This window comes from Streptomyces pseudovenezuelae (genome assembly GCF_029892565.1).
Classification (GTDB): Bacteria; Actinomycetota; Actinomycetes; order Streptomycetales; family Streptomycetaceae; genus Streptomyces; species Streptomyces pseudovenezuelae_A.
The window spans coordinates 1-113,525 of sequence record NZ_JARXVH010000013.1 but is presented as its reverse complement, the minus strand read 5'-3'; the positions used below and the strand labels follow the sequence as shown (position 1 = coordinate 113,525).

100 protein-coding genes and 4 pseudogenes (1 of these 104 running past the window's edge) are annotated in these 113,525 nt (G+C 68.1%); 55 read left to right on the top strand and 49 right to left on the bottom strand.

What is annotated here, in order from left to right:
* The 5 genes from M2283_RS34565 to M2283_RS34545 form a co-directional block, all read right to left on the bottom strand.
* Window positions 1-259 carry the start of a PucR family transcriptional regulator gene (locus tag M2283_RS34565; protein ID WP_280880423.1) on the bottom strand. It extends 1,067 nt beyond the left edge of the window, so the window shows 259 of its 1,326 coding nt (coding positions 1-259); the start codon lies at window positions 257-259; the stop codon falls past the left edge of the window.
* 201 nt (window positions 260-460) lie between these two features.
* A complete protein-coding gene (locus M2283_RS34560; RefSeq protein ID WP_280880422.1) occupies window positions 461-1,249 on the bottom strand; it encodes an IclR family transcriptional regulator in 789 nt (262 codons plus the stop codon).
* Window positions 1,250-1,304: 55 nt separating this feature from the next.
* Entirely contained in the window at window positions 1,305-2,147 is an 843-nt protein-coding gene (locus M2283_RS34555; protein ID WP_280880421.1) for a fumarylacetoacetate hydrolase family protein, read from the bottom strand.
* Window positions 2,144-3,859, bottom strand: coding sequence for a bifunctional 3-(3-hydroxy-phenyl)propionate/3-hydroxycinnamic acid hydroxylase (locus M2283_RS34550; RefSeq protein WP_280880420.1), 1,716 nt, complete (start codon window positions 3,857-3,859; stop codon window positions 2,144-2,146). Before M2283_RS34550 ends, M2283_RS34555 begins: the two co-directional genes overlap by 4 nt.
* Window positions 3,860-3,885: 26 nt before the next feature.
* A complete protein-coding gene (locus M2283_RS34545; RefSeq protein WP_280880419.1) occupies window positions 3,886-4,380 on the bottom strand; it encodes a VOC family protein in 495 nt (164 codons plus the stop codon).
* Between the two features lie 219 nt (window positions 4,381-4,599).
* Between M2283_RS34545 and M2283_RS34540 the strand changes: the two genes are divergently transcribed.
* The 3 genes from M2283_RS34540 to M2283_RS34530 are packed head-to-tail and all read left to right on the top strand — an operon-like array spanning window position 4,600 to window position 8,578.
* Window positions 4,600-6,252, top strand: coding sequence for an MFS transporter (locus M2283_RS34540; protein WP_280880418.1), 1,653 nt, complete (start codon window positions 4,600-4,602; stop codon window positions 6,250-6,252).
* Window positions 6,253-6,305: 53 nt separating this feature from the next.
* The gene (locus tag M2283_RS34535; RefSeq protein WP_280880417.1) at window positions 6,306-7,775 is read left to right on the top strand and encodes an aldehyde dehydrogenase family protein; all 1,470 of its coding nucleotides are present in this window, start codon (window positions 6,306-6,308) and stop codon (window positions 7,773-7,775) included.
* Between the two features lie 41 nt (window positions 7,776-7,816).
* On the top strand, window positions 7,817-8,578 hold the full coding sequence (locus tag M2283_RS34530) for a carotenoid oxygenase family protein (RefSeq protein WP_280880416.1): 762 nt from the start codon (window positions 7,817-7,819) through the stop codon (window positions 8,576-8,578).
* A 25-nt stretch (window positions 8,579-8,603) separates the two neighbouring features.
* Here M2283_RS34530 and M2283_RS34525 read toward each other — a convergent pair whose 3' ends face one another.
* From M2283_RS34525 to M2283_RS34485, 9 genes are all read right to left on the bottom strand, one after another.
* Window positions 8,604-9,845 (bottom strand): tyrosine-type recombinase/integrase, encoded by a 1,242-nt coding sequence (locus M2283_RS34525; RefSeq protein ID WP_280880415.1) that lies wholly within the window; start codon window positions 9,843-9,845, stop codon window positions 8,604-8,606.
* 79 nt (window positions 9,846-9,924) lie between these two features.
* Window positions 9,925-10,167: a helix-turn-helix domain-containing protein gene (locus tag M2283_RS34520; RefSeq protein ID WP_280880414.1), complete on the bottom strand. Its 243-nt coding sequence runs from the start codon at window positions 10,165-10,167 to the stop codon at window positions 9,925-9,927.
* Between the two features lie 439 nt (window positions 10,168-10,606).
* On the bottom strand, window positions 10,607-12,082 hold the full coding sequence (locus M2283_RS34515) for an ATP-binding protein (RefSeq protein ID WP_280880413.1): 1,476 nt from the start codon (window positions 12,080-12,082) through the stop codon (window positions 10,607-10,609).
* Window positions 12,075-12,938: a bifunctional DNA primase/polymerase gene (locus tag M2283_RS34510; RefSeq protein ID WP_280880412.1), complete on the bottom strand. Its 864-nt coding sequence runs from the start codon at window positions 12,936-12,938 to the stop codon at window positions 12,075-12,077. Before M2283_RS34510 ends, M2283_RS34515 begins: the two co-directional genes overlap by 8 nt.
* A gap of 94 nt (window positions 12,939-13,032) precedes the next feature.
* The gene (locus tag M2283_RS34505) at window positions 13,033-14,874 is read right to left on the bottom strand and encodes an ATP-binding protein (RefSeq protein ID WP_280880411.1); all 1,842 of its coding nucleotides are present in this window, start codon (window positions 14,872-14,874) and stop codon (window positions 13,033-13,035) included.
* A 355-nt stretch (window positions 14,875-15,229) separates the two neighbouring features.
* Window positions 15,230-15,541, bottom strand: a complete 312-nt coding sequence (locus M2283_RS34500) for a hypothetical protein (protein ID WP_280880410.1) — start codon at window positions 15,539-15,541, stop codon at window positions 15,230-15,232.
* Between the two features lie 72 nt (window positions 15,542-15,613).
* Complete coding sequence (locus M2283_RS34495) at window positions 15,614-16,627, bottom strand: DUF2637 domain-containing protein (RefSeq protein WP_280880409.1); 1,014 nt, start codon at window positions 16,625-16,627, stop codon at window positions 15,614-15,616.
* Entirely contained in the window at window positions 16,624-16,920 is a 297-nt protein-coding gene (locus tag M2283_RS34490) for a DUF6303 family protein (RefSeq protein WP_280880408.1), read from the bottom strand. Before M2283_RS34490 ends, M2283_RS34495 begins: the two co-directional genes overlap by 4 nt.
* Entirely contained in the window at window positions 16,917-17,183 is a 267-nt protein-coding gene (locus M2283_RS34485) for a DUF6284 family protein (protein WP_280880407.1), read from the bottom strand. Before M2283_RS34485 ends, M2283_RS34490 begins: the two co-directional genes overlap by 4 nt.
* Before the next feature lie 460 nt (window positions 17,184-17,643).
* On the opposite strand from M2283_RS34485, the gene M2283_RS34480 reads away from it, so the two are divergent.
* The 4 genes from M2283_RS34480 to M2283_RS34465 all read left to right on the top strand — a co-directional run bounded on the left by M2283_RS34480 (window position 17,644) and on the right by M2283_RS34465 (window position 20,923).
* Window positions 17,644-18,438, top strand: a complete 795-nt coding sequence (locus M2283_RS34480; RefSeq protein ID WP_280880406.1) for a GntR family transcriptional regulator — start codon at window positions 17,644-17,646, stop codon at window positions 18,436-18,438.
* Complete coding sequence (locus M2283_RS34475; RefSeq protein ID WP_280880405.1) at window positions 18,435-19,097, top strand: YdcF family protein; 663 nt, start codon at window positions 18,435-18,437, stop codon at window positions 19,095-19,097. The genes M2283_RS34480 and M2283_RS34475 overlap by 4 nt, the downstream gene beginning before the upstream one ends.
* 162 nt (window positions 19,098-19,259) lie before the next feature.
* The gene (locus M2283_RS34470) at window positions 19,260-20,009 is read left to right on the top strand and encodes a transposase (RefSeq protein WP_280880404.1); all 750 of its coding nucleotides are present in this window, start codon (window positions 19,260-19,262) and stop codon (window positions 20,007-20,009) included.
* A 143-nt stretch (window positions 20,010-20,152) separates the two neighbouring features.
* Window positions 20,153-20,923 carry a hypothetical protein gene (locus M2283_RS34465; RefSeq protein ID WP_280880403.1) on the top strand — a complete coding sequence of 257 codons (771 nt, stop codon included), beginning with the start codon at window positions 20,153-20,155 and terminating at the stop codon, window positions 20,921-20,923.
* Window positions 20,924-21,043: 120 nt separating this feature from the next.
* Here M2283_RS34465 and M2283_RS34460 read toward each other — a convergent pair whose 3' ends face one another.
* Window positions 21,044-22,174 (bottom strand): ATP-binding protein, encoded by a 1,131-nt coding sequence (locus tag M2283_RS34460; RefSeq protein ID WP_280880402.1) that lies wholly within the window; start codon window positions 22,172-22,174, stop codon window positions 21,044-21,046.
* Between the two features lie 542 nt (window positions 22,175-22,716).
* Here M2283_RS34460 and M2283_RS34455 point away from each other — a divergent pair.
* Window positions 22,717-23,481 (top strand): annotated as a pseudogene (locus M2283_RS34455) (carotenoid oxygenase family protein); the annotation flags it as partial.
* Between the two features lie 151 nt (window positions 23,482-23,632).
* Here M2283_RS34455 and M2283_RS34450 read toward each other — a convergent pair.
* On the bottom strand, window positions 23,633-24,925 hold the full coding sequence (locus tag M2283_RS34450; protein ID WP_280880401.1) for a PucR family transcriptional regulator: 1,293 nt from the start codon (window positions 24,923-24,925) through the stop codon (window positions 23,633-23,635).
* 183 nt (window positions 24,926-25,108) lie between these two features.
* On the opposite strand from M2283_RS34450, the gene M2283_RS34445 reads away from it, so the two are divergent.
* The gene (locus M2283_RS34445; RefSeq protein WP_280880400.1) at window positions 25,109-26,578 is read left to right on the top strand and encodes a carotenoid oxygenase family protein; all 1,470 of its coding nucleotides are present in this window, start codon (window positions 25,109-25,111) and stop codon (window positions 26,576-26,578) included.
* A 76-nt stretch (window positions 26,579-26,654) separates the two neighbouring features.
* A pseudogene (locus tag M2283_RS34440) lies at window positions 26,655-26,969 on the top strand (IS5/IS1182 family transposase); the annotation flags it as partial.
* A gap of 634 nt (window positions 26,970-27,603) precedes the next feature.
* Here M2283_RS34440 and M2283_RS34435 read toward each other — a convergent pair.
* The 7 genes from M2283_RS34435 to M2283_RS34405 all read right to left on the bottom strand — a co-directional run bounded on the left by M2283_RS34435 (window position 27,604) and on the right by M2283_RS34405 (window position 37,074).
* Entirely contained in the window at window positions 27,604-28,503 is a 900-nt protein-coding gene (locus M2283_RS34435; RefSeq protein ID WP_280880399.1) for an amidohydrolase family protein, read from the bottom strand.
* Between the two features lie 152 nt (window positions 28,504-28,655).
* Window positions 28,656-31,340 (bottom strand): RICIN domain-containing protein, encoded by a 2,685-nt coding sequence (locus M2283_RS34430; RefSeq protein WP_280880398.1) that lies wholly within the window; start codon window positions 31,338-31,340, stop codon window positions 28,656-28,658.
* A 62-nt stretch (window positions 31,341-31,402) separates the two neighbouring features.
* The gene (locus M2283_RS34425) at window positions 31,403-31,750 is read right to left on the bottom strand and encodes an L-rhamnose mutarotase (protein ID WP_280880397.1); all 348 of its coding nucleotides are present in this window, start codon (window positions 31,748-31,750) and stop codon (window positions 31,403-31,405) included.
* On the bottom strand, window positions 31,747-33,771 hold the full coding sequence (locus M2283_RS34420) for a hypothetical protein (RefSeq protein ID WP_280880396.1): 2,025 nt from the start codon (window positions 33,769-33,771) through the stop codon (window positions 31,747-31,749). The genes M2283_RS34425 and M2283_RS34420 overlap by 4 nt, the downstream gene beginning before the upstream one ends.
* Before the next feature lie 69 nt (window positions 33,772-33,840).
* A complete protein-coding gene (locus tag M2283_RS34415; RefSeq protein ID WP_432423168.1) occupies window positions 33,841-34,755 on the bottom strand; it encodes a carbohydrate ABC transporter permease in 915 nt (304 codons plus the stop codon).
* Window positions 34,756-34,801: 46 nt separating this feature from the next.
* Complete coding sequence (locus M2283_RS34410) at window positions 34,802-35,716, bottom strand: carbohydrate ABC transporter permease (RefSeq protein WP_280880395.1); 915 nt, start codon at window positions 35,714-35,716, stop codon at window positions 34,802-34,804.
* The gene (locus M2283_RS34405; protein ID WP_280880394.1) at window positions 35,713-37,074 is read right to left on the bottom strand and encodes an ABC transporter substrate-binding protein; all 1,362 of its coding nucleotides are present in this window, start codon (window positions 37,072-37,074) and stop codon (window positions 35,713-35,715) included. The genes M2283_RS34410 and M2283_RS34405 overlap by 4 nt, the downstream gene beginning before the upstream one ends.
* Before the next feature lie 365 nt (window positions 37,075-37,439).
* Here M2283_RS34405 and M2283_RS34400 point away from each other — a divergent pair, with 365 nt between their 5' ends.
* Window positions 37,440-38,228 carry a FadR/GntR family transcriptional regulator gene (locus M2283_RS34400; RefSeq protein ID WP_280880393.1) on the top strand — a complete coding sequence of 263 codons (789 nt, stop codon included), beginning with the start codon at window positions 37,440-37,442 and terminating at the stop codon, window positions 38,226-38,228.
* Window positions 38,229-38,254: 26 nt separating this feature from the next.
* Here the strand turns inward: M2283_RS34400 and M2283_RS34395 are convergent, their stop codons facing one another.
* Window positions 38,255-38,710 (bottom strand): Lrp/AsnC family transcriptional regulator, encoded by a 456-nt coding sequence (locus M2283_RS34395; RefSeq protein ID WP_280880392.1) that lies wholly within the window; start codon window positions 38,708-38,710, stop codon window positions 38,255-38,257.
* Between the two features lie 123 nt (window positions 38,711-38,833).
* On the opposite strand from M2283_RS34395, the gene M2283_RS34390 reads away from it, so the two are divergent.
* Window positions 38,834-39,379 carry an RBBP9/YdeN family alpha/beta hydrolase gene (locus M2283_RS34390; protein WP_280880391.1) on the top strand — a complete coding sequence of 182 codons (546 nt, stop codon included), beginning with the start codon at window positions 38,834-38,836 and terminating at the stop codon, window positions 39,377-39,379.
* A 119-nt stretch (window positions 39,380-39,498) separates the two neighbouring features.
* On the top strand, window positions 39,499-40,536 hold the full coding sequence (locus tag M2283_RS34385) for an expansin EXLX1 family cellulose-binding protein (RefSeq protein ID WP_432423167.1): 1,038 nt from the start codon (window positions 39,499-39,501) through the stop codon (window positions 40,534-40,536).
* 112 nt (window positions 40,537-40,648) lie between these two features.
* Here the strand turns inward: M2283_RS34385 and M2283_RS34380 are convergent, their stop codons facing one another.
* The 6 genes and pseudogenes from M2283_RS34380 to M2283_RS34350 form a co-directional block, all read right to left on the bottom strand.
* Window positions 40,649-41,029: a nuclear transport factor 2 family protein gene (locus M2283_RS34380; protein WP_280880389.1), complete on the bottom strand. Its 381-nt coding sequence runs from the start codon at window positions 41,027-41,029 to the stop codon at window positions 40,649-40,651.
* On the bottom strand, window positions 41,026-41,907 hold the full coding sequence (locus tag M2283_RS34375) for an NAD-dependent protein deacetylase of SIR2 family (protein WP_280880388.1): 882 nt from the start codon (window positions 41,905-41,907) through the stop codon (window positions 41,026-41,028). Before M2283_RS34375 ends, M2283_RS34380 begins: the two co-directional genes overlap by 4 nt.
* Window positions 41,904-42,839 carry a protein-ADP-ribose hydrolase gene (locus M2283_RS34370; protein ID WP_280880387.1) on the bottom strand — a complete coding sequence of 312 codons (936 nt, stop codon included), beginning with the start codon at window positions 42,837-42,839 and terminating at the stop codon, window positions 41,904-41,906. Before M2283_RS34370 ends, M2283_RS34375 begins: the two co-directional genes overlap by 4 nt.
* Window positions 42,840-42,956: 117 nt before the next feature.
* On the bottom strand, window positions 42,957-43,280 hold the full coding sequence (locus tag M2283_RS34365) for a MoaF-related domain-containing protein (protein ID WP_280880386.1): 324 nt from the start codon (window positions 43,278-43,280) through the stop codon (window positions 42,957-42,959).
* Between the two features lie 31 nt (window positions 43,281-43,311).
* Window positions 43,312-44,074: pseudogene (locus M2283_RS51715) on the bottom strand (nuclear transport factor 2 family protein).
* Window positions 44,071-44,760 carry a DsbA family protein gene (locus tag M2283_RS34350; RefSeq protein WP_280880383.1) on the bottom strand — a complete coding sequence of 230 codons (690 nt, stop codon included), beginning with the start codon at window positions 44,758-44,760 and terminating at the stop codon, window positions 44,071-44,073. The pseudogene M2283_RS51715 and the gene M2283_RS34350 overlap by 4 nt, the downstream one beginning before the upstream one ends.
* Window positions 44,761-44,880: 120 nt before the next feature.
* Here M2283_RS34350 and M2283_RS34345 point away from each other — a divergent pair, with 120 nt between their 5' ends.
* The 5 genes from M2283_RS34345 (at window position 44,881) to M2283_RS34325 (ending at window position 52,003) form a co-directional block, all read left to right on the top strand.
* On the top strand, window positions 44,881-45,777 hold the full coding sequence (locus tag M2283_RS34345) for a helix-turn-helix transcriptional regulator (protein WP_280880382.1): 897 nt from the start codon (window positions 44,881-44,883) through the stop codon (window positions 45,775-45,777).
* 324 nt (window positions 45,778-46,101) lie between these two features.
* On the top strand, window positions 46,102-47,391 hold the full coding sequence (locus tag M2283_RS34340; RefSeq protein ID WP_280880381.1) for a glycosyltransferase: 1,290 nt from the start codon (window positions 46,102-46,104) through the stop codon (window positions 47,389-47,391).
* A gap of 17 nt (window positions 47,392-47,408) precedes the next feature.
* The gene (locus tag M2283_RS34335; protein WP_280880380.1) at window positions 47,409-49,688 is read left to right on the top strand and encodes an ArnT family glycosyltransferase; all 2,280 of its coding nucleotides are present in this window, start codon (window positions 47,409-47,411) and stop codon (window positions 49,686-49,688) included.
* A gap of 48 nt (window positions 49,689-49,736) precedes the next feature.
* Window positions 49,737-50,480 carry a response regulator transcription factor gene (locus tag M2283_RS34330; protein WP_280880379.1) on the top strand — a complete coding sequence of 248 codons (744 nt, stop codon included), beginning with the start codon at window positions 49,737-49,739 and terminating at the stop codon, window positions 50,478-50,480.
* Entirely contained in the window at window positions 50,477-52,003 is a 1,527-nt protein-coding gene (locus M2283_RS34325; protein ID WP_280880378.1) for a sensor histidine kinase, read from the top strand. The genes M2283_RS34330 and M2283_RS34325 overlap by 4 nt, the downstream gene beginning before the upstream one ends.
* Before the next feature lie 172 nt (window positions 52,004-52,175).
* Here the strand turns inward: M2283_RS34325 and M2283_RS34320 are convergent, their stop codons facing one another.
* Entirely contained in the window at window positions 52,176-54,737 is a 2,562-nt protein-coding gene (locus M2283_RS34320; RefSeq protein ID WP_280880377.1) for a SpoIIE family protein phosphatase, read from the bottom strand.
* 574 nt (window positions 54,738-55,311) lie between these two features.
* Here M2283_RS34320 and M2283_RS34315 point away from each other — a divergent pair.
* Complete coding sequence (locus M2283_RS34315) at window positions 55,312-56,895, top strand: sodium:solute symporter family transporter (protein ID WP_280880376.1); 1,584 nt, start codon at window positions 55,312-55,314, stop codon at window positions 56,893-56,895.
* Between the two features lie 69 nt (window positions 56,896-56,964).
* On the opposite strand, the gene M2283_RS34310 is transcribed toward M2283_RS34315, so the two are convergent.
* From M2283_RS34310 to M2283_RS34285, 6 genes are all read right to left on the bottom strand, one after another.
* Window positions 56,965-57,753 carry an IclR family transcriptional regulator gene (locus tag M2283_RS34310; protein WP_280880375.1) on the bottom strand — a complete coding sequence of 263 codons (789 nt, stop codon included), beginning with the start codon at window positions 57,751-57,753 and terminating at the stop codon, window positions 56,965-56,967.
* Between the two features lie 42 nt (window positions 57,754-57,795).
* Window positions 57,796-58,650, bottom strand: coding sequence for a fumarylacetoacetate hydrolase family protein (locus tag M2283_RS34305; protein ID WP_280880374.1), 855 nt, complete (start codon window positions 58,648-58,650; stop codon window positions 57,796-57,798).
* Entirely contained in the window at window positions 58,647-60,233 is a 1,587-nt protein-coding gene (locus M2283_RS34300; RefSeq protein WP_280880373.1) for an FAD-dependent monooxygenase, read from the bottom strand. Before M2283_RS34300 ends, M2283_RS34305 begins: the two co-directional genes overlap by 4 nt.
* Window positions 60,234-60,235: 2 nt before the next feature.
* Entirely contained in the window at window positions 60,236-60,730 is a 495-nt protein-coding gene (locus M2283_RS34295; protein WP_280880372.1) for a VOC family protein, read from the bottom strand.
* A 45-nt stretch (window positions 60,731-60,775) separates the two neighbouring features.
* Window positions 60,776-62,329, bottom strand: a complete 1,554-nt coding sequence (locus M2283_RS34290) for a carotenoid oxygenase family protein (protein ID WP_280880371.1) — start codon at window positions 62,327-62,329, stop codon at window positions 60,776-60,778.
* A 63-nt stretch (window positions 62,330-62,392) separates the two neighbouring features.
* Window positions 62,393-63,856 (bottom strand): benzaldehyde dehydrogenase, encoded by a 1,464-nt coding sequence (locus M2283_RS34285; RefSeq protein WP_280880370.1) that lies wholly within the window; start codon window positions 63,854-63,856, stop codon window positions 62,393-62,395.
* A 143-nt stretch (window positions 63,857-63,999) separates the two neighbouring features.
* Here M2283_RS34285 and M2283_RS34280 point away from each other — a divergent pair, with 143 nt between their 5' ends.
* The 3 genes and pseudogenes from M2283_RS34280 to M2283_RS51710 all read left to right on the top strand — a co-directional run.
* Window positions 64,000-64,884 (top strand): nuclear transport factor 2 family protein, encoded by an 885-nt coding sequence (locus tag M2283_RS34280; RefSeq protein ID WP_280880369.1) that lies wholly within the window; start codon window positions 64,000-64,002, stop codon window positions 64,882-64,884.
* Window positions 64,885-64,947: 63 nt separating this feature from the next.
* A complete protein-coding gene (locus M2283_RS34275; RefSeq protein WP_280880368.1) occupies window positions 64,948-65,565 on the top strand; it encodes an NADPH-dependent FMN reductase in 618 nt (205 codons plus the stop codon).
* A 77-nt stretch (window positions 65,566-65,642) separates the two neighbouring features.
* Window positions 65,643-65,756 (top strand): annotated as a pseudogene (locus M2283_RS51710) (IS630 family transposase); the annotation flags it as partial.
* Between the two features lie 163 nt (window positions 65,757-65,919).
* Here M2283_RS51710 and M2283_RS34270 read toward each other — a convergent pair.
* The gene (locus M2283_RS34270; protein WP_280880367.1) at window positions 65,920-66,801 is read right to left on the bottom strand and encodes an alpha/beta fold hydrolase; all 882 of its coding nucleotides are present in this window, start codon (window positions 66,799-66,801) and stop codon (window positions 65,920-65,922) included.
* A gap of 89 nt (window positions 66,802-66,890) precedes the next feature.
* On the opposite strand from M2283_RS34270, the gene M2283_RS34265 reads away from it, so the two are divergent.
* Both M2283_RS34265 and M2283_RS34260 read left to right on the top strand, forming a co-directional pair.
* Window positions 66,891-67,373, top strand: coding sequence for a MarR family winged helix-turn-helix transcriptional regulator (locus tag M2283_RS34265; RefSeq protein ID WP_280880366.1), 483 nt, complete (start codon window positions 66,891-66,893; stop codon window positions 67,371-67,373).
* Window positions 67,374-67,683: 310 nt separating this feature from the next.
* Window positions 67,684-68,877 carry an RNA-guided endonuclease InsQ/TnpB family protein gene (locus M2283_RS34260; RefSeq protein ID WP_280880365.1) on the top strand — a complete coding sequence of 398 codons (1,194 nt, stop codon included), beginning with the start codon at window positions 67,684-67,686 and terminating at the stop codon, window positions 68,875-68,877.
* Between the two features lie 83 nt (window positions 68,878-68,960).
* Here the strand turns inward: M2283_RS34260 and M2283_RS34255 are convergent, their stop codons facing one another.
* Window positions 68,961-69,905: a LysR family transcriptional regulator gene (locus M2283_RS34255; RefSeq protein WP_280880364.1), complete on the bottom strand. Its 945-nt coding sequence runs from the start codon at window positions 69,903-69,905 to the stop codon at window positions 68,961-68,963.
* An 80-nt stretch (window positions 69,906-69,985) separates the two neighbouring features.
* Here M2283_RS34255 and M2283_RS34250 point away from each other — a divergent pair, with 80 nt between their 5' ends.
* Both M2283_RS34250 and M2283_RS34245 read left to right on the top strand, forming a co-directional pair.
* A complete protein-coding gene (locus tag M2283_RS34250) occupies window positions 69,986-71,056 on the top strand; it encodes a carbon-nitrogen hydrolase family protein (protein ID WP_280880363.1) in 1,071 nt (356 codons plus the stop codon).
* Entirely contained in the window at window positions 71,053-72,015 is a 963-nt protein-coding gene (locus M2283_RS34245; protein ID WP_280880362.1) for a serine/threonine dehydratase, read from the top strand. The genes M2283_RS34250 and M2283_RS34245 overlap by 4 nt, the downstream gene beginning before the upstream one ends.
* A gap of 244 nt (window positions 72,016-72,259) precedes the next feature.
* Here the strand turns inward: M2283_RS34245 and M2283_RS34240 are convergent, their stop codons facing one another.
* A complete protein-coding gene (locus M2283_RS34240; protein WP_280880361.1) occupies window positions 72,260-73,648 on the bottom strand; it encodes an MFS transporter in 1,389 nt (462 codons plus the stop codon).
* Window positions 73,649-73,932: 284 nt separating this feature from the next.
* A complete protein-coding gene (locus tag M2283_RS34235) occupies window positions 73,933-74,634 on the bottom strand; it encodes a TetR/AcrR family transcriptional regulator (RefSeq protein ID WP_280880360.1) in 702 nt (233 codons plus the stop codon).
* A 129-nt stretch (window positions 74,635-74,763) separates the two neighbouring features.
* On the opposite strand from M2283_RS34235, the gene M2283_RS34230 reads away from it, so the two are divergent.
* The 8 genes from M2283_RS34230 to M2283_RS34195 all read left to right on the top strand — a co-directional run bounded on the left by M2283_RS34230 (window position 74,764) and on the right by M2283_RS34195 (window position 85,085).
* A complete protein-coding gene (locus tag M2283_RS34230; RefSeq protein WP_280880359.1) occupies window positions 74,764-76,059 on the top strand; it encodes an acyl-CoA dehydrogenase family protein in 1,296 nt (431 codons plus the stop codon).
* Window positions 76,060-76,088: 29 nt separating this feature from the next.
* On the top strand, window positions 76,089-76,670 hold the full coding sequence (locus tag M2283_RS34225) for a flavin reductase family protein (protein ID WP_280880358.1): 582 nt from the start codon (window positions 76,089-76,091) through the stop codon (window positions 76,668-76,670).
* A 74-nt stretch (window positions 76,671-76,744) separates the two neighbouring features.
* A complete protein-coding gene (locus tag M2283_RS34220) occupies window positions 76,745-78,043 on the top strand; it encodes an acyl-CoA dehydrogenase family protein (RefSeq protein WP_280880357.1) in 1,299 nt (432 codons plus the stop codon).
* Between the two features lie 110 nt (window positions 78,044-78,153).
* Complete coding sequence (locus M2283_RS34215; protein WP_280880356.1) at window positions 78,154-79,512, top strand: acyl-CoA dehydrogenase family protein; 1,359 nt, start codon at window positions 78,154-78,156, stop codon at window positions 79,510-79,512.
* A complete protein-coding gene (locus tag M2283_RS34210; protein ID WP_280880355.1) occupies window positions 79,509-80,024 on the top strand; it encodes a nuclear transport factor 2 family protein in 516 nt (171 codons plus the stop codon). Before M2283_RS34215 ends, M2283_RS34210 begins: the two co-directional genes overlap by 4 nt.
* Before the next feature lie 184 nt (window positions 80,025-80,208).
* Window positions 80,209-81,540 (top strand): acyl-CoA dehydrogenase family protein, encoded by a 1,332-nt coding sequence (locus M2283_RS34205; RefSeq protein WP_280880354.1) that lies wholly within the window; start codon window positions 80,209-80,211, stop codon window positions 81,538-81,540.
* Between the two features lie 361 nt (window positions 81,541-81,901).
* Entirely contained in the window at window positions 81,902-83,233 is a 1,332-nt protein-coding gene (locus M2283_RS34200; protein WP_280880353.1) for an MFS transporter, read from the top strand.
* A gap of 259 nt (window positions 83,234-83,492) precedes the next feature.
* Window positions 83,493-85,085 carry an MDR family MFS transporter gene (locus M2283_RS34195; protein WP_280880352.1) on the top strand — a complete coding sequence of 531 codons (1,593 nt, stop codon included), beginning with the start codon at window positions 83,493-83,495 and terminating at the stop codon, window positions 85,083-85,085.
* Between the two features lie 56 nt (window positions 85,086-85,141).
* Here the strand turns inward: M2283_RS34195 and M2283_RS34190 are convergent, their stop codons facing one another.
* Genes M2283_RS34190 through M2283_RS34180 form a run of 3 tightly spaced genes read right to left on the bottom strand, consistent with a single transcriptional unit; the run spans window position 85,142 to window position 87,686 of the window.
* The gene (locus tag M2283_RS34190; protein WP_280880351.1) at window positions 85,142-85,831 is read right to left on the bottom strand and encodes a 3-oxoacid CoA-transferase subunit B; all 690 of its coding nucleotides are present in this window, start codon (window positions 85,829-85,831) and stop codon (window positions 85,142-85,144) included.
* Window positions 85,828-86,499: a 3-oxoacid CoA-transferase subunit A gene (locus tag M2283_RS34185; protein WP_280880350.1), complete on the bottom strand. Its 672-nt coding sequence runs from the start codon at window positions 86,497-86,499 to the stop codon at window positions 85,828-85,830. The genes M2283_RS34190 and M2283_RS34185 overlap by 4 nt, the downstream gene beginning before the upstream one ends.
* Window positions 86,496-87,686, bottom strand: a complete 1,191-nt coding sequence (locus M2283_RS34180) for a thiolase family protein (protein ID WP_280880349.1) — start codon at window positions 87,684-87,686, stop codon at window positions 86,496-86,498. The genes M2283_RS34185 and M2283_RS34180 overlap by 4 nt, the downstream gene beginning before the upstream one ends.
* Window positions 87,687-87,770: 84 nt before the next feature.
* Here M2283_RS34180 and M2283_RS34175 point away from each other — a divergent pair, with 84 nt between their 5' ends.
* From M2283_RS34175 to M2283_RS34080, 20 genes are all read left to right on the top strand, one after another.
* Window positions 87,771-88,673: a LysR family transcriptional regulator gene (locus tag M2283_RS34175; RefSeq protein ID WP_280880348.1), complete on the top strand. Its 903-nt coding sequence runs from the start codon at window positions 87,771-87,773 to the stop codon at window positions 88,671-88,673.
* 141 nt (window positions 88,674-88,814) lie between these two features.
* On the top strand, window positions 88,815-89,762 hold the full coding sequence (locus M2283_RS34170; RefSeq protein ID WP_280880347.1) for a helix-turn-helix domain-containing protein: 948 nt from the start codon (window positions 88,815-88,817) through the stop codon (window positions 89,760-89,762).
* A gap of 129 nt (window positions 89,763-89,891) precedes the next feature.
* The gene (locus M2283_RS34165; RefSeq protein ID WP_280880346.1) at window positions 89,892-91,685 is read left to right on the top strand and encodes an FAD-dependent oxidoreductase; all 1,794 of its coding nucleotides are present in this window, start codon (window positions 89,892-89,894) and stop codon (window positions 91,683-91,685) included.
* A 5-nt stretch (window positions 91,686-91,690) separates the two neighbouring features.
* Window positions 91,691-92,746, top strand: a complete 1,056-nt coding sequence (locus M2283_RS34160; RefSeq protein ID WP_280880586.1) for a maleylacetate reductase — start codon at window positions 91,691-91,693, stop codon at window positions 92,744-92,746.
* Window positions 92,743-93,630 (top strand): intradiol ring-cleavage dioxygenase, encoded by an 888-nt coding sequence (locus M2283_RS34155; protein ID WP_280880345.1) that lies wholly within the window; start codon window positions 92,743-92,745, stop codon window positions 93,628-93,630. The genes M2283_RS34160 and M2283_RS34155 overlap by 4 nt, the downstream gene beginning before the upstream one ends.
* Before the next feature lie 275 nt (window positions 93,631-93,905).
* Window positions 93,906-94,697: an MHYT domain-containing protein gene (locus M2283_RS34150; protein WP_280880344.1), complete on the top strand. Its 792-nt coding sequence runs from the start codon at window positions 93,906-93,908 to the stop codon at window positions 94,695-94,697.
* A 346-nt stretch (window positions 94,698-95,043) separates the two neighbouring features.
* Entirely contained in the window at window positions 95,044-96,696 is a 1,653-nt protein-coding gene (locus M2283_RS34145) for an FAD-dependent monooxygenase (protein WP_280880343.1), read from the top strand.
* Window positions 96,697-96,749: 53 nt separating this feature from the next.
* Entirely contained in the window at window positions 96,750-97,208 is a 459-nt protein-coding gene (locus M2283_RS34140) for a VOC family protein (protein WP_280880342.1), read from the top strand.
* A gap of 43 nt (window positions 97,209-97,251) precedes the next feature.
* Entirely contained in the window at window positions 97,252-97,995 is a 744-nt protein-coding gene (locus tag M2283_RS34135) for a dienelactone hydrolase family protein (protein WP_280880341.1), read from the top strand.
* A gap of 23 nt (window positions 97,996-98,018) precedes the next feature.
* Window positions 98,019-98,318, top strand: coding sequence for a DUF6295 family protein (locus M2283_RS34130; RefSeq protein ID WP_280880340.1), 300 nt, complete (start codon window positions 98,019-98,021; stop codon window positions 98,316-98,318).
* 130 nt (window positions 98,319-98,448) lie between these two features.
* Window positions 98,449-99,777 carry an ABC transporter substrate-binding protein gene (locus M2283_RS34125; RefSeq protein WP_280880339.1) on the top strand — a complete coding sequence of 443 codons (1,329 nt, stop codon included), beginning with the start codon at window positions 98,449-98,451 and terminating at the stop codon, window positions 99,775-99,777.
* A 94-nt stretch (window positions 99,778-99,871) separates the two neighbouring features.
* Window positions 99,872-101,119, top strand: coding sequence for an acyl-CoA dehydrogenase family protein (locus tag M2283_RS34120; RefSeq protein ID WP_280880338.1), 1,248 nt, complete (start codon window positions 99,872-99,874; stop codon window positions 101,117-101,119).
* 29 nt (window positions 101,120-101,148) lie between these two features.
* On the top strand, window positions 101,149-103,137 hold the full coding sequence (locus tag M2283_RS34115; protein WP_280880337.1) for an ABC transporter permease: 1,989 nt from the start codon (window positions 101,149-101,151) through the stop codon (window positions 103,135-103,137).
* 2 nt (window positions 103,138-103,139) lie between these two features.
* A complete protein-coding gene (locus tag M2283_RS34110; RefSeq protein WP_280880336.1) occupies window positions 103,140-103,916 on the top strand; it encodes an ABC transporter ATP-binding protein in 777 nt (258 codons plus the stop codon).
* Complete coding sequence (locus tag M2283_RS34105) at window positions 103,913-104,671, top strand: ABC transporter ATP-binding protein (RefSeq protein ID WP_280880335.1); 759 nt, start codon at window positions 103,913-103,915, stop codon at window positions 104,669-104,671. The genes M2283_RS34110 and M2283_RS34105 overlap by 4 nt, the downstream gene beginning before the upstream one ends.
* Complete coding sequence (locus tag M2283_RS34100; protein ID WP_280880334.1) at window positions 104,668-105,318, top strand: NADPH-dependent F420 reductase; 651 nt, start codon at window positions 104,668-104,670, stop codon at window positions 105,316-105,318. The genes M2283_RS34105 and M2283_RS34100 overlap by 4 nt, the downstream gene beginning before the upstream one ends.
* Before the next feature lie 53 nt (window positions 105,319-105,371).
* Window positions 105,372-105,788 (top strand): SRPBCC family protein, encoded by a 417-nt coding sequence (locus M2283_RS34095; RefSeq protein ID WP_280880333.1) that lies wholly within the window; start codon window positions 105,372-105,374, stop codon window positions 105,786-105,788.
* Window positions 105,781-106,488: an SDR family NAD(P)-dependent oxidoreductase gene (locus M2283_RS34090; protein WP_280880332.1), complete on the top strand. Its 708-nt coding sequence runs from the start codon at window positions 105,781-105,783 to the stop codon at window positions 106,486-106,488. The genes M2283_RS34095 and M2283_RS34090 overlap by 8 nt, the downstream gene beginning before the upstream one ends.
* Before the next feature lie 28 nt (window positions 106,489-106,516).
* Window positions 106,517-107,251 (top strand): CoA transferase subunit A, encoded by a 735-nt coding sequence (locus tag M2283_RS34085; RefSeq protein ID WP_280880331.1) that lies wholly within the window; start codon window positions 106,517-106,519, stop codon window positions 107,249-107,251.
* 23 nt (window positions 107,252-107,274) lie between these two features.
* Window positions 107,275-107,916 carry a 3-oxoacid CoA-transferase subunit B gene (locus M2283_RS34080; protein WP_280880585.1) on the top strand — a complete coding sequence of 214 codons (642 nt, stop codon included), beginning with the start codon at window positions 107,275-107,277 and terminating at the stop codon, window positions 107,914-107,916.
* A gap of 306 nt (window positions 107,917-108,222) precedes the next feature.
* On the opposite strand, the gene M2283_RS34075 is transcribed toward M2283_RS34080, so the two are convergent.
* The 3 genes from M2283_RS34075 to M2283_RS34065 are packed head-to-tail and all read right to left on the bottom strand — an operon-like array spanning window position 108,223 to window position 110,484.
* The gene (locus M2283_RS34075) at window positions 108,223-108,960 is read right to left on the bottom strand and encodes a hypothetical protein (RefSeq protein WP_280880330.1); all 738 of its coding nucleotides are present in this window, start codon (window positions 108,958-108,960) and stop codon (window positions 108,223-108,225) included.
* Window positions 108,961-109,003: 43 nt separating this feature from the next.
* Window positions 109,004-109,939, bottom strand: coding sequence for a fumarylacetoacetate hydrolase family protein (locus M2283_RS34070; RefSeq protein WP_280880329.1), 936 nt, complete (start codon window positions 109,937-109,939; stop codon window positions 109,004-109,006).
* On the bottom strand, window positions 109,936-110,484 hold the full coding sequence (locus M2283_RS34065) for a flavin reductase family protein (protein WP_280880328.1): 549 nt from the start codon (window positions 110,482-110,484) through the stop codon (window positions 109,936-109,938). Before M2283_RS34065 ends, M2283_RS34070 begins: the two co-directional genes overlap by 4 nt.
* A gap of 358 nt (window positions 110,485-110,842) precedes the next feature.
* Here M2283_RS34065 and M2283_RS34060 point away from each other — a divergent pair, with 358 nt between their 5' ends.
* Window positions 110,843-111,706, top strand: coding sequence for an IclR family transcriptional regulator (locus M2283_RS34060; protein WP_280880327.1), 864 nt, complete (start codon window positions 110,843-110,845; stop codon window positions 111,704-111,706).
* A gap of 244 nt (window positions 111,707-111,950) precedes the next feature.
* Here M2283_RS34060 and M2283_RS34055 read toward each other — a convergent pair whose 3' ends face one another.
* Both M2283_RS34055 and M2283_RS34050 read right to left on the bottom strand, forming a co-directional pair.
* Window positions 111,951-112,550 carry a cadmium resistance transporter gene (locus tag M2283_RS34055; RefSeq protein ID WP_280880326.1) on the bottom strand — a complete coding sequence of 200 codons (600 nt, stop codon included), beginning with the start codon at window positions 112,548-112,550 and terminating at the stop codon, window positions 111,951-111,953.
* A 336-nt stretch (window positions 112,551-112,886) separates the two neighbouring features.
* Window positions 112,887-113,081 (bottom strand): hypothetical protein, encoded by a 195-nt coding sequence (locus tag M2283_RS34050; RefSeq protein WP_280880325.1) that lies wholly within the window; start codon window positions 113,079-113,081, stop codon window positions 112,887-112,889.
* Window positions 113,082-113,525: the final 444 nt, after the last annotated feature.

Genomic DNA, 113,525 nt, shown 5'->3' with positions numbered 1-113,525 from the left:
CGATGCAGCATGCCTCAGCCGATCGGCGTGCCGAACGCAGGCGAGACGGACTGACGTCCGCTTCGGCTGCCTGCCGCGTGTGTCTCGCGCTGGCCCCGGCCGCTGTCTCCACCGCCCAGGCCACAGGACCGGGGCCCAGGTCGGCCTCGGCCTGCGCGACCGTCGCGGGGGAGGAGACCACGGCGGACCGGTCCGGGCCGCCGTCCGGCCGCAACCGTAGTAGCCACTCGCTCGTCAAGGCACTCGTTTCACCGCTCACCGGCACATCCTCCCGTTTCAGCAATGACCTGGTCATCACCTGTCTGTCCCGGCCCGGTCGGCCGGTCAGGGGAACGGCCCGGGCCTGCCAGGTCCGGTCGGCGAGGAGGCCGAGCATGTCGTGGAACTCCCGCTGTGGTGGCCCGGTGCGGGTACGGCGTGCGGTCGTGTCGACCCCTGTGGTGCTGGAGCGGCAAGGGCGTCAGTCTGTGGTGAGGGCCAGGCGTTCGCTGATCTCGCTCGCCGTGGCCCGGACCTTCTGGGCGAACTCCGCCTCCGCCTCCGGGTAGGCGCGGGAGGCGAGGGCTGCCACGCTCACCGCCGCGGTGACCTGGCCGTCCGGGGCTGTGATGGGGGCGGCGATGCCCACGACATCGGGGTCGAGTTCGCCGCGGGTGACCGAGTAGCCGAGGCGGCGGATCCGGGCGAGGCGCTCCATCAGGGCGTCGACGTCGGTGAGGGTGGCCGGGGTGAAGCGGCGCAGTTCCGCCGTCTCCAGCAGCCGGCGGGCTTCGTCCTCGGGCCTCCAGGCGAGCAGGACCAAGGCGGAGGCGCCGGCGTTGAGCGGCAGGGTGCTGCCGCGTTCGTAGGAGATCCGCACCGCGCGGGTTCCGCTCTCGGCGAGGTCGACGCACACGACCAGGTCCCCGGCACGGCGGGTGAGCAGGACGGTCTCGCGCACCTCCTCCGCGAGTTCCTGCATCGACGGCAGGGCAACCTCGGACAGGCCGTAGCTGCGGCGCGCCAGTCGTGCGATCTCCAGGACCCGCAGGCCGAGCCGGAACCCGCCGCCGGGAGCCTCCTCGAGGAAGCGCCCGGCCACCAGGCTCTGCAGATAGCGGTACGCAGTGGACCGCGCGACGCCGAGCCGCTCCGCCACCGCAGTGCCGGAGACGACGAGATGCCTGTCGTCGAACATGGTCAGGATGTCCAGCGCCCGATCGGCGGTGGAGTTGCGCTCGCGGTAGCTGGGGGACGCCGTTCCTGACATGCCGGACACTGTAGCCGCGCGGTGTGGGTTACCGGAACACGGGCCCTTCACGCGGTCACAGGCTGTCTTTGACGACGCTGTTACGCAGTTCGCCGATGCCTTCGACGGAGGTGAGGAGTTCCTGGCCCGGTCGCAGGAAGACCTTGGGATCGCGTCCGGCGCCGACGCCGCCAGGGGTGCCTGTGAGGATCAGGTCGCCAGGCTGGAGGGTGATGATGGTGCTGACGTAGGCGAGGATGTCGGTGACGCCGAAGAGCAGGTCGGCGGTGTTGGATTTCTGCATCGTGTGGCCGTCGACGCTGCAGGAGATGGTCAGCCCGGAGGCGCCGGGCGGGAGTTCGTCGGGGGTGACGAGGGCCGGCCCGACGGGGGTGGTGGCCTCGAAGGTCTTGCCGGAGAGGAACTCGCGGGTGCGGTGCTGCCAGTCGCGGACGGTGACGTCGTTGGCGACGGTGTAACCGGCGACGTGTTCGAGTGCCTGGCTGCGGGGGATGTGCCGGCCGGGGCGGCCGACGACGACGCCGAGTTCGGCCTCCCAGTCGAGGTCGTCGCTGATCGGCGGCATGTGGATGTCGTCGTGGGCGCCGATCAGGGAGCCGTCGTACTTGGCGAAGAGGGTGGGATGGGTGGGTGTCGGGCGGCCCATTTCCTTGATGTGGGTGGCGTAGTTGAGGCCGAGGCAGACGATCTTGTTCGGGTGGGGGACGACGGGCGCGAGGGTCACCGTGTCGAGCGGGACGCGGTCGCCGTTCCAGGCAGCCCGTTCCTGCCAGTTCCCGCCGGAGGCGAGCAGGGCGCCGACGTCGGTGTACGGCAGCAGGACGAACTCGTCGCCGTCCTGCCGCGCGGCCGTCGTGGTGCGGTCTTCGTCCTGGAGACGGACGGTGCTGAGCCTCATCGGCGTACTCCCTGGATGTGGGGCTGGACTTGGGGGTCGAGGCGGGTGGAGACGGCCACCGGTTCTGCGGAGGTGTCGTCCCCGGTGTCGCCAGTCGCGCGCCGCAGCTCCGCCGCCGCGCGTCCTGCTCGTCCGGGGGTGAACACGGCGGCCACCAGCCGGTCCGGGCGCACGAGCACGAAGTGGCCGGCCAGTCGGGCGAAGAGGGCGTCCAGGCGGCCGTCGGCGTCGGCGATCCCCGTGCGGCCGGCGTGGTCCTGCGGCGCGCGGTCGTCCAGGCAGACGTCCACGTGGGTGGCGTCCGGGAGGCCTGGCCGGGCGGTGGCGGTCGCCCAGTCGGCTTCGGTCACGCCGATCCCCAGCAGGCTCCAGCCCCGGCCGAGGGCGTCGTCGAGCCGGGTGACCTCGTGGCGCGGTGCGCGCAGCACGCGCGGCTGAGGCAGCGGCCTGCCGACGAGTGACTGGTGCGGGCTGTCGAGGCGTACGACGGCTCCGGAGCGTACGCGGGTGTCGGGGCGGTAGCGCATCTCGGTGAGGTACCGGCGTCCGGGCGGGGTGCGCATGGCGGTGCGCACCAGCAGGTCGCGCAGGCGGGCGCGGGGGCTGCTGGTGGTCATGACGATCCGGCCGAGCCGCACGGACAGGTCGATCACGGCCCGGGCGTGCGGGCGGCGCTCGGTGTCGTACGTGTCGAGCAGGGCGTCACCGGCCCGTCCCGCCAGGACCTCTTCGATCTTCCAGCAGAGGTTGGCCGCGTCCCGCACCCCGGAGTTGAGGCCCTGGCCAGCGAACGGCGGCATCATGTGGGCGGCGTCGCCCAGCAGGAAGCAGCGGCCGTCGCGGAGCCGGTCGGCCAGCAGCGCATGGAAGCTGTAGGCAACCGCGCGCTCGACTTGTTCGGGTGTGATCTCCCGGTAGGGAAGCAGGAGTTGACGCACCAGCTCGAACGGCGGCGGACTGCCCGCCTCGCACTCGCCGGGCTTGAGCCGGAACTCGTACCGGCAGCGGCCGTCCTGGCCCGGCACGATGACGACGGGCCGCTCGGGGTCGCCGTGGTGCATGCCGTAGCGCTGGTCGTGGCCGTCCCCCAGCGTGTCGACCACCAGCCACACGTCGGGGAAGCTGCGCCCCTGCATGGGGATGGACAGCAGGTCGCGTACGGTGCTGCGGCCGCCGTCGCAGCCGAGGACGTAAGCGACGTCCAACTCCTCCACGGGGCCGTCCTCGCCGCCGCTCCGGAGGGTGACACGCACCCGGTCGGAGTGGTGGCTGAGGTTCGTGAGCCGGGTGTCGAAGCGGACGTCTACGTCCGGGAGGCAGCGCAGCTGCTCGCACAACACCCGTTCGAGGTCGGGCTGGGCGAAGGAGTTCTTGAAGGGGTGGCCGTACCGCTGGTCGCCGGTGCCGCGGGCGTGCACGAGGGGGCGTCCGTCGATGCCGAAGTACCTGGTCCCGGTGCCCGGCACGATGATCGGGTACACCGCCTCGTCGAGACCGGCCGACTGCAGGGTGCGCAGGGACTCGTCGTCGAGGCTGATCGCCTTGGCCGCGTCGCTGGTGGTGGCGTTGCGCTCGACCAGCAGCACCCTGACACCCCGGGAACCGAGCAGATGGGCGGCCGTCAGACCGGTCGGGCCGGCACCGACGACCAGTACCGCCGGCCGGTGGTGGGACCGGGATCTCGGCTGCGAGGCCGGTGGTGGTGCAGTCATGTGGGTGCTCCGTCGCGGGCCGTGGATCACTGGACGGGCTGGTAGGCGGGGCCGCCCTCGGTCAGCAGCCGCTCGGCCTCGGCGAAGATCTCCTCGGGGGACTGGTCGAGGTTGAGCGTCTTGCGGAACGGCTGGCGCACGTCGCGCTTGATGCGCAGGTAGACCTCGTTGCGGTTGCCCTCGGGGTCGAAGAAGTAGATCCCGATCGCGTTGCCGTGGGTGACCTCCTGCTGGACCTCGATGCCTTCGGCGCGGAACCGGTGGTGGAAGTCGATGACCGACTCCAGCGAGTCCACCCGCCACGACACCTGATGCGTGAGCCTGGTCCTGGCCGGGGCGGTCCGGCCCTCCTGGAGCACGAACTCGTGGTGCTCCTCGTCCGGGCGGGACGAGAAGAACACGATGCGCCGCTCCTCGTCCTCGTCGGTCACGGTCAGTCCCATGACCCGGCTGTAGAAGTCGCGCATCTTCTCGAGGTCGTCGACCCAGAAGCCGGTGTGTCCGAGACCGGTGATACTCATGGTGTCTCCATTTTCAGGACTAGATAGCTGATAGTTGGGACAGTACCCAGCTGCTGCTTGCCCGTCAAACACGGAATTCTCTTGTCGATCCCCTTGACTGGAGGGAAGTCTGCAGGGCACGGTCCTGCTCAATGAACTACCTGTCCGGATATTCGAGACACCATGTTCGGGCGCCGCTCAATCGACGGCGTCCACCAAGCACCACTGGAGGCATCCCTCATGACCGCTCACGATGCCGAGAGCCCAACACCCTTCCCGAACAACCCTGTTCCGCTGAGCCGCGGCACGCTGATGGCGGTCTGCCTCGCCATCTGCGTGGCTCAGATCGGCATCCCCCTGGCCTCCCCGCTCATCGGTGAGATCCAGCGGGACCTCGGGGCATCGGCCACCGCCCTGGCCTGGATCCCGGCCGCGTTCATCCTTCCGACGGCCATCCTGGAGCTGAATTTCGGCGTCCTCGGCGACCTGTTCGGACGCAAGCGCCTGCTCGTCCTCGGCGGGCTGCTGATCACGGCCGGCTGCCTGGTCGTCGCCACCGCGACGTCGATGACCCAGCTGATCGCCGGCCAGGTGATCGCCGGCCTGGGAGCCGCAGCGATCTTCCCCACCTCGTTGGCGGTGATCGTCGCGGGCACCCGGGAGGCCGTCGGCCGTGCCAGAGCGCTGTCGTACTGGGCGCTCAGCCTCGCTTTCGGCGCCATGATCGCCCCGCTGATCAGCGGCTTCATCGCCGAACACGCCCACTGGGGCTGGGCCTTCGTCCCGCTCGCGGTGCTCGGCCTGGTCACCGCGGCCGTCAGCCGTCGCTGGCTCGTCGACTCCCCACGGGCCACCGCCGGCCGCGGCCTCGACGGGCCCGGTCAGCTCACCATCGCGGTGTCCCTGCTGGCCCTGCTCTACGCCGTCATCGAGGGCGCGAGCGACGGCTACTCCGAGCCCCACATCGTGCTCGCCTTCGCCCTCTCCGCCGCCTCCTTCATCGCGTTCGTCGCCGTGGAGCGAAGGTCACGGGCACCGATGCTGCGCCTGGACCTGTTCAAGACCCCCGCCTTCGCCGCGGCCGCCGCCATCGGACTGCTCGCCCTGTTCGGCTTCATCGGCACCGCTTATGCGCTCAGCATCAAGCTGGAGTCCGTCAACCACGTCTCCCCGCTGCAGGCCGCCCTGCCCCTCGCACTCATCCAGGCGGTCCCGCTGCTGCTCACTCCGTTCCTGCCGAAACTGCTGCACCACGTGCACCCCCGCACCCTGCTGGTCGGCGGACTGCTGTCGCTCGCCGCCGGAGAGCTCTGGATGGCACTGCTGCCGGGCGACGCGACGAGCCTCGCGTCGATGACCGGACCCATCCTGCTGATGGGAGTCGGCTTCATCACGATGTTCTCGTCACTGACGGCCGTCGCGGTCGGCACGGTCGACATCCACTACGCCGGCATGGCCAGCGCGGTCACCAGCCTCGTCCGCGAGACGGGGCAGGCCCTCGGCCCCGCGGTCATGAGCGCCGTCGCACTCGGCACGGCCAGCGGCGCGCTGGCCGACAAGCTCGCCTCCTCCGGGCTTCCCCCGCGGGCCCTGGGCGTCGCCAACGCCGTCAACGCCGAGGGAGGCGCACTCGCGGCCGCCAACGCCGACCTCGGTAGCCTGTCGCGTACCGTGGCCCCTCTCGCCCGCCAGGCCCTCGAATCGGGCCTGGACCTCGGCATGTACATCTGCGCCGGCGCCGCCCTGGCAGGCGCGGTGATCGCCGCCGTCGCCCTGCGGCACAGCGGAGCCCCTGGTGCCATGGCGATCGGCACGCCCGACGACGAGGCGGCCGCCGCAACCGCCGACTCGACCATCACCTCGTCCTCGGCCAAGGCGCTCCCCAGCGCCTGACCGCCAACCCCGAGGACACAGCCGTAACAACCCCTGACATGGAACGGGACACCATGACGTTTTTGGACAGCAGCGCCTGGGAAGGCCGCATCTTCTCCGGCTCAGGTGAGTGGATCAGCGGCTCGGGCGAGGAGTACGACGCCGTCGAACCCGCCACCGGCAAGACGCTGGGCCGCGTCGGCACCGGCACACCGGCCGAAGTGGACAAGGCGGTGAAGCGAGCCGTACACGCCCAGCGGGAGTGGGCCGCCCAGCCGTACTCCGACCGCGCCGCGGTACTGCGCCGTGCGGCGCGCCTGTTCGAGGAACACCAGCAGGAGATCGAGACCTGGCTCATTCGGGAGTCCGGCGCCATCCGGCCGTTCGCGGCCATGCAGGTCAGCAGCGGTGGTGCGGAGGAATGCTTCGAGGCGGCCGCCCTGGCCGGGGCGCCCTACGGTGAGCTGCTGCGTTCCGGGCAGCAGCGGCTGTCGTTCGCCCGTCGCGTCCCCGTCGGCGTGGTCGGCGTCATCGCCCCGTTCAACGTGCCGATCGTCCTGGCCATGCGGGCCGTCGCCCCGGCGCTCGCTCTGGGCAACGCGGTCGTCCTCAAGCCGGACCCCCGCACCGCGGTCAGCGGCGGCGTGGTCTTCGCCCGCGTCTTCGAGGAGGCAGGCCTGCCGCCCGGTCTGCTGCACGTCCTGCCCGGCGGCGCGGACGTCGGGGTCGCCGTGGTCGAGCATCCGCAGGTACCCGTCATCGCGTTCACCGGCTCCACCCGGGCCGGACGCGCCATCGGTATCGCCGCGGCCCGCCATCTCAAGCGGGTTCACTTGGAGTTGGGCGGAAACTCCGCGCTCGTCGTCATGGACGACGTCGACTTGGAGAAGGCGGCCTCGGTGGGCGCCTGGGGATCCTTCGCCCACGCCGGCCAGATCTGCATGGCCAGCAGCCGGCACCTCGTCCACGCCTCGGTCGCCGACGAGTACACGGCCCTGCTCGCCCAGCACGCCGACGCGCTCCCGGTCGGCGACCCGGCCACAGAGGACGTCGCCGTCGGCCCGCTCATCGACGGCGGACAGCGCGACGGCGTGCACCGCATCGTCACGGAGACCATCGCGGCCGGTGCCCGGCTGGCCGCGGGCGGCGGCTACGAGGGACTGTTCTACCGGCCCACGGTGCTCGCCGACGTACCGCTCACCGCGCCCGCCTACGCCGAGGAGATCTTCGGGCCGGTCGCGCCCGTCGTCCCCTTCCAGGACATCGACGAGGCGGCCCGCCTGGCCGCCGGGACCGAGTACGGGCTGTCCCTGGGCATCCTCACCCGGGACGTCATGAAGGGACTCGCCCTGGCGGAACGAGTGCCCAGCGGCCTGGTGCACATCAACGACCAGACCGTCAACGACGAGCCGCTCATCCCCTTCGGCGGGGTCGGCGACTCCGGCACCGGCTCCCGCCACGGCGGCAGCGCCGCCAACATCGAAGCCTTCACCGAACAGCAGTGGGTCACCGTACGCGGCGAACTCCCGCACTACCCCTTCTGACACCTACCCGGTTCGAAGACACCCCACAGGAGAACACCTTCATGACCACCGACTGGCCCACCGACAACAAGTTCCTGCGCGGCCCCTTCACGCCGTGGACGGAGGAGAACGAGGCGTACGACCTGGAGGTGCAGGGGGAGATCCCGGCCGACCTCGCGGGGGCGTTGTTCCGGACCTTCGGCAACCCCCGCTTCCAGCCCCGTAACACCGACCGCTACCACTGGTGGGAGGGCGACGGCATGGTCTGTGGCATCTACCTCCGGGAGGGCAAGGCCGCCTACCGCACCCGCTGGGTCGACACCGACTCCATGAAGATCGAAGTACAGGCCGGAGAGGCCGTCTACAGCGGCTTCGTCAACGGCGGAACCCCCGGCCGGCTGCCCGACGGAGCCCCGCCCGCCAAGAACGTCGCCAACACCAATGTCGGTGTCTTCGACGATCGCCTGCTCGTTTACTACGAGGGCGGACTGCCGTACGCGATGGACCCGGAGACGCTCAAGACCTTCGGCACGTACGACTTCCACGGCGGCATCGACATCCTGTGCACCGCCCACTACAAGATCGACCCGGACAGCGGCGACATGCTGTTCTTCGCCGCCACCGGCCCCACCATCACCTGGTACCGCGCCGATGCGAAGACGGCCGAGATCATCGAATCGCACTCCTTCGACATCGGCGTACCCGTCCTCATGCACGACTTCGCGGTCAGCGATCACTACGCCGTCTTCTTCGGCTCAGAGAAGCCAACCCACGGCCCTACAGGCGTTCTAGCTGCGGATTCTCCCCAACTGACGGTTCTGTAGGGGGCCGTGGGCCGTCTGTGGGCCGTCAGACTGGGCGTTGCGCCTTGTCGTAGACAGTTGCGATCGCCGTGCGCGTACGCTCCTGGCTGCTCGGCATGAGATGAGCGTAGATGCGAAGCGTCAGCGCCGCATTGCTGTGCCCCAAGTACTCGCTGACGGCCTTGATGTTCTCCCCTCCGTCCAACAACGCCGACGCGTAGAAGTGCCTCAGGGCGTGCATACCGTGCTCGCGTGCTGCGGCGTACCCCTCTTCCTCCGTGTCGGGTTCGGGAATGACTCCGGCCGCGACAAGCGCGGGCTTCCACGCTTCCTCATTCAGGGAGGTGCGCCACACGTGGTTGCCGCGCGGTGCCAGGAAGATGAGCCGCTTGGTTACCTTCGGTCCGTCGGCCGTCCTCCAGGGCAGAGTGATCTCAACGGGCGGGAACTGCTTCATGTGGGCCCTGAGCGCATCGGCTACGGGCCCGGGAAGCGGTACGTGCCGCGTCTTGCCGCCCTTGGGTAGGGCGAACACGGGCTTGCTCCGGCTGAGCTTGAGTTGCTGCACCACGTGCAGGGTGTCGGAGTCGAAGTCGAGCGCGTCCACGGCCACTCCGAGGATCTCGCCTTGTCGCATCCCGCAACCGGCCCCCAGATCGACCATCGCCCGGTATCGCTCCGGCATCGCAGCCTGTACGGCGAACACGCGCTCAGCCGACCACGGCACCACACGCTTGGGGTCAAGCGCCGGCGGTTTGACGGAACCCGCGGAGCACGGGTTGCGGCTCAGGTGACCATCGTCGACAGCGGCACTCAGTGCGGCACGCACGTTCGCGTAAATGGCCCTGCCGTACGAGCCTGGCAGGCCGTTCTCTTCGAGCACCGCCACCCACTCACGGATGTGCCCCGGCTGAAACGATCCGAGAGGGCGCGAGCCGATATACGGGAAGGCGTGCAGCCGGAGTTGGGAGTTCATGGATTCGAGAGTGTTCGGGTCTGACCCGAGCGTCTTGAGCCACTTCTCGGTGAACTGCTGAAACGTGGTTTTTGCCGCGCGCGGGTCGACGTACTGACCGCGCGACATGTCGGCCTCGATATGGGCAAGCCACTGTTCGGCTTGACGCTTCTGACGGTCGGGAAAGCTCTTGGACTTCTCGGTGCCGTCGGGGCCGACGTACCGGGCCCGGTAGCGCAGCCCCGCTCCGTGGCGGTCGGTCTTGACCTTGACGGTCTTACCGTCGGGGGTGGTTTCGGTCTTGTACCAGCGGTCTTGGATGTGGCCTGCCATGTGGCGGCGGTCCTCTCGACACGCAGCAGGGAGAGCCGCTGGGTAGCGGCTCTCCCTGCTGTCTGCGGTGGGTGTTGGGTCAGGCGGCGTCTAGGTCGGTGCTCTTACGTTCGGCAACGTGGGCGAGCACGTCGGCGGGGTCGTAGCGGATGTACTTGCCGATGCGGAATCCGGGCGGACCGATACGCTTCTTGCGCCACTGGTAGACGGTCTCTTTGGGCACCTCGAAGATCTCGGCGATGTCGTCGGAGGTGAGGTAGCGGTCCGGCAACCCGGCGCGGAGCGTGGCGCGCGGGTCCGGCTGTTCACATACGGTGCTCATGACGTGTCCTCCGTGCGCGAGCGGGGGGTCCTCTTCAGGGGGTCGCGTCTGTCCGAGGTGCGGATTTCTGCGTCATTGCGTCGACAGCGTCATTCAGGGCTCTGACCTGCGGTTTTGCTTGACGCAGTCGCTGGGGCGTGCGTCATGGCAGCGTCATGGGGTGCGTCATCGAATGACGCAGATGACGCAGGATGACGCAGGGCAAGCCGTCTGCGTCATGCCTGTTGCCTCAGGTCAGGAGCCGTTTTCCGGCCCGCGTGACGCACATGACGCAGGGTCTTCCTTCCTAGGACAAAGAAGGGGCTGCCTGTAGTACTTAGTGCGCCTTACAGAGCGAAGAAGGAGCCGCTGCGCGGCGCGACCTTGGCGCGGCGTTCCGCCGAACAGCAAGAGGAGCACGTGCTCCTCTTGCTGTTCGCTTGAGCCTGCGGATCGCGGGTCAGAACGCCCGCTGCTGCTCGTGCGGGGCTGGGGGGAGCGTGCGGATCATTTCGAGGTAGCGGCCCGCGCTGGTGCGGCCAGCGTCGACGAGGACGCCCCGGGCGGCCAGCGTTGGTTGGAGGCGCTTGAGCCGGTCCGAGAGGACCTTGCCCGTGGTCGGCCACCCCTTGGGCAGAGGACGGCCATCCTCGCCGCTGTAGAGACGACTGAGGCAGGACAGCCACTCGGTGGACGTCATCCGCTGCGCCGCACCCGGCTCGATGGTGTCGGCATGCTGGAGGACGGTCTGTGCGAGGAGGTCACCCTCGATCACGTCGTCGTTCAGGTCGTCCAGACTCGCCCGGTACGCGGGAAGCGCCCCCAGGCCCGTTGCAGCGTCGAACTGCGCGCACAGGTGGGCGAAGTCCGCCATCCGCAGATCGGTCGGGGTCTCCGCCTCGGCCGCGCGGACCCTGACCGTGAGGTCCAGGAGCGAGCCGAGGACGACCGGCAGAACCTCTGCGTAGTCCGCCCACAGCTCCGCCTCGGTACGCCTGACCTTGGGCCGCTCCAACCGCAGGGGCAAGAGCCGATCCGCCAGGTCGGGCCGGATGACACCGACGTCGATACCGGTGAGGAGCAGGGGCCGGCGGTAGCCGACGCGGAACACGTCTCCGTCGGTGAACAGGGCCCGTTTGACGCTCTCGGCGCCGGTCACGATGCAGCACATTGCGTCCGACAAATCCGGCGTCACGTGGGAGAGGTTGTCCAGCGCGGTGATCCATCCCGCCGCCACGGCCGCGATCAGGCTCTCTTCATCCTTCGGCGCCCGCCGCAGGTCACCGCTCATCCCCTCAATGATCCTGGTGAGCATCCGTCCACCCGTGGACTTGCCCGCGCCCTGCGGGCCGGTGAGGAACGGCGCGGGGACCGGCACTGACGGGCCGAGGCAGCCGATCAGCCACGCGATGGCCAGGCACTCGGTCTCCGCGTTAGCAAAGTTACACAGCCGCATCAGCAGGTCGATGCCCTTGCCTTCGGTGTCTTTGACCGGCAGGGGCAGCTCTCCGGTGAGCTGTGTACGCCGCCAGCAGACTTCGCGCGGGTCGGGGGTGAGGATGTCCCAGCCGGTGGGGTGGATGCGGACGGACTGCCCGTCGTCGCGGCCGAGGTCCAGCCACGTCGCCCCGTCGAACCCGGGGGCCACGCGGATGTTCACGGCGTGCGTGTCCTCGTACAGTGCGAGCGCTTCGATCAGGTCCAGTGCTTCCTTGAGCGCGGTCCCGTTGAAGACGCCGATCCCGTCCCGGTACATGCCGACGATGAGTTCCTGGCGGTGGCTGCCGGTCGTGCCCTGGGAGCGCATCGGCCGGGCCACGGGGTGGCCGTTCCGCTGCGCGTACACGGTCCCGTCAGTGGTGCGGAAGTAGCGGAAGTGGGCCTGTGCGTAGTCCGCGATGACTTCGCGGGCGGGATTCTTCTCGTCCTCAGACATGGCTCAGTCCCAACGTGGTCAGTGCGTTGGTCCACGCGTCGGTGCAGTGCCGGGGCGATTCGCCCTTGGCCTGTGCGGCGGTGAACAGGCGCGCAGTGTGTGCCTCGGTGAGGCAGCCGCACCGGCCGTGCGTGGACAGCACCGCGAGGAACGTCCGGTAGACGGTGGAGTGCACCGTCTCCCGTGCCTCGGTGATGCGCTGCTCCGCCATGGCAATCCCACGGTCCAGATAGGTCGGCGTGCGGTGCGGGCACTCACCGCCACCGAGCGGCGCGGGCACCGTGACGGCCAGCGGCCGGACCGTGGTCGGCTCCCTCACGGTCAAGGCGCGCACAACGTCCGGCAGGGGCGCCATGGCACCGGTGCCGGGGCCCAGCCAACGGGCGTAGGCCATGGTCGACTTGATGTCGACGCCGGACCGGACGCCGTTGGCTCCTTGCATCGCGCCCCGGTAGATCCAGTGCTCGCCCCGGGTTGTCGCCACGGTCCGTGTGGCGGGCAGGCTCGCTCGGGCCCACGCGATGGCTTCCGCGTTGTCGAGATCAACGACGGTGAGTCCAGCACCGCCAGGGTGGTAGGCCACGCCCGCCGCTTCCCGCCACGCCCGCGCCCACGGCGTCGAGTTGATGACGCGGGGGTCGGTGGTGGCGGCGGCCCAGCCGTGGCACGGGTGCGGGCAGGTGCAGGAGCCGGGAGTTTTCATGTTCGGCCGGCCACCGCAGGCGTTCTTGGCGCAGGTGGGACAGTTGCCGAACGGCACCTTCCCAGCTCGTAACGGCAGTACAGGCAATCCGGAGGCTGCCAAGGAGAGAGCGGTAGACAGGCGCTCTGCCCGAATGTCGGTCGGTTGGGTCATGCTGGAGGTCTCCAGTTCTCTTTGAGCGTGCTGGATTGGCGGCGGCCCCGATTCATTGGCGTGAGGGGGCCGCCGTTGTCGTTCGCTGGAGTGGTCAAGCCGCTTGCTGGCCGGGCAGGAGCCTGCCGTCTGCGGTCCGGTGCAGGGCTCCGCTCGCGGTGAGGGTCTTGATCTCGCGGGAGACGGTGCCCTTGTTCAGGCCGGTCGCGTCGGCCACGTCCTTCGCGGTCCGCGCCCCCGACTGCACGGCGGCCAGCACCTTGTCCCGGTTGGACGCCGCCCCGGACGATGCGGGCGTGTCCTTGACCAGGTGCAGCGCACGCGCCGACTGTCCGCCCGACGTCCGGTCGGGGGTCCAGATCGACTTGGGCAGCGCGCGTACGCCCGCGTCGTCGAGGGTCCAGGTGCGCAGCATGCGCGGCCCGTAGCCCTTGAGGTAGCCGTGCCCCCGGTACTCGCGGCCGTCGGGGATCTGGTGCGGGGCGTAGTGCGCGCAGTCGTCCAGCGCGACCTGGGCCTGTGTCGTACCGGCCACCCGCAGCGAGAACCGCGTCAGGAGGTTCGGCGCGATCAGCTTGTGCACGCCCGGCGCCCCGCCATCGGTGAGCGGGTACTGCGTGGCCCACCACAGGACGACACCGCGCGAGCGGCCCAGCGAGGACAGTTCGATCAGGCGTTGCAGCCGGTCCTTGTCCTTGGTGATCAGGGCCAGGATCACCTGTCCCTCGTCCACGACGACGGTGAGCTGACGGCCGTCCCACACGCTGATCCCGCGCGCCTTCATGTCGACCTTGCGGCGGTTCATCTCGCCGTGTGCCTCATCCACCGCGTCGGTGATCTCGTCGCGTTCCACGGCGACGCGGCACGCGGACTCCCAGATGTTGGCCTCTTCGCCCTTGCCGTCGATGAGCAGCAGGTCACCGCGCAGGTGCGCGGTCGCCATGAGCGGACGGAACGACCAGGACTTGCCGGTGCCGGACGCGCCGGACACCAACAGCCGCTCGTCGAACGGGACCAGGACCTCATCGCCGGTCTCGGTGTCCAGAGCGAGGCTCATCATCAGCGGGTCGGACGGGATGCGGTCCGGGGTCCACAGCGAGGAAACGCCCGCGGCTGCCGACCGGGTCGCCAGGGTCACGACGGCCCACCCGCCGCGCGAGGCAGAGGTGATCCGTATGCGCAGCGCGGTGCGGGCCCCGAGCAGCGCACGGACCGAATCGGCCTTGTCCGCGAGCGTCTTGACCGTCCACGTGCCATCCAGACGGATCTCACACCGGATACCACCCGGCTCCATGCTCGGCGGCGTGGTGACCGTGCCGGACAGACCACGATCAGGGGCGTGCTCGACCCAGTACGACGGGTCAAGACGCTCCATGAGCTGACGCTCTTCCAGCGACACCGACTCATCCACCACCACCCGCAGCCTGCGCCGCCCGAGCGCGAGACCCGCCACGTTCGCCCCGACCAGCAGAGCCGACGTGGCGACCGGCCACACCGTCAGGGTCGAGGTGGACATGAGCGCGGACGCAATCGCACCGGGCACGGCGTGCACCGAGTGCGCCTGAACCGCACGGGCCTTGAGCGTGCTGGGGTAGTTCACCCGCGCGGCCTTGAGCTTGGCGCGGGTGTCCCGCTCGTGACGCGCGGCTGCCTTGCTCGCCACCCGGGCGGCGCGGCGACCGGCCGCGAACGGATTGTTCGACGCGGCGCGCGCGGTGAGTTGCTGCGACTTGGCAGTGGAATGCGTGGACCGCGCGGCGTTGTGCTCCTTCTGCGCCGCCATGAGCGTCTTCAAGTGCTCCGGGGTGCGCAGCTTGTCACGCCGGTCCGCTTCAAGGTCCCAGCGGGCCGCGAACGGCACGCACACCGGGGCGAGTGAATCCAGCGCGCTGTTGGTGGTGTTGGCGGTGGTCGACCATGCTTGCTTCCAGTCCACGAAAGGGTCCTCCAAGACCGTGGATGAGGGCCGGTGCGCCGTCGCATGGCGTCACCGGCCCGCCCGAGTTGCACAGGGGTGGTGCTGTCGGTTGCGTCGACAGCACCGGTTGAACCCCCGCAACCACATCTGACCTGCGAAGTTGCAGAGTTGAGCGGTGGGGAGGGGTGGGGCTCTACGCGCCCGCGCGCGTAGAGCGGCGGAAAAACCGGCCGTGCAACTCCCTCACGGGACCTGGAACGGCCATTCATGGCCCGGGGAGTCTCGACCCACACGGGAAGGGGTCCGGGCGCTCTGCGGGCCGCCTACGGCCTCCGGCCCCGTTCCGGGGCGAGCGGAAGCTGTAGGCGGATGCTCACTTGCCCTTCGGGTGGGCGAGTTTGAGGGTGACGCCGCCGATGCCGATGGGTCCGGCGGTTTGGGCGATGACGGTGGCCGTGTGGGCGGCGGCGTCGAGCAGCGCGCACAGGGCGGCCACCAGTCCCCAGCCACCCAGGGCGGCGGCACCTGCGATGGCGAGGGGGAACAGGTAGTGACGCAGCGGGCGCCCCTCCTGGTCGGTGGTGTGGACGACGATGACGACCGGTTGCCCGGTGGCTTCGGCGCGTCGGTAGGCGTCGGCGGGAATGTGCGGGGCGATGATCCCCGGCGGGTCACGATGGGCCATCAGGGCTCTCCCTCACGATCAGTTGGCGTCGGCACCGGTACACAGGCAAAGAGCCACTGCCCGACGCGGCAGTCATGAGTGGCCCGTACCGGCGAGGCCTACCGGCACGCCGTTGACGGGCCCGCGCAGTTCGGCGTACCGGGTCGAGACCCAGCCCACCGACCAGCCGCACAGTTCCGCTGCGGTCCGCACCGACATGCCCTCCGCACGGGCGGCGGCCACGATGGCGCGCGCGTCGTCCTCGGGGAGCTTGTCCGTGGCGGGGCCGGCGGACAGCAGCGCGGCGCGTTCACGCGCGGCCCGCTCCTCCCGCTCAGCCTGTTCACGGCTCTCGCGCTCGGCACGCTCCCGCTGCTCGCGTTCCGCGTGCTCGGCGGCCACTCGCTCACGGCGTTCACGGTCCCGCTCACGCTGTTCACGCTCACGGTCCACGCGTTCACGCTGCTCGCGCTCGGCACGTTCCCGAGCCTGCTCACTCTCGCGTTCCTCGCGCCGCACGGCGGCCTCCCGCTCAGCCTGTTCACGGACCATCCGGGCTTCGTGCTCACGCTGTTCACGCGCCAGCGCCGCCGTGTGCTCGCGTTCCTCACGGGCCCGCCGGGCAGCCTCATCCCGCCGCTCGACGGCGGCGCGTTCACGGGCTTCCCGCTCGGCCTGCTGCTTGGCTTCCAGCACCAGAACGGCGGCAGTGATGGCCCGCCGGTAGGCGAGTCCGGTCTCCGCCGTGACGATCAGCAGCAGCGGCGCGACCGCATGCACAGCCACGCCCACCAGGTCGCCTTTCAGCGCGGAGTCGGCGACGTTGAGGGCGAGGGTCATGCAGCCGGTCATCCACCGCAGCGCGATGGGCCACCGTCCGCCGTTGCCCCCGAGCCGGGCGAGCACCGCGTCCAGCCGGACCACGATGACCACAGCCGCATCCACCACGAGGGGAAGGATGGGAGCGGTCCAGTCCCACTTGTCGGGGGTGTGCTCAGCCGCGAGCGGAGTGACGGTGAGGATCGAGTAGAGCATCGCGCCCGCCACGATCAACCACGTACCAACCGACAACGCCCGCTCCGCTGAACGGATCTGAACGCCGTTCATACACTCACCCCCGACCATGAACGCACCCGGATCGCAGCGATCAGGACGACCGCAGAGGCGGGGTTGTCGGGGGTCTCGCTGTACTCGGTCCACGTCCACTCAGCGCCCGGTACCGGCTCGAAGCCGAGCACGCTGAGCGCGTCCGTACGGTCCGTGAACGTCGGGACCGTGCGCCCGAACCGGTGCTCGGGCCACGCGTCGGTGGTGTTCATCAGGGCCACGTACAGACGCCAGCGGCCGTCACGGACGGACATCTGCGCGGTGAACTCCCGCGCCATCTGCTGTCCGCTCATGCCGCGCCGTCCCGGTGCGCGTCCGCCGCCTGGTTGGCCAGCTCGCGGCGAGCGGCCAGGACCCGGCGGTGGGCCCGGCGGATGCGGCGGGTGTCCAGCTCGTTCGGGATGTGGTTGAGCGCGATGATCTGCGCGTCCAGCAGCTCGACGCCGGCCAGGATGACCGGCATCTCCCGCTCGATCGCGTCCAGCTCCGCAGCCGTCGGCTCGCGGTCGAAAAGGTCGGCGGTAACAACCGCCTGAACAGCAACGATGTGCTTCATGGGTCGTAGGTCCCTTCACAGAGGAACGGCCCGAACAGCGCCCCCGGAGTTACAGCTCCGGGGGCGCACGCCGTTGAAGTCGGAACATCCGGCTCCCCTCAGCGCTGCTCGTACGAGACGAGCAGCGGAGGCAACCGGCCCGCAGCCACTGAGCTGCGGAAAGGTCAGTCGTGCTGGCTCGCACACGAGACGGAACCCGTGTGCGCCCGCCCTCTTCCTTGCAAGGTGGGGCGGATTTACCTCAGGCACGCTGTTGAGTTCTCAAAGAACGACCAGCTCAGGCCCCATGTGGCAGCGAGCTATTCCGAACTGACACGGCTAAGAAGCAGCCCAAAGAAGGACCCTTCCGATCCACTGTCCTAGGACTGCGACCGCCCAAAACGAAGATGACATGCAGTCCCAGGACTGTCAACAGTCCTGGGACTGTGATTCACTGGGAGGCGTCGGAGGGAGATCGGCTGTGGTAGCCAAGTGGCGCGAGCTGGCGGATCGGCTCGCGGAACAGATCAGAAGCGGCGAATACGCGCCGGGGGCCCAGTTGCCCCAGATCAGAGACCTTGTCGAGGCTGGGGAAGGCTCAAAATCCACGGTCCATCAGGCGTACAAGGCGCTTGAGGCCGAGGGGCTGGTGACGTCGTCACGCGGGCACGGCACGGTCGTGCGCCCGCGCACTCCACTCAAGCGGCTCGGTATCGCCCGGTACGACAAGGCGAAGTGGCGTGACGGCGATGAGGTCGCGTTCATCGCGGACCGGGTGGCGTCAGGGCGTGAGTACAAGCGCAACGAGCAGACTCAGACCGTGAGCCGTGTGGAAGCGAGTGATGTCGTTGCCGAGGGGCTACGCATCCCAGTCGGTTCCGAGGTGTACGCGCGCGCCCGCCTGGTGAAGGAGGGCACCCAGCCCACCCACACCCTGACCAGCTACTACCGACCCGAACACGTCGAGGGGACCCGCATCGTCGACCCCACGCCCGGACCCGCCGGCCGTGGTGGCGGATACAGGGTGCTGTATGACGCGGGGTACGAGATCGACCACATGAGAGAGGCGCTATTCGCTCGCGTCCCCACGGCGGACGAGGTGAAGCTGTTGCAGTTGCCGTCGGGAGAGCCCGTCGTAGAGCTGCACCGCACGACCTATACCGCTGACGGCACGGTCATTGAGTACGCCATCGGCCTCCATGCGGCATCGCGCTTCGCGTGGGAGTACGACTTCAAGGTTCCGGACTCGGCACAGGACGGGAAGGGGCAGAAATGATCTCGGCACAGGCGTGGGCGGACGCCCGACTTCTGTGGGACTACCACCGCATGCACCACGCCCCACGGCCCTGTTCAGTGGCCGTCGGTCTGGGCAGCCACGACCTCGGTGTGGCTGACGTGACGGCGGAGCTGTATCACCAGGGCATGGCGCCGGTCATCGTGTTCACCGGGGCCACCAGCCGCACGACCCGAACGCACATGCCGCAGGGAGAAGCGGTCCACTACCGCGAGCGAGCGATGCAGCTCGGGGTACCGAATTCCGCCGTGTTGCTGGAACCGCGCGCGACGAGCACTGCAGAGAACATCGAGTTCACAAAAGCGGTGCTGGCCGAGGCCGGCATCGAGGCCTCGTCTGTCCTGCTCGTGAGCAAGCCGTACGAAGAGCGGCGCTCGTACGCCATGCTGGGGAAGCTCTGGGCCGACGTCGAAGTGGTGTGCGCGTCCTCGCCGATGGACTTGGAGGAATACACCGACTCCATCGGAGACGCTCACATGGTGATCGACATGATCGTGGGCGCCCTGCAACGAGTGCTCCTGCTCCCCGGCTGGGGTCTGGCCATCGAGCAGGTTGTGCCGGATGCCGTCGTGGCCGCCTATGAGCGGCTGTGCGGCAGGGGCTTCACCAGCAGACTCATCCCCGAGGCAACCAGCGCTTGAACTCGGTCAGCGCCGCGCGGTAAGGGCAAAGACAGGCTCGTTCCAGTGAGCTTCTTCGAGTTGGCCACCGATCAGGTGACGGTCCATGAAGCGCAACGAGCGAGGCCCCCGGGCTGTTGATCGAGATGTCTGACGTCTCAACCACATTGCTCGGGGGCCTCGTTGGTCATCTATCCTGCCGCACTCGACCTGCCCCATGCGCTCGTGGAGTGGGTCACGATGCTCATCGTCACCCGTGAGGGTGACCGGCGCTGCAAGCTCCGCCCGTCCCAGCGCGCGATGGTGGCACTGGTGTACCTGCGCGAACACACCACCCTGGCGAAGATCGCTGCCGGGTTCGGGATCAGCGAGTCCACCGCCCACGCCTACACCAGCACGGTCATCCGCCTGCTCGCCGAACGCGCGCCGGGCCTGCTGAAGGTCCTGCGCGAGGCCGATGCGGACTTCGTCCTGCTGGACGGCACGCTCGCCGAGTGCGACCGGGTCGGCGACGGCCGGGCCGACTACTCCCACAAACACCGCCGGCACGGGGTGAACGTGCAGGTGGTCACCAACCCAGGCGGCCGGCTGCTGTGGCTCTCACCCGCACTGCCCGGCCGGACTCACGACCTGACCGCCGCCCGCACCCACCGGATCATCCGCATCTGCGAGCGCCAGGGCGTCCCCATCCTGGCCGACCTCGCCTACCAGGGCGGCGGCCCCTGGGTGAGCACCGGCATCAAACGCAGGCCCCTGCAGGAACTCACCCTCACCGAGAAGACCCTCAACCGGGCCCTGGCCGCGGCACGGGCACCGGTCGAACGCGGCGTCGCACGCCTGAAGTCCTGGCAGATCTTCCGCAGATCCCGATGCAGCCCGAATCGCATGACGTCAATCGCCAAAGCCATCCTCACTCTGGAGCGGCAACGCTGAAGAACCTCAGTGATCTTCTCCAAACCTCCGTCGATCGGGAGTTCACCGCCTTATTGAGTAGGTGTGCCTCTCGTGGCCCCGCACGCGGAAGCCGATGGACGAAATGACGGGACATGGAGGCTGGCCTTCGACACAATGGCAGGATGGAACCCACTGAGGCCATCAACGGGATCGAGGCATCCCTTCGCCTTCTCATCCGCTCCGTGCTCGGCAGCGATTGGGTGACGCGAGGCACTCTGGACGTCGCGACGCTTGAAGCAAGGCGAGAAGAGGAACGTAAGCGGCGGGATGGCGCCGCAATCGAAAGTGATCTTCTGGCGTATACCCATATTTACGAACTCCGTAAAATCATTGTGAAGAATTGGGAGGAGTTCAAGCCTGCACTTCTTGAGCGGAAGCGGTTCGATATTTACATGGATCGAATCGAGGACTTCAGAAATGTCCCGATGCACAGCAGGGATCTGCTACCTTTTGAGCGTGATCTACTGTCCGGAATTGCCGGAGAGTTGAGGAATGTTGTAACGATTTATCGAAGCCAGAGAGGGCCGGACCTCAATCATTACCCTGTGGTTGACTCGCTCGTGGATTCTTTTGGCAACGAATTTAACGAATCGGGTGCGCACTTTACTAATTTGCGCCTCCAGGTTGGTCAGGTTGTCGATTTCCATTGTCGTGGCTGGGACGCGCAGGATCGTGATCTGAACTGGAAACTCTTGACGCGAAATTTTAGAGGGGAAGCGGATTCGGCAACTGGTGACACCGTAAACTTGCGGTGGGTGGTGGACGAGAGCGCCGTAGGCGAAAACACGTCGATTGAAATCGAAATGACCAGTTCGGGTAAATATCACAGGCATCGCAGCTGGGATTTCTCTACCAGGTTCGCCTACCATGTTGACCCACCTACAGGAGGCTAGAGTCGACTGCTCTACCTGAGGGGCGCGGAGTCCACCGCACCCTCCGGCGCCTTGTCCGTCAGGACGGGCCTGAGGCGTCTCTGACGTCAATTACGGGACAAGCCTTAACCAGCGGACCGGCTACTGGCCAATGTCTTTACGGTGCAATATCGAACGTCCTGCAGCCAACATGCTGTGAATTGCTGGCCCTGTGATTGGAATTGAAGCCTCTCCTCGCCGTCTAACGATCGAAATGAAGGCCCCTTCCACCTTGCCGCCGACAATAGCGCCATGGACCAGGAATGGCTTATTCTCTTCCGCTTGCGATGGGATAAATACAGTCAGTATCCACCCTCCGCCATGCGGAGACGTTCGGATTTTAAGCCCATCAATGGGAGGAAATATTCGACTGTCGATAGTTGCCCTGTAGCGAACGGCCTGCGCAAACCTCTCAGGGATGGGAGTGCACTTGGAGATCGACTCGCCGTTCCGATTCTTCTTGGCCCTGTAGCCGATAGCGAGAATTCCTCCCGTCTCGCCGTTGGCGAAGCGTGAAACATCCTGGGCAAGCTCAATTTTATCTTTTACGTTGTCCAGGTCGTAGCCTTGCGACTTCACTTCTAGCCAGTCTGACTCCTCAAGTCCAACAAGCGAGTCGGGGGCACCGCCATGACAAAGGCCCGCTACGAACTCGGGCCCCACGGGAACGTCAGGTGCCAGCCCAGCCGACCTAGCGAGCACCACGGCCAACTCGCGAACACTCGAAAGTAGGCTCCTGTTGCGAGGAAGGAGTACGTCAATGTCCCATCCTGGCGGGATTTTCGGGCCAGGGTCATCCCAGTATTTACACTGGATGAGGCGGGCACCTCGAATTGCAAGATGGGGAGAGAAGGCTTCGGTTGCGTAAGACGGATCGTCTATCTCGCAAGGAATGAAGAAAGAGGCGATAAGATCCCCCGAATTGTTTACGTCTATTGTGATGAACTCTGGCCTGACGTTGCCGCGTAGGCAGAATGTTACATTTCCGGTCGTTCCCTCTAGTAGTCGTTCAGCCTCTCCTTCGGAGATGGTGGCGATCTTCTCTAAGGCTGTTGGCTGGACATCGAATGGCGGTACCTTCTTTCCTTCCAATTTGGCAATTGCGCGCCGGAGGCCGGGTAGGCTGATTTCCTTGCATTCTTCATACTCGTACATGTATCCGAGGCCGCAAGGTTTGATCTCAATATCATTGAAACCAAGTGTTCGGCTCTTTTTGTTTATCCTGGTCGCCATTGTTTGATTGTGGCATATCTATCGCGCGAATGTAGTTGGATTTAGGTGGCTCTACCCCTTCCGTGGTAGGGGTAAGTCGAGGTCCTTACTGTTGACTGCGCCGTCCGACGCGCCCCAAGGTCCCAACGGCGACCGGTCAACTGGTGCAGCAGACGTGCCACATCCATGCCACATCGTGTGATCAGCCACGGTCAACGACGGCTCGCCGCAGTCGAGATGCGCCGATGGGCTGGGCTGGTGCCGCAGCGGCAGTGACCTGCGTGTCCACGCTCTTGATCGCGACTGCCATTACAAGGCGGATATCGGCGGTGCGGAACCAACCGCGCGCCACCCGCGAGACGCTCCCAGCCAATCAAGGCTGGGGGGTCTTTGGCGCTAGGACTCACTTCAACAGTGGCAGTCAGTCACGGCCGGGCCGTCTGTGGGCCGTCGGAGGTCAACCGACGACGGCCAACAACGACCAATGACGACGGCCGGACCGCAGGTCAGAAGCCCGTCAGGCTCCGGTGACCGAGGCGAGGTAGGCGCCTGTCTTCTCCGTCACGCCCGCACAGTTCCGCCTCGACCTGATCGCCCAGGGACGACCGGGAGTGGTCTGGGACGAGAGCTCCCTCGACCACGGCGTGCAGATCGTCCTCATGGACCGCCGCACCCATCAGGTCACCTGGCACGAGGCCGGCGGGCAGTTCGCCAACACCCACTTCTTCAACGCCTACGAGCAGGACGGCGAGCTGATCATCGACGGGCACAGGATCACCCGGCTCGGCACCCCCGCCGACCGCCTGGGTACTCCGGTGAGCTCCCACGAGTGGTTCCCCCCGGCCCTGCCCTACCGCTGGCGCGTCGACCTCGCCACCGGACGCGCCACGGAGGAGATGATCAGCGGGATCGCGGGCGAGTTCCCCAAGATCAACGACGCCTGTCTGGGACGGCCACACCGCTACGGCTACGTCGTCACCACGCGCGGTCTGGCCGACGACACCATGAGCGACGGCCTGGCTCGCCACGACTACCTCCTCGACAGCACGACCGTCGTCGAGGGCCCGGGCGGGCTGACCAGCCCGAGCGAGCCGGTCTTCGTCTCCCGCGAGACCACCCGCAGCGAGGACGACGGCTACCTGCTCTCGCTCTGGTGGAACCGGGCCACCGACCTGAGCGAACTGCTTATCCACGACGCCGCCGACCTGCGCCGGACCCCGCTGGCCCGGGTCAAGCTCCCCAGCCGGGTCCCGTTCGGCTTCCACGGAAACTGGGCCGACCACCAGACCCTGGACAGGGCTGTAGCGGCCTGTCGGAATGGTGAGTGACCGCCCGTAGCGGTCACATGACCTCCGTGCCGGGCCAGCAGGTCGACAGAGACTCAGCCTTGGCATCGGCACCCGCGGATGGGCACTTCTCGGTGGTTCTCACTGCTCGGCGTCGCTTCACACGCCCTGGTCCCGCCCTGCGTCTGAGCGGTCACCTGGGTGCGTGGCTGTTGATCTCCAGGGCGATTCTCAGGTGGAGTTCGTCATCGTCGAGGGCGCGGCCCAAGAGTGCCTCGGCTCGTTTGACGCGGTAGGCGACGGTGGTGGCGGCGATGTGCAGACGTTCGGCGGCTGCCATGCGGCTGCGGCCGTGGGCCAGGTACAGGCGGAGCGTCTCGCGTAGGTCGGCCGCTTTCGCGCCGGCCTCGCCGAGACCGCCGAGGGTGTCCTCGACGAACCAGCGGGCTTGTTCCCGGTTGGCGGTGAGCAGCGAGACCACCGCGACCTCGGAGTAGTCGCACAGTCGTTGTGTGCCGTCGGAGCGGGCGATGCGCTCGGCTTCTCTGGCCCGCAGATGGCTGCGGCGAAACCCTTCCAGGCCACGGTCGCCGGGCCCCAGGGCCATACGCAGGTCCGCCGGCAGCGCCTCCCGCAGGTGACCGGTGATGTCGGCCGGCGGCGGTTCCTTCCAGCACCACCACACCCAGAGCGCGGCCTCCTCGCCGGGCACCGCCAGAAGGGCCGGCGCCTGCAGGGTCCGGGCCAGCTCGGTGGCTGCTCGGCGCAGTCGGTCGACGGTCACGGAGGCGTCCGTGGTTCCGGTCTCGTGTGTCCAGAGGATCGCGGCGACGTGGTGCTGTGCCAGGCGGACCGTGAGGATTCCCTCTGCTTCCGCGAGACCCACCGGGTGACCGGCGAGGATCTCGTCGATCACCCGGCGGCGGACCGCGGCGACGCTGCCGAGCCAGCGTTCCCGCTCCGCCTCGTATTCCTGGGCGGCATGCTGGGCGAAGACGTCGACGTAGGCGAAGGCCAGATCGCTCACCTGGCGGACTGTGCCGGGCCAGTGAGCCGGTTCGAGGGCCCCTTCGAGTTCGGCCAGCAGCGACTCGTAGATGTGGACGTGGGAGATCCACATGGCGCGGAGCACTTGGTCCAGCGGGATGTCGAAGCGCACGATGTCGCGGAGGCCCTGCACGGCCTCGGTCGGCACCGTGACCTCGTCGGCGGGCAGGCCCTGGCGGAGTCCGCGCACGACGGACAGCGCGCACGACTCGGCCGCCCGGCGCAGCCGCTGTCCATGGTCGTGGAGGCGGTCCAGCGCGTGCGTGGCGTCCAGCATCTCCTCAACCTTGTCCGTGGCGTGTGCCGCGACCTCGATCGCCCAGGCCACGGGCCCGCTGCCCAGCTCGGCCCGTGCCGCCGCGAGGGTGGCCGCCGAGCAGCAGGGGGTGGGCGGAGGGGTCTTGCGCGGGTTCAGTGCCAGGATCCAGTCGTTCGCCACGGTGGCCTCGTGCCTCTCGTCGGTGCTGCACCTGCCACAGTCCATCTTCGGGCCGCCCGGCGCGCAGCGGCATCGTGCCGGGCGCCAACGTCTGCCCGGTTTTCTGTCGTCCGGCGGCAAGAAAGCCGACCGGGGCGTCGCCTGTACTGAACGTAACGCCCCTCTGACGACAGGAGAGCCATCATGACCAAGCCGTTCCCCCGCAGCCCGCAGATGTCCGGCTGGGAGGCGCCCCAGCGTTTCGAAGGCGACATCTACGACCTGGAGATCGAGGGCGAGGTGCCGGCCGATCTGGACGGCTCGTTCTTCCGCGTGGCACCGGATCCGCAGTACCCGCCGATGATGGGCGACGACATCTTCATCAACGGGGACGGCAGTGTCAGTGCGTTCCGCATCCAGAACGGTCACATCGACTTCAAGATGCGCTACGTGCAGACCCCTCGCTATCTCCGGGAGCGTGAGGCACGTCAGTCCCTGTTCGGTCTGTACCGCAACCCCTACACCGATGATCCGAGCGTGGCGGGCCTGAGCCGGTCCACCGGCAACACCAACGTGGTCATGCATAACGGTCTGCTGTGGGCGCTCAAAGAGGACAGCCTGCCGATCGCCTTGGACCCGCTGACGCTGGAGACGATCGGCGCGTCCGACTTCGCCGGACAGGTCAGCAGCCGTACGTTCACCGCTCACCCGAAATTCGATCCCGAGACCGGCGACATGTACTGCTTCGGCTACGAGGCCAAGGGCGAGGCGACGGACGACATCGCCTACTACGTGATCGACCCGGCGGGCAAGGTCAAGCACGAGACGTGGTTCAAGCAGCCGTATCCCGGCATGGTCCACGACATGGCCATCACCGAGAACTATGTGATCTTCCCGGTGGCCCCGTTCACGAGTGACGCGGAGCGGATGAGGGCGGGGGGACTGCACTGGCAGTGGGAGCCCGGCCTGGACGTGGTCTACGGCGTCATCCCGCGCTTCGGCGGGCCTGAGGACGTCCGTTGGTTCAGCGGACCGAACGCGTTCGTCGGGCACACCCTCAACGCCTTCGAGGACCGGGGCAAGATCTACTACGACGTCCCGCTCACCGACGGCAATGTGTTCGGTTTCTTCCCCGACGCCGAGGGGCGCTCGTCGGCGCCCGGTGAGCTGAAGGGCGCGGTCATGCGGGTCGAACTCGACCCACGTCGCGCCGACCTGCGTGCCCAGGGTGAGGTGTTGCTGCCGACGATGGCGGAGTTCCCGGCCGTCGACGAACGCTACGTGTCGGGGGCATACCGGCACGTGTTCCTCATGGACATCGACCCGGCGCTGCTGGACCTCTCCCGCGTGCCCGCGAAGCCGGCCAACATGATGTACAACCGGTTCCTGCACGTCGACGCGCACAGTGGCACCGTTCGCTCCTCCTGGGCACCCGGCCCCTCGGCCACCGTCCAGGAGCCGGTGTTCGTGCCGCGCGGGGCGGGCGCCCCGGAGGGTGACGGCTACCTCATCGGCCTGGTCAACCGCCTCGACGAAGTCCGTAGTGACCTGGTCGTCCTCGACACCGCGGACATCACCGCCGGGCCGGTCGCCAGCGCGCGCCTGCCGTTCCGGATGAAAAACGCCCTGCACGGCGACTGGGCCGGTGTGGAGGAATTCCGCCGCGCATCCTGACCCCTGACACCGGCGTGGCCGGGCCGGACTCCGACTCCCTGTGTCCGGCCCGGCCGGGCCTCCGGCTCCCCTGGCCGAGGCCGCAGGGCGCTCCCCGGTGGACCGGGACAAACAGGGCCTGAAGCGCTCGGTAACCACCGAGGCCACCGGCGTCCCGCTCGGCATCGTCTCGGCCGGAGCCAACCGCCGCGACTCCCCACTGCCCGTACGCTCAGGGAGTTGGGCTTGACCGGCGAGATCGCCCGAAAGGGCGTCCCCGCCCCGATCCAGGCCGGCAAGCGGTGGGTGGTGGAGCGGAAGCCACGCATGGGTGAACGGCTTCGGGAAGCTGCGGCGCTGCACCGAGAAGCGCAGCCGCGTCGTGGCCTTCTACCTCTATCTGTCCGAGGCGAAGGCCGGCTTCGACATCGGGACGATGATGGCGAACATGTAGAAGAGCAGGACGGCCACCGACTCGAACGGAACCAACATCAGCAGCAGGATGAGAGTGAAGACGGCGCTCCGGCCGCGCCACTTCAGCCGTGACAGCCCGCTGTCGAGGACGGCCGTACGGTCTGCACGACCACCTGGGCGAGCGAGCCGCGAAGGCTCCGACCAGTGACCTGTCCCTGTGGCTCGCACACTCCCTGGGCACCCTCGCCCACGGCATCGGGAAATGACCCGCCCGTAACCGACCAATGCGGCAACCCTCCGCGCCGATCGGGGCCCAAAACCGCAGACAGGAAGGCCCCGGGACCCATCCGTCCCCGGGTCATGCGATCCGGCCCAACTCCTCGGCAACGGGACAACGCCGACCGGGTGACATCACTGACGAAGCCCGGCGGATGACGGGACAGCGCTACAGCCGGTCCGCCACCGGACTGGGCCCCGCAGGCCCCTCCGGCCACGGCGACAGCAGCGGATCGATCAGCATCCACAAGTCGTCGCCCACGGTCCACAGCCGAGTAAACGGCCTCGAAAAGCCATGCTGTTGAGGTGTCACGCTCCCCAACGGCCGTACGCCGGGGTCCTGGAGGATCTCTCCGTCACAAGCGTGACTCCTTCACAGCAGGTTGGACCTGATAGAAGTCCGTGGCAGTCCCGGCGAGGATCGCCGCGGTCTCTGTGGCGGAGCAGCTCGCAAGGAGCTCTTCGACCGCACCCGCCCAGCGGTTCCAGCCGCCCGCGAGGACGCACAGTGGCCAGTCCGAACCGAACATCAGGCGCTCCGGGCCGAAGGCGGACAGCAGGATGTCCCACACGGGCCGTATCGCTTCGGGCGTCCAGGTGTCACGTTCGGCCTCGGTGACGAGCCCAGACACCTTGCAGGACACCTGAGGGTGGGCCGCGAGCCGCAGCACTTCTTTCTCCCAGTCGGCGAGATCGCCGTCGGCGATGGGCGGTTTACCCGCGTGGTCCAGCACCAGCCGCAGTTCCGGATGGCGTTCAGCGAGGCGGACGGCCGACGGCAGCTGGTGGGGCCTTACCAGCAGGTCGTAGGCGAGGCCGCGCTCGCACACCGCGCGTAGCCCCCAGATCACGTCAGGACGGTGCAGCCAGCACGGATCGATCTCCGCCTGCACGAGGTGCCGCAAGGAGCGCAGGTACGTGCCCCCCGGTCCGGCGAGCAGCGCGTCGAGTGTGTCGCCGATCGCCGGAGAGGCGAGGTCCGCCCAGCCGACGACGGCACCGACGAGCGAGTCCTCCTCGGCGAGCGCGAGCAACTCCTCGGTCTCCGCCACGGAGGCCAGGCACTGCACGAGGACGGTGGCCCCCAGGCTGTGCCCGGCGATGGACCGGGTCGCCTGCCCGCGCAGGTCGTCGAGGGTGAAACTGCGGCGGATCGGGTTGAGCGTGGCCTCCTCAAGCCAAGGCTGCGGTCGCCGATCGAGATCCCAGAGATGGTGATGGGCGTCAACGAGGAGCGAGGGATCGAGTTCGGGCACGGGATCTCCAGATGGCGGTGACCGACGGCGGGTGCCGCTTCGGCACACAGCGGACGGGGTGCGGCAGGAGCGTGCCGGGTACGGGAAACCGCTGCGATCGGCGGCCGATGTGTGCCGACCGCAGCGGTCCCGGCGTGGTCACGCGAAGGGCGTCACTGGATGGTCCAGAGCTGGTTGGTCTGGTTCAGCGGTGCCCACTGGTCGAGGGCGGTTCCTCCGGTGGTCGAGTTGCCAGGAACCTCCAGGGCCTGCCGGCTCTCGAAGTTGCGGACGACGTATCCGCTGCTGGTCGGTTCGAAGTACCAGAGCTGGTTGTTGCCGCCGTTGTAGGTCCTCTGGACCAGAGCCGCACCCTTGGCGTGGGAGCTGTTGGAGAGGTCGAGGACTTTGCCACTGTTACGGTTGACGATCTTGTAGAGGTTGCCGCTGACCCGCACGATGTTCCACTGCTGGTTGGCGCCCGAGTTGCTCTGCCACTGGATCACGCTCGCGTTGTCCGCGGTCGAACCTTGGTAGACATCGGCCAGCAGGCCGCTGTTGACGTTCTTGATCGTGTAGTACGTCGACGCGTTGAAGGACGGCGTGGTGGGCGAGCTCTCCAGCGAGCCGCCGGCTTGCTGCACGCTGAAGTCGCCGAGGTAGAAGTAGCCGCCGTCGGTTTTGGCGACTCGCACGTACCGGAACTTCTGTCGTGCGTCGATCTTGGCCGTCAGCGTCGCGTTGTAGGGGAGGACCGTGGCGTCTTGGCGTCCCAGCACCGTGTAGTCGGCGAACGTGGGGTCGTTGGAGCCACGGATCTCGAAGTTGCTGCGGGTCTCGGGCTGGTCGATGTCCTGGCGGGTGGTGAACGAGAACTGACCGAGTGCGTACGCACTGCCGAGGTCGACCTGCCACCAGGCCGAGGTGTCGCTCCCGGTGGGGGACCAACCGGTCGTCGGGTCGTTGTCATTGGCCTTGGCCGGTGCCCAGTTGGAGCTGTAGACGGAGGACGCGGTGGCCGTCCTGCCGTAGGCGAGATTGATCCTGGCCGGCAGTCCTCGGTAGGCCGGCTGAAGACCCGAGGCCTGCATCACATCGGTTCCGGTGGTCGTGTTGTTGGAGAGAGCGATGTTGGGGCCGTTGGCGTTCCGGATGACGAAGTTGTCGGTGTGCGACAGGACGTTGTTCGCCACCGTCATGTTGCTGGAGCCCTCGTCGAGGTAGATGCCGCCTGCGCCCGAGGAACACGCGGTGGGCGTACGGACCACATCGTGGATGTAGTTGTTGTTGATCACAGTCCCGGGGTCGTTGGAGAGGTGGTAGATGCCTGCCGTGTCGCACAGTTGGTTCACGACGTTGCCGATGCGGTTGTAGCTGACGGAGTTGTCGCCCTCCGCGTTGGCAGCCGACTGCCAGCCCCATCCCAGGGAGATCCCGGCCCAGGGGGAGTCGGAGATGTCGTTGTGGTCGATGGTGGTGCCGTGCACGAAGCCCGCGTTGATGCCGGCGGTGCCGAGATAGTCCTGACCGGTGCGGTTGATCAGGTTGTTGGTGACCGTGACACCGCTGACGACCTCGCGTGCGTCCTCACCCGCGGGTGAAGTGGGCGGGTTGTACACGGTGTGGTACTCGACGTCGGGATCCGAGAACTTGCCCACCATGATCCCGTTGCCGGCGATGTCCTGGACGACGTTGCCGGTGACTGCGGAGTTGTGGACGCCGTGGTGCAGGTCCAGGGCGGTCGAGCCCATCTGGGTGAAGGTGTTGCCGGTGAAGGACAGGTTGTCGGCGTTCGCGGCGTGGACCCCGGCCGGCGGCCGGTTGACGTACTGCTTGTTGCTGGGGTCGGCGGAGATGTTGTAGTTGCCGCCCTGAGCGTTGAGCAGGCCGTTGCCGCTCGCCTCCGTCCAGTTGGTCTGGGTGAAGGTGACGCCCGAGAACTGCAGGTTGTGGACGGGAGAGCCGAGGCTGTCTCCCTTGATGTCGAAGAGGGTCTCCAGGGTCGGGACCTGCACGGTGGCGGACGTCATGGTCTCTCCCGGCCGAGGGAGGTAGTAGAGCGTCTGCGCGTCCTTGTCGAGGTAGAACTCGCCGGGCTCGGTGAGGAACTCGTGGGCGTTCTCGAAGTGCAGCGGAGAGCCGTTGGACAGCAGCGGATACGGGCGCTTGAAGAGGATGCCGGCCTCGTGGTCCTGGATCGAGATGCTCGCCAGGCCGCCACTGGTGGTGTACGACTTCAGCCGCAGGTAGTTCTCGGCCCACTGGAGTTGCAGCACCATTTCGACGCGGCTGAAGTGGTCCCAGTTCGCCATCTGGGAGCTGAGGACCTTCAGTACCTGGGCCGTCTTGTCGCTGTCCTGCAGTTGGAAGTTGGAGCCGACGTCCGGGTAGCGGGCGCGCGTGGCCCGCACGCCGTTGACGTACAGCTGCCGGAAATCGAGGGTGCCGACCGATGCCTTGTACTGGCCGTTGCCGGCCGAGGTCCAGCCGGTGATGGTCTTGGCGCTGGAGACGACCGGGGTCTCCGAGCCGTACGCCTTGTAGATGACGTTGTGGCCGTTGGTTCCCGAGTCGGCGGTGGTGAAGTCGACCGGGCTGGTGAGGGGGTATGTGCCCCCGCGCAGATTCACGACGATGTCTGCGGACATGGCCGAGTTCATCGTGCGGACCGCGTCGCGTGCCTTGGCGATCGTTTTGAAGGCGGCTGACGTGCTGGTTCCCGAGTTGCTGTCACTGCCGTTGGTAGGGTCCACGTACAAGCTGGTGTCTGCCGCGTGCGCCGCCTGTGCGGGCAGGACGACGGCTGTTGCCAGCAGCAGCGTCTGCAGTAGTCCGACGATGAGCCGTGCGGGTCTCATGCTGTTGTTCTCCTTACCTCGTTGCGTGCGCGTCGCCGGGAGCCCCGTACGCACCCTGCGTTCTAGGAGGGGCTGTTGGTGCCCGGGTCGCCGAGATGCCAGATCTCGGGGAGGTCCGTCCACTGGCCTCCGGTGCCCCGGTCCGGCCATGGGTCCTGACATGGATCGGTGAGCTTCCACCACCGTTTGGTCATCGGGTCGGTCGCGATCGCCGCCATGTCGGCCTCGAAGTCCTCGCCGTCGTACTCGAAGTAGGCGAAGAGGACGTCGTTGTGGCGGAAGATGCTGTAATTGCGCACGTGGGCGCGGTGCAGCGCGGCTTCGACGGCGGGCCAGACGGCGGCGTGCAGGGCGAGGTACTCCTCGCGTCGTTCCGGGCGGAGCCTGATGGTCTGGGCGACTCGCTTCACTCTGCGACCTCCCCGCCGAGAAGGCCGGCGCCGGGCCCCACGGGGGCATCCGCCGGGAACGGCGTGCGGTAGCTGGGTGTCCGTGTACGCAGGTTCAGCCGGAGCGTGAGCCGTATGCGGGTGGAGGCGGGCAGTACGACGGTGAGCAGGTTGCTGCCGACGGGCGCTTCCGTCTCGGTGACGGTCGGCTCCCCGTGGCCGTAGTCGTACATGTCCCCGACCCACGAGTCGTCCTCGCATGTCGTGTGGCGCACCGAGGCGATCGTGTGTTCGGCGAAGGCGCCTGCCTGGACGACGACCGTCCGAGCGCGGTCGGCGGAGAGGTTGACCAACTCGACGACGGTCGCCTCAGGGGCGATCGAGGTCACCAGGGCCGCCACCTCGGGCGGCAGTCCCGCACGGCGCGCCTCGCCGTCGTAGTAGCGCACCCGCGCCTGCTGCAGACCACCGTTGTAGAGGACCTGGGGGCCGCCCCATGTCAGCTGTACGAGCGCCTCGGTGACCACAGGGTTCGACTGCTGCCACACGTGGATGTCCTCCTCGGCCACTTCAAGATCGCGGTAGCGGTCCATGCGGGCGAGGCGGTGGCGGACCTGCGCCTGGGCGGCGGCGAGGATCCGTTCGGGGTAGCCGGGATCGTCGCCGGCGAGGAAGGCGAACCACGCCTCCTCATGCCCGGACTCCTCCTTGGCCCGGAAGGCCCGCACGCTGCGCCAGTCGAATCCGCTGGTATCGCGCAGCCCTTCCAGCCGGGCCCGGTCGGCGGGAGCGGCCGTGTGATGCCACAGCGCCACCGGCACGGCGGGGGTGACGGGATTGTGGTCGAACCATCCGGAGTCGTTGTGGCGGAAGGGGATGTGCAGGGTGGGCGTGTGGATGCCCGGACCGAGTTGGGCGAGCCACTTGGCGGGAAGGCTGGAATCGGCTTCGGTGAAGGGCATCACCTTGCCGTGACCGAGGAGAGTGTCGAGGCTGGTCGTGACCATGGAGAGGTAGTCGTCGTCTCCGGTGACCGTCGCCGCCGCGAGTGCCGCCACGCATGCCGCATGGCCCACGCTGTGCCAGCCGTGCGGCCAGGACCAGCCGTAGTGCCCGCCGTACCAGCGACCTTCGAGGAGGCCGCCGACGACGCCGTCCGGGCCGACGTTGTCGGGGATCACGTCGCCGTTGGCCTTCGTGCGCTCACGCCATGCGCCGACGTACTCGACGATCCAGTCGCGGTAGCGTGCCTCGCCGGACAGGATCCAGGCGTTGAGGATCAGTCCGGCCGCGGCGAGGTTGACCGCGGTGTCGCCGCTGCCCATGCGCTCGCGCATCTGGCTACCGAGGCGTGGGTCTGCGGACAGCGGGGGTACGGGGGTGTCGGCCGGCTGGATCCAGTCGAGCGGAAAGCCGTACAGCTCGGCTTCCTTGGGCAGCCAGGGGTAGGAGTCGGTCTCGGACAGACCGCGCCGTTCCGGGTCGCTGCCGTTGTGCGGGCGCCGGATGATGCGGTGGTCGGGGTCGTAATTGCCCTTCGTCGGATCGACGTACAGCTCGGCGAACCGCACGGCGCGCTGTGACCAGCGCTCGGGGGCCGCCATGCACAGGAAGTACAGCAGCAGCAGGCTCTCACCCTGGTGGAACCAGTCGTAGCCGCGCTCGAACTCGTCCTTGAGCATGCCCAGTTCGGTCAGCTGCCGGGTGACGCCCTCCCAGTGCCTCTCGCCGGCGGGCAGCAGGTCGTCCGCGCCGCCGAGCAGATACAGCTGGGGCCAGTTGAAGAACGCCTCGTAGAAGTCGTCGACGCCGTCACGGGTGGTGAGCCGTCCGTTGTAGTTCAGGCTCCCGTCCGGGCCGGTGAAGTCCCGCTCGAAACGGCGCCAGGCGTGGTCGAGCAGGTCGAACAGCGCGCGCTGTGCCAGCGCCCAGCCGGGAGGTTCGAGCAAGGGCACACTGGCTCGCACTCCGGCAGAGGACACCGGGCCGTCAGGGGAGGCGGTGTCCTCGCCGGCAGAGCGATCGGCAGGACTGAAGGGCATGGGAACGTCTCCGTTCGGGAGGAAGTCAGTGGAAGCGCGCGGAGGCTGCCGGGACGACGGTCCGCGGCTTCATTCCTTGGTGGCGCCGGCGAGCATTCCGGCGACCAGGAAGCGCTGCGAGAAGAGGAACACGACCAGGACCGGAGTGATCGCCACCAAGGTGGCCAGGGCGAGTTGGGGCCGCTCGATGGCGAGGGATCCGACCGTCGGGTTGAAGGAGGGCACGCTGCTGAGCAGGGTGCCGACGCCCACCTGCACCGGCATCTGGTCGCTCTCGGGCAGCATCACGTACGGCAGGAAGTAGTTGGTCCAGTTGGCCACGAAGCTGAAGAAGCCGACGAGTGCGATGACCGGCGATGCGAGGGGAAGGGCGATGTGCCGGAAGACCCCGAACTCCGTGCAGCCGTCGATGCGGGCGGCCGCCAGCAGATCCCGGGGCACGGCGGTGGTGAAGTAGATGTACGTCAGATACACCCCGAACGGGTAGAACGAGTACGGCAGGATGATCGACCACATCGTGCCGATCAGATGCACGGCGTTGAGCTCCAGGAACAGGGGGACCACCAGCGTCGCGTTCGGCATCAGCATCACGATCAGCGTGGCGACGAGGAGGGCGCGACGTCCGCGGAACTCCGTCATCGCCAGCGCGTAACCGGCAGGCACGGCGACGCATAGCGTGATGACCAGGGAAATTCCGGCGTAGAGCGCCGAGTTGCGCAGCCACAGCAGGATCGCGTTGTCCTGGAAGGCGGTCAGCGCGTCCCAGTTGGCCCTGAGCGCGTGCCAGGAGCCGAAGGAGAGCGGGTTGCCGTGCACGAGCTGGTGGTCCGTCTTGGTGGCGGCGAGCACGAGCCAGAGCACGGGCAGTACGAAGAACACCGTGAACGCGGCCAGTACAACGGTCACCAGCACCCGGGACGCGTAGCGTCGGGCGGGAGGGCGTCGGGTGCGGGACGGCCTGCGCGGGACGGGGCTCGGGCTCACGCTGACCTCTTCGGGACGTGGACGTACACCGGGGTGCGTGGGGGTTTCACTCGGCATCGAAGAATCCCGACCGTGCGACGAAGAGGGCGGCGGCCGACAGACTGACGACCAGGAGTTCGACGGAGACTGCGGCGGCCCCGTTGATGTTGTTCATCTGGAAGGCGAAGTCGTAGGAGAGCTGGTTGAGCGAGTAGTCGCGTCCCGCCACTCCCACGCTGGCCAGGGACAGCAGCTGTGGCTCCACGAAGAGCTGGGCGCCGCCGGCGAAGGCGAGGATCACCATGTAGACGATCCATTTGCGCAGCATGGGGATCTGCACCCGCCAGGCGGTCTGCCAGGCACCCGCCCCGTCGATGCGGGCGGCCTCCATCACGTCCTTGGGGATGTTGTTGAGCGCTCCGTAGATGACGACGATCCAGCCGCCCGCGCCGGTCCAGAACGCGATGATCGTGAACAGCAGAGGCAGGTGGCCGGGGGCGATGACCTCGCCGAACGTGTTGTATCCGAGGGCGCCCAGGAGGGAACTCACCGGGCTCACTGTGGGGTCGAGCACGAAGAGCCACACCAGCACGCTCGCGGCACCCGCGAGGGCACCGGGGATGTAGAAGAGGAACCTCAGAGCCTTTCCGGCGCCGCCGGAGGCGAGCCGGTGCAGCATCAACGCCAGGCCGACCACGATCACCACGAGCGAGACGAGCCAGAACAGCAGGTAGAGCCCGACGTGCCCGAGAGCCGGCACGAACCGGAAGTCCTGCATCGTGGTGACGAAGTTGTCGAAGCCGGTGAATGCGCCCTGGGCGTTGCTGAAGGCGAAGTAGACGGCATAGGCGGTCGGGACGACACCGAACGCGATCAGCAGCACGACGTAGGCGGCGACGAACGCGGTACCCGCCCGCCTCTGCCGCCGGGCGCCCTGGGAACGTCGACGGACAGAGCTGACGGGGGAGTGGGTCACGGTCACTGGGAGACCTTGTATCCGTTGGACTGTGCGTACTTGACGATGGAGTCCTGCCAGGCGGGCAGCAGCGAGACGATGGTCTTGCCCTGCGTCAGACCGGGCTTGACCGTCGCGGCCCAGATCGCTTCCTGGCTGAACTGACCTGAGCCCCAGCCCGGCCAGACCTGAGTGGAGGCGTCCTTCAGCACGTTGATGTCCCCCGCGAAGTAGCCGGAGGCGTTCTGCTGCTTCAACCAGGTTTCCGCCGCAGGGGCGTAGGCGGGGAAGCCGGGTGCGACCTTGCCCTGGTAGGCGTCGCTCGTCGTGACCCAGGTGATGAAGTCGGTGGCTGCCTTGACGTGTTCGGAGTGCTGGGACAGCAGCCAGGTACCACCGCCCACGTTGCCGGTGGACGGCGAGGCCTCACCGCTCCACTGGGGTATGGGCGCCGCCGCGATCTGCTTGGCCGGCGTCTTGAAGGTTCCCTTGAACAGCGCGCCGCCGTACCAGGAGGGGCCGGGCATCATCAGCACCTTGTCGGCCTTGTTCTTGCCGAAGTCGGTGCTGAAGACCCCGCTGATGGACATGGACTTCTTCTTGATCAGTACGTCCATGAGCTCGGCCATCTTCGTGCACTCGGCGCTGGTGGTGTTCACGGAGACGGACTTGGCGCCGGTGATGTGGTTGGCGCCGCACTTGCCGGCCCACAGGTAGATCTCCGGAGTGAAGGAGTCGCCGGCGTCGCCCACCAGGTACCCGGGGTGTTCGGTGGCCACCTTCTCGCCGAGCTGCTGGTACTCCTCCCAGGTCGTCGGCACCGTGTAGCCGAACTCCTTCATCAGCGGCGCGTTGTACCAGAGAACGGCCTGAGAGAGGTCGTTGCGCAAGCAGTAGGCCGTGCCGCCCACCGTGCAGACGTCGTTGGCGCCCTCGGCGAACTTCCCGAGGGTTTCCGCCGGGACGAGACCCTTGTTCAGGGGGGCCGCGAAGTTGGCGTCGACCGCCCAGGTCACCTCGTTGTTCTGCGAGCTGAAGACGACGTCCGGCCAGCCCTTGCCGGTGCGGTTGAAGAGCTGCACCTTCGTCTGCAGGTAGTTCGATCCGTTGGCGTCGCCGTCGTAGGTGACGATGTTCAGCTTCACGTCCGGGTGGAGCTTCTGGTACAGCTTCGCGGCCGCCAGCCGGGTCGAGTCCACCCACACGGTCAGGGCCCCGTTCTTCTGGGGCACCTGGTTGAAGCCGTCCTTGCTGTTGGTGTTCGTGGCGCCGCCACCGCAGGCGGTGGCGGTCGCGACCACGGCTGCCACGCACCCCGCGAGGAGAACCGATCGCCGTTTGGCCAGCGCTCTGCTTCGGACAACAGACTGCTTCATCGCGGTCATGAGTGACTCCATTACGTGGCCGGCGTCGGGAGGGAACGGCAGGGGTGAACGTGGTGGCGCGCGAGCGACGACGTCGCACGAGAGGCTTCGCGGACGGTTGCGACGGGTCGCCGCTCCGAAATTAGGCGCCTTATATGGGCGTTGGTCAAGGAGATGTGCAGTCACAAAGTTGGATTCTCTGGCTATGTGGCCCGTAGACCTGTACTAAATAGTCAAGTATATGCCGGATTGGGAGCCGGAATCGCCCTACGGTTGCCCTGGGTGCCCCAAGATAAGTACGATTCATTTGACGGGATGCGGCGTTCAGTAGAGTGACTACGAAGGGATGGGCTCGCTCTGTGAGACCAGTGATGGGGGTAAGACAGATGAACGACACGTCCGCGACCGGGACCTCGTCGGGGTCCAACGGGGTGACGGCCTCGGGCGGAGGGGCGGACGCGGGGCGCGACTACCGTCCCGGCTATGAACTCGTCGCGGAGCGGATCCTGGAGTTCATCGCCGAGTCACGTCTGGTCCCCGGTGACCGGCTGCCGACGGAGAATGATCTGGCCGGGCGGCTGGGCACCAGCAGGGCGGTGGTGCGCGAAGCCGTCAAGATCCTTTCCGCCCTCGGTCGGATCCGAGCGCACAAGGGCCGTGGCCTCTTCGTCTCGGACGATGAAGGCATGCTCAGTGCCAGTCGCTGGGGCGGGTTCTTCCGGCCTACCGACCTGGACCACATCTTCATGCTGTTCGAGTTCCGCAGGATCCAGGAGATGGCAGCCGCCGGCATCGCGGCGACAAGCGCAACCCCTGCCGAACTCCGGGCGATGGAAGTGGCCGTGGAGACGTGCCGTCACGGATTCGTCCAAGGGCAGGTCGAGGTGTTCAACCAGGCCGACGACGACTTCCATGCCGCAGTCGCGGCAGCCTCCCACAACAGCTTCCTGGTCGACGCCGTGCGCGACGCACGTCGGCTGCAGAGGCAGTCCAGTGCCATCGGTATACACGACACGCTCAGTGCTCATTCCGCGGCTGCCGTCGAGGAGCACGCCGCCATCTACGAAGCCGTACGAGACGGTCGGCCGGAAGCCGCGGCCCAGGCCACCGCCCTGCACCTCGACAGGACGCTTGAGGACTACCGTCGGGAAATTCAGCGGAGGGTCTTCGGGTAAGGGGAGGGCGGGCCGAGTGCTGTGGGTCAGGACGTTGTCGACGGTGTCGTTGGCAACGACTTGGGCGGGTAGCTGCGCAGGACGAGTGAGGTGGTGACCGGTCCGTATCGGGCGAGGGAGTCCACGACCTGTTCAAGGCGTTCGGCGTGGGAACAGTGCACGTCGAGCAGCAGGCAGTCTTCGCCGGTCACGCGGAGGATCGAGATGACCTCGGGAGTCCGGGCGGCAAGGGTGAGTGCCTGGGACAGCTGCGCGTGGGTGGTGCGCAGCCGGACGATGGCGTGGATGTTCAGTCCGACCGAGGCTGGGGCGATGACGGCGCGGTAGCTGGTGATGATCCCGTTCTTCTCCAGGCGTTGGATGCGGGCGCTGGCTGCCGGTTGGGACAGCCCGACTCGGCGTCCGACCTCGGCTCCGGTGAGCCGGCCGTCGGTCTGGAGCAGTTCCAAGATGGCACGGTCGATCTCGTCGAGTGATTCCATCGTTGTCACCCCCACCTTCTTTGAAATCGCTTGCTGAGCCAGACCGTTGCTGCTGATCCATCGAGAATCGCCCCAGAGCGCCCCCGCGATGTACGAGGGCCACGACTGGAAGGACGGTGGGCGATGGTCGCGTACGTCATCATCCCTGGGATCGACGGTTCGGATGAGCGGCACTGGCAGAGCTTCTGGGAGAAGCGATGGGGGGCCTCAGCGGTCCGGATCGCACCGGCCTCGTGGAGCAGGCCGGACCTGCCGGACTGGGTTGCCGCTGTCCAGGCTGCCTACGAGATCGCTTCCCGGCGCGACCCCCAGGTGGTGTTGGTGGCTCACAGCCTGGGCTGCTGGGCAGCAGCGCACTGGCTCGATCAGGCGCGACCGGGCACGGTGGCCGCGTTCCTGGTCGCGCCTCCCGATCCCCAGGGGCCGGCGTTCCCACGTGAGGCCGCATCGTCGTTCCTGGGCCTGTCCGTTCGCCCTTTGTTGTGCCCGAGCCTGGTGGTGGCCAGCGACGACGACCCCTACTGCGACCCGACGACGTCCGCCGCTTTCGCGCGCGAGTGGCAGGTGCAATGGCATCTCATCGCAAGCCACGGCCACATCAATTCCGTCAGCGATGTGGGTGATTGGCAGCCGGGTCTGGAACTCCTTCGCAGGCTCGTCGACTGCTGAGATGACTGATCCGACACGGAGGCCCTCCGCGTCGACGTCGGCCGCTCTGCCGATTTCCTTGGGCCGCCCGGCCTCGCGAGCTTCGTGCGCTGGCTGTCGATCTTCCAGGACCCAACTCGATGGAAGATCGACGGCAACCTTTTCGCCTCGCGCGGCTACTGAGCAGCAGAACATTGGCTCGCACTTCCGAACGGATGGACATGCAGGGAAAGAGACAGGCCGCGCGGCAGCGCAGACGCCGACGTGCACTGATGATGGGCTCTACCGCGGTGCTGATCGCCGCAGGACTTCTGGTCTGCCTGGTCGTGGCCATGAAACCCGACCACAAGGCCGATGAGGGGCATGCCCCGGCCACGCCCGTCGCCGAGTACAAGGGGACCGTCCCGCCGACGTCGCCAGGGCAGAAGCCATCCACGCCCTCCCCGTCCGCCGCCTCCCCGAGCGTTCCAACGAGCTCCGCGGCCACGCCGACGACCTCTGCGACCGCACCGACGGCGCGGTCATCGGCTCGGCCGCGGACGAGTCCCGCCACGCCGTCCCTGGCCGGGCGAATCCGGCCCAAGACCACATACCAGGGAGTCGCCACTGTCTACAAAGCCGGGGTAGGGGACGGCGCCTGCTCGTACGGGCCGAGCGGCGACATGATGATCGCGGCGATGAACACCACCGACTACGAGGCTTCCAGAGCCTGCGGGGCATACGTGTTCGTTCGGGTGGCAAGCGGTGCCTCCGTCACGGTCCGGATCACCAACGAATGTCCGCTGCCCTGTGCGCCCGGTCAACTCGACCTCAGCGAACAGGCCTTCGCCAAACTGGCCACTCCCTCGACGGGCCGGATCGCGATCACCTGGAGCCTGTTGAGCCCCGACACGGCGGGCACGATATCGATCCGCTACAAGAACGGATCCAGCCCCTACTGGTGCGGCATCCAGGCAATCGGCCACCGCAACCCGCTTGCTCGGCTGGAGGTCCGCACCGGTGGAGGCTGGCGCCAACTGGCCCGCACCGACTACAACTACTTCCTCTCCCCCGACGGCAGCGGGTGCGGCGGCGCGATCAGGCTCACGGACATCTACGGAGAACAACTGACCGTCAACGGGATCGCGCTGCGGCCTGAAACCGTGCAGCCCACGCGGGTCCAGTTCGCCCGGCACTGACCCGCCCGCCGATCCCGTTGGCCTTTGGTGTGCCAACGGGATCGGCGGGGGAGGACATGAGCCAGGTGCGTCGGTATCGCAGTCGGCAGCGGCGCCGGAGGCTCGTGCTGGGTCAGAACATGGTGTTGTCGTTCTCGGAGGTGGGCGGGATCACCTGGAGGACGTCCCAGTGTTCGACGATCCTGCCGTCCGCGTCGAAACGGAAGATGTCGATGCCTGCGTATTCCTCGGCAGGCCAGGTCTGGTGGCAGTGCAGGATCACGTGGTCGCCTTCGGCGAAGGCGCGCTTGACCTCCACTCGCTTGCCCGGGTACTCGGCGGCCATGCGCTCGAAGTAGTCGACGAACGCCTGCTTGCCGTCGCCGACATGCGGATTGTGCTGAACGTAGGTGTCGCCCGCGTATCGGTCGACGGCCTCCGCGGGGCGGCACTGGTTGAACATCAGGTCGTAGAACGCCTGAGCCGTGGCCTTGTTCTTCTCCGGGTCGCTCATGATGCCACCGTGGGGTCGGGTGCCGGGTGCGGCACGGTGAGTGCGTTGAGCAGGCGGTCGGCGCCGACGGGGACAGACAGGGTCCGGCCGGCGAGGTCGGTGGGGGTTTCGGGGTGGGTGGGGTTGACGCGTACGAGGCGAGCGTGGGGGATCTGCCGGGTGAGGTGTTCACCCGGCCATCGGATGACGCCGGGGGTGTTGAATCCGGCACCGAATTCGAGGATGAGCAGCCGGGTGTCGGCGGTGGATCCCAGCCAGTCCTGGAGGCGGCGGCCCGCGGGGAGATAGGGGTCATCGACGAACTCGGGGCCGATACGGACGTTGATCTCGACCTCGCCGCCGCAGTTCGGGCAGCTGGGCAGGGGACCGGTCACGGTTCCGGTGGCCGGGTCGTACGCGGCGAGGAGCTGCGCGACGAGGGGGCGGGTGTTCCAAGTGGTCGCTGTGCAGGGGGTCGTGCACTGGTAGCGGCCGTAGTCGCCCTGGGGGGTGAAGATCCGGTCGGGGTCGAAGCCGCCCCGGGCGAAGAGGGCGTCGACGTTGGACGTCATCACCCAGTGGTCCTTGCCGCCGACGAGGGAACTCAGGCGCTGGTAAAGGGGGTTGGGGTCCGGCGAGAAACGGATGTCGTCGATGTGGACGGCCCAGTAGCCCCACCACAGCTCGGGCGGCAGCGGTACGCCGACCAGGTAGCGGGAGCGCAGGCCGAGGTGGTGCAGGGCGGGGAAGAGTTCCCGGAAGCGGTCTTCGTCGCCGTAGTCGTATACGGCGGCGGCGCTGAGTCCGGCACCGGCGGTGATCAGGACACGGTCGGCCTCGCCGAGCCAGGTGTGTATCGTCCCGGCGGCGGCTTCCAGGTCGAAGGTGGACTCGTTCATCGGGGCTGGCTTCCTTCGGTCAGTGCCTGGAGGTAGGCGGCGCGGTCGTCGTCCGCGTACACGTTGAAGATCACGCGGTCGAGCCGTCCGGGGTGGAGATCGAGCCACTCGGCCACGGTGCTCAGTGCGGTGCGGGCGGCGGGCGCCTTGGGGTAGCCGAAGACGCCGGTGCTGATGCCGCAGAACGCCACGCTGCGTATGCCACCCACGTCGGCGGCGAGGTCGAGGCAGGCACGGTACGAGGCCGCCAGAGCCTGTTGGTGGTGCGGGAGTACGGGGCCGTCGACGATCGGGCCGACAGTGTGCAGGACATAGCGGGCGGGCAGGTGGTATCCGCGGGTGATCTTGGCGGTGCCGGTCGGCTCCAGGTGGCCCTGGAGGGACATGATCGTGTGGCAGTCGGTGCGAAGGCGGGGGCCTGCCGCGGCGTGGAGGGCGTTGTCGATGCACGGGTGCATCGGGGCGAAGCAGCCGAGCAGGGCGCTGTTGGCGGCGTTCACGACGGCGTCCGCGCCGAGAGTGGTGAGGTCGCCCTGCCACAGCACCGTACGGTCGGCGGCCCGGTACGCGGTGTGCGGAAGCGTGTCGCGGACGGTGGGCAGTGAGGTCGCGTCGCCGGTGTCGCGTGCCAGGCGTTCGCCGGCCAGGAGCGCGTCAAGCAGGCGGGTGGTCCCGGTGGGCAGCGGTCCGGGATCCCGGACCGTCAGTACCGCCCGCAGGAGCCGCCGGGCGTCGTCATCGTCGATCCGGTCCGCGGCGCCGCGGCGCAACCCCGCCCTTGCTGCCGCCGAGTCATCGGCCAACAGGCCGAGCGTCTCGCGTACCAGATCGGCGGGCCGTTTGTCCGGATCATGGTCGGCACCGGGCCCGAACGCCTCGTCCAAGGCGATGGCGGCCCGGTAGGTGGCAAGCGGCAGCGGAGTCGGGTACACGGTGGTCCTCCGGGCGGTGAGCTCGTGACGGGTCGAAGTGGGATGGGTCTGCCGAAGGGCGCGCCGCGGTGCCCTCACTCCCGGGTCGGTGACGGCAGGGCAGGCGGGTGAGGGCCCTCAGGCGGGTTCGAGGGTTCCGGTGTGGAGTTCAGCGACGCGGCCGTCGCCCGTCTCGTAGCTCCAGAAGGCGTGGACCGTCAGGGCGTTGAGGTTCATCAGGTGGGTGACCGTCACGCCGGACTTCTCGGCCCAGCCGAGCATGAACAGGCCGGGGGCCACCTCGGCGGTGTGGAGGGTGACGGTCTCCTCGGAACCCTCGGTCGGGCCTTCGAGGGTCTCGTAGTGCAGGGTGGCGCCGTCCGCCGCGTAGGCGTTGCGGAAGACGACCCCGTTGTCCACGCGGAAGACGAAGGTCTTCCCGGCGTAGGTGAGCTCACTCATCGCGTTGTCTCCTTGCCGATGGCGCGCAGCTCTAGAACAGCCCGTTGTCGTGGGGGAGTTCGGCAGGGATCGGGGAGATGACGTCCCAGTGCTCGACGATCTTGCCGCCCTGGACGCGGAAGAGGTCGTAGTAGGCGACGGGGACTCCGAACTCGCCCTCGGACTGGAGCAGGACGAAGTAACCCTCGGCGATGACCTTGTGGACGGTCTTGTAGACGAGGTCCTTGCCCTGCTCGGCCCACTTCGCGGCGGCGGCGCCGAAGCCGTCGAGGCCGTCGGCGGCCTCCGGGTTGTGCTGGTCGTACGTCTCGGTGGAGATGTAGTCGGTGAGCACCGAGTAGTCGGCGCCGACCAGGACCTTCTGCGCGAACTCGGCGACCAGGATTCGGTTGGCCTCGGTCTTCTCGGGCGCAGTGACCTCGGTGGGTCCGTCGGTCTGCGAGCGCCCGGAGGCGGTGTCCTTTACCAGCGGGGTCAGGGCGCCCCAGTGCTCGGCGAGCTTGCCGTCGGCGTCAACGCGGAAGACGTCGAAGGCGACCAGAGGGTCGGGCCCGAAGCCGTGGTACGTGCCGTGCAGGGCGACCAGGTTCGCCGTCGGCGATCACCCGGGCGCCCTCGTAGCTGAAGCCCTCCGGCAGGCCGGCGACCAGCCGGCGCAGGGCCTCGGGACCGTCGGCGGCCAGGGTGCTGTGCTGGGTGTAGTCGGCGGCGACCCAGCGGTCCACCGCGCTCGGGTCCTTGTGGCCGAACAGTTCGCCGGCGGCGGTCAGGACGGTCTTCCTGGCGTTGCTCATGACGGTTCTCCTCGCGAGGGCAGGTCATGGAAGGGGACTGGGGGGTTGGTCGTGGTCAACCGCTGGTCGAGGGCGGAGGTCAGGAATGCGGCTGTTGAGCCCGCGTCCCCCATCTCGTCTGCGCCGTGCGCGGTGTCCAGAAGCAGCGTCGGGTAGGAGCGGACACGCAGGCGGCGCAGCGCGCGGAAGTCGGCGCGGGCCTTTCCCCGGCCAGCCGGGGAGCTGAACGCCGTGGTCACGGCGTCCGCGTCCAGGCCGAGCGCGACAGCTATTTCCCGGTAGACCTCTGCGTCGGACAGACTGCGGCCGTCGACGAACCATGCGCGCTGCATGGCCTCGGCCGCGTCCAGTTCGCTGATGCCGGGCTGGTCGCGCAGCGCGGCCAGCCCCGCCGCCGCGGCGGCGGAGTCGAGCACGGTCGTTCCTTGCGACAGGGCACGGTCGTAGCCCGTGCCGAAGGCGACCCCGGTCAGTCGCGTGATGGTGCCGCGTTCGGCCGACAGGTGCGGATGAGCCGCGATCGGCAGCGCTCGGGTACCGGTGTAGAGGCCGGCCGACACGACGCCGATCCGGATGCGGTGAGCGTTGTCCTCGGCGAAGGCCCGCAGGGTGGGCCCGAAGCCGAAGCACCAGGCGCAGTACGCGTCGAAGGCGTACGTCAGGGAGGCCCGTTCCGTCGAAGGCATCACACGCCTCCTCTCTCACCACTCGCTTGCTGCTTTCCGACATCGGAAGACGCCGGATGGGCTGACAGCTCCACGTTAGGACTGTTGAACAGGGTGAATGAGATACGCTGGCGACTAGTGATGGTCAAAAACCGACACGATGCCGACCGGGGGATCCCGGAGATCTCCTTCGCGGCGCCCGCAGGTACCCCGGCCGGCGTCGAAGTGCTGTCCCTCGCCGACCTGGGCCACCGCGTACCAGGCGAGCGGCTCGCCGCCCCCCAGCGCCCGGACTTCCACCACCTGATCGCCCTCACCGGCGGAACTCTCTGGCACACGGTCGACTTCACCGCCTACGCCCTCGAACCCCGCTCATGGCTGTGGGTTCGCCCCGGCCAAGTGCAGCAGTGGGGCGACCTCACCCACGCCGAGGGCACCCTGATCCTGTTCCGCCAGGACTTCCTCGACCCGGCCACCACCGCCGGCGCCCGCACCGAAGACCCGCACGCGCCGGTCCTGCGGCGGCCCCTTCCCGAGGACGCCCAGGCCCTGCGACTGGCCGCTGACCATCTCGCTGCCGAGTTCCAGGCCCTCGGACGCCTGCCTCTGGATATCCACACCGCGGCCCTGCGTCATCTGCTGGCCGTGCTCGTCCTGCGCCTGGCCCACCTCACCACGCCTGCCGGCAGCCCCGCCCCCGAACCCGACGCCACCTACCTGCGCTTGCGTGATGCGGTGGAAAAGGACTTCGCCCGCACCCGCCGGGTCGAGGATTACGCCGAAGCGCTCGGCTACTCCGCTCGCACCCTCGCGCGCGCCACCCTCGCCGCAGCCGGCCTGGGCGCCAAGGAGTTCATCGACCGGCGCGTCGTCCTCGAAGCCAAGCGCCTCCTGGCCCACAGCGATCAAAGTGCCGCCCGAATCGCCGACCGCCTCGGCTTCTCCAGCGCCACCCACTTCAACAAGTACTTCCACCAGCGCACAGGCCAGACTCCGATCGCCTTCCGCGACACGGTCCGCGGGCACGGAGCGAGGTGAGACTCGTCCACCCGAGAGGCCGAAGAGGTCTGCGGTGACGCTGGGCGGCAGTGCGGTGACGGCCTCGATCATGGCGGCTGCCTCGACGACGCTCATCATCGGCAGCGGCGTGGCTGCTGTTCGTACTTGTCTGCCGTCGGGAGCCCCATGGTGCAGCCGTGCTCCCAGCGACCCGTGGGAGCACTTTCGGCCATTGATCTGACTCCCCGTCAGTTCTCGGTGTTCTCCCCTCACCCCCACAGGCGAGGCGGCAACAGTGAGGCTCCGGCCCCGGACCAGGGCCTGCGAGCCGCAGTCTGCCGTCCCCTCATGCCTGAGGAAGCCATGACCCCCACCCCTCACCTCGCCGAACTCGGCGCCCGCGTCGAGCGTCCCGCCCACTTTCAGCCCGTCGAACGTTCGTTTCTCCCGCACGCCGGGGCCGCGACGGTGGACATTGTGGTTCCGGTCTACAACGAGGAACGCGCCCTGCCCGGCTGCCTGCGTACGCTCCACACTCGCCTGTCCCAGGGTTTCCCTTTTCCCTGGCGGATCACGGTCGCTGACAACGCCAGCACCGACGCCACCCTGGCCACCGCCCGGCGCCTTGCGGACGAACTGCCGGGCGTGGGTGTCGTCCACCTGGACCGTAAGGGCCGGGGGCTCGCGCTGCGTACGGTCTGGGGGGCCAGCGAGGCGGACATCGTGGCGTACATGGACGTGGATCTGTCCACCGGCCTGGACGGGCTGCTCCCGCTGATCGCCCCACTGGCCAGCGGCCATTCGGACCTGGCGATCGGCTCGCGGCTGGCCGCCGGTGCGCGTACGGTGCGTGGGCCGCGCCGTGAGTTCGTCTCCCGCTGCTACAACGGCGTCATCCGGCTCACGCACGGGGTCCGGTTCACCGACGCCCAGTGCGGATTCAAGGCGGCCCGTACGGAAGTGCTCCGGCCGTTGCTGGAAGTGACCCGCGACGACGCGTGGTTCTTCGACACCGAACTGCTTCTGCTCGCCGAGCACAACGGACTGCGCGTCCATGAGGTCCCGGTGGACTGGGTCGAGGACGTCGACACCCGGGTGGATGTGGTGAGCACCGCCACCGACGACCTGCGCGGTCTGTGGCGCATGGCGCGGCTCAAGGCGTCCGGGGATGCCCGGGTCGCGGTGGTGCCCCGTCCCGAACCGGCCGCCGAACACCCCGACGCCGTCCTCGCACCCGCGACGGGACGCGGTGTGCTGTCGTGGGAGGTCGGCTGTTTCGTCGCCATCGGTGTCGTCTCCACGGTCGGACAGGCGCTGCTGTACTGGCTGTTGCGCGGCTGGTGGACGCCCCCAGTCGCCAACCTGATCTCGTTGTTCGTCCTCACCGTCCTCAATACCGAGGCCAACCGACGCCTCACCTTCCGGCACTCCGCCGCCCCGCCCGCACGTGCGCATCTCGGTGCCGGGGGGCTGTTCGTTCTCGGCTATGCGGTCACGTCCGCGGCGGTGCTGTGGTTCAAGCACCTCGACCCCGGTGCCTCACCGGCCGCGGAGACAGCGGTCCTCACCACGGCTTCCGTCGCGGTGACCTGCGTCCGTTTCGCCGTGCTGCGACTGGCTGTCTTCGCCGACCCCCGTAGCCGTATCCGTTGATGAGAGCGAATCCCGACATGAGTAACCACGCGCACATCAGGCCCGCACCGGCCGCGTCGGCACACGACGGGAGGCGCACGAGTACGGGTACGTCCGTCCGGGCGCTGCCCGCCTGGGCGCTGCCCGCCTGGGCCGCGCCCGTGGCCCTCGGCGCCGTCCTTGTTCTGGCGGGCGTCCTGTACGGCTGGGCCCTGGGCTCCCTTGGCTGGGGCAACAGTTACTACTCGGCGGCCGTGAAGTCGATGGGGAAGAGCTGGACGAATTTCCTCTTCGGCTCGTTCGACCCGGCGGGCGTGATCACGGTCGACAAGCCGCCGGCCGCGTTGTGGCCGCAGGTGGTCAGCAGCAAGATCTTCGGGTTGCACGGCTGGGCGCTGATCCTGCCGCAACTCCTCGAAGGCGTGGCCGGAGTGTTGGTGCTGCACCGCACCGTGCGCCGCTGGGCAGGGGAGGGGGCGGCGCTGGTCGCGGCTTTGGTGCTCACGCTGACGCCGATCACCGTGGCCATCAACCGGGACAACAACCCGGACACGCTGCTGGTGCTGTTGCTGGTGTCGGCGGCGTACGCGCTCACCCGTGCGTTGCAGGCCGAGGGCCGGGCTGCGACCTGGTGGTTGTGTGCGAGCGGGTTTTTGATCGGGTGCGGGTTCCTCACCAAAATGCTCGCCGCCTGGATGGTCGTTCCCGCGTTCGCCGTCGCCTGGCTCGTGGGAGGAAGCGGCGCCTGGATACCGCGAGTTGGGCGTCTGCTGGGCGCGGGGGCCATCCTGGCGGCGTCCTCCCTGTGGTGGGTCGCCATGGTCGCCCTGTGGCCGGGCGAGCGACCGTACATCGGCGGCAGCAAGGACGGCACTGCCTGGGATCTGGTGATCGGCTACAACGGGCTGGGGCGGGTCTTCGGCTCCAGCGACGGAACGCCCCAGGGGATGGGCGGCGGGTCAGGCGGTGGATTCGCCGGTGGATTCGGCGGGCAACCAGGCCTGAGCCGTTTGTTCGAGGCGCAAGTGGGCGGTCAGATCAGCTGGTTGCTGCCGGTCTGCGTGCTGGCTCTGATCGTCGCCGTCGTCTGCGCGGTGCTGCGTCGGCGCGGCAGGCTGTCCGACGCCGGGGTGCTGCCGGCCTCCGGCTGGTTGCTGTGGGGGACCTGGCTGGTGGTCTGCGCGGCCGTGTTCTCGACCCAGAAGGGCATCTTCCACCCGTACTACACCACCCAACTGGCCCCGGCGATCGCCGCGTTGTGCGGCGGGCTGATGGCCGCCCTCATCCGCGTCCACCGCGCCGGCCTGCGCTGGGCACCTCAGGTGGGCGCCACCGCGGTCGTGGTGAGCGTGGCCTGGGCCGCGGTGCTCATTCGCCGCGAACCCGACTGGAACGGCTGGCTGGTGTGGCCCGTGCTGCTGGCCGGCTGCGCCGCCGTCGCCCTCTTGGTGCTGTCACGACGCCGCGGTCGACTGCTGACGGTTGCCGGTTGCGCCGCGGTCGCATCGGTTCTGCTGGCTCCGGGAGCGTGGGCGGTGACCGTACCCGGCTCGACCAACATGGGGGGCTCCAACCCGACGGCCGGTCCGCTGACGCTCGGATTCGGCGGTGGCGGTGGCATGCCCCGGCAGGGTGAGAACAGCGGGGACCTTCCCTCGGGCATGCCGTCCGGGATGCCGTCGAACATGCCGGGCCTCCCCGGCGGTGGCGCCTCTTCGGAACAGACCGGTGAGCCTTCGACCGGCGGAATGCCTTCCGGTGTGCCCACAGGGGGAGCGAACGGTATGCCCAGCGCACCCGGGGGATCGGGTTCGAACGACCGCGGCACACCGTCCTTCCCGGAGGCCGGCTCGGGCGGGGCCCCTGCTGGGCGCGGAGGCTTCGGCGATGCGGGTCTCACCGCCGACCAGCGCAAGATTCTCCAGTACGCCGTGAAGGGGGCACCCGACGCACGCATCAAGCTCGCCGTCGAGGGCGGCGCCATGTCCGCCAGCACCTTCATCCTGGGCACCGACGAGACCGTCATCGGCATGGGCGGCTTCACCAACAGCGACAACGCGCCGTCGGTGGCCCAGCTGGAGAAGTGGACCAAGAGCGGCGAACTACGCTACATCCTGGGCTCCGACACGAACGGCGGCGGCGTGCCGGCCCAGTCCGGCGGATACACCCAGCAGCGTTCCGACTGGATCGCGGCCCACTGCACGAAGGTTCCGGCGTCGGCATACGGCGGCACCTCCGACACGTCGGCACAGAACAACGGTGGCGGTGCGATGGGTTTTGGAGGAAGCAACGTGCTCTACGACTGTGCCGTCAAGTAGCCGTCGCCCAAGCGACGTCGCGACACGGCAGAACGGACCGGTAGACGCATGACCGAGCAGCCCACAGCCGCACGGCCGCGACGTCGACTCCTCGTGGTCGAGGACGAGCCCAGCATTCGCACCCTGTTGGAGGCAACGCTTCGCCTGACCGGATACGAGGTGCGCAGCGCGGACACCGGACAGGCGGCCCTGATGGAGGTCGAACGCCTGGAGCCGCATCTCGTCGTGCTCGACGTGATGCTGCCCGATCTGGACGGCTTCGAGGTGACCCGCAGGCTGCGGGCGGCGGGAAACGACTGTCCGGTCCTGTTTCTGACCGCCCGCACCGGCACCGACGACCGCATCACCGGCCTCAGTCTCGGCGGGGACGACTACGTGGCCAAGCCGTTCAGCATCGAGGAGGTACTGCTGCGCATCGAGGCCATTCTGCGCCGCACGGCGCCCGCCGCCGAATGGCAGCCGGTGGAGAGCGTTCTGCGCTATGCCGACATCGAACTCGACGAGGGCGCCCACGAGGTGCACCGCGCAGGGCAGTACATCGCCCTGTCGCCAACCGAGTTCAAGCTTCTGGCCTACCTCCTGTCGAACGCGGGCCAGGTGGTGAGCAAGGTCCAGATCCTCGACCACGTCTGGAGCTACGACTTCGCGGGCGACTCACGGATCATCGAAACGTACGTGAGGTATTTGCGCAGGAAGATCGATTGCTTCGCCCCGCCGCTGATCCACACCGTCCGCGGTGTCGGCTACTGCCTGCGACTTCCCCGCGACCACGCAGGGACGTCGGACGAGTGACCCGGTTCCTGCCCCGACCGCCCAAGTCGGTGCGACGGCGCCTCATCCTCGGCGCCACTCTGCTCGCCACCGCGGCAGTCCTGACCTCCCAGGCGATCGGCTATGCAGTGCTTCGCTCCTGGCTGCTGGACCGGGTCGACGAGCAGCTCGTCGAGTTCCATCCACCGGCCCCCGCCTACGACGACGCACTCAAGGACAAGCTCCCGGACCCGGGAGAACGACAGGACGTTCTTCCCTCGGACTTCCACATCTACTTCTACGACTCCTCCGGGCGCCGTCTCCACAATGCCCTGGGCTCCGAGGCCAGACCCGGACCCCGGTTGGCCGATCATTCGGAGAACCTCGGGCTGCGGGACGGGCACCCCGAAACCGTGCCCGCCGTCAGCGGTGACGGCCGCTGGCGGGTACTGCTCAACCCCGGCCCGGATGACATGAGCGCGGTGGTCGCCCTTCCGCTCGACGCCGTCGACGGCGCCACATCGAAGCTCCTGTGGCTGAACGCCGTGCTGCTCGCGGTGACGATCCTCGCCCTGATCGCCCTGGGGCGTTGGGTGGTCAGGCTGGGACTCCTGCCCCTGACCAGAATGGAACGCACCGCGCAGGACATCACTGCGGGCCGGCTCGAACTGCGGTTGCCCGACACCGACCCGCGCACCGAGATCGGACGACTCGGACGGGTCCTGAACTCCATGCTCGACCGCCTGCAGAAGGCATTGTTGGCCCGAGAGACTTCGGAAGCCCGCCTTCGCCGGTTCGTCGCCGACGCCGGGCACGAACTGCGCACTCCGCTCACCGCCATCCAGGGCTACGCCCAACTTGGCCTCCGCCCCGAACCGCGCTCGGGCCTCGAACGGAACGAGGCCAACCGGTTCATCGCACAGAACGCCGAACGCATGCGCCTGCTCGTCGACGATCTTCAGTTGCTCGCGACTCTGGACAAAGAACCTTCCTACCGCAGGGAGCCGGTCGACCTGCTGTCCCTCGCGGCGGACGCCGTCAGTGCTGCCGCCGCCCACAGTGAGTCCCACCCCTTCGCCCTCGGCCCGCTGCGCACCCCGGCGGATCCCACCGGGGCTGAGGAACTCGACGTCGCCGAGACCGTGGGTGACCCGCACCGATTGCGTCAGATCCTGGAGAACCTGCTCTCCAACGCCGGTATCCACACCCCGCCGGGCACCCGCGTCCACGTCCGGGTCGGCACGACACAGGCGGCTCCCGGCACCGGCGGCGTCGACCGCCCCGGGCGCACCTCGGTGTCAGCGTCCCTGCCCGAGGGATACCCGGTCGCGGTGATCGAGGTGGCGGACGAGGGACCGGGCCTCGAACCCGTCGACGCCGAGCACGTCTTCGAGCGTTTCTACCGGGCCGACCCCGCCCGCTCCCGTGCCCACGGCGGCAGCGGACTCGGCCTGGCCATCGCCGCGGCCATCGCGGAGGGCCACGGCGGCCGACTCGAACTCGACACCACCCCGGGCCGGGGCTGCACCTTCCGCCTGGTCCTGCCCGCGGCCGACTCCGGCTGATCCCGTGCGTACGAGTACGCGGTCATCAGGGACCAGCTCGGCGGCGACCGAAAGTATGGACAGCGGTCTTCCCTGACTGCGCCGTTGAGGCGATCTCCCGCTCCAGCGACGACCAGCTCTTCGGTCGGCCGAGCGCGCTCGTTCCCTCTCCCAGCAGCCTGGCTGACACGGACTACAAGGTCGCGCTGTCCCAGACTGCGGCAAGGGCGGTTTCCTGCGCCGAAAGGGCCGTTGTCGATTCTTCCACCCAGATGGTCTTGCCCGTCTGGTGATAACGGCTTCCCCACCGTTTGGAGAGCTGCGCCACCAGAAACAGCCCACGCCCACCCTCGTCGCCGGCCCGCGCACGCCGTAGCCGGGGCTGGGTGTTGCTGCTGTCCGTGACCTCGCACACCAATGTTGCGTCGTCGTGGAACAGGCGCAGGCCGACGGTGCCGCGGGCATAGCGAATCGCGTTGGTGACCAGCTCACTGACGATCAGTTCGGTGGTGAAGGCCATGTGGTCGAGTTCCCAAGCGGCAAGCTGCCTGGCGACGGCCCTGCGCGCGTCGGCCACTGCGGCGGGATCGTCGGGAAAGGTCCAGTCGGCAATGGCGGACGCGGGGATCCTCCGGGTGCGGGCCAGGAGAAGCGCCATGTCGTCACGGGACGGCGTCTCGGTGAGCTCGGCTACCACGGCGTGACCGATGTCCGTCAACGTTTCGTCGTGGCGGCACAGCGACGAAAGACTGTCGAGAAGTTCCCGGATACCTTGGTCGGCATCGTCGAACCGGGCATGGACGAGGCCGTCGGTGTAGAGGGCCAGTGTGCCGCCGGGTTCCAGATCGACCGTGGTCTCCTCGAAAGGCATGCCGCCTACTCCGAGCGGTGGCCCCGGGGAGACGGTGATCAGACGTCCTGCCCCGTCGGGCCGGATCTCCGCAGGGGGTGGGTGCCCCGCGGAAGCCAGGGAACAGGTGCCTGTGACCGGGTCGTACAGCGCGTACAGGCAGGTGGCGCCGATGGTGTCCTTGAGATGAGGAGCGGCCTCGTCAGCGAGTTGCTGGACGAGATCGTCGAGATGGCTGAGGAGCTCTCCGGGTGCGAACTCCAGGTCGGCCAGAGTGTGGATCGCGGTCCGCAGGCGACCCATGGTGGCAGCCGCGTGCAGTCCGTGCCCGATGACGTCACCTACGACGAACGCGACCCGCAGCGACGGCAGGGGGATGACGTCGAACCAGTCGCCGCTGATGTCCGCCCCTCCGCCCGCGGGTATGTAGTGACCGGCTGACTCCGCCACCGTGGTCCGCGTGACAGCCCTGGGGAGCAAACGCTGTTGCAACGCGACCGCGGCCCGATGCTCACGGGTGTAGCGGCGGGCGTTGTCCAGGCTCAGCGCGGCGCGTGCGGCGATGTCGAACAAGAGGTCCGTGTCCTCCTGCTGAAACGGCTCGGGCCGCTCGGTCCGCCACACTCCGACGACGCCCAGAAAATGACCACGCGCAAACAGCGGGGCGACGACTGCCGAGTGCCCTTTCGCGGGCAGCATCGATCGGATCAGTTCCGGGTCGTCGAGGAGGTCCGCCATCTCCTGCCGCGTAGCACTGAAGACCGTGTCGCCGTGCAGGGCGGCCCGGTGCACATGGGCAGTGTCCGGGAGGTTCGGGATCACGCCGCCCACGGGGATGAGCTCGGCGGGCCAGGGGCCGACGGACGATGCCACCGCCACCCGGCGCAGGGACCTCGGACCGCCGGGAAGGAGCCCCTTGGGCGTCTCGTCGCCTTCGAGTACGGAATCGACGATCTCCACCGTGGCCATATCGCCGAGGGCCGGTACGAGCACGCTCGCCATGTCCTGGGCCGTCCGGGTCACGTCCAGCGAAGCTCCGATCCTGTCCGACGCCTGATGACTCACCTCGGTACGGCGCCGGGCCCGCCACTGTTCTGTGTTGTCGATGAAGAGCGCGGCTACCCCGGTCGGCCGGGCGTGCCCGTCTTCCAGGCGGAATGCGGACACGGAGAAGGAACGCTCCTGCTTCGATGCGTCCCGCGCACGCATCCGTTGTTCCCCCGAGACCTGCGCCACCCCGGTCTCCAGTACCCGACGCAACCGCGTCTCGGCCTCGTTCGCGTCCTCTGTGGAGATCACGTCTGCCAGGTGATCGCCCGCGTGCAGGTGGGGCCACCCGTCCATCCCCGGGGTGCCATTGGTGCGAGCGACCGTCAGTCCGGTGTCGAAGAGGACGATCCCCAGCTGCTCCTGGGTGAGCAGGGCATGCAGGAAGGCCGAGCTCTGTTCCCACATCCCCGCCTCCGATGCCGGCGTCACTATGAGGGCGACCTCGGAGGAGCCGTCCAGAGGCACTTGGGCGACAGTCAGTTCGACCGGTCCTCTGGAGCCGTGCCGGAACAGAGTCGTGCCGTGGCTTGTGAAGGGGAGAGCACCCGCCGCCACTGAGCGGGTTGGTTGGGAGGGATCTTCGAGCAGGGTCGTAATCGGCCGCCCGCAAACCTCCGCGACCGTATACCCCAGCAGCTCAGCGGCGGTACCAGAGCACCGCCGCACGACTCCCGCGCGGTCGAGCAGAATGACGCCCGTCTCGCCGGTCGCGCCCCGCTCACTCAGGTTCGCCATGGGCCACCTCACCTGCGGCGGACGCCGCGGTTTCCCTTCAAGTATGTATCGGTGGCCGCGAGGCCCGCCAACGAACGGCACCTGCGCCCTGTACATCAAGGGACACACGAGGTCGACCACGCTGTCGATGCGTGGCGCGCAGCAGCTGCAGCGGGACGGCCGCAGGTGCCCGCAGTGCGAAGCGGATGTCATGCGACCAGGCCGACGTACTGCTCCGCGCCCCAAGATTGCTCGATGTCTCGTTTTACGAAACAGTGGTCTCGATAGAGAGGACAGGAGCATGTTTTGGGGGTATCGTCATCGCTCGCACCAGCAGTCTGAGCGGGCACTGTGGGCGCAACGCCGCTCCCCGGGCGTCTGCAGCCGGCCGCGCTCCCCATACCTCGGCGTGGAGATATCCCATGCAAGAAGGCTTCTACCTGCAGCCATCGCAGGAAAACCCAGGACCGAAACATTCATCCGGCGGGCACAGCGTTCCGCGCAAGAAGTGGCACCTGGAGACCAGATATCTAGCCCCCAACATCGCACTCCTCGCGGTTGAAATAATTTTCGGTACGTCCGGGAATCTGTCAGATATCCGCATCTTCGGTACATCGGGCATTCCCTTGGGGATCCTCCTGTGTCTGACCCAGATGGCGCTCCTCCTGGCAACTATGCATCGCCTGGACAGAAGAAGTAGACGCGAGGGCACGACATGGTGAACGGTCTGGATTTCTTTCTGGCGGCAGACACTCGAGAAAATTCTCCCATCATAGTCGTCTTTCTATTGTTCATCGCGATAGTCCTCTTCCTTTCGGTCTTTTCTGGCCTCGAATCGGATACTCCGAAGGAATTCTATGTCGGAGACGGCAAGCACTCTCCCCTGGTGGGCGGTCTGGCGATAGCGGGCAGTTTCGTGTCGGCACCGTTGCTGCTGAATAGCACCGCGATGGTGGCAACATTCGGATTCGACGGAATGATGGATGCCACGAACGTCCTTCTGTCCTTCGGACTGCTCATCGTGCTGGCCAGGCCTATTCGGCTGCGCAACGCCCAGACTCTCGGAGACATATTCTCGGTTCAGGCCCCGGGGGCTGCACCACGAATTGCTGCGGCCGTGACCACCCTGGCCATAGCCGGCCCGTTTCTGGTCGTGCAGCTCATCGCCGCGGGCAGAGTGACTGCGGACCTGCTCGGGTTCTCGGGTACGGGAGCGCAGCAGGTCTGCACTGTGGTCATCGGTGGTTTGATGGTCACCTGTGTAATGCTGAGCGGTATCAAAGGGATCACGGCGGTGCAGGTCCTTGCAGCAGTCGTGGTTCTGCTGGCCATGGCTGTGACTGCTCTCGCGGTCGTCGCCAAGTTCCACGGGAACCTCGGGTCCCTCCTTGTGCAGGCGGACTCCGGCAGCGCCAAGCCCGGTAGCTATTTCAGCTCGGGCACGATGAATGGGACGGGAACGGCGGCGCATCTCAATTTGGTTGGGGAGCGATTCATCCTCATCTTGGGGAGCGCATGTATGCCGCATGTCATAGTCAGAATCCACGGTGCAAAAGATCCTGCTGCCGCGCGACGCTCAGTCAAGTACGCGACGTTTCTCATCGCCCTGTTGTCCTTGGCCATCGTCATTGTCGGCATGGGTGCTTCCGCCCTGGTGGGTACAGGAAAGATCTCGTCCGGGAACGGAGAGGGCGACGGCGCCCTGATGCTCCTGGCGCACAACTTGGACGGTGGACGGACACTGTTCGCCGCAGTCGCCTGCGCGGTTTTTCTCAGTGTGCTCGCCGTCGTCGGTGGAAGTACAGTCGCTGCGGCCGGTGCGATAGCCAAGGATATCTACCGCACTGTCGAAAGAGGCGACGAAGCGCATTCCGGGAGAGAAATACTGGCAGCTCGCGGCAGCGTCTTCCTCTTCGGTACCGCTGGAATTATGATCGCCGTGATGTGGCAGAGCCACTCTGCGGTATTTCTGGGTGCCGTCAGTGCCGCGATAGCCGCATCTGCCGTGGCTCCAGCTCTTCTGTACAGCTTCTACTGGAAGGGTTACAACCGCACTGGACTGCTGTGGACACTGTATGGAGGGACAAGTCTCACGGTGTTCCTCTATACGATGTCACCCTCATTTTCCGGAGTCCCCGCGGCACTCTTCCCTGGTGTCGACTTCACGCGGTTCGACCAGATCGGCCCGGCCCTCATCTCCGTCCCCGGCACCTTTCTCCTGGGATGGGCTTCCAGCATGGCTGGACGCCGGCGTAGTGCCGGTCACTCGGAGGCAGCGCCCATGCAGCCTGTTTCCTGAATGGCAGGTCCATCACCTCGCCCGAGCGGGAGCTGCGAGGGTCGGGGTGGTCTCACCGTCGGGGTGGTCTCACCCTCCGACGAGGGTCAGGCGGTCACTGATTTTCTGGGCCGTGACCAGCACCTTCTGAGCCAGTGCCGCCTCCGCTTCGGGAAACACCCTGGAGGCGAGCGCGGCGACGCTCACGGCGGCGACCACCTTCTGCTCAGCGTCACGGATCGGTGCCGCCACGCCCGTCACATCGGGGTCGAATTCACCGCGGGTGACGGAATACCCGGCGCGACGGATGTGCGTGAGCCGGTCCATGAGAGTGTCCACGTCGGTGAGCGTGGCCGGTGTGAAACGCCTCAGTTCGGCCGCCTCCAGCAGTCGGCGCGCCTCGTCCTGCGGGATCCAGGCCAGCAGGACGAGCGCGGAGGCGCCGGCGTTGAGAGGGAGCGTGCTGCCACGCTCGTAGGAGATGCGTACCGCCCGTGTGGCGACCTCTGCACGGTCGACGCAGACGACCAGTTCCCCGGTACGACGGGTCAACAGCACCGTCTCGCACACGTCCTCGGACAGTTCGGTCATCGCCGGAACGGCGATGTCGGAGAGTCCGTAGCTGCGTCGTGCCAGCCGGCCGATCTCCAGGACGCGCAGCCCGAGCCGGAAGCCGCCACCCGGCGCCTCATCCAGGAACCTGCTGCTCACCAGTGACTGCAGGTATCGGTAGGCGGTCGAACGAGCGACCCCCAGGCGCTCGGCGACGGCGCTACCGGAAATGACGAGGTGGGTGTCGTCGAACATCATCAGGATGTCCAGGGCCCGGTCGGCCGTGGAGTTGCGTTCGCGATAGCTGGGGGACGCTGATCCTGACATAGGGGACACCCTACAGCGCAGATGTCTCCCGCCGGCCGGAGGTCACAACCGGTCCTTGACGACGGTGTTGCACAGCTCGCCGACTCCCTCGACGAACGTGACCAGCTGCTGCCCGGGGCGCAGGAAGACCTTGGGGTCGCGTCCTGCCCCCACTCCGCCCGGTGTGCCGGTGGCTATCAGATCACCCGGTACGAGCGTGATGATGGTGCTGATGTAGGCGATGATCGCGGCGACGTCGAAGAGCAGGTCGGATGTGTTGGACTTCTGCATGGTGTGGCCGTCCACGCTGCATCCGACAGTCAACCCCGATGCGCCCGGGGGGAGTTGATCCGCAGTCACGAGCGCCGGCCCAACCGGGGTCGTTGCCTCGAACGTCTTCCCGGAGAGGAATTCCCGGGTGCGATGCTGCCAGTCCCGTACGGTCACGTCATTGACGACGGTGTAGCCGCCCACGTAGCCGAGCGCCTCGTCCCGGGTGACGCGCCTGGCTCGCCGCCCGATCACGACACCGAGCTCCGCCTCCCAGTCGAGGTCGTCGCTGACGGACGGCATATGGACGTCGTCGTGGGCACCGACCAAGGACCCGTCGTACTTGGCGAAGAGGGTCGGGTGAGTCGGGGTGGGGCGGCCCATCTCCTTGATGTGCGTGGCGTAGTTCAGGCCGAGGCACACGATTTTGTTGGGGTGCGGGACGACGGGAGCGAAGGACACCCCATCCAGTGGCAGCCGCTTGCCGTCAGCCACTGCGGCGCGGTGGTGCCAGTCCTCTCCGCTCGCCAGCAAGGCTCCGACGTCCTCGTACGGCAGCAGGACCAGTTCATCGCCGTCATGGCGGGCAGCGGCAGTAAGCAGCGCGCCGGAATCGGGAGAGGGCAGGCGGACGGTACTCAGTCTCATGACAGTTCTCCTGAGGGAGGGGATGAAACGGCGGCAAGGACCGGTGCTGCGGTCGAAGTCGCAGGCGTGTCAAGGGGGTTGGGGAGAGGCTGGAGTGCGAAGCGTTCCAGGTGGAGCGTCACGCCTTCGGCGTCCTCGGCGTCGAAGACTGCGGCCACCAGCCGGTCCGGCCTGACCAGGATGAAGCGTTCGGTGAGCCTGCTGAATGCGGCGTGGGCGCCGCCGTCGGCATCGGCGATTCCGATGCGCCCGGAGGTGTCTCTCGGCGCAGGATCATCGAAGGCCAGGTCCACACGGCGGTCCGCGGGCGGACCCGCTTCCTCGACGGTGGCCCAGTCGTCCTCCGAGACACCTGCTCCGAGCAGGCTCCAGCCGGGACCGAGGACCTTGTCGAGCCGAGTGATCCGACGTGCGGTGCCGTGCAGAACCATTGGGAGGGGTAGTGCCGTACCCACCAGCGGATCGGTGCGACCGCGCAGCGACGGGACGACCGCACCGATCCGGACAGGGGCATCCGGGCGGCAGCGCATCTCTCCGAAGCAGCGGTTGCCCCAAGAGGTTCGTAAGGCGGTACGCACGCAAAGATCGCGCAAGCGAGCGCGGGCCGTGCTGGTGGTCATCGCGACGTCGCCGAGTCGGACGGATCGCTCGACCACGGCCTGCAGGGACGGCCTGCGTTCCGTGTCGTAGGTGTCCAGCAGCGGGTCTCCGGCACGCCCTGTCAGCACCTCGGCCACCTTCCAGCACAGGTTGACAGCATCCTGCAGGCCGGAGCTGAGTCCCTGGCCGGCGAAGGGCGGCATCATGTGCGCGGCGTTGCCGAGCAGGAAGCAGCGCCCTTCGCGCAGCCGGTCCGCGAGCAGTGCGTGAGAAGTGGACGCCACGACACGTTCCACTTGGGGGACGCTGATCTCGCGGTACGGGCGCAGCAGTTCACGCACCAGAGTGAACGGCGGAGACGCACCGGGGGCGCACTCGCCGGGCCGCAGCCGGAACTCGTAGCGGCAACGGCCGCCGCCGCCCGGAACCACGACGGCGGGGTGGCGCGGGTTTCTGTGGCGCATGCCGTAGGCCTGGTCGTGGGGGTCGTCGAGAGTGTCAACCACCAGCCAGACGTCGGGACAGCTGCGGCCCTGCATCGGGATGCCCAGAAGTTCACGCACGGAGCTTCGGTCACCGTCGCAGCCCAGGACATACGGCACGTCGAGGGCTGCCGCAGCTTGCCCGCCGGCGGTCGGGCCGAGCCAGGCGCGCACACGGTCGGTGCGCTGCTGCAGGGAGAAGAGGCGGGTGTCGAAGCTGGTCTCGACGGTGGGGAGTTGCGCCAGTGCCGCGAGGAGCACACGTTCCAGGTGGATCGCCTCGTTCACGCCGGCCCGCTGCAAGATGCGCAGGTATTCGTCGTCGGGGGTGACCGCCTCGGCGTCGTCGCCGACGTCCGCGTTCCGCTCGACGAGCAGAACGCGGACACCGGCCGAACCGAGAAGGTGCGCCGCGGTGAGTCCGACGGGACCGGCCCCGACGACGAGGACCTGCGAATGCGCACAGGGATCCCGGAGCCCGCGGCGTCCCGAGGACGCCACCGTCACTGAACCGGCTGGTAGGCGGCGCCACCGTCGGCGAGAAGGCGTTCGGCTTCGGCAAGCACGGTGGCGGGTTCCTGGTCGAGGTCGATGGTCTTGCGGAACGGCTGACGCACGTCGCGCTCGATCCGCAGATACACCTCGTTGCGGTTGCCCTCGGGATCGAAGAAATAGATGCCGATGGCGTTTCCGTGCGTGACCTCCTGCTGCACCTCGATGCCTTCGGCACGGAACCGATGGTGGAAGTCGATGATCGACTCCAGCGAGTCGACCCTCCACGACACCTGGTGGGTCAGCTTGGACCCCGGCGGTGCGGTCCGGCCCCGCTGGAGCACGAACTCGTGGTGCTCCTCGTCGGGCCGCGCGGAGAAGAACACGATGCCGAGCTCCGTGTCCTCGTCGGTCACGGTCAGCCCCATGACACGGGTGTAGAAGTCACGCATCGTCTCCAGGTCGTCCACCCAGAAACCGGTGTGTCCCAGGCCGGTGATAGCCATGGACTTCTCCTTTCAAAACGTAGAACGCGCAATGCAGTAGGCAGGTCAGTTCGCGTCGCTGCGGGCGGCCACAGCCTGATCGAGCGTGGTCTGGTCGGCCCAGTTGCCGTGGAAGCCGAAGGGCACGCGGCTGGGCAGCTTCACCCGGGCCAGAGGGGTGCGTCGCAGGTCGGCGGCATCGTGGACGAGGAGTTCGCTCAGGCCGGTCTCGCGGTTCCACCACAGGGTGAGCAGGTAGCCGTCGTCTTCGGCAAGGGCGCTCTCGCGGGCGACGAAGACCGGCTCGCCGGGGTTGGTGAGGTGGTCCGGTCCCTCGACGACCGTGGTGCTGTCGCGCAGGTGGTCGTGCTTGGCGAGACCGTCGCTCATGGTGTCGTTGGCCAGGTAACGGGTGGTGACGAAATATCCGTAGCGGTGGGGGTGGCCGGTGTAGGCGTCGTTGATCCTCGGGAACTCTCCGGCGACGCCGCCGACCATCTCCTCCGTCGCCCGGCCGGTCGCCAGGTCCACGCGCCAGCGATGGGGGAGCGACGGCGGGAACCAGGAGTGGGACGTCACCGGAGTCTCCAGCCGGTCGGCCGGCGTGCCCAGGCGGGTGATGCGGTGCCCGTCGATGACGACGTGGCCGTCCTCCTCGTAGGCGTTGTAGAAGTGGGTGTTGGCCCACTGACCGCCCACCTCGTGCCAACTGACGGCGTGTGTCCGCCGGTTCATGAGCACGATCTGCACGCCGTGCGGCAGCGACGCCTCGTCCCAGACCACGCCCGGCTCGCCCCGCATGATGTGGTCGAGGCGGAACTGGGCCGGGGTGACGAAGAAGATCGCGTAGGTGTCGCTGACGGCGAAGTCGTGCATCAGCACCGGCACCTTGATGTCGAAGCTGTGGCTGTCGACGACGTGCCCGGTCTTCACGTCCGCCCGGTACCAGGTGATGGTCGGCCCGGTGGCGGCGAAGAAGAGCATGTCGCCGCTGTCGGGGTCGATCTTGTAGTGGGCGGTGCACAGGACGTCGATGCCGCCGCGGAAGTCGTGAGTGCCGTACGTCTCCAGCGTTTCGGGGTGCATCGAGTACGGCAGGCCGCCTTCGAAGTAGACCAGCAGATGGTCGTCGAAGATGCCGACGTTGGTGTTGGCGACGTTCTTCGCGGGTGGAGCACCGTGGGGGAGCGGCGCCGTGCTCCCGCCGTTGGCGAAGCCGCTGTAGACCGCCTCACCCTGCTCGACCTCGAACTTCATGGAGTCCGTCATCACCCAGCGGGTGCGGTAGGCGGCGCGCCCGTCGCGCAGGTAGATCCCGCAGACCATGCCGTCGCCCTCCCACCAGTGGTAGCGGTCGGGATCGCGCGGCGTGAAGCGGGGGTTGGAGGAGATACGGAACAGCGCTCCGGCGAGGTCGCCCGGGATCTCACCGTCCACGTCCAGGTCGTACGCGCTGCTCTCCTCCGTCCAGGGGGTGAACGGGCCTTGCAGGAACTTGTTGCCGGGCGCCCAGCCGGCGGCGTCCTGGGCGAGCCGTGGGGTCGTCGGGTGTGCAGTGGCGCGCGGCGCGATCGTCATGGGATCGGGCAGGGACGGGCCCCGCCGCGAAGGAGGTGTCATCTGGATGCTCCAAGTGCGGGTGAAACGAGGTGGAGTGCCGGGACGACGGAGACCAGGGCGGGGTCAGAAGGGGTAGTCGGGGATCTCACCGCGGACGGTGACCCACTGCTGTTCGGTGAAGGCCTCGAGGTTGGCGACGCTCCCTCCGTGACGGGAGCCGTTGCCGGACTCGCCGACACCGCCGAACGGGACGGTCGCCTCGTCGTTCACGGTCTGGTCGTTGATGTGGACCAGCCCGGTGGGGATACGGTCGGCCAGCGCCAGGCCCTTGGCCACATCCCGGGTCAGGATGCCCAGCGACAGGCCGTACTCGGTGTCGGTGGCCAGCCGGACGGCTTCGTCGAGATTGTGGAAGGGCACGACCGGGGCGACAGGACCGAAGATCTCCTCCGTGTAGGCGCGGGCTTCCAGCGGCACGTCGGCCAGGACCGTCGGCCGGTAGAACAAGCCCTCGTAGGTTCCGCCGGCCGCCAGCCGCGCCCCGGCCGCCACGCTGTCGGTGACGATGGCGTGGGCCGCCTGCAGCTGTCGTTCGTCGATCATCGGGCCCAACGCGACCTGCCCGGTGGCCGGATCCCCGACCGGGGCGGCGTTCGCGTGCTGGGCCAGCAGATGGGCGTACTCCTCGGCGATCGAGGCGTGCACCAGGTGGCGGCTGGAGGCCATGCACACCTGTCCGGCGTGGTGGAACGAGCCGAACGCGCCGGCCGAGACGGCCTTCTCCAGGTCCGCGTCGTCGAGGACGATCAACGCCGAGTTGCCGCCGAGCTCCAGGTGGACACGCTTCAACCGCTGCCCCGCCGCGGTGGCGATCGCCTTTCCGGCCCGCGTGGAACCGGTGAACGCGATGACGGGCACTCGCGGGTGGTCCACCAGCGCGGCGCCGACGTCGGCGCCGCCCGGCAGCATATGCAGCACGCCGGCGGGCAGGCCCGCCTCCTCGAAGACGCGAGCGATGGTGACGCCGCCGCAGATGGCGGTGCGCGGGTCGGGCTTGAGCACGACGGCGTTGCCCAGCGCCAGGGCGGGGGCGACGGCGCGCATGGCCAGCACCATCGGCGCGTTGAACGGGGAGATCACCCCGACCACGCCCACTGGGCGCCGTCGTGCGAACGACAGCCGGTCCTCGATGGACCGCAGCACCTCTCCGTACGGAGAGGCCGCCAGCGCCGCGGCCTCGTAGCACTCCTCGGCCGCGCCGTTCGAGGTCTGGAAGTCGGCGAACGGCCGCAGGGCACCGGACTCCCGCACGATCCATTCCGCGATCTCGGCATGGTGCTCCTCGAACAGGCGCGCCGCCCGCCGCAGCACCCGGGCCCGCTCGACGTACGGCCGCGCCGCCCAGTCGCGCTGAGCCTGAGCCGCACGCACCACGGCCCGCTCCAGGTCGGAGGGCGTGGCGGAGCCGACTCGGCCCAGGGTCTTGCCGGTGGCCGGCTCTGTGGAGTCGTACGTCTCCCCGGCCGCCCTGGTCCATTCCCCCGAGAAGATCCGCTCCTGCCAGTCACTGGCATCCAGAAAGGTCATGTCGTCCCCTTCTCTGCAGGACAAGCTGCTGGTGTCCTGTTATTCCGAACATGTGAGTCAACATCTAGGACACTCTCTTTTCGTCGCGGAAAGTGTCAAGGCTCAGGTTGACTTGAACTGTACGGTACAGTTTAGTTGCTCGTATGGCTACATCACTCGAGCAACAGCCACGCATCAACAAACTTCTGGTCGGCCGTTTCCTCACCGATGTCTTCGGCGCGAGAAACGCTGACGCGGTCACCGACTACGTCGCCCCGGACCTGGTTCAGCACGGCGCCGACGTCCCTGACGGAGCGCAGGCGTTCGCCGAGCTCCTGCGCCGCGAGTTCGACCATGGACCGACCGTGGACCAGAGTGTGGCCGATGCCTTCGAGTCGCGGGACCCGGTGTTCGGCATCGGGGAGAACGACCTGGTCTGTGTCTGCCACTACGTGCCACAACCGGACCCGGACGCCCCCGGCACCACCTTCGACCACTACGCGTTCACCACCTACCGGATCCGCGACGGACGGATAACCGAGCGGTGGCCGTCCCTCAACAAGATCGCCCCACCACGGCTCCCCGCACCGGGTACGCCGACGCGAACGACCACCGTGTCGTCATTGCCTTCGATGGACATCGAGGCCAACAAGCGCCTGGTCGTGGACTTCTACCGCTGCGTCTTCGACGCCCAGAACCCCGATGCGGTGAAGGAGTTCGTTGCCGCCGACTACCTCCAGCACGTGTCCCACTACCCGCCCGGCCGGGCGGGACTGGAGGAGTTCGTGCGCAGCCGATTCCCGAACGGCCCCCTCCCACCGCCCGCCGAGCCCCTCATCCCTCCGGCGCTGATCGTCGCCGAGGGCGACATCGTCGTCGTCGCCGCACTGCTCCCCCAGGCCGAACCCGACGGAAGCGGCGCGCTCTACCCGTACTACATGTACGACGCCTACCGCGTGCGCGGGCAACAGCTCGTCGAGCACTGGAGCGGCATCACCAAGTCCGCCCCGCCCAAGCCTCCCGGCCCTCCGCCGGCCGGCCGGCTCTGACCGGTCGCCGGCTCCCTCGGCCTGTTCGTACTCGAACACGGACATACTCAGAAAGGCTCATCCATGCCGAAGTTGCACGTTGTTGTCGGAAGCACCCGTCCCGGCCGGCTGGGACTACCCATCGGCCAGTGGGCGGCCCAGGCGGCGAAGGAGCACGCGGGCTTCGACGTCGAACTCGCCGACCTCGCCGAGCTCGGCCTCCCGCTCCTCGACGAACCCGGTCATCCGCGTGCGGGTCTGTACGCACACGAGCACACGCGCAGGTGGAGCGCGACGGTGGACGAGGCCGACGCTTTCGTGTTCGTCACGCCCGAATACAACTCCGGCCCTCCTGCCGCGCTGCTGAACGCCCTTTCCTTCCTGTACGGGGAGTGGCTCTACAAGCCTGTCGGATTCGTCAGCTACGGGGGCGTCGCGGCCGGCCTGCGCTCCGTGCAGGTGCTCAAGCAGGTCGCGACGGCGCTCAAGATGATGCCGATTCCCGAGTCCGTGGCCATACCGTTCGTCTTCAAGCACATGGGCGAGGGCGGCTTCCGCACCGACGCACCGCTGGAGGCCGCAGCCACGATGATGCTCGACGAACTGCTGCGCTGGACCGAGGCACTGCGGCCCCTGCGTCTGAATCCGCCGCCGGCCCCCGCCGCGCCGCCGGCGCCGGGGGCCCCCGTGTCGCGGGTCTAGTGCTGTGACCGCATTCGCCGGGTCGGGGTCGTGGCGGTTGGATGTGCGGTGACTCCGATCCGGCCGCTGGAGGCGCGGTGGCCGAGCCCGTCCGTGTGTGGAGACTGGCCGACCAGGAGGGGCGGAAGCTGCAGCAGATCGTGCGCCGGGCCAGCATCAGTTCGGTTCGCTACCGGCGCGCGATGATGCTCCCGGTGCCTGGGGCGGCGTTCGGATCGGCGACCCTACCGAGGCGACTCCAACCGGCCCCGGTTCGAGGGGCGTTCGGGGGCACTGAGGGGTGGTGGCGAGGTGAAGTGGCCCTACCTGGGGTCTGGCGGTGCCAGGGTTTCAGCGATCGTGTTCCGGCGCGCGTTACCCCAGGTTGTCGAGTTTCTCGTAGAAGGACAGGAGGCCTTCTGCGAGCCTGTCGGGGGCTTCCATCGCCGCGTAGTGGCCGATCCCGTCGAGGGAGAGGGCGCTGACGTCCTGGGCGACCTGGCGCAGGGTCGCCGGGGTGAACTCGCCCGATCTGCCGCCGACGGCGAGCACGGGCGTGGTGAGTTTCCGGGATGCCAGTTGGCGGATCTCCTCACCTTCGCGGAGCATCGATCGGTACAGTCCGGCCGCGCCGTTGAACGCGTCGGGGCGCGCGTAGGAGCGGGTGAGTTCGTCGATGTCGTCGTCGGTGAACGCGTCGGGAGTCACGCAGAGTGACGGGATGGCGTACTGTGCGAGGAATGCCCTTTCTCGTCCGGCGAGCAGCATTTCGGGGATGCCCGGGGCGGCGAGGACGCCGATGTGCCAGGCGCCGCCGTGGGCGACGTCCGCGAGCCTTTCGACGCCGAACCCGGGCAGCCCGGTCTCGATGGCCGCATAGCTTCGTACGAGGTCGGGGCGTGTGGCGGCGACGCGGAACGTGGTGGGGCCGCTGATGTCCTGGCCGGTGAGGTGGACGGGGCCCGCATCGAGCCGCGCTATCAGTTCACTCAGGTCCTGGGCCGCGGTCACGCTGTCGTGCGCTGGGGTGGCGGTGGCGGAGTCGCCGAAGCCGCGAAGGTCGGGGGCGAATACGCGGTGGTGCTTGCTGAGCAGGGGGATCAGTTTGTGGAAGACCCACCAGGTCTCGGGGAAGCCGTGGACCAGCATGACGGGAGAGCCGGCGGTCCCGGCGGATATGTAGTGCAGTTCGGTCCCGTTCAGGCTGACCTGGTGGTGTTCGACGCCCGGGATGGTGGCGCCGCCGGTGGGGTTCATCGTTCTCCTGGATTCGATCGACAACATGGTTGTCAACCTACAGATCGCCAACGTGGTTGTCTATCTTCGTTTCTCGTATGCTTCGTCGCATGGCACGTTCACCGGGCGCTGAACTCGCGCTGCTGCTTCTCGGCGGCTTCCAGTCGATGGTGGACGACGTGCACGGCGAGCTGGCGCACCGCGGGCACCCGGGCGTGCGCGCATCGCATGAGTTCGCCCTGCGCGCCATCGACGAGGGAGCGGGCACGGCCTCGGAACTCGGCCGCCGGCTCTCGGTCTCCAAACAGGGCGCTGCCAAGGCGATCGCCGCACTGGAGAAGCTCGGATACGTCGAGCGGGAGCCCGACCCGGGCGATGGCCGCCTCAAACGGCTGCGGGTCACCGACCGCGGCCACGAGATGATGACGCTGGGCGCCTCGCTCTTCGACGAGGTGCGCGAGCGCTGGGCGGCGCATATGGGGCCCGAGCAACTCAAGGCCCTTGAAGCACAGCTGGCCCGGCTTGTCGCGAGCCGGCCCTCGAGCGTTGAAGCCGCGGCACGGCTCAATGAGGACCTCGGCGAGGTCACCTGAGGACGGCCGGTCGCCGGACGGCACCGGCCGACCCGAGCTGACAGCCGTCGGCGGGATCCGAACGACTGGCGGACACCGGCGGCGGTTCCTCCGTCCAAGTGGTCCCAGCTCAAATCGCCCTGCGGGGCCCTTCACGCCGCCCTGGTCTTCATCGGGACTCTCCTTTGTGGATACCCCAGGCTTCAGCCGGGGGAGGAAACGAAGCTCCTGCGAAGCAGGGCAGGGAAAGCCGGTCCGCCCGGGCGGACCGGCGTGCGCCATCCACCGGCCGAAACCTGTCGATCACACGGAATCCGATAAGGTGTGAGCTATGGCGCGGCAGGTCAAGCGGGCGTTCAAGTACCGCTTTTACCCCACAGGCGAGCAGGCGGCGGAGCTGTCGCGCACGTTCGGCTGCGTGCGCCTGGTCTACAACAAGGCGCTGGAGGAACGCACCCGGGCCTGGTACGGCGAGCAGCGCCGTCTGTCCTACGTGCAGTCGTCGGCCGCACTCACGGAGTGGAAGAAGACTGCGGAGCTGGCCTTCCTGACGGAGGTGTCGTCGGTCCCGCTGCAGCAGGCGCTGCGCCATCTGCAGACGGCGTTCGGGAACTTCTTCGCCCAGCGTGCGCAGTATCCGCGTTTCAAGTCCCGCAAGAAATCCCGTGCGTCGGCCGAGTACACCCGCTCGGCCTTTTCGTGGCGTGAGGGACGGCTGACGTTGGCGAAGATGGCCGACCCTTTGGACATCCGCTGGTCGCGTCCGCTCCCGGAGGGCAGCGAGCCGACCACGGCGACGGTGTCCCGTGACAGTGCGGGACGCTGGTTCGTGTCGCTGCTGTGCGACGACGGCATTACCCCGGCTCCGGCCACGAAGAACGCGGTCGGCATCGACGCCGGCATCACCTCCCTGGTGACCCTGTCCACCGGCGAGAAGGTCGCCAACCCCCGGCACGAGCGCCGTGACCGTGCTCGTCTGGCCCGTGCGCAGCGGGAGCTGTCGCGGAAGGCGAAGGGCTCGGCGAACCGGGAGAAGGCCCGCGAGCGGGTTGCCAGGGTGTATGCGCGGATCGCCGACCGGCGCCGCGACGTCCTGCACAAGCTGTCGACTCGGCTCGTCCGTGAGAACCAAACGGTCGTGATCGAGGACCTCACCGTCCGCAACCTGCTGAACAATCACACGTTGGCGCGTGCCATCTCGGATGTGTCGTGGAGGCATCTGAGGTCGATGCTGGAGTACAAGTGCGCTTGGTATGGGCGTGAACTCGTCGTGGTCGACCGCTTCTTCCCCAGCAGCAAGCTGTGCGGGAACTGCGGCACGGTCGCGGTGAAGATGGCGCTGAATGTCCGCGCGTGGACGTGCGACACCTGCGCTGTCGTGCATGACCGCGACATCAACGCGGCCCGCACCATCAAGGCGGCCGGGCTGGCCGTCTCGGCCTGTGGAGCCGGTGTAAGACCTCACGGGAGTTCTCCTGGCGGGCAGCCGGCGTTGAAGCAGGAACCCCTACAGCGCGAGCCGTAGGAATCCCCCTCCTTCAGGAGGGGGAGGAAGTCAAGAACGGCCCCTCAAGCTGGGAAGCGGATCTCCGATGGCAACTCGCCGCTTCAGGCTTCGTCAGCGAGTGCTTCTTTCGCGTCGGAACCCGCGCCGACGTCTCGGCTCTGGATCGTTGCGGCTGCACGGTGCAGCTCAGTGAGCACCGTCCGTACGGCTCGCCGTGCGGCACGTTCAGGGCGGTGGAGCACATCGATATGGCGTCGGGTGTGCACGCCGCCGAGCGGTCTGAGGATCAGTGCGGGGTGTGGACGTGTGGTCCAGCGGGGCATCAGGGCCAGGCCGCCTCCGGCGGCTACGGCTTCGGCGACCACCGCGAAATCGTTGATGCGATGGACGATGTTGAGCCGTCGGTTCGCGGCACTCGCGATGGCGTCGATGGTGGCCATCAGTGGGAAGCCGTCGCTAACGGTGATCCAGGGCTGATCCGCGACGTCTCGCGGGGAGAGGCGTCGTTTGGCGGCCAAGGGGTGGTCGGCCGGCAGGGCGACGTCGAGCGGTTCACGCAGCAGCGTGCCGGCGGTGATCGTAGTCGGCCACGGTGGCGCTTGGTCGAGACGGTGGGCGAGGACGAGGTCGTAGTCCCGGGTCAGTCGCGGGAAATGGTCTTGCGCGACATCCTCGTCGGCGAGCGAGAGCTGCGGGCGTCCAGGGCCGGCTTGGGCAAGCAGCAGTGGGAAGAATGAGGCGGCCGCGCTGTGGAAAGCCGTTACCGACACATCTGCGTCCGGCTGGTCGACGAACTCCTCAATGGTGTGCCGTGCCCTGGCCAGCGCGGTCTCCACCTCGATCGCCGCACTGGCCAGGGCTTGCCCGGCATCGGTGAGCACCAACCGCCGTCCGTCACGTTCGGTGAGCGGGACCGGGATCGAGCGTTGCAGCAGCCGTAGCTGTTGGGAGATTGCCGAGGGAGTCATCAACAGCGCCTCGGCGGTCGCGGTGACGCTTCCCAGCTCGCCGAGCTCCCGCAAGATCTGCAACTGCCGTTCATTCATCGTCTCAATGTAGTGATGCTTCAGGATTGTTGAAGAGACTCGCACTTGGCTTCAGAGTGGAAGCAGTGCAGCGTACAGGCATGACCACTGACGACAGCACGTACAAAAGCCCGGACACAGGTCCCGGCCAGGCGAAAGTCGTTCGGGCAGGCGTGGTGCAGGCCGCCGCGGTTCCGTTCGATCCGGTGGCCACGTTGCGTGTTGTGGAACGGTGGCTGTCCGAGGCAGCCGAGCGGAACCTGGATCTGGTGGTGTTCCCTGAGGCGTTCATCGGCGGGTACCCCAAGGGATCGGCGTTTGGGGGAGTGGTGGGCGACCGCACCGCTGCCGGACGAGACGAGTTCGCCCGGTACTGGAACGGCGCCGTGGAGGTGCCCGGCCCTGTCACCGACCGCCTGAGCGAACTGGCGGCCGATGCCCGCACACACCTGGTCATCGGCGTCATCGAACGGGAATACGGCACGCTCTACTGCACGGTCCTGTTCTTCTCCGACACCGGAGCCTTGCTCGGGAAGCGGCGCAAGCTCATGCCTACCGGTGCCGAGCGGATGATCTGGGGGTTCGGCGACGGCTCAACCCTTGAGGTGCACCCTACGAAGCTCGGCCGACTCGGGGCCGTGATCTGCTGGGAAAACCTTATGCCCGCGACGCGGATGGCCATGTATGCGCAAGGCATTGAACTGTACTGTGCGCCGACAGCGGACAGTAGGGAAAGCCACCACGCGACCATGCGCCATATCGCCATGGAAGGCAGATGCTTCGTACTGGCGGCGAACCAATGCCTGCGCACGAGGGACTTCCCCCTGGACCACCCCACGCCGTACGGCGACGACCCAGAGCAACTCATCTCCCGGGGTGGCAGCAGCATCATCGGCCCGCTGGGCGAAGTGCTGGCCGGGCCCGTGCTGGATCAGGAGGCCCTGCTGACCGCGGACCTCGACATGGCACTGATCCCGCGCGCTCGCTACGACTTCGACCCCGTCGGCCACTACGCGCGGCCCGACATCTTCCGCCTCCACGTGGACACCACAGTCCGCCGCGCCGTACAGACCAACGACAGTCTGAGGGCGTCCCCCTCGGTCGGCCTGCCCGACACGTTCACCTCATCGCGTGCCACACCTGACCCCGGCTCCCCTGGACACCGCCCATGAATGCGCAGCCGGTCAACATCCCCTCTCTGAACGACATCGCGTCTGCTGCCAGACGGATCCGCGACGTAGTGCGCCGCACCCCCGTGGTACAGGTGGCGGCCGGGGAACTGGACGTCCCCGTCCCCGTCATTTTGAAGCTGGAATTCCTCCAGCACACCGGCTCCTTCAAGGTCCGCGGCGCATCCAACGCCCTCGCCCTCCTGCGCGCCGCGGAATGCGGCGTCCCGACCGCCGGCGTTTGCTGCGCGTCGGGAGGCAACCACGGGGCAGCCGTGGCCTGGGCGGCACGCGAAGCGGGCCTGCCCGCCACCGTGTTCGTGCCCGACTTCTCACCCAGGGCCAAGACCGACGTCATCGAATCTTTCGGCGCACGCCTGCGCCGCGTCGAAGGCTTCTACGCCGACGCACTGGCAGCCAGCCAGGATCATGCCTGGCACGAGGGCGCCTTCCACATCGACGCCTACGACGACCCGCAGACGGTGGCAGGGCAGGGCACACTCGGCCTGGAGCTCGCCGAGCAGGTACCGGAGGGACAGCCCGTGCTGGTCGGGTGCGGTGGAGGAGGCCTGTACGCAGGGGTCGCCCTGGCGCTGGACGGACGCAACCGCGTGACCGCGGCTGAACCGTCCTCAGCGCCCTCGCTCACAGCAGCGCTGGAGGCAGGGAAACCAGTGGACGTGGAAGTCGGTGGGATCGCATTGGACAGCTTGGGTGCCCGCCGGGCCGGCCGCATAGCCACCGCTGTCGGCCTCTCGCTCGGCATGAAGACCCTCACCGTCGCGGACGAGGATATCGCCGCCGCCCGCGCACTCCTCTGGCAGCGGCTACGCATCGTGGCCGAACCCGGGGGAGCCGCCGCTCTCGCCGCGCTGCTCGCTCACCCCGAACACTTCCCGGACGGGGCCACCGTCGTCGTCTCCGGGGCCAACACAGCACCCTCGTCGAGTATGGGCCGCTGAGGAGCCGTTTCCGTACCGAGAGATTGCCCTGGCCCGGGGTCTTGCTGGTACTGCTGCTGGCTTGAACGGTGCGACGCAGCAGAGCCGACCGCGCTCGCTGACCATCTCACCGCGCACGGTCTGGTGTTGGAGATGCTCACGGCCGGCTTGTGCGGTCACAGCACTGGCACCGGTTGAGCCCCTGCAACGCCCGGGAGGGCACGCGCAGCGCGTGCCCTCCCGGGATCTTTTGTGCAGGTGACCGTCACAAGTTGGCCGTGCGGTCATCGGCGTGACTGGGTACCGGCTCGTCGGCGTCCGGGCTCTTGGCGGTGCTCGGATAACGCGGCAGGAAGAGCGACAGGACAAGGACGATCAGCCCGCCGGCGGTGAGCGCGATGAGCGTTGCCGTGTAGCCACCTGTGCGCTCCGCGGCTCCCTGCGCCAGCACAGGGAAGAGTCCGATGCCGACCAGACTGACGATGCCCAGCGTGATGCCCTGGATCTGGGCGAAGGCCCGCATACCGAAGTAGCACCCCACGAGGAACGGTCCGGTCGTGGACTCCGCGCCGGTCACGACACCGAGCAACGCCATGGTCAGGAACAGGGCCCACATGTCGCCCGTGGCGGCGAAGACCATGACCATGCCGAGTACCAGGCACACCGTGAACGGCACGAAGGCACGAGGTGTGCGCGACCGGTCGAGGACCACACCCGCGAGGATCTGCCCGGCGACGGAGGCCACGAGCATGACCGACACCGACAGCGACACCTCCGTGGCGGAATAGCCGCGCCCGCCGAAGAGGGACACAGCGTTCAGACGCACACTCATCGCCACGCCTGCCGCCACGGTCAGCACCAGCACCATGTACCACCAGGCCCGGCTCCTGAGCGCCCGGCCCAGGGGGAGGCCGGGCAGTTCCTTGTGTGCAGGCAGGCCCTTTCCCTTCGGCGGAACGACGTTCTCACGGTCGAGCGGTGCCGATGTGGGCTCGTACATCAGGAAGTACTGGGCAGGGAAGGCGATCAGCAGGATGCATCCGCCGATCAGCAGGTAGGTCGTCCTCCACCCGAAGTGGTCGATGGACAGCTGGCTCAGAGGCGACAGGGCGGCACCGGCGAGGCTGGAGGTCGCGCCTATGAGCAGGGAGTAGCCCAGCCCGCGGTGGTGGGGGAACCACTCCGAGACGACCTTGTAGACCACGCCGAGGATGGAGGTGTAACCCAGGGCCGTGCTCACCAGCAGGAGCACCGTCAGTTCGACGCCGTTCGCGCCCACGAGCGCCACCGCGGCGGTCGCGACGGCGTAGAGGGCGGTGCCGGGAACGGCGACCGCCCGGGCGCCCCAGCGGTCGACCAAACGGCCGGCCAGGGGCAGTACGAAGGGGGCGGCAACGGTGGGAATGTTGAAGATGCTCAGCGTTTCCGTGGGGGACCAGCTGAAGTCCTTGGCGACAGGGGCGACGAGGAACGTGACGGTTGTGACGAGAGCCGGGGGACTGAGGACCATGGCGAGCACGCAGGCGATCGCTGCTTTCCACGCCGGTGCGGGGTAGCCGCGCAGCGCGGACAAGGACTCCCGCAGGGTGGCGGGGGAGGGGGCGTCCGGCTGACCGGGCAGAGCGAATTCAGGGTGGGACGGGGGCGGGGACATCGTCGTCCTTCCTCAAGCAAGGAGATGGCGGCCGCCGGCTGAGTGGGCGGGGCGGTCTCGTGCTGCCGGTGGCTCGCTGAGGCGCCGAGCGCTGAGCGGCACTCCGATAGATGAACTGTACGGTTCAGTGCAGTTCATCGGTCAAGAGGCCTGCATCAGGTGATGTGCCATCACCGCCCCGTGAGGGAGCGCAGAGGCCGGAGCGCGCGGTGGCCGGGTGCTCGCCAGAGGTGCCCAGGGGCGCCGTGGCGCGGAAGGCCTTGCCTATCGCGCCACGGCGCAGATCAGGAGTTCGCCCGCGACAGCCGGGGGAAGACCTGACTCATCGCGGAATCGGGAGCATTCGGAAGGTCGCCGGCGCGCAGGCCCGCCAGGAAGACGGCGGTCGTCCATCGGGCGTACGCCTCGAAGTGGGCGGGGTCGCGGTCGGCCTCCGGATCCAGCAGCGCGTCCATCTGTGGTCCGGCCGCCGTCATGCGTACGAACAGTCCTGCGTATGCCTCCGGGTCGGGAAGGTCGTAGCCGCGCTGCCGTGCATCCTCGCGCAGGGCCACGGCCACCAGATCGACCACATGGGGTACGCCGAGGGATCGAATCGCCTCGGTCAGCTCGGGGCGCCGGCCCGCTTCGACGGTCAGGACGCGAATGAAGGCCAGATAGGTCGGGGCGGTCGTGGCCTGGAGGAGCTTCAGGACGATGCGTGCCAGCCTCTCGTGCGGGTCGTCGACGGAGGCGAGCATCGTCTGATCCAGATCGAAGTCGAGCGAGGCTCCTCCGCGGGCGATCACCGCACGGAACAGCTCCAGCTTGTCGCCGAAGTGGGCGTAGACCGTCGTCTTCGAGACGCCGGCCTTCGCTGCCACGGCATCCATCGAGGTTTGATCGAAGCCGAGTTCGAGGAACAGCTCGATGGCCGCGTCGAGAATGGGTGCCCGCTTGCTTCGCCCGCTCGAGCCCGCGCGCTGGGGGCGCTCCCGTTGAGCCATCTCACTCCTCGCTGAATCCCGGCCCTGGTGGGAGCCGGTACGCATCTCATCGCTTGACCTTTCACTGAACCCTACCGTACGGTTCAACTGAACTGAACGGTGCAGTTCAGTCAGAAAGGAAGGCGCTCCATGAGCAAGCCACCCTCTCCACCCTCTTCCGGAGCCGACGTCGCTGCGGCGGCCGAGCGGCGCCCCTCTCCCCACCTCAGCGACCGCGGGCGGCAGATCCGGGACCAGACGCGCGCCCTCACCTCTCTGTTGCGGGAGGAGGCACAGGAAGGAGAGGAGCTCGGCGCCCTGCCTCCTGAGACGCTGAGAGCGATACACGAAGCGGGTGTCTTCAAGACCGCCCTTCCTGTCGAACTGGGCGGCTATGCCCTCGGGGCGCGAGACACCGTGGAAATCATCACGGCACTTGGCGAAGGCGACGGATCCGCCGCATGGACGGTCTTCGTGGCCGGCGGCATCCGCAATGTCCTCGGCTTCCCCCAGCAGACCGTCGACGAGGTCTTCAAGGAGATCGACACCTGGATAGGTCCGCTGGTCGTCGGTGCCTCCGTTTTCTCCACGAGCGTGGGATCGGCACGCCGTGCGGACGGCGGGTGGCTGGTTTCCGGCAAGTGGGCGTTCGGCAGCGGGTGCAAGCACGCGGCCTGGGCGGCTGTGGGCGTGACCTACGAGGATGCGGAGGGCCGCCCGCACCGGGGGATGGCACTGCTGAGCCGCGAGCAGTACACGATCCTGGACGACTGGAAGGTCATGGGCCTGAAGGCCACCTCCAGCAACAGCATCACCGCAGAGGAAGAGGCGTTCGTCCCCGACCACCGCTTCGTCGACCTGGCCGACTTCCCCGCGGTCATGGACGGCGTGCGGGACCGCTACGCCGGTATCGGCTTCCGCAACGACACGCGCGCGCTCATGCTGATCACCTGTCTCAGCAACGTGGCCGTCGCACTCGGCATGGCCCGCGGCACCCTGGACTGCTTCGTCGAGCAGGCGAAGGCCCGCAAGCCGTTCAACCTGCCCTACCCCACGGTGGCGGACATGCCGTCGACCCAGGTGGCAGCCGGTACGGCCCGAGCGATGATCAACGCGGCGGAAGCGACCATCCTCGGCCACGCCGACGAGGTGGACCGCCGCGCCCTGGCCGGGATCGAGTTCACGGGCGCCGAGGAGTCCGAGATCACGATGGACCTCGTCTACGCGGTGCGGCTGTGCGCGGACGCCATCGACAAGCTCCAACTCGCCATCGGTTCCTCCACGGTGAGCCTCAGAAACCCGATCCAGCGCTTCGCGCGGGACGTGCGCGTGCTGGCCACTCATGGCGCGATCCGCTTCGACCCGTTGGCAGAGCTCAGTGGCCGCCAACTCCTTGGACTCGAACCGTTTCCCATGTTCGCCGGTGGCGTGCCCCAAGTGGGCTGAGCCGACCGCCGTACAGGAAGAAGAACGTGATGACCATGTCGATCAATGAGCACGGGCCCCATGGGCCCACGGGTGTGGGCTCCGGCCTCGGGCCGCAGCCCACGCCGGTGGCACCGACGGACGCGCAGGCCCTGCGGGAAGCGTTCGGCCGTTTCCCGAGCGGGGTGATCGCGGTGTGCGGAATGGTGGACGACAGCCCCGTCGGAATGGCGGTCAGCTCCTTCACCTCCGTATCGCTGACCCCGCCCCTCGTCTCGGTGTGCCTTCAGACCTCGTCCCGTACCTGGCCCAAGCTCAGGCAACTGCCATGGCTGGGCCTGAGCGTCCTGGGCGAGCAGCAGGGTGAGGTGTGCCGCGCGCTGGCAGGTGCGGAGGAGACCCGGTTCGCCGACGTGCACTGGGAGACGACCGGAGAGGGAGCGGTAGTCCTCCCGGGGGCGGTCACCTGGTACACCTGCACGCTCCGAGCCGAGCTCCCGGCGGGCGACCACACCATCGCCCTGCTGGAGATAGACCGCCTGTGGACCCTGCCGTCGGCCGAGCCCCTGGTCTTCCACGGAAGCCGCTTCCGGCGGCTCGACGACAGCGACAGGTCGGCTGTCCCCGCCTGAGAAGGGCCGCTGCCAACTCACCCACCCCTACAGATGAGTTCGTTGTTTTCGCTCAATCTCAATGAGGAGATCCGATGTCCAAGCACATCGCCCCGGAGGTCAGGGCCGTCGAATCGCCGTGGCTGACCGACGCCGGACGTGAGCTGCGCGACTGGGTCCGTGACCTCGTCCCTCTCATCCGGTCGCAGGCGCTCGAGGGGGAGCGGATCGGGGCGTTGACTCCCGACGTGCTTCATGCGCTGGACGAGGTGGGCGTCTACCGCATGACGATGCCGGTCGAGTGGGGCGGCAGCGCGTTGGGCGCCCGCGACATCGTCGAGGTCGTCGCAGCTTTGGGCGAGGCCGACGGCTCGGCCGCCTGGAGTGCCTTCGTCGGCGTCGGACTGCGCAATTTCCTCGCCCTGCAACCGCAGGTGGTCGAGGAGATCCGCCAGGACATCGAGGACTGGGTGGGGCCGGCACTCGTCGGTGCCTCCGTGTTCGCGACCACGGTCGGCAACGCCCGCAAGGTCGACGGCGGTTGGATGGTCAACGGTCGCTGGGCCTTCGGCAGCGGCTGCAAGCACGCCCGCTGGGCGCTGGTGGGAGTCGCCTTCGACCCCGCAGAAGCCGGCGGTACCGGTCGCGGTGTCGTAGTGCTGGAGCGGGAGCAGTTCGAGATCCTCGACGACTGGCACGTCATGGGACTCTCCGGAACGTCCAGCAACAGTCTGCGAGTTGTCGAGGACATCTTCGTCTCCGACCACCGCTTCCTCGACCTCGCCGAGTTTCCGCCGAGGCTCGACCAGATCCGACACCACTACAGCGGCGCGGCCTTCCGGCAGAGCGGCCGGGCGCTGCTGATGACCGTGGCGCTCAGCAGCACCGCGATCACGTTGGGCATGGCGCGCGGCGCACTGTCCTGTTTCACCGAACAGGCGATCAGGCGCAAGCCGTTCACCCTGCCCTACCCGAGCGTCGCCGAGATGGCTTCGGCACAGGTGGCCGTCGGGCGCGCGCAGGCGATGATCGTCCTGGCCGGCTCGACGATCGAACGTTACGCGGACCAGGTGGACGCACGCACCGACGCCGGTCTCGAATTCGGCGACGACGAGGAGTCGGAGATCAGTCTCGCGCTCGCGTACGCGGCGAGCCTGTGCGAGGACGCCATCAACCTGCTGCAGAAGACGCTCGGTTCCTCGACCGTCTCGCTGTCCAACCCGATCCAGCGATTCGTTCGTGACGCACGTGTGGTCACCTCGCACGGAGCGATTCGCGTCGATCCGCTCGCCGAGCAGAACGGCCGACGCATCCTCGGACTCAAGCCGTTCCCCATGGTCGGCGCCGCGGTGCCGCAGCGCGGCGTCAACGCCCCGCACTCCCCACTGGGTTGAGCTGACGCCTCCGGGCGACCTCGCGCTCCGCTGTCCCCGACCTGTACATCTTCATGTCTACGGAATGTACTGAACTGTTCAGTACATGTAAGAGAAATCATGGTGCCTCGATGACCGCAACACCTCCGCCGCCCGCTCCTGACGGCCAACTGCCGCCGATGTCACCCCCGGTGCCCGCCTCACCCGTGGTCTCCCCGTGGATCACCGACGAGGGCCGCCGGATCCGCGACCGCGTGCGCGCGCTGATCCCGCTGATCCGCTCGCAGGCCCGCGAGGGAGAGAAGATCGCGGCGCTCACTCCCGAGGTGCTCGAAGCGATCAACGACGCCGGTGTCTTTCGCATGTCCATGCCCGTCGAGTGGGGCGGGTACGGGCTCGGTGCACGTGACCTGGTCGAGGTGATCGCCGCGCTCAGCGAGGGCGACGGTTCCGCCGGGTGGGCCGGGTTCGTCGGCGTGGGCGTGAAGAACGTGCTCGCGATGGACGCGCAGGTCGTCGACGAGGTGCGGGCCGAGACTGAGGACTGGGTCGGGCCGGCCATCGTGGGCGCCTCCGTGTTCGCGACGAAGGTCGGCACGGCCCGAGCCGTCGACGGCGGCTGGATGGTCCACGGCAAGTGGGCGTTCGGCAGCTGCTGCAAACACGCGAGCTGGGCGCTGGTCGGCATCGAGTACGACCCCGCCGAAGCCGGAAGCGGCGGCGGACGCGGCATGGTCGCACTCCGCCGTGAGCAGTACGAGATCCTCGACGACTGGGACGTCATGGGTCTGTCGGGATCGGCCAGCAACAGCCTGCGCGTGCAGGACGAGGTGTTCGTCCCGGCGCACCGCTTCATCGACCTCGGTGAGTTCCCGCTGCGGCTGCAGCAGTTGCACGACCGCTACACGGGCTTCGGTTACGGGCAGCGCGGTCTGGCGCTGCTGCTCTGTGCGGCGCTCGCGAACCTCGCGATCACCCTGGGCATGGCGCGGGGCGCGCTCGACTGCTTCACCGAGCAGGCGAACAAGCGCAAGCCCTTCACCCTGCCCTACCCGACGATCGGCGACATGGCGTCAGCCCAGGTCGCGGCGGGCAAGGCACTCGCGATGATCAACGTCGCCGCCGCGACGATCGAGGGCGCGGCCGACCAGATCGACGCGCGGACAACGGAGGGACTCGACTTCACTCCGCCGGAGGAGTCCGAGATCAGCCTCTCCATCGCCTACGCGGCGAACCTGTGCGAGGACGCGATCAACCTCCTGCAGAAGACGATCGGCTCGTCCACGGTGAGCCTGTCCAACCCGATCCAGCGGTTCGTCCGCGACGCCCGCGTGCTCACCTCGCACGGCGCGATCCGCATCGACCCGCTGGCGGAGCAGAACGGGCGTCGGCTCCTGGGCCTGGCCCCCTTCGCCATGATCGGCGGCGCTGTCCCCGAGCGCCGTGCCTCAACAGATCCGTCCCGAGACAAGGAGCCCATCCGCGCATGAACGACTTCAGCATCATCGACGGCATCGCGCACATCAACGATCCCGCGCTGTACGAGACCTGGCTGGACCGCGAGGACTACAAGGCGGCCGTCGCCCAGGCGGACACGCCCGAGCGGACCGCCATCAAGCGCCTGCTGGTCGACTTCGAGGCGGACCTCGCACGCATGGTGCGCGACGGCACCGTGCAGGAGAACGTCGTTGACGTGATGAAGCGTTACATCGTCGAGGACTACGTCCAGCACGACCCGAACGCCCTCGGCAACGGCCGGGACAACATCATCGAGCACTTCCGCCACGTCCCGACCGGCAACGGCACTCCGCCGCCGGTGGTGAACGTGGTCCTGGATGGCGATCTGGCCTGCGTGATGATGATGCAGCCGACGCCGGACCCGGAGAGCCCCGGGAAGAGCTACGACTGGTACATCGTGACGGTGTTCCGCGTGCGCGACGGCAAGCTCGCCGAGCACTGGAGTGCCTTCCGCAAGATGGCCGCGCCGCTGCCGGGGACCTGAGGGCGAGCCCGGTCCAGCCGCCGATCGTCGCCGCCGCACCCGCTGTCGATCTCGAAGACCCGCCCTCCACCCGTCGTGGACGCAGCCGGGCCGAGATGCTCCTGCCCCGCATCGCAATCAGCCGCCACCCGTGCGCAGTGATGAACGCGTCGGCGATGCCCAAGGATGAAGAAAGAGAACTGAGATGACCATGACGTTGCCCAAAGTGAGCAGGTTCCCCGAGTCGCCCCATATCAGCGAGGAGGGACGGCACATGCGCGACGCGGTGCGCGCTGCGGCGCCCGGCCTCGCTGAACGTGCCCGCGAGGGCGAGTTGCTGGGCACGCTCGCACCCGAGACGGTCTCGGTGCTGCACGAGATCGGGGTTTTCCGCATCACCATCCCGGTGGAGTTGGGCGGGTTCGCACTCGGCGCCCGCGACACCACGGAGGTCGTGCGTGAACTCGGACGCGTCGACGGGTCGGCCGGCTGGACGGTGATCGTCTCCAGCGCGTCCCGTAGCGCGCTCGCACTCGACGACCGGGTGAAGGACGAGGTCTTCGCCGACATCGGGACCTGGCAGGGACCGCTCCTGTTCGGCGCCACCGTTTTCGCCCCGAAGGTCGGCGACGGTCGCAAGGTCGAGGGCGGCTGGATGGTGAAGGGCCGCTGGGCGTTCGGCAGCGGGTGCAAGATCGCGAAGTGGGGCTCGGTCGGGTTCGAGTACGACGACCCCAAGACCGGAGAGCGGCGTCGTGCGATGGGGCTGCTCTCCCAGGACCAGTACACGATCGTCGACGACTGGCAGGTCATGGGCATGAGCGCCACGTCGAGCAACAGTGTGCGGGCCGACGAGGAGGTGTTCGTCCCCGAGTACCGGGTCATCCACACCATGGACATGCCCGCACGCATGGACGCCCTGCGCGGCAAGTACCAGGGACTCGGATTCATGCACTCCGCGACCGGAACCATGGTCGCCACCACGACCGCCTTCGCGGCGCTCGCCCTCGGCATGACCGAGGGGGCTCTCCGCGCCTTCGTCGAGCAGGCCGCCAAGCGGCCGCCGTTCAACCTGCCCTATCCGACCATGGCCGACATGGCCTCGACGCAGGTCGTGGCCGGCAAGGCGAGGGCCGTCATCAACACGGCCGCGGCGGTCATCGAGCGGCAGGCGGACGAAATCGACCGGCGTGCGCTGGCGGGCGAGGACTTCCACCCGTGGGACGAACCGGAGATCACGATGGACCTCGTCCATCAGATCCACGCCTGTCTCCAGGTGATCGACGGGCTGCAGCTGGCACTCGGTTCCTCGACCGTCGGCCTGTCCAACCCGATCCAGCGTTTCGTCCGGGACGTGCACGTGCTGGCGACCCACGGCGCGTTCCGGATCGACCCGATGGCAGAGATCAACGGGCGGGACATCTTCGGGATGGAGCCGCTCCCGGTGATAGCCGCCCTGGGTTCGCCCCCTCCCGGGAAGCTGCCCCCGCACGCGGCCAACGGCAAGTTCCCGGGCCCGGTGCCCCGCCCCGCGTGAACCGAGCGGCGGTGTCCCCGCCGGTCCGAAAGCGGCGCTCCAGGTGCTCGGAGAACTCGACGCATCTACGGGTGGATGCGCGCGGTGACACCGAGGACCCGGAGCCGTCGGCGTAGGGGGGAAGCCGGTGCCGTTGCCGGAGCCGATCGTGCACCGGGATCGGTGCGCGATCGGACCCAACAGGCCGACGCGAGGCACCAGTTGACGTCGGCCGCTCCGACCGCCGGAGCAGCTCCCACAGCGGGTCGGAAGCAACGCGTTCCACCGCGTCACAACCTCAGTCCATGACCGATTGAGCCGCCCTCTGAATCAGCTCGCCGCGCCAATGGGGCCGCGGCGCTTCCGTAACGGAGGCTTTCCCATGACCACTTCCGTGCCGACGGGCGACACCGTCCCGTCTTCGTCCGAAGCAGGCTGGAAGTCCTATCTCGGCGACCTCTGGAACGCACCACCAGGCGCCAAGGCCGCGCTGACCGGCTGTCTCCTCCTCATGCTGGTGAGTCCTTCCGGCCTCTCCGCAATGACGACGTTCGTCATCCCGTCGTTCGCCAAGGACACGGGTGCCGCCGAATCCTCCGGCATTCTCGTGTTCGTCACCCTCCCACTGCTGATCGGGCCGATCGCCCTGCCCTTCGCGGGCCGTTGGGTGGATCAGCTGGGTGCACGCAGGGTCGCGATTCGCTCCGCCATCCTCTACGCCGCGCTGACGGCACTCATCCCGCTGTGCGGATCCAGCGTGCCGGCGCTGGCGGTCGTGCTGATCCTGTCGTCCACGTTCGGCTTCATGGCAGGACTCGCTGTCGTCTTCAAGGTGATCTCGATCTGGCTGCCGAAGCACAAGGGCATCGGATTCGCCCTCATCGGCGTCGCCCCCAGCGTGGCCGCCGCCGTGTTCTCACCCGTGTTCCAGTGGCTGATCAGCGGTAGCGCAGGCCTCGGATGGAAGGGAACCTACCTACTCGTGGCTGCCGTGATCGCGCTCGTGGCGATCCCAACGGCCATGTTCCTCATCTCCGAGCCGACGGCGCCGCGTGAGACGGGGCCCGAACTGGAGCTGCCACGTCTTCCGGGCATCCCGCTGCCCAAGGCGATCCGAACGCGGGTCTGGATCTCCATCACGATCTCCCTCGCCTTCGCGGCAGCCGGCCCGATGGTCGTACGCCAGATCGCGGTCGGCTTCTTCAGCGAGCGAGGATTCACCGAGGCGACGGTCTCGTTGACTCTGTCCGCGTTGTTCGCCACGTCGGTGGTCGGGCTGCTCGTCGGTGGGCTGGTCCTGGACCGGACCGACCGGCCCTGGGTAGTGGTCCCGATGCTCGCGGCGGTGCCGGTGGGGCTCGTGATCGCCTTCGTGAACCACGGTTCGATACCGCTGCTGTTCGTCGCGATGATCCTCCTCGGCTTCGCCTACGGCGCGGAGTCGTCACTGGGCCCCTTCCTCATCGCGCGGTACTTCGGTCTCGCTTCGTTCGCGCAGTTGCAGGGACTGACGCTGGCCCTCTCCACCCTGTCGCTCGGCCTGTCGCCGTACCTGGTCAGCGCGGTGCAGTCCGCGACCGGGAGCTATACGGTGCCGGTCCTCGCGCTCACCGCGCTGACGGTGGTCGCCGTCGTATTGGCGGCGCTGCTACCGAAGTTCCCGCCCCAGTGGATGACCGAAAGCTCTCCCGACCTGACCACCGAGTCGGCGTGAGGGTGTTCGGCAGTCGCCGAACGTCTGGGCACACCCCTCACGACGAGACGCCCACCTTGGTGGCCGCCCCCGGGCCGCCCGCAGGGCGCGTGGGGCTGCAGCGCGGGACGAACGACAACTCCCCAGGATGCGCCAACTCGGCCGTGCCGTATGCCGAGTGCTCCGCCGATCTCCTGCAGACCCTCGCCACGACCTGATGCGCCGGGCGGCCACCGGGCCGCCCGGCCTCCACCCGCCCTCCCTGAACTCCGGAGAACCGATGAGTGACTCCCTGTCTGTGGCGCGCTCGCCGGATGGAAAGCGGCACTCCTTCGACGGTCGGAGCCGGTTCGGACTCATATACGCCGGCCTGATGGCCGTGATGCTGCTCGCCTCGCTCGACCAGACCATCGTCAGCACCGCACTGCCCACCGTCGTAGGCGAACTGCACGGCGTGACACACATGGCGTGGGTGACCACGGCCTACATCCTCGCCGCCACCGTCGTGATGCCCGTCTACGGACGCCTCGGTGATCTGCTCGGCCGTAGGAACCTCTACCTCGGCGGAATCATCCTCTTCCTGGCGGGCTCCGCGATCGCCGGATCCGCGCAGGACATGGCGATGCTGATCATCGGTCGTGCCGTCCAGGGCCTGGGCGGCGGCGGACTGATGATCACCTCACAGGCGATCGTCGCCGACCTGGTACCGCCCCGTCAGCGCGCGAAGTACATGGCTCCGATCGGCGTCATCTTCGGACTGGCGTCTGTCGTGGGCCCGCTGCTCGGCGGTTGGTTCACCGACGGCATCGGCTGGCGCTGGTGCTTCTGGATCAACCTCCCGGTCGGCCTGCTCGCACTGGCCGTGTGCGCCGTGGCGCTGCACCTGCCGCGCAAGGCGCTGAAGGCCACGATCGACTACGTCGGCATCACGCTCATGACGGCGGCCGTCACCTGCACCGTGCTGGTCGCGGACTGGGGCGGCACCGACTATGCCTGGAGCGACCCGCTCGTCCTCGGCCTCGCCGGTGCGGGCGTCGCATCCTGGGTCCTGTTCTTCTACGCGCAAGGCCGCGTGGCCGAACCGATCATCCCGCTGCGCTTGTTCCGCAGCTCGATCTTCGACATCGCCACCCTTATCGGCATGATCGTGATCGGCGTCGGCATGTTCGCGGTCGTCAGCTACATGCCGACGTATTTGCAGATGGTCTACGGCGTCACCGCCGCGCAGTCCGGCTGGTTGTTGCTGCCGATGGTGGTCGGCCTGATGGGTGCGAGCCTGCCGGTCGGCCTGCAGATGAGCCGGACCGGCCGCTACAGGATCTATCCGATCGCCGGTTCGCTCGTCATCGCCGGCACGGCCCTGATGCTCTCCACTCTCGAGGTGGACACCCCGCTCGCCGTGCTCTGCGGGTATCTCTTCCTGATGGGTGTGGGCATCGGCCTCATGTCCCAGACCCTCGTCCTGGCCGTACAGAACGCCTTCCCCGCCGCCGATGTGGGCACCGCGACTTCCGCCAACAACTTCTTCCGTGAGATCGGAGCGACGGTCGGGACCGCCGCGGTCGGCGCGATCTTCACCAGCCGACTGACCGACCAACTCGGGACCCGGCTGTCCTCGACTGGCCTCAAGGCAGTCGGCGACACGGACTCCCTGACCCCCGCTCTTGTCCATGCTCTGCCGGCCCGTGTGCAGGACGCCGTGGTCGCGGCCTACCAGCACGCCCTGACACCGGTGTTCGCCTACCTGGTCCCGCTGTTCCTCGTCGGTGTCGTGCTGGCCGTCGTGCTTCCCGAGAAGCGACTCGCTGGGGACGAGCCCGGCGGACCAGGCACGGAGGGAGCGCCCGAAGGACCGGAGACGAAGGCGCTGTGAGCGGACGGACGACACGACAGCGCCGCGCGGCCCGGGCTGCCGGTTCCGCAAGGGCCTCAGGTCCCGTCCTGGCGGGACAGAGCGAGGCCAAGGCGTTGCGCGAGGTCGTCGTACGGAATGCCGAAGGTCTCCAGGACGGTGGCGCCCCCGGGACCGACCTGGAACGTCGCGAAGTCGGTGTAGACCCGGTCGACGCAGCCGACGCCGGTGAGCGGGTAGGTGCACTCCGGGACCAGTTTGGGCACGCCCTGCTTGGTGAACAGCGTCATCATCACGAACACCCGTTTGGCGCCGATCGCCAGGTCCATCGCCCCGCCGACGGCAGGGATGGCGTCGGCGGCGCCGGTGTGCCAGTTGGCGAGGTCGCCGGCCGAGGACACCTGGAAAGCGCCCAGTACGCAGATGTCGAGGTGGCCGCCGCGCATCATGGCGAAGGAGTCGGCGTGGTGGAAGTAGGCGGCTCCGGGCAGTTCGGTGACCGGGATCTTGCCCGCGTTGATGAGATCGGGATCGATCTGCCCGTCCCGGGCCGCCGGGCCCATGTTGAGCATGCCGTTCTCGGTGTGCAGCACCACCCCCGCCCCGCCCGGAAGGTGATCGGCCACCAGGGTCGGCCGGCCGATGCCCAGATTGACGTACGACCCGTGCGGGATGTCTCGTGCCACCCGCGCGGCCATCTCGTCCTCGGTCAGCGGCCCTCGGCCGAGATGCTCCAGAGGGGGCAGAGGTGAACTCGTCGGGTTCATGCTGCGGACACCACCTGTACGACGCGGTCGACATAGATGCCGGGGGTCACAACGGCCTCGGGATCGAGTGCGCCTATATCGACGATCTCGTGCACCTGCGCCACCACCGTGGTCGCCGCCGTGGCCATGACCGGCCCGAAGTTGCGGGCGGTCTTGCGGTAGACGAGGTTGCCCATTCCGTCGGCCCGGTGGGCACCGATCAGCGCGACGTCCCCCTTGATCGGGTACTCCAGTACATGTGTGCGGCCCGCTATCTCCCGGGTCTCCTTGCCCTCGGCGAGCAGGGTGCCGGCCCCGGTGGGGGAGTAGAACGCGCCGATCCCGGCACCGGCCGCGCGCAGCCGCTCGGCGAGCGTGCCCTGCGGGACCACCTCCAGATCGATGCGTCCCTCGTGGTACAGCCGGTCGAAGACCCACGAGTCGGACTGCCGGGGGAACGAGCACACGATCCGGCGCACCCGCCCCTTGTCCAGTAGGGCCGCGAGCCCTGTGTCGCCGTTTCCGGCGTTGTTCGACACCACGGTCAGCTCGGTCGCGCCTTGGCGGATGAGCGCCTCGATCAGGTCGGCCGGCATGCCGGCCATGCCGAACCCGCCCACCAATATGGTCGAGCCGTCCTCGATCCCGGCGACGGCCTCATCGGGATCCCGGCACGCCCGAACGCTCATACCGCATTCTCCAGGACCACGGCCAACGCCTGTCCGACGCCGATACAGATCGCGGCGACCCCCCACCGCTGGCCCGACGCGCGCAAACGTGCGGCCAGCGTGCCGAGGATCCGGCCGCCCGAGGCGCCGAGCGGATGGCCGACGGCGATGGCGCCGCCCTTGGTGTTCACGATCGCCGGGTCGATCTTCCACGCGTCCACGCAGGCCAGTGACTGCACGGCGAAGGCCTCGTTCAGCTCGACCGTCGATAGGTCGGCCCAGGAGATCCCGGCCCGCTTCAGCGCCCGCTCGGCCGCCTCGACCGGCGCGAACCCGAACATCTGCGGTTCGAGCGCCGACACCCCGCGCCCGGCGATCCGGGCCAGCGGCGCACTGCCGATCCGGGAGGCCGCTGCCTCCGAGCCGATCAGCACGGCGGACGCACCGTCGCTGAGCGGCGAGGCGTTGCCCGCCGTGATGCAGCCGTCGGGCCGGAAGGACGGTTTGAGGCCGGCCAGCTTCTGCGGCGTGGATCCGGGCCGGATCCCCTCGTCACGGGAGAGGACGGCCTCGCCGTCCACCACGACCGGTACCACCAGGTCGTCGTAGAAGCCCGCCTCCCAGGCGGCGTGCGCGAGGGTGTGGGAGCGGGCGGCGAACTCGTCCTGGCGCTCCCTGGAGATCCGGAACCGGTCGTTGAGCTGCTCATTGGCCTCGCCGAGGGAGACGGTCCACTCCTTCGGCATGCGTGCGTTGACCTGTCGCCAGCCCAGGGTGGTCGACAGGGCGGTCACATGGCCGGCAGGGAAGGCACGGGACGGTTTGGGCAGCACCCATGGCGCCCGGGTCATCGACTCCACGCCGCCGGTCAGGACGATGTGTGCGTCCCCGCTCTCCACGGCGCGCGAGCCGATGATCGCCGCGTCGAGAGAGGAGCCGCAGAGCCGGTTCACGGTCGTCGCGGGCACCGTCGTCGGCAGCCCCGCCAGGAGGACCGCCATCCGGCCGACGTTGCGGTTGTCCTCGCCCGCACCGTTGACGTTGCCCCAGACCACGTCATCGAGGGCGGCGGGATCGAGCGTGGGGACCTTGCCCAGCACCGCCGAGACCGCGGTGGCGGCGAGGTCGTCGGGCCTGATGTCGGCGAGCGCCCCGCCGTAGCGGCCGAAGGGTGTTCGCACTGCGCTGTAAACGAAGCTCGCAATCATGGGAGCGACGCTAGGTCGCTTCCATTAATCACGTCCAATATCTATTGGTACATGATTAATCACCAGCGAAGATAAGCTGCGGTCATGGAGCTCCGCCAGATCCGCTACGTCCTCGCCCTCGCCGAGGAGTGCCACTTCGGCCGCGCCGCCGAGCGACTCCACGTGGCCCAGTCCGCCCTCTCCCAGCAGCTCAAGCAGTTGGAGCGCGAGCTGGGCACGATGCTGTTCACCCGGTCGACGAGGCGGGTCGAACTCACCGAGGCCGGCCGTCAGCTGGTCGCCCATGGACGGTCGATCCTGGCCGAGGTCGGCCGAGCCGAGGAGCAGATGGCGCTGCTCGCCACCGGCCGGGCGGGGCGGGTGTCCATCGGCTTCGTCGGCACGGCCACGTACGACGTCCTGCCCCAGATCGCCCGACGGGTACGGGTGCAGCTCCCGAACGTGGCCCTTGAGCTGCACGGCGAACTGCTCAACCCCACGCTGGTCGAAGGCCTTCGGGACGGCACCTACGACCTCGCCCTGCTGCGCTCCGACACCCTGCCCGACGTCGGCCTGAACTTCACCGCCCTGCGGTCCGAACGACTGGTGGCCGCCCTTCCCGCCGGACACCGGCTGGCCGAACGGAGCCGGGTCTCCCTCGCGGAACTCGCCGACGAGCCCTTCGTCGTTCACCCCTCCCAGGGCCGGTCCTCCATGCATGGCCGGGTCCTCGCGGCCTGCGCCCGTGCCGGCTTCGTACCCTCACCGTTGACGGAGGTGGGCGAGACCTCCACCCTGGTCGTCTTCGTCGCGGCCGGCCACGGTGTCGCACTGGTCCCGGAATCGGTACAGAGCCTCCGCCTCGACAGGGTCGTCTACCTCCCGCTTGTCGAGACCGAGACCGTCACCCTCGGGCTCGCACGCCGGCCGCTGCGGAACTCGCGGGCCACCGAACGGATAGCGGCGATGATCGAGCAGTACATGTCGAGCAGTGCCGAACAGCAGTAGGCGACACGACGGGGGCTGGTGGTGGGCGGCCGGTGCACACCCCGGCGCACCGGGAGCCGGCGGTACTGTCTCGACCCTTGGCCTTCACGTGTCCCGGACGCACACTGTGGTGGTGTTGGTATCGAGCCAGGCAGGTGCAGCTTGATCGGCTCCGTCAGGATTCCCCGAGCCCATCGCTTCGCCACCGCGCAGATCGAGCCGGACCGTCAGGTGGAGCTCTGGGAGCGGCACAACGCGGAGTCCTTGATCGCCCTCGCCTGCCGGCCGCCGGTTGGCGGATCGTTCGCGGCCGCGGAGGTGAACCTCCAGCTTGAGCGGGTCCATCTCGCCCGGGTACGTGGCACCCGACACGTGGTCGAGCGCTCCTCCGAGCTGGTCGAGGCCAAGCCCACCGGGGCGATCGTCGTCTACATGGCCATCACGGGGGAGGCGGTCTTCGAGCAGAACGGACACCGTCGAGTGCTGCGGCCCGGGCAGCTCCTGGTCTGCGACGCCGACCGCCCCTTTGCCCGTGGGTTCGGCCGAGGACTGGAGGAGCTGGCGGTGAAGGTTCCCCGCTCGGAGTTCTCCGCGCTCACCGGCCTGCCGACCGTGCCCACCCCCGTCGTCGTCGACGTGGGCGCCGGCGAGAACCCGCACGGACGGGCCCTGGCCCGGCTCGCGGGACGGGCGGTCCGCCGGGACCGCCCGGTGCCGGCCGACGAGCAGGCGATCGTCGAACTCGTGTCGGTGCTCGCCGCCTGTGACCATGTCGGCCTGCCCGTGGCACACAGGGCGGCGGCTCGGATGTTCATCGAGGAGCACTTCACCGACCCGACGCTCCGCGCGGCCGACATCGCGTCCGCCACGGGCATCAGCGAACGGCACCTGTCGCGTCTGTTCGCGGCCGCCGGCACCAGCGTGCCCGGACACATCCTCTCGCGCCGGCTGGACGCGGCGTACAGCATGCTGACCTCCGACTCCACCAGCGGCCTGCGCACGTCGGACGTGGCGGCACGGTGCGGCTTCACGTCGGTCGCGTACTTCTCCCGCACCTTCCGCGAGCGGTTCGGCATCACCGCAGGCGAGGTTCGAGCCGCGTCCGCTTGACCGGCCCGCGGCCCGCCATCCTCATTTCCGCCATCTCGGCCCGGATCGGTGGGTCCGACCGGGTGTGACCGCCGACACTCGTACGCACCAACCCGGTGCCCTTGTCCGGGACGAGGAAAGGTGTGGCACATGCCCGTGTTCGACGATGGTCAGCCCGAGACCCGTCCGCCCGCGTCATCGGTGGTCGAGACCGACGTCCTCATCGTCGGCTCCGGACCGGCCGGCGCGTCGGCGGCGTTGTTCCTGTCGACCCTGGGCGTCGACAACATGGTGATCACGAAGTACCGGTGGACGGCGAACACCCCGAGGGCTCACATCACCAATCAACGGGCGATGGAGATCTTCCGGGACATGGGCGTCGAGGATCAGGTTCTCGCCGATGCCACACCGCACCACCTGGTCGGCGACACGGTCTTCTGCACGTCGATCGCCGGCGAGGAGATCGGGCGCATCCACACCTGGGGGACCCACCCGGCCCGCGAAGCCGACTACCAGCTGGCGTCGCCCTGCCTCGTGGTGGACATCCCGCAGACCTATCTCGAACCGATCCTGGTCAAGAACGCGACCGTACGAGGCACCCAGACGCGGTTCTCCACGGAGTACGTCGCGCACGTGCAGGACGCGGACGGCGTGAACGTCCTGGCCCGGGACCGGCTGACCGGGGCGGAGTACACCATCCGAGCCAAGTACCTGATCGGTGCCGACGGTGCCCGCTCCAAGGTCGCCGCAGACATCGGCCTGCCCTACGAGGGCGCGATGGACATCGCCGGGTCGATGAACATCACGTTCAAGGCCGACATCGAGGCCTACGTCGGTCACCGGCCCTCGGTCCTCTACTGGGTGATCCAGCCGGGCGCGAACGTCGGAGGCATCGGGGCCGGCCTGGTGCGCATGGTGCGGCCGTGGGACGAGTGGCTGATCGTCTGGGGCTACGACATCAACGACGAGCCCCCCGTCGTCGACGAGGCTTCCGCGACGCAGATCGTGCGCGACCTGCTCGGCATGCCCGACATCGACGTCGAGATCACCGGCACCAGCCTGTGGGGCAACAACGAGATGTACGCCAAGCACCTCCAGAAAGGCCGCGTCTTCTGTGCGGGGGACGCGATCCACCGGCATCCGCCGAGCAACGGTCTGGGCTCCAACACCTCGATCCAGGACTCCTACAACCTGGCCTGGAAGCTCGCCCTCGTACTGCGCGGTCAGGCCGACCGGAGCCTGCTCGACACCTACTCGACCGAGCGGGCGCCGGTCGCCGAGCGCATCGTGCGACGGGCGAACCGGTCCAGCCGTGAGTTCGTGCAGTTCTTCGAGGTGCTCGGCCTGCTCGACGCCACGACGGAGGACGAGATGGTCGCGGCGATCGAGGAGCGGAAGGCCAACACACCCGGAGGCGCGGCCAAGCGCGCCGCCCTGGTCGACGCGATGGAGCTGAAGAACTACGAGTTCAACGCCCATGGGGTGGACCTCGGACAGCACTACCAGTCGGCCGCGATCGTCTCCGACGGATCCTCGCTGCCCGAGCCCAGCCGTGATCCCGACCTGTACTACGAGATGTCCACCGTGCCCGGCTCGCACGTGCCGCACGCCTGGGTGGGCGACACCATGCACCGCAAGGCGATGATGGACCTCGCTCCCTACGACCGGTTCACCCTCGTCACCGGCATCGCCGGCGAGGAGTGGACCTCGGTGGCCGACAAGGTCGCGCACGAGTTCGGGATTCCGCTCGCGACCGTCGTCATCGGGGCGGGCCAGGAGGTCACCGACCTGTACTACGACTGGGCGAAGCTGCGCGAGGTCGACGAAAGCGGCGTCGTACTGGTGCGCCCCGACAAGCACATCGCCTGGCGCTCGATGACGATGCCCGAAGATCCCGAGGATGCTCTGCGTTCGGCGATGCGCCAGATTCTGGGGAAGGCGTGAACGGCCTGCGGTTCGTCCACGACACACTCGCGCAGCGCGTGCTGTTCGCCTCCGGCGCGGCAGCGGAGAATCTGGTCGCCGAGATCAAGGAACTCGGCGCGTCCCGGGTCATGGTGATCGCAGGAGAGTCCGAGCGCGAACTCGCCCAACGGGTCGCCGCGCAACTGCCCGTGGCGTACTGGCACCACGAGGTGGCCATGCACGTGCCGGTCGAGGTGGCCGAGCGGGCCAGGAAGCAGGCCGAAACGCACCAGGCCGACGCGCTGGTCTGCATCGGCGGCGGCTCGACGACCGGCCTGGCCAAGGCCGTGGCGCTCACCACCGGCCTGCCCATCGTCGCGGTGCCGACCACGTACGCGGGCTCGGAGGCCACCAACGTGTGGGGACTCACCGAGCAGGCCCGGAAGACCACCGGCACCGACCCCCGGGTGCTCCCACGCTCGATCGTGTACGACGCGACGCTCATGCTCACCCTGCCGGTCGACCTGAGCGTGGCGTCCGGCCTCAACGCCCTGGCACACTGCGTCGATTCGATGTGGGCCCCCCGCGCGGATCCGATCGACCGGGCACTGGCCGGCGAGGGCATCCGGGCCCTGCGCATCGGGCTGCCCCTGGTCGCCGCCGAGCCGGGCGGCCTGGACGGACGTGAACACGCCCTGTACGGCGCCTACTTGTCCGCGGTGGCGTTCGCCTCGGCGGGATCGGGGCTCCACCACAAGATCTGTCACGTCCTCGGCGGCATGTTCGACCTCCCGCACGCCCAGACCCACGCCGTCGTCCTTCCCCACGTACTCGCTTTCAACGTGCCTACCGCACCGGACGCCGAGCGACGTATCGCCGCCGCCTTCGATGCAGAGTCCGCGACCGGCGGACTCGCCCGTCTGCGCGCGCAACTCGACGCGCCTCGAGCGCTTCGCGACTACGGCATGCCGGAGTCCGGCATCACCCGCGCCGTGGAGGCGATCCTCGCCGCGGCGCCACCGAGCAATCCGACCCCCGTGACCCCCGACAACATCTCCGGGCTGCTGCACGCGGCCTGGGAAGGAGCGGAGCCCCGATGACCGACACCGTCTCCGCCGAACAGGAGCGTCGCGAGGCGGACCTGGTCGAGCGCGTCGCCCGTTCGTTCGACGACTGCACCGACCCGCGGCTCAAGCAGCTGATGACCTCGCTCGTGCACCATCTGCATGCCTTCGTCCGCGAAGTCCGCCTGACCGAGGGCGAGTGGGCCAAGGGCATCGAGTTCCTGACCGCCGCCGGGCACATCACGGACGACAAGCGCCAGGAATTCATCCTGCTCTCCGATGTACTGGGCCTGTCCATGCAGACCATCGGCATCAACAACGAGGCGTACGGCGACGCGACCGAGGCGACCGTCTTCGGTCCGTTCTTCGTCGAGAACAGCCCCGAGATCTCCCTCGGCGACTCCATCTCCGGCGTCGCGTCCGGGGAACCGTGCTGGGTGGAGGGCACCCTCTCCGACAGCGACGGACAGCCGGTCGCCGGTGCGCGCATCGAGGTCTGGGAGGCCGACGCGGAGGGCCTCTACGACGTCCAGCACGACGACGGCCGGACCGCGGCCCGCGGCCATCTGTTCTCCGACGCCGAGGGACGCTACTCGTTCTGGGGCGTCACACCGACGCCGTACCCCATCCCCTACGACGGTCCCGTGGGCAAGATGCTCGCGGCCGTCGGCCGATCTCCCATGCGGGCCTCGCATCTGCACTTCATGGTCAGCGCCGCGGGACAGCGCACCCTGGTCACCCACATCTTCGTCAGCGGCGACGAACTGCTCGACTCGGACACGGTGTTCGGGGTCAAGGAGTCCCTGGTGAAGAAGTTCGAACGCCAGGCCCCCGGCTCCCCGACGCCGGACGGCCGCGCGGTGGACGGCTCCTGGTCACGGGTCTCCTTCGACATCGTGCTGGCCCCGGCCGGTACGTGATCGTTCGGCACAGGCCGAAGGGGTCGGGCCGCTCGGCGCAGTAGCGGGCGCGTCCGGACCCCTGGGCACCAGTGCCCTCCACTCCGGCCAGTACGGGGCTCTCGAACGAGTGCGGCCGGGATCGTATCCGGCGGCGTCCGGCCGCCGTGCCCTCGGGCCCCGGCTTGTTGGGCCGGGTCAACGCACATGGAGTCAGCCGGGTGCGTGTGCCGTGCCACCGAGTCGGCACACCGCGCCCGTGGTCATGCCCGCCTTCCCGCACGAAGGAGAACTGTATGACGGCCACCGTCACCAACTTCAGCTACGGCGTCGTGACGCCGATCGCCGCCTATCTGATGGCCACCGTCGGGTCGGCACTCGGGTTGCGCTGCACGACACGGTCGCTGCGCCGCCCACACCACAGAGGCAGATGGCTGGCTCTGGGCTCCGTATCATTCGGCTGCGGTATCTGGGCCATGCACTTCATCGCCATGATCGGCTTCGACATCAAGGGTGTGGCGGTTCGCTACGACCGCGATCAGACATTCTTCAGCCTCGCGGTCGTCATCATCTGCGTCGCCGCCGGCATGTTTCTCGCCGGCTACCGAGGCCGGTCCGCGGCGACCCTGATAACGGCCGGCATCATCACCGGGAACGGGGTGGTGACCATGCACGGCCTCGGTATGAGTGCCATCAAGATCGACGGCAGCCTCCACTACGACGGTAGCGTCGTGATTCTCACCTTCGTCTTCACCATCGTGATCGCCACGGCGGCCCTGTGGGCGGCGGTCTCCATCCACTCCCTGTGGTCCAGCATGGGCGCGAGCCTGATCATGGGCGTGGCGGTGACCGGCATGCACTACATCGGCATGACAGCCCTCACCGTCCGGCTCACCGGCCAGACCACGATCGATGAGTCGACGAGCAATCTGGGGTTCCTCATGGTCATGCTCGCCGGCCCGCTCGTGGTCCTCCTGGTCGCCACGACCATCGTCATGTTCGACACCGACATGCTGGTCGGTGACGGCGACGCGGTGCGGGCGGCGCCCGCACCGCGCGGGTCCGGCTCCGCCCACCCTGTGCGGTAGGCGTCCCCGTCGCGCCGTGCGTACGTGCGAGCGCGCTGCCTGTCGTACGTCTCCACGGTCGCTGTGCCGTGCCCTGCGGGAGCCGGTGCGGTCGCGGGGCCGTAGCAACCCGATACGTACCTGTTCACGCCTCTACCGAGCAACGAGAACGCGGTCGCCGAGCACTCGCCCGGCGACCGCGTCGCCGTTTGGCGGGCCCAGTGGTTCCTGATCCATGCGCTCCTCCCGGTGAAGTAACCATCGCGACATACAGACGAAAGAACTGCCTGCCGAACGCTCGACATGCAGCGACCCGAGGTCTATTTTGGAATCAGATTTCACCTGACGGAATGGAGGTCAAGTGGGCATGGCACCTGTTGAGGCGCCGACCTCGGTGGCGATAGCCGGAGGCGGGCCCGTTGGAATGGCGCTCGCCATCGACCTTGCGCAGCGCGGCGTGGCCAGCGTGGTCTTCGAAAGCCGTGCCGAAGCAGACCGCTTCTCGGCGCGCACCAACATGACAAACGTCCGTTCGATGGAGCACTTTCGCCGTTGGGGGATCGCCGACGCGCTGCGGGAGAACGACCCCGTGAGCCCGCGGATCCAGCGGGACGTGGCCTTCGTGACGCGCCTGAACGGGCATCTGATCCAGCACTTCCCCCGGGCCTACGAGTGGTCCGAGCGGCTGGCGATCGCCTCGGAGGTCGCCGAGTGGGCGCCCAACGAGGCGATCGAGAAGACCCTCAGGGCCCGGGCCGCGGAACTTCCGCTGATCGACGTGCGCTTCGGGCACGAGGTCGAGTCGTTCGAGCAGGACGACGACGGCGTCACCGTGCACGTGACCGGCACCGACGGACCGCGGGCGTTCCGCAGCGACTATCTCGTGGCCGCGGACGGGAGCCGTTCGCGGCTGCGCAGCCGGATCCTCAATGTGCGCATGGAGGGCAAGCCCAACCTGGCGCGGAGCTTCCTGTGGCATCTGCGTGCCCCCGGGCTCGCCGAGCACTGGAAGGCCTCGCCGATGGTCTCCATGACGCTCTTCTACAACGAGGACCGCCACTGCGACAGCTTGGTACCGCAGTCGGGCGAGGACCAGTGGGCGTACTTCTGTTCACCGGTTCCCGACCACATCGACGGCGACGACTGGGAGGCCTGCCGCGACATGCTCTTCCGGGCGGTCGGCGTCGAGTTCGAGGTCGAGCCGCTGGAGGGCGGGACGTTCATCACCCACTCGATGCAGGCACCGCGCTACGACTTCGGCCGGGTGCTCCTGGCGGGAGACGCGGCCCACCTGGTCTCCCCCATGGGCGGCTTCGGTATGAACATAGGTATCGGAGACGCCGCCGACCTCGGATGGAAGCTCGCGGCACTCGTCCAGGGGTGGGGCGGCCCGCTGCTCCTGGCCAGCTACAGCATCGAGCGGGGTGAAGCGGCCCGGTTCATCCTCGACGGCTGCGAGCGCAACCAGGCCGTGGGCGCGTCGGAGCTGGTGCGCGACGGCATCGAGGACCCCGGTCCGCCGGGGGACGCCGTGCGGGCGCAGGTCGCCGAGGACATCCAGGTGCAGAAGGCGCGACAGTTCAAGCGCATGGGTGGCCAGCTGGGCTACCGCTACTCCAGCTCGCCGATCATCGTGCGCGACGACCTGGAGCAGCCGGCGGCCGACTTCGAGGACTACGTCCCCTCGGCGGCACCCGGCAACCGGGCTCCCCACCACTGGCTCAAGGACGGTTCTTCGCTCTACGACCACATCGGCCAGGGTTTCACCCTGCTGGTATTGGACGCGATCGAAACCGAACCGCTGCGTCGGGCTACCGCCGCGCGCGGCGTACCGCTCGACGTGGTCACGCCCGGCGAGCCCGACCGGGCCGCCCTGTACGACCTCTACCTGGCGCCCGCGACGCTGGTCCGCTCGGACCACCACGTCGCCTGGCGAGGCCATGCCCTGCCCGAGGACGTCGACCGTCTGCTCGACGTCGTCACCGGTTCGTCGGCCTGGCCGGCGACCGTCACCCGTTGAATCGCGCCGCTCGGCGCCGCAGGTCACCACCCCACCGCACAAGGAGTCTCTTCATGCCCAAGGTCACCCGCCTCGGCCACGTCGGTCTGTTCGTCACCGATCCGGAGGTCATGCTCGACTTCTACTCGGGCTTCCTCGGTATGACCGTGACCGACCGCGACGAGCGGCGCGTCTTCCTGAGCTCGCGTCCCGGCGAGGAGCACCACGAGCTGCTCCTGGCGAAGGACAAGGAGCGGCACACCGACCCGCAACAGCTGTCCTTCGTGGTCCAGTCGCTGTCGGACCTGCGGGAGTTCTACGCGCAGATCGTCGAGCGGAAGTACTCGATCGACCATGTCAACAACCACGGCAACGCGATCGGATGCTACTTCCGCGATCCGGAGGACAACCGTGTCGAGGTCTACTGGCACACGGGCATCGACTGGCCGCAGCCCTACAGCCAGCCGATCGACCTGTCCCTGACCGAGGCGGAACTGCTCGGCCTGCTGGACGACATGAAGGCGTCCGCGTGATCGTGTCCGGACTCCTGAGAGGAGAACGTCCTTGAAGGAAGGCATGATTGCCGAGGTCGTCGGATTCGCCGGCCACGGGGACACCGTCATCGAGGGCTACCTCGCCCGGCCCGTGACCACCGAGCCGACTCCCGGAGTCGTGGTGCTCCACCACGCACCGGGACTCGACCCGTGGTGCAAGGAGGTGGTGCGGACCTTCGCCTCCCAGGGCTACACGGCCATCTCTCCGCACCTCTATCACCGGCGCGGTCCCGGGCACTGGGCGGACGTCGCCGCCGCTGCCCGTGCGGAAGGGCTCGCCAAGGCGATGCCGAACGACCAGGTGATGGGTGACATCGCCGGCGCCGCAGCGTACTTGCGGGCGCAACCGGGCGCCAATGGCAAGGTCGGGGTGATCGGTTTCTGCTCCGGCGGACGGCAGGCGTTCCTGGCGGCCTGCGACGTGCCCTCGCTTGACGCGGCGGTGGACTGCTGGGGCGGCAGCATCCTCCCGCAACCCCCCGATCCCAGTCGCCCGGGTCCGGCGCCGAAGGGCGTCATCCATCGCGCGCCGGACATGGCGATGCCGCTTCTGGGGATCTTCGGCAACGAGGATCTCAACCCCACCCCGGAGCAGGTGGACGAGATCGAACGCGTGCTGACGAAGCATGGGAAGTCGTTCGAGTTCTTCCGCTACGACGGTGCCGGCCACGCGTTCTTCGCCTCGGACAAACCCAACTACCGGCAGGAGCAGGCCGTGGACGGGTGGGAGCGGGTCTACGCGTTCTACGACGAGCACCTGCGCTGAAGGAGGAAGGTATGTGCACTTGGATGACCGAGCAGATCGGCATCACGGGAGCGGCGCGGGGAGTGCCGGACTGGCTGAGGGTGACGCGGGCCAACGTCTTCTACGACCACCCCGTCAGTGCTCCGTACGACCACGCGTTGATCATCGATTTCGTCAATCCTGACGCCGGCGTAGGCGCTCGGGTCGGGGTCGAACTCAGCGCCGCCTCGGCGTGGGAACTGGTGCGAGCCATCACGGCGGCACTCGAAAGCCCGGAGGCCCAGGCGGACCTCGCGGCCGAAGGGCGTGCCCCGGTGCGTTCGGAACTGGAAACCCTGCCGTAACTCTTGTGTGGCTCCGGTCACGCTGCTACGTTCGCCGCATTCCATCTAGCGGAATGAGTTTCCGCATCTGACCCCCTTGAGGTCTCATCCGCCGCCCCCGGACGGATTTGCGGGAAGCAAGGAGTCGCACATGTCCCAAAACGTGTTTGCAGACAATCCGGTCGGTCGGCGCACAAGGATCGCTGTCACCGGACTGAGCGTGCTGCTCGGTCTCGTCGCTGGCGGGTGCGCCGACGCGGACACCACCGCCACGACAGCCGGGAACACCTCTCCCAGGAGCTCCAGCTCCGCGGACCCCTGGGCAGTGACGGATCTGGCCGCCTACACCGGAGGCAAGTCGGGGGCCGCCGACACCGGCCTCTCGCCGGTGAAGATCGGATGGGTCAACCAGCAGGGCGGGTCGCTGGAATACCCGAACGCCACACTCGCAGCCCGGGCGGCGGTGAAGTACATCAACGAGAAACTCGGCGGGATCGACGGGCATCCGCTCGAACTGAGCACCTGCTACGTGGTGGACAGCGAGCAGGAGGGCAATTCCTGCGGACTGAAGATGGCCAACGACGACGACATCAAGGCGGTCCTCGTCGGCACACTGATCAACGGCGGCCAGTCCATGCGGGCGGTCGTCCAGGGCAGCAAGCCCATCCTGATGTCGAACTCGATCAGCGCGCCGGACGCCACGGGCAAGAACGTCTTCATCTTCAACGGCAACCCCGACTCCATCTTCGGGGGGCTGGCGACCTACCTCGACGACAAGGTCAAGGCCAAACGCGTGGCCGTCGTCTATCCGCAGGACGCACAGAGCATCGGCGGCGTGGACGTGCTCCGCAAGGACCTGAACAAGCTCGGCATCAAGCTCAAGGCGGTCGGGTTCGACCCGTCCACGACCAACCTCACCGCGGCCGCGGTCGCCGCCGGCATCCAGACGGCCGACGCGGTCGTACCGCTGGTGTCGTCACCGCCGAACTGCATCTCGGCGGCGAAGGCGCTGGACTCCCTGGCGGTCAAGGCTCCGATCGTGTCGACCGGCTCCTTCTGCTTCTCCAAGGCCGTCGCCCAGGGACTGGGCGGTGAAGCGCCCAAGTGGCTGCAACTGTCGACGCAGACCAACGTCGCCGACACCTCCCTCACCGATGTGCGGGCCTACCTCAAGCAGTCGCAGGCCGCGTCGCTGAGCGCGGGCGCCCAGACCGACTCCGACGCGACGCTCGCCTGGAGCCTGGTCATGACAGCGACGAAGTTCCTCAACGCGGCCGGTGGCGCGGACGCGACCACGAAGACCGTGGCGAAGTCCGCCCGGTCGTTCTCGGGCCCGATGCTCCTGGGCAGCGAGACGGTCAAGTGCGGTGCCTACAGCGACCAGCCGGGACTCTGCGGCGCCCAGAGCCGGGTCTTCGAGCACACCGGTGGCAACACCTTCTCCGCGGCCACCGACTGGATCACCCCATCAGGACTCTGACGGCCGACGGCACGTCGTCCCCCCACACAACCACGATCAACCCCTTGAAGACCACCCGTGCCCGCACGACGGCGGGCGAAGACGAGGAGACACCATGAGCGCCCCAGCGAGCGCCACGATCCGGCCCCGTGAGCCGAACCCACGCCCCGAAGACCTGGTGCACAGCGCGGCGTCCTTTCGGGACCGACTGCTCGGTGAGCAGGAAGCGACGGAGGAGCGGGGCGCCTACTCGCCCGAGACCCATGAGCTCTTCCGCGAGGCCGGCTTCTACCGGACTCTCCTGCCGCGCCGGTACGGCGGCTACGAGTTCGACGTACCCACGTTCCTCCGCGTGATCGTGGAGATCGCCCGCGGATGTCCCGGCACCGGTTGGGGCCTGTGCCTCGCGGCCGGGCACGGCCTGCAGATCGGAGGGCTGTACGGCGAGGCCGCCCAGTCCGGCGCCATCGGGCCCCACGGGGACTTCGCCGCACCCATGCGCGGTATCCCGATGGGCACGGCCACGCGTACCGAGCAGGGTTCGTGGCGGATCGCGGGGACGTGGGACTACTGCTCGGGCTCGCCGTACTCCACCCACGCGATGCTCGCGGTCCGCCTCGACGAGGGCGACGGTGCGACGGGTGACCAGGGGCTGGCGCTGGTGCCGCGCGCGGACTGGACGCTGATGGACGACTGGCGGCACCGTTCGTTCGGGATGCGCGGCAGCGGCTCCAACAGCATCCGGGTCGACGCAGCCGTGATACCCGACGAGTTCCTGGTCCGGGGAAACCCGCTGGGGTTCGGCGGCAAGCCGGCCACGCCCGGATACCGCCTGCACGGGAATCCCATGTACGCCGGCCACTCGATGGGTTACCTCCAGCTGGAGATCACGTCGGTGCTGGTGGGCTGTGCCTATGCCGCGCTGGATGAGTACGAGCGGATCATCCGCGCCAAGAGGACTCCCGGACCGCGCGGCGTTCCACGGTTCCAGACCGCCGACTACCAGCGCTACTGGGGTCTGGCCAGCGGCAAGGCCAGCGCGGCGGAGGACGTGCTCCTGCGCAGCAGCGAGTTCTACATGGAACTCTGCCGGGAGGCGGTTGTCGACGACACGGGTTTCGCCCCGGAGCGGCTGATGCGCATCCACGCCAGCACCCATCACGCCGTCAACCTCGCCTGGGAAGCGGTCGAGCTGCTGTTCCGCACCTCCGGAACCAGCGAAGGAGGGCGCAACGGCTCGCGTATGCAGCGGTACTACCGCGACATCTCCACGGCACGGACCAATGTCGGGTTGCAGTGGGAGACCTTCGCCACCGCACTGGCTCAGGAGCACTTCGGCCTGAAGGCCGATGGGCTCGTCTGAGCCGGCGGCACGGCTGAAGGAGTGAGTTTATGCAGACAGTTGTTCTGTTCGCGCTGCTGGGGCTTGGTTCGGGTGCGGTCATCGCCGGCATCGCGCTGGGCGTGGTGCTGAGCTGGCGAGGCAGCGGGACCATCAACCTGGCGGCGGGGGCGACGGTCATGGTCGCCGGCTATGTGTTCTGGGCGGTGCGAACCGGGTTCTTCGGGTTCGCGCTGCAGACCGTCCCGGCGATCATCCTGACGCTGCTGTTCATGGCCCTCTACGCCGTGGTCGTGGAGTTGGTGGCCGTCAGACCGCTGCGCAGCGCCTCCCCGCTCGCCAAGCTCGTGGCGTCCATGGGCGTTCTGCTGCTGACTCAGGCGCTGGTCCTGCTGATCTTCGGCACCTCGCCGCTGAACAGCCCGTCGGTGCTCACCAGCGACGTGGTGTCCGTCTTCGGCGTGGCGGTGCCCGAAGCGCAGTTCATCCTGGCCGGGATCGTGGTGGTGCTGGCAGCCGGGCTCGCCGCCCTCTACCGCTTCACCCGCTTCGGGCTCGCGACGCGGGCCGCCTCGGAGAGCGAGAGTTCGGCCGCTCTCGCCGGGCTGTCGCCGAACGTCATCTCGCTGGGCAACTCCGTCCTCGGGCATGTGGCCACCGGGTTCGTGGGAATCCTGGCGGCGTCCATCGTCGGGCTGAGCGCCACGACCCTGCCCCTGCTGATCATTCCGGCGCTGGCCGCGGCGCTGTTCGCGCGGTTCACCTCGTTCGGCATCGCGTGTGCCGTCAGCCTGCTCATCGGGATCAGCGAGTCGTTGCTCTACCAGGCGTCGAACGAGTCGTGGTTCCCGACCCAGAACGGCTCCGCGGTTCCGGGTGTGCAGCAGGTGGCCGAGTTCCTCCTCATCGTCATCGCCCTGTGGTGGCGGGGCTCCAGCCTTCCGCTCCGCGGCGACCTGGTGGAACGGTCCCTGCCGATGGTGCCCGACCAGGACCGGCTCGCCGCGCGGGTCGCCCCGGTGGCCATCGCGTGTGCCGTGGCACTCGTGGTACTTCCCTCCGACTTCCGACAGGCCGTCACGACCGGCCTGGTGGCCACCGTCCTGTGTCTCTCCTTCGTGGTGATCATGGGCTACGTCGGTCAGCTCTCGGTCGTGCAGCTGGCGCTGGCCGGCGTCGCCGGATTCGCGCTCTCGCACCTTGAGGCCGCGTACGGCATCGGCTTTCCGCTGGGCCCGATCCTGGCGATCGCCGTGGCGACCGTGCTCGGGGTGCTCATCGGTGCCAGTGCGCTGAGGGTGCGGGGAGTCACGCTGGTCGTGGTGACCCTGGCCGCCGCGATCGCCATCGAACAGTTCGTCTTCGCCAATCCGGACTGGGGCGGCGGCCAGTCAGGCGCTTCTGTCGAGTCACCGACGCTGTTCGGCCTCAACCTCGGCACCGACGCCTCCTTCCGTGGCCTGGACGGGTCGCTGCCCAGTCCGGTCTTCGGCCTGCTGGCGCTGGTGGTGACCGTGGTGCTCTACCTGTTCGTGGCGAATCTGCGCAGGGGAGACCTGGGGCGCCGCATGCTGGCCGTGCGCTCGAACGAACGCGCTGCCGCGGCCGCGGGCGTCAACGTGCGGGCCGTCAAGATCCAGGGCTTCGCCATCGCGTCCTTCCTGGCCAGCGTCGCCGGCGTGATGTACGCCTACGACTTCCGCACGGTGTCGGCGAACAGCTACGGCACCATGAGCGCACTCTCCCTGGTCGCGAGTGTCTACGTCCTGGGAGTGACGCTGGTCCAGGGCGGGGTGCTCGCCGGATTCGGCGCCGCCGGCGCGGTGATCCCGCTCATCCTCCAGACCTGGGTCCTGCCGGAGAACCGGGTCTCCGTCTACATGCAGCTCATCATTGGGACCGGCCTGCTCATCCAGCTGAGGTTCTGCCCCGACGGGCTCCTGGTGGCCTCGGCGACGAAGCGGGAGCGACGAGCGCGTGCCTCACGCGCGGCCAAGGCGCTGACCGCGGTGGGCGCCAAGCCGCAGGGAGGGGTGTGAGTATGCCGAGTCCTGTTCTGTCCGCGCGCGGTATCAGTGTCCGGTACGGCGGGGTGCAGGCGCTCTCCGGCGTCGACATCGAAGTGGGTCCCGGCCAGATCGTGGGACTGATCGGCCCCAACGGCGCGGGGAAGACCACGTTCATCGACGCCGTGACCGGTTTCGCGCGGTGCACGGGCAGCGTGGAGGTGGCCGGCCGTGACGTCGGGCGGATGCGCCCGCACGCCCGAGTGCGGGCGGGGCTCGGCCGGACGTGGCAGGCCGTCGAGCTCTTCGACGCCCTCACGGTGGCGGAGAACCTGGCTGTCGCCGCCCGTCGGCCCACGCTCTGGACGACGCTCCGAGAACTGCTGGCCAACGCCGAGGCGACCAAGCCCTCGGTGGGCCACGCCCTGGAGGCGCTCGGCATCGTGGACCTCGCCGAGGCGATGCCCGGCGAGCTCTCGGAGGGGCAGCGCAAGCTGGTCGGTATGGCCCGGGCCTTCGTGGGTGAGCCGAAGGTGGTGCTGCTGGACGAGCCGGCGGCCGGCCTGGACACCGACGAGAGCGCCGAGCTCAGCAAACAACTGCGCCGACTCGGCGACCAGGGCACCCCGATGCTGCTCATCGACCACGACATCAACCTCGTGTTCGCGACCTGCGACCACGTGGTCGTCATCGAGTTCGGCCAGGTCATCGCCACGGGTCGCCCGGCGGACGTGCGCCGTGACCCCAGAGTGGTCTCCGCCTATCTGGGATCGGCCGCCTCCGACGACATCAAGGTCGGGGAGGAACCATGACCGAACCAGTACTGCGCATCGAGGGTCTGACCGCCGGTTACGGCAGCGTCGATGTCGTTCGTGATGTCCATCTGGAGGTCGGAAAGGGTGAGGTGGTGGCCCTGCTGGGCCCCAACGGGGCAGGCAAGACCACGACGTTGCGCGCGCTGTCCGGCCTGGTGAAGGCCTCGGCGGGTTCGATATCGATGGACGGGCAGGACCTGACCGGGCTGACGCCCGCCGCACGAGCGTGCCGCGCCATCGCGCACGTCCCGGAGGACCGGGGACTGTTCCGAGGGCTGACGGTGGCCGAGCATCTCAGGCTCGGGCCGCGCGGCGAACGGCTCGACGCGCAGCTGGCCTACCGGTACTTCCCGGCGTTGCCGCACATCGCCGACCGACGGGCGGGAGTCCTCTCCGGCGGCGAGCAGCAGATGCTGGCGGTCGGACGTGCTCTGGCCCGCAGGCCGTCACTGCTGGTGCTCGACGAGCTCAGTCTCGGACTGGCTCCGGTGATCGTCGAGCAACTGCTGCCGGTGATCCGGGCCTACGCGGACGAGAGCGGCTGCGCCGTCCTGCTGGTCGAGCAGCATGTGCACCTTGCCCTGGAGATTTCCGACCGGGCCTATCTCATGGCCCACGGTGCCGGCAGTGACAGCCACGACGCCGCAGCGCTACGGCGGGATCGCAGCGTGATCCAGGCCAGCTACCTCGGGGGACAGGAGTGGACACCCACTGCTGATCGTGAAAAGGAACGAGACGGAGAAATGCAATGAGGATCGGAATCATCGGCGCCGGCCGGATGGGCCAGGCTCTTACGGGTCTCTTCGTGGAGGCCGGCCACGACGTGGTGCTCGCGAACTCCCGAGGCCCCGAGTCGCTGGCCGAATTGACGGCCCGGTTCGGTGAGCACACCAGCGCCTCCGACGTCCCCGGCGCCGTCGCGGGAAGCGACCTCGTCATTCTGGCCACGCCCTGGGGCAGGACCGCGGAGGCGGTGTCGGTGGTCGGGGACTGGTCCGGCGTGGTAGTGGTCGACACCACCAACAACCGCAGCAAGCCCGGTCCCGACGGCCTGATCGACATCGGGGACCGCATCTCCAGCGAGGTCGTCGCCGAACTCGTGCGCGGCGCGTGGCTGGTCAAGGCGTTCAACACCACGCCCATCCCGTTCCTGGTCAAGGGCCTGGGCCCTTCGGCGGGCGAGGACAACGCGGTGTACGTCGCCGGGGACGACGCCGCCGCCAAGGCACTCGTTGGTGACCTGGTCGCCAGCATCGGCGGGGAAGCTGTTGACACCGGCGACCTGCGCACCGGCGGTTGGCTGCAGGGCATGTCGGGCCCATTGGCCGGAACCATCGAGATGATCACGCCGGCGGATGCCCGGGCCCGCCTGGAAAAGGCCCTTGAACAGGTGCGTTAGTACCCCGCTGACCGAGCACACCCCTTCACATTCACAAGGAAAGCGAGAACACCATGGCCATTGTCAACGTCAGCAAGTCCATAGCGCTCAAGGCCCCTGCCGACCAGGTGTGGGCGTTCGTGAGTGACTTCGGTGGCTACGCGGCGTGGCAGCCGCACATCGCTTCGGTCGAACTACGCCCCGACGGCGACCGCCTGGTCAACTTCACCCGCGGCGACTCGGTGCTCGACCGGATCTCCGCCAAGGACGACGAAGCACGCACCCTCACCTACGAGCTCGTCCCCGGTCAGAAGACGCCGATGAAGAAGCTCGCCGCCACGTTCACGGTGACCGGGGCCGGGGCCGGCAGCGACGTCGAGTACGTCATCGAGGTCGATGTGCCCGACCCGATGCAGGACGCTGCCCGCGCCGGGATCGGGGCCGACATCGACGGGGCGCTTGCCGGCCTCGATGCCAACTTCAATGGGTGACGCCGACGGCGGGGCACCTGTCGCCCTGGTCACCGGAGGCGCGGGATTCATCGGCAGTGCGATCGTCAAGGCGCTGACGGCACGGGACCACCGTGTCGTCGTCCTTGACCGGGTCGGGGACGACGCCGTCGATCTCGCGGACGAGGAGCAGGTCCGTGCGGCGGCCCGCACGGTGCTGGTACGGCACGGACGCTGTGACGTATTGGTCCACGCCGGCGTCAACTTCGAGCGAGCGGCCCTGCGCGACCTCGACGCCGCACTCATGCGCCGGATGATGACCGTCAACGTCGAGGCTCCGCTGTGGCTCCTGCAGGAGTTGACGCCGAGCATGGCCGAGCATCACTTCGGGCGGGTCGTGATGGTCGTGTCGGACACGTTCTTCGACCCGCCGCCGGTGCCGGACATGCTCCCGTACGTCATGACCAAGGGCGCTCTGATCGGCGCGGCGCGGGCTCTGGCTCGTTCCCTGGGCGCGGACGGCATCACCGTCAACTGTGTCGCACCCGGCATGACGCCGCCCCCGGTGCCGGAGCCCGGACTGGGCTCGAACGCGGCCGAAGGTGTCCGCTCGCGGCAGGCGATCCCACGGACCTTGGTCCCCGAGGACGTGGCCGAGGTCGTCGGCTTCCTCACCTCACGGGAGGCCGAGGCCCTCACTGGGCAGACCATCTGCCCGGACGGGGGGCTGGTGCTGCGGTGAACGACAGCTTGAGGAGTCAGAGCACGTCGTGGACAAGGTAGTCGAGAGTGCCGCCGCGGCTGTCCGGGACATCGCCGACGGAGCGAGTATCGCGGTAGGCGGGTTCGGGACGGCAGGTGTCCCGTGGGAGCTGGTTGCGGCGCTGCTCGACCATGGCGCGACGGACCTCACCGTCGTGACCAACAACTGCGGCGTCAACGGCGTCGGCCTGGTGCGGCTGCTCAAGGAGCGCCGCATCAGCAAGGTCATCGCGTCCTACTTCGGGCAGAACCTGGAGTTCGCCCGCCAGTACCTGGCCGGCGAGATCGAGGTCGAACTGACGCCCCAGGGCACGCTGGCCGAACGCCTGCGGGCCGGCGGTGCGGGGATCGCCGCCTTCTTCACTCCGACCGGGGTGGGCACCGTGGTGGCCGAGGGAGGACTCCCTCGGCGCTACGACGCAGGCGGCGATGTCTCCGTGGCGTCGCCGGCGAAGGAGGTCCGCACCTTCACGGTGAGGGGCCGCGCCAGGGACTTCGTTCTGGAGGAGAGCATCGTCACCGACTACGCGTTCGTCAGGGCAGCGGTCGCGGACCGTCATGGCAACGCCGTCTTCCATGCCGCGGCGATGAACTTCAATCCGGACGTGGCGATGGCGGGGCGCGTCACGGTGGTCGAGGCGGAACGAGTGGTGCAACCCGGCGGGATCGATCCCGACGCGGTGCACCTGCCGGGGGTCTTCGTCCAGAAAGTGGTCGCTGTGGACGTCGGGAGGATCGAGTGAAGGTCGGCTGGACCCGCCCGCAGATGGCAGCGCGGGCCGCGCAGGAGCTGCGCGACGGCGAATGCGTCAACCTCGGGATCGGGCTGCCCACCCAGGTACCTCAGTACCTGGGGCTCGGTGTCCATGTGGTGGTCCACAGCGAGAACGGCGTCCAGGCCGTCGGGCCGTATCCCAAGGACGGCCAGGGGGACCCCGAGGTGATCAACGCCGGCACCGAGCAGGTGACCACGTTGCCCGGTGCGGCGTTCTTCTCGTCGTCGTTGTCGTTCGCCATGATCCGCGGAGGGCACGTGGACACCACGATCCTCGGCGGAATGCAGGTCTCGGCCACCGGAGATCTCGCCAACTGGATGGTCCCGGGCCTCATGGTGAAAGGGATGGGCGGAGCGATGGATCTGGTGAGCGGCGCCGGTCGTGTCATCGTGCTCATGGAGCACGTCGCCAAGGACGGTTCGCCCAAGCTGTTGCCGTGCTGCACGCTCCCCCTCACGGGTCGCGGCGTGGTCGATCGGGTCATCACCGATCTCGGTGTACTGGATGTGACGGCGCAGGGGCTGGAACTGGTCGAGCTGGCCCCGGGCGTCGAGCTCGACCTCGTACGGGGCGCCACGGCGGCTCCAGTGGTCGTGTCGCCCCGGCTCGCCGACAGCCGTGAGGGAGTTTGACGCAGGCAGACGCCCACAGCCCAAGAGTCCCGTGCCTGCCTCGTCAGGCACGGGACTCTTGGGCTGTGGGCTCGCGGTTCCGGTGGGCGCCGCCTGGCGGCCATGATGTGCCGGGCAAGTTGGATCCGGCTCAGGACGCGGAGTGGGTGCAGCAACTCCGGTCAGTGGCGCGTGAGATGTCCGATCGTCTGAACGCGACTAGGGACTTGCCCTCGCCATCCTTCGAGCCGATACAGTCCGCGGTTCGCGCCGATCCTGGCCGTGGCTGACTCGGGTGCGGCCAGGATCTCAATGGCGCGGGAGCACTCAGGCCTGCGGGGTGAGTGCACCGAGGTGGCCGGGGGCGACCGTTACGAACATCATCCACCGGTCACCGTGGCCGCGGGTGACGTGACCGGCTCCGGTCACGTCGTCGATGAGGGCGACGTCACCGGTCACCGGGCGGGTGATGGTGCCGTCACCGGTCTCGTTCTCGGCGCTTCCGTTCAGGGTGATGCCGAACTGTCGGCGCGGGCCGTTGTGCCACACCCCCGGGGCGTAGCCCTCCAATCCGTAGTCGCGGCGGGTGACGAACGCTCCGATCGACGCCGGCCACGTGTCGACCGGTGGTACCGGGCCGAGCGGGTACGGCCACCGGAAGGGCTCGGAGCGCGAGCGTCCGTCGTCGTCGTATATCCAGGTGAGAAGGGGCGGGCCCGGGCGAGGGTCATGGTGGGAGCCGGTCTGGACAAGACCCGGTTCCGGCACCCATTCCGGGGTGGAGACGAAGAACAGCCAGGCGTCGTCCGGCCATGTGAGACGGACGTCGTCGACAGCGCCGACGGCGAAACAGACGACGTCACCGGGCCCCAGCTCGGTCGCGGGACACCTGCCGACCGACAGCTCGATGCGACCGGACAGTACGACGAGCAGATGGGAGCCGAGTGCCGGGAGGACGGGCATTTCGTCCGCTCGAAGCCGGGCCAGCCAGAAGCGCGATGCCGGGATGACGTCGTACGGACCCTTGTCCCTGGCATCTCGGTAGGGGAGGAGGATCTGACGCACATCCGCGGCTCCGGAGACGTCAGTGACGTGCAGTACGCGCACTTCAGGCCTGGACCGTTTCGGGCGTGTACTTGCCGCTCAGCTGCTGCGGCGTGCCCTTGAGACCTGCAAGGGCACGGTCATGACGCGTTTCCCGCTTCCAGGTGCGCCCGAGGTCGTCCTGCACGTCGATGCGCAGCCGGCCCAGGCCGCCGACCTCCAGTTCGACGACGTCACCGTCCATGAACGGGTGCAGGCCACCATGGGTGGTTCCGGTGGCCACCAGGTCACCGGGTTCGAGGGTGTGCAGCGAGGAGACGAACGCGATCGACTCGGCGATGCTGTAGGCCATGTCGTCTGTGTTGAAGTCCTGCATCAGGTTGCCGTTGGTCCAGAGACGGACCGGCAGGTTCTGCGGATCCGGCACCTCGTCGGCGGTCACCAGGAAAGGACCGATCGGACAGAAGGTCTCACGGGACTTCATCTGGTAGAAGGCGTTCTGGCGGGGCGGGATACCTCGGGCGGAGCCGTCGATGAGGTTGGTGTATCCGAAGACGTAGGCCATCGCCTCGTCGGCGGACACGTTGTTGGCCCGCCGCCCGATGACGACGGCGAGCTCGGCCTCCCCTTCGAACACCGTCGCGGGGATGTCGGGCAGCACCATCCGATCGCCGTGGCCCACGATCGAGTGAGGTGTCTTGGGGAAGCCGTTGACGGGGGGACGCTCGGTGGCTCCCTCCATGTAGTTGCGTGCCATGCAGTCGATGTTCAGCGGCCTCGGGACCGGGGGCCGGACCCGGACGGAGTCCAGCGGGACGCCGGTACCCTGCTCGGCCACCTGCCGGATCTTGTCCACGAACTCTGGCCACCGGGTGATGACGGTCGCCAGCAGTTCTTGCGGGTGCGCCGGTGTCAGCTCCGCGACGGCGTCGCTCACGTCGATGACGGAGCCGCTGTCGAATACGCCCAGCCTGAAGTCATTGAAGAACAGGAGCTTCACGCGTTTTCCCTTCGGGACAGGTCGAGGTTGGTCGGTTCGAACCGGCCGTACTGGCCTCGGAAGAAGACCAGGGCCCGTCCGTCCTGCGCGGATGCGAGGTTCAGCACCCGTGCGACGGCGATCGTGTGGTCGCCGGCGTCGTGCTCCGTGACCAGTTCGCAGTCCAGCCAGGCGATCGCGTCGTCGAGCGCGGGCCCGGCGTCGCGGTGGTGCCAGCTGATCCCGGCGAATCGATCTGTGCCGGATCGCGAGAACTGCCGTGAGATCTGTTCGTGATGCGAGGCCAGCACGCTGACGCAGAAACGCTGCTCATGCCGGATCAGTGGCCACGTGCTCGATGTGTGAGCGGCGCACACGGCGATCAAGGGCGGGACGAGCGAGACGGAGGTGATCGAGTTGGCTGCCATCCCCACGGGCTGACCGGCGGCGTTGGCCGCGAGTACCACCACCCCCGTCGGGAGATGACCGAGCACGTTGCGGAACTCGATCGGGTCGATGTTCCTGGGTCCGGGAAGGTTGGCGACTTGTTCGCTTTGCGATGCCATGTCTGTATTCCATCTGCCGGAATCTGATTCCGAAAATGCTAGTGACGTGTGTCATGGCCGTCAAGGGTGGCGGGGGATCGTTCGCCGCCGGGGTGTCCGACCGACGTCTCGACCGCCGGTCTGGTCATCGCGCGGTCGGATCCGCGACGAGGGCGATTGAGCGGTGTTTCCGGCGACAGGTGCTCCGATCCGCGCGGCCCCTCCTGGTCGAGCAGGCAAGCCCTGACGTCGCGAGATGCCCACCAAGTGGTGCGTAAAGGGCAGGCGGTCCGGATCAGAGGCTCTGTGAGGTCGCGGTCCGAGTCAGGTGCTACGAGGGCTGCGCCGGATCAGTATCCTGAGGTGGATCGGAGGTCACGTGAAGGAAGATGGTTCGTCTTCGGCTGTTTCGCCTGGTGAGGGCCGGGATATCGGGCATGTCCGGGCGGTTCAGCGTGCGGCTCGCATCATGACGGCGTTGACAGAGCATCCGTATCCCTTGGGGATAGTGGAGTTGGCCAAGTTCGTGCGGCTGTCTCCCGGCAGCGTTCACCGGTTGCTGGCGACGCTCGTCAGTGTCGGTTGGGTGGAGCAGAACTCCCGGACCAGTAAGTACCGGCTGGGGATGGGGGCTGTTGGTATCGGCAGCGTGGCGCTGGTCACCAACCCCGTCGTGCAGGACAGCCGGACCCATCTGTCCCGGGTTGCGCAGTGGTCCGGTCACGACGCGGTACTGAGCACGCTTGTCGGTGGGAAGACGGTCCAGTTGGCGCGTTCGGCCGGTGTCAATACGGAACTCATCGAGTTCGAGCCGGGGCACCCGCAGCCGGCTCACGCGATGGCTGACGGGAAGTTGTTGCTGGCGTATCTGCCGGATGACGAGGTTGCTGACGCCGTCGGGGTGGAGGAGTTGCGGCGTTTCACACCGAATACGATTACCGACCTGGATCAGATGCGGCGGGAGTTCGAGGAGATTCGGGCGCGGGGATACGCCGTCGACAACTTCGAGAGGTTCGACACCGGGCGTGGGATCGCGGTTCCGGTGGTGGATTCCGGTGGGCGCCCCCTGGCGGCCATGATGTGTCTGGGCAAGTTGGATCCGGCTCAGGACGCGGAGTTGGTACAGCAACTGCAGTCGGTGGCACGTGAGATGTCCGATCGTCTGAACGCGACTGGGGACTTGCCCTCGTCATCCTTCGAGCCGACGCAGTCCGCTGTTCGCACTGATCCTGACCGTGACTGACTCGGGGCAGCCGGTGTCGAAATGGTGCCGGGTCGCTCACGCCTGCCGGGTGAGTTCACGGAAAAGGACAGCGACGACCATCCAGGTTCAGATAGAACTTCGCCGTCAACGGGTACGCGATGCAGTCGTTCCAGGCGCCCTTCCGGAGCCGCGCCGTACTAGGACCAGTCGACGCCGAGGATGTCGGCTACATCGGACCACGGACGCTTTCGAGGTTGAAAGATGCCTACTAGGGCTGGCTGCGTCACAGGCCGAAGGCGCCGCCCTCAATGAGGATGAGCAGGCCGATGGCGATCAGGACCAAAGGCAGCAGAATGTGGCCCCAGCGGGACAGGGCTTTGGCGATGACCGGGCGAGTGGCGAAGGACCGACCCGCGTAACACCACACCGCTACCAGCACGAGGAACACCGCGGCGTAGACGCTCATCCCGCCGATGCCGGCGGACGCGAAGACGGGCACGTAGACGCCGATGTTGTCCCCGCCGTTGGCGAAGGTGACCGCGGCGACCTCCAGCGGGCCCGGCCCGACCTCCTTGGTCTCCTGCTGGTCTCCGCCGCCGTCCCGGTGGCCCTTCCACGTCTGCCAGGCGGCCTTGAGGCCCAACGCGAGCGGCAGCAGACCGAGATAGGGGATGGCGGCCTCGGGCAGGAACGTGGCGCCGAACGCGGCGGCCACCGCCACGGTGAGGATCGCGGCGAACCCCAGGTACTGGCCGACCACGATGCGACGGGTGGAGCCACGGTGCCCGGCACCCTGGGCGAAGAACAGCGCCAGGACCAGGATGTCGTCGACATTGGTGACGGCGAACAGCCCAGCCGCCTGCCCGATGATGCCCAGGTTCACGAGTGGTTGTCCCCTCTGAGGTCAGTGTCGGGTGACGCTACCGGGAGACTGTGCCAAGCCCTTGGCGGGGTGGACGCTCAGTGCTGTTCCTTCTCGCGTATGTCGGGGCAGGGCGTCGGCAGCACCAAGCCCTCCTGATCTTGCTGGTGGAGGTCGGAGCACGGTCCTTTCCTCATGTGGCGGCGGATCCGCCCCTCCAGGTCGCCCCGATCCGGCCGACGATCACCAGCCGCCGCCCACCAGGCCATGACCCTCAAACGGTGAGCCTTTTCGACGTGCCCACCGATCAGGTGACGGCTCCGGCGCCCCTGAGATCAGCACGCGCCGAGAAGGGAGTCAGTTGAAAGCGTCGGTCATGCAGTCCACCCGGCAGTTGGCGGCCTCATAGCGCTGGCGGAGGGCGGCAGCCGCCTCTTCGCGCTCTACGACGACGTGCCCGTAGTGCCGGCATGCCACCGTGGTCACGTCTTCGACCGTGACGATGGCCGGTTCGCCGCGTGCGGCCCGGCGGCGCGCTTCGGCGATCGCCATGTCCGCAGAACGCAGTAGGTTTCTGGAACGGTCCCGGATTACGGCCGCCTGGGCTCGTTTCGCCGAGAGGGGGCGCAGCACTCGTCCCCGCCACAGGAAGCCGGCGGCGACAAGTGCGAGACCGAGCGCTACGAACATGAGTCCGCCGGGGTCGTGAGGCATCCATCCAGTCTTCACCACTCGCATGGTGGTCGTCATGCCCGCGCCGGCGGCCGATTTCCGGAGCGACCTGGTGTCAGTGAGCCTTTCAGTGGGGCCACTGATCGGATGACGCCGCCGGGATGCGCACCACACGAGGCTCCCACGCCGTTGAGGGGTGTTCGAAGTCCCAACCCACAGGCACAGGAGTCAATGCCGCGAAGTTAAGGCTTTCCTCCGCAGATCAACTTGCTTTCCGGTAGAGGTTTTGTCACGCCGGGCAGGAGGGTGTAGGCCCCTCTGCGG

Excerpts from the sequence above, each read along its gene's own strand:
- M2283_RS34230 (WP_280880359.1), top strand. The coding sequence starts at position 74,764 with ATGAGCAAGCCACCCTCTCCACCCTCTTCCGGAGCCGACGTCGCTGCG.
- M2283_RS34250 (WP_280880363.1), top strand. The coding sequence starts at position 69,986 with ATGACCACTGACGACAGCACGTACAAAAGCCCGGACACAGGTCCCGGC.
- M2283_RS34500 (WP_280880410.1), bottom strand. The coding sequence starts at position 15,541 with ATGGCCCATCGTGACCCGCCGGGGATCATCGCCCCGCACATTCCCGCC.
- M2283_RS34295 (WP_280880372.1), bottom strand. The coding sequence starts at position 60,730 with ATGGCTATCACCGGCCTGGGACACACCGGTTTCTGGGTGGACGACCTG.
- M2283_RS34420 (WP_280880396.1), bottom strand. The coding sequence starts at position 33,771 with ATGCCCTTCAGTCCTGCCGATCGCTCTGCCGGCGAGGACACCGCCTCC.
- M2283_RS34185 (WP_280880350.1), bottom strand. The coding sequence starts at position 86,499 with ATGAGCGTTCGGGCGTGCCGGGATCCCGATGAGGCCGTCGCCGGGATC.
- M2283_RS34465 (WP_280880403.1), top strand. The coding sequence starts at position 20,153 with ATGGAACCCACTGAGGCCATCAACGGGATCGAGGCATCCCTTCGCCTT.
- M2283_RS34220 (WP_280880357.1), top strand. The coding sequence starts at position 76,745 with ATGTCCAAGCACATCGCCCCGGAGGTCAGGGCCGTCGAATCGCCGTGG.
- M2283_RS34095 (WP_280880333.1), top strand. The coding sequence starts at position 105,372 with ATGGCCATTGTCAACGTCAGCAAGTCCATAGCGCTCAAGGCCCCTGCC.
- M2283_RS34390 (WP_280880391.1), top strand. The coding sequence starts at position 38,834 with ATGGTCGCGTACGTCATCATCCCTGGGATCGACGGTTCGGATGAGCGG.
- M2283_RS34290 (WP_280880371.1), bottom strand. The coding sequence starts at position 62,329 with ATGACACCTCCTTCGCGGCGGGGCCCGTCCCTGCCCGATCCCATGACG.
- M2283_RS34545 (WP_280880419.1), bottom strand. The coding sequence starts at position 4,380 with ATGAGTATCACCGGTCTCGGACACACCGGCTTCTGGGTCGACGACCTC.
- M2283_RS34100 (WP_280880334.1), top strand. The coding sequence starts at position 104,668 with ATGAGGATCGGAATCATCGGCGCCGGCCGGATGGGCCAGGCTCTTACG.
- M2283_RS34240 (WP_280880361.1), bottom strand. The coding sequence starts at position 73,648 with ATGTCCCCGCCCCCGTCCCACCCTGAATTCGCTCTGCCCGGTCAGCCG.
- M2283_RS34485 (WP_280880407.1), bottom strand. The coding sequence starts at position 17,183 with ATGAAGCACATCGTTGCTGTTCAGGCGGTTGTTACCGCCGACCTTTTC.
- M2283_RS34445 (WP_280880400.1), top strand. The coding sequence starts at position 25,109 with ATGACCAAGCCGTTCCCCCGCAGCCCGCAGATGTCCGGCTGGGAGGCG.
- M2283_RS34145 (WP_280880343.1), top strand. The coding sequence starts at position 95,044 with ATGGCACCTGTTGAGGCGCCGACCTCGGTGGCGATAGCCGGAGGCGGG.
- M2283_RS34080 (WP_280880585.1), top strand. The coding sequence starts at position 107,275 with ATGGCAGCGCGGGCCGCGCAGGAGCTGCGCGACGGCGAATGCGTCAAC.
- M2283_RS34305 (WP_280880374.1), bottom strand. The coding sequence starts at position 58,650 with ATGAGACTGAGTACCGTCCGCCTGCCCTCTCCCGATTCCGGCGCGCTG.
- M2283_RS34380 (WP_280880389.1), bottom strand. The coding sequence starts at position 41,029 with ATGAGCGACCCGGAGAAGAACAAGGCCACGGCTCAGGCGTTCTACGAC.
- M2283_RS34510 (WP_280880412.1), bottom strand. The coding sequence starts at position 12,938 with ATGACCCAACCGACCGACATTCGGGCAGAGCGCCTGTCTACCGCTCTC.
- M2283_RS34245 (WP_280880362.1), top strand. The coding sequence starts at position 71,053 with ATGAATGCGCAGCCGGTCAACATCCCCTCTCTGAACGACATCGCGTCT.
- M2283_RS34345 (WP_280880382.1), top strand. The coding sequence starts at position 44,881 with ATGGTCAAAAACCGACACGATGCCGACCGGGGGATCCCGGAGATCTCC.
- M2283_RS34530 (WP_280880416.1), top strand. The coding sequence starts at position 7,817 with ATGACCACCGACTGGCCCACCGACAACAAGTTCCTGCGCGGCCCCTTC.
- M2283_RS34195 (WP_280880352.1), top strand. The coding sequence starts at position 83,493 with ATGAGTGACTCCCTGTCTGTGGCGCGCTCGCCGGATGGAAAGCGGCAC.
- M2283_RS34430 (WP_280880398.1), bottom strand. The coding sequence starts at position 31,340 with ATGAGACCCGCACGGCTCATCGTCGGACTACTGCAGACGCTGCTGCTG.
- M2283_RS34395 (WP_280880392.1), bottom strand. The coding sequence starts at position 38,710 with ATGGAATCACTCGACGAGATCGACCGTGCCATCTTGGAACTGCTCCAG.
- M2283_RS34330 (WP_280880379.1), top strand. The coding sequence starts at position 49,737 with ATGACCGAGCAGCCCACAGCCGCACGGCCGCGACGTCGACTCCTCGTG.
- M2283_RS34225 (WP_280880358.1), top strand. The coding sequence starts at position 76,089 with ATGACCATGTCGATCAATGAGCACGGGCCCCATGGGCCCACGGGTGTG.
- M2283_RS34350 (WP_280880383.1), bottom strand. The coding sequence starts at position 44,760 with ATGCCTTCGACGGAACGGGCCTCCCTGACGTACGCCTTCGACGCGTAC.
- M2283_RS34210 (WP_280880355.1), top strand. The coding sequence starts at position 79,509 with ATGAACGACTTCAGCATCATCGACGGCATCGCGCACATCAACGATCCC.
- M2283_RS34135 (WP_280880341.1), top strand. The coding sequence starts at position 97,252 with ATGATTGCCGAGGTCGTCGGATTCGCCGGCCACGGGGACACCGTCATC.
- M2283_RS34050 (WP_280880325.1), bottom strand. The coding sequence starts at position 113,081 with ATGGCGATCGCCGAAGCGCGCCGCCGGGCCGCACGCGGCGAACCGGCC.
- M2283_RS34110 (WP_280880336.1), top strand. The coding sequence starts at position 103,140 with ATGCCGAGTCCTGTTCTGTCCGCGCGCGGTATCAGTGTCCGGTACGGC.
- M2283_RS34205 (WP_280880354.1), top strand. The coding sequence starts at position 80,209 with ATGACCATGACGTTGCCCAAAGTGAGCAGGTTCCCCGAGTCGCCCCAT.
- M2283_RS34340 (WP_280880381.1), top strand. The coding sequence starts at position 46,102 with ATGACCCCCACCCCTCACCTCGCCGAACTCGGCGCCCGCGTCGAGCGT.
- M2283_RS34150 (WP_280880344.1), top strand. The coding sequence starts at position 93,906 with ATGACGGCCACCGTCACCAACTTCAGCTACGGCGTCGTGACGCCGATC.
- M2283_RS34560 (WP_280880422.1), bottom strand. The coding sequence starts at position 1,249 with ATGTCAGGAACGGCGTCCCCCAGCTACCGCGAGCGCAACTCCACCGCC.
- M2283_RS34385 (WP_432423167.1), top strand. The coding sequence starts at position 39,499 with ATGGAAGATCGACGGCAACCTTTTCGCCTCGCGCGGCTACTGAGCAGC.
- M2283_RS34400 (WP_280880393.1), top strand. The coding sequence starts at position 37,440 with ATGAACGACACGTCCGCGACCGGGACCTCGTCGGGGTCCAACGGGGTG.
- M2283_RS34105 (WP_280880335.1), top strand. The coding sequence starts at position 103,913 with ATGACCGAACCAGTACTGCGCATCGAGGGTCTGACCGCCGGTTACGGC.
- M2283_RS34280 (WP_280880369.1), top strand. The coding sequence starts at position 64,000 with ATGGCTACATCACTCGAGCAACAGCCACGCATCAACAAACTTCTGGTC.
- M2283_RS34115 (WP_280880337.1), top strand. The coding sequence starts at position 101,149 with ATGCAGACAGTTGTTCTGTTCGCGCTGCTGGGGCTTGGTTCGGGTGCG.
- M2283_RS34065 (WP_280880328.1), bottom strand. The coding sequence starts at position 110,484 with ATGGCATCGCAAAGCGAACAAGTCGCCAACCTTCCCGGACCCAGGAAC.
- M2283_RS34130 (WP_280880340.1), top strand. The coding sequence starts at position 98,019 with ATGACCGAGCAGATCGGCATCACGGGAGCGGCGCGGGGAGTGCCGGAC.
- M2283_RS34090 (WP_280880332.1), top strand. The coding sequence starts at position 105,781 with ATGGGTGACGCCGACGGCGGGGCACCTGTCGCCCTGGTCACCGGAGGC.
- M2283_RS34495 (WP_280880409.1), bottom strand. The coding sequence starts at position 16,627 with ATGAACGGCGTTCAGATCCGTTCAGCGGAGCGGGCGTTGTCGGTTGGT.
- M2283_RS34490 (WP_280880408.1), bottom strand. The coding sequence starts at position 16,920 with ATGAGCGGACAGCAGATGGCGCGGGAGTTCACCGCGCAGATGTCCGTC.
- M2283_RS34200 (WP_280880353.1), top strand. The coding sequence starts at position 81,902 with ATGACCACTTCCGTGCCGACGGGCGACACCGTCCCGTCTTCGTCCGAA.
- M2283_RS34515 (WP_280880413.1), bottom strand. The coding sequence starts at position 12,082 with ATGTCTGAGGACGAGAAGAATCCCGCCCGCGAAGTCATCGCGGACTAC.
- M2283_RS34120 (WP_280880338.1), top strand. The coding sequence starts at position 99,872 with ATGAGCGCCCCAGCGAGCGCCACGATCCGGCCCCGTGAGCCGAACCCA.
- M2283_RS34520 (WP_280880414.1), bottom strand. The coding sequence starts at position 10,167 with ATGAGCACCGTATGTGAACAGCCGGACCCGCGCGCCACGCTCCGCGCC.
- M2283_RS34275 (WP_280880368.1), top strand. The coding sequence starts at position 64,948 with ATGCCGAAGTTGCACGTTGTTGTCGGAAGCACCCGTCCCGGCCGGCTG.
- M2283_RS34375 (WP_280880388.1), bottom strand. The coding sequence starts at position 41,907 with ATGAACGAGTCCACCTTCGACCTGGAAGCCGCCGCCGGGACGATACAC.
- M2283_RS34540 (WP_280880418.1), top strand. The coding sequence starts at position 4,600 with ATGACCGCTCACGATGCCGAGAGCCCAACACCCTTCCCGAACAACCCT.
- M2283_RS34310 (WP_280880375.1), bottom strand. The coding sequence starts at position 57,753 with ATGTCAGGATCAGCGTCCCCCAGCTATCGCGAACGCAACTCCACGGCC.
- M2283_RS34270 (WP_280880367.1), bottom strand. The coding sequence starts at position 66,801 with ATGAACCCCACCGGCGGCGCCACCATCCCGGGCGTCGAACACCACCAG.
- M2283_RS34555 (WP_280880421.1), bottom strand. The coding sequence starts at position 2,147 with ATGAGGCTCAGCACCGTCCGTCTCCAGGACGAAGACCGCACCACGACG.
- M2283_RS34405 (WP_280880394.1), bottom strand. The coding sequence starts at position 37,074 with ATGACCGCGATGAAGCAGTCTGTTGTCCGAAGCAGAGCGCTGGCCAAA.
- M2283_RS34475 (WP_280880405.1), top strand. The coding sequence starts at position 18,435 with ATGATCTCGGCACAGGCGTGGGCGGACGCCCGACTTCTGTGGGACTAC.
- M2283_RS34260 (WP_280880365.1), top strand. The coding sequence starts at position 67,684 with ATGGCGCGGCAGGTCAAGCGGGCGTTCAAGTACCGCTTTTACCCCACA.
- M2283_RS34180 (WP_280880349.1), bottom strand. The coding sequence starts at position 87,686 with ATGATTGCGAGCTTCGTTTACAGCGCAGTGCGAACACCCTTCGGCCGC.
- M2283_RS34550 (WP_280880420.1), bottom strand. The coding sequence starts at position 3,859 with ATGACTGCACCACCACCGGCCTCGCAGCCGAGATCCCGGTCCCACCAC.
- M2283_RS34285 (WP_280880370.1), bottom strand. The coding sequence starts at position 63,856 with ATGACCTTTCTGGATGCCAGTGACTGGCAGGAGCGGATCTTCTCGGGG.
- M2283_RS34165 (WP_280880346.1), top strand. The coding sequence starts at position 89,892 with ATGCCCGTGTTCGACGATGGTCAGCCCGAGACCCGTCCGCCCGCGTCA.
- M2283_RS34235 (WP_280880360.1), bottom strand. The coding sequence starts at position 74,634 with ATGGCTCAACGGGAGCGCCCCCAGCGCGCGGGCTCGAGCGGGCGAAGC.
- M2283_RS34265 (WP_280880366.1), top strand. The coding sequence starts at position 66,891 with ATGGCACGTTCACCGGGCGCTGAACTCGCGCTGCTGCTTCTCGGCGGC.
- M2283_RS34155 (WP_280880345.1), top strand. The coding sequence starts at position 92,743 with ATGACCGACACCGTCTCCGCCGAACAGGAGCGTCGCGAGGCGGACCTG.
- M2283_RS34190 (WP_280880351.1), bottom strand. The coding sequence starts at position 85,831 with ATGAACCCGACGAGTTCACCTCTGCCCCCTCTGGAGCATCTCGGCCGA.
- M2283_RS34125 (WP_280880339.1), top strand. The coding sequence starts at position 98,449 with ATGTCCCAAAACGTGTTTGCAGACAATCCGGTCGGTCGGCGCACAAGG.
- M2283_RS34215 (WP_280880356.1), top strand. The coding sequence starts at position 78,154 with ATGACCGCAACACCTCCGCCGCCCGCTCCTGACGGCCAACTGCCGCCG.
- M2283_RS34525 (WP_280880415.1), bottom strand. The coding sequence starts at position 9,845 with ATGGCAGGCCACATCCAAGACCGCTGGTACAAGACCGAAACCACCCCC.
- M2283_RS34460 (WP_280880402.1), bottom strand. The coding sequence starts at position 22,174 with ATGGCGACCAGGATAAACAAAAAGAGCCGAACACTTGGTTTCAATGAT.
- M2283_RS34365 (WP_280880386.1), bottom strand. The coding sequence starts at position 43,280 with ATGAGTGAGCTCACCTACGCCGGGAAGACCTTCGTCTTCCGCGTGGAC.
- M2283_RS34535 (WP_280880417.1), top strand. The coding sequence starts at position 6,306 with ATGACGTTTTTGGACAGCAGCGCCTGGGAAGGCCGCATCTTCTCCGGC.
- M2283_RS34315 (WP_280880376.1), top strand. The coding sequence starts at position 55,312 with ATGGTGAACGGTCTGGATTTCTTTCTGGCGGCAGACACTCGAGAAAAT.
- M2283_RS34140 (WP_280880342.1), top strand. The coding sequence starts at position 96,750 with ATGCCCAAGGTCACCCGCCTCGGCCACGTCGGTCTGTTCGTCACCGAT.
- M2283_RS34335 (WP_280880380.1), top strand. The coding sequence starts at position 47,409 with ATGAGTAACCACGCGCACATCAGGCCCGCACCGGCCGCGTCGGCACAC.
- M2283_RS34175 (WP_280880348.1), top strand. The coding sequence starts at position 87,771 with ATGGAGCTCCGCCAGATCCGCTACGTCCTCGCCCTCGCCGAGGAGTGC.
- M2283_RS34255 (WP_280880364.1), bottom strand. The coding sequence starts at position 69,905 with ATGAATGAACGGCAGTTGCAGATCTTGCGGGAGCTCGGCGAGCTGGGA.